The following is a 115,343-nucleotide window of genomic DNA, read 5'->3' as shown; positions in this document are numbered from 1 at the left end:
GGCTTTTTGGAGCAGAGCAACGTGGTGGCCGTTGAAGAAATGGTGGCCTCAATGCAGCTCAGCCGTAACTTCGAGATGCAACTGAAAATGATGCAGACCGCAGAAAAAATTGCAGAAGCAGGCAATCGCCTGATCAGAGCGTAAGGATAAGAGATGAACGCAGCACTATGGATCAGTAAAACCGGTTTGGCCGCCCAAGATACGAAAATGGCGACCATTTCCAACAACCTAGCCAACGTCAACACAGTTGGCTACAAACGCGACCGCGTCGCGTTTGAAGATCTGTTCTATCAAATCCAGCGCCAGCCGGGGGCGATGGCCGATGAGATCAATGAACTGCCAACCGGGATTCAGCTTGGCTCGGGTGTGCGTGTCGTCGGTACCCAGAAGGTGTTTACCGAGGGGATGTACCAAACCACCAACCAGAGTTTGGATGTTGCCATTGACGGCAAGGGCTTCTTTGAGCTGGAGACCCCAGACGGTGAGCAGGCATTTACCCGCAATGGCCAGTTCCACCTGAACTCTGACGGCCTGCTGGTCAATACCCAGGGCTTGCCGCTGGCACAGCAAATCCAGGTGCCGGAAGATGCCGAGACGATCACTATCGGCAGCGACGGTATCGTATCGGTCAAGGTTGCCAACGACGATATGCCGCAGGAAATCGGCCAGATCACCTTGGCTAACTTTATCAATCCGGCCGGCCTTGAAGCGATGGGCGGTAACCTGTTCCGCGCAACCGCCTCAAGTGGCGAGATCATCGATGGCATTGCCGGTGAAGGTGCCTTTGGTCAGCTAAAGCAAGGTGTGCTGGAAGGTTCTAACGTCCAGGTGGTTGAGGAAATGGTCGATATGATCACCACCCAGCGCGGCTACGAGATGAATGCCAAGGCACTGTCTTCTGCTGACGAAATGCTGCAGTACGTTTCTCAGGTACTGTAAGTTATGGCCGGACTGACAAAAGTGAAGACCGTTAGACACTTGGGAGCATGGCTGTCCGCCATGCTGCTAGCCGGTTGTTCATCGACTCCATCTTTAATTGATGAGCGCCCAGCGCCAGATGATCTGGACTACGCGCCGCCGATGCTCGACTACTCGCTGCCGGATGCCCGCAGTGGTTCGGTTTACCGCGATGGCTATATGTGGACTTTGTTCCAGGACCGCCGTGCCTACCGGGTTGGCGACATGCTGACCGTCTCGCTGGATGAAGATACCCGCTCGAGCAAGCAGGCCAATACCAACTTCGGCAAGAATGCCAGCGGTGGCCTGATGGGCAGTTTCTCAGGTAACTCGAACAGCGCTAGCGCAGGGGCTGATATTTCGGGTGACCGTGATTTCCGTGGTAGCTCGGCCAGTTCTCAGCGTAACTCCCTGAGCGGCTCGATCACCGTCATGGTGCACGAAGTGCTGCCTAACGGGGTGCTGCGGATCAAGGGTGAGAAATGGATCCGCCTCAACCAAGGCGATGAGTTCATCCGCCTTGATGGCCTGGTGCGGGTCGATGATATCGACAACGGTAACCAGATCTCCTCCCAGCGAGTCGGTGATGCCCGCATTGCCTATTCCCAAAGCGGTGTGCTGGCCGATGCCAATGAGGCTGGCTGGTTGACCAAGCTGTTTGTCAATCCGCTGTTCCCACTCTAACGAGGCATTATGTTTAAGCAACTTATCATTTTACTGACGGTGTTGGTGGTGCCTTTCATGTTTGTCGACGCAGCCAGTGCCGAAACTAATGAGCGCCACCTGATTGACTTAGTCGATATCCAAGGGCTGCGGGACAACCAGCTGATTGGCTATGGCCTGGTGGTTGGCCTCGATGGCACCGGTGATCGCAACCAGGTGAAATTCACCAGCCAGTCTGTCACCAACATGCTGCGCCAGTTTGGCTTGCAGCTGCCGGATAATATCGATCCGAAGCTGCGTAATGTCGCTGCGGTAAGCGTGCATGCATCGATTCCGCCGCTGGCGGGGCCGGGGCAGACTATCGATGTCACGGTGTCATCGATTGGCGATGCCAAGAGCCTGCGCGGGGGCAGCCTGGTCATGACGCCGCTTCGTGCTATCGATGGCCAGATTTACGCAGTTGCCCAAGGGAGCCTGGTTGTGGCCGGGGTCAAAGCCGAGGGCCGCTCTGGCTCCAGTATTACCGTCAATGTACCAACCACTGGCCGGATTCCCGGCGGGGCGATTGTCGAGGAAGAAATCCCTTCTGACTTTGTCAGCCAGCCGAAAGTGACGCTGAACTTGCTTCGTCCGAACTTCACCACCGCTCGTAATATCTCGCGCCAGATTGACGACACCTTTGGTCCGGATACCGCGATGGCGGTCAGCAATGCCCGGGTGGAAGTGTCTGCGCCGAAGGATTTCGAGCAGCGGGTGATTTTTATGTCGATGCTAGAAGACATGACTGTCGATATTGGCCGCCAGCGCGCAAGGGTCGTATTCAACAGCCGTACCGGTACCGTTGTCGTCGGTAATGGCGTACGCATTGGCCGCGCGGCAGTGAGCCACGGAAACCTGACAGTGACGATTGCCGAGTCGTTTAATGTCAGCCAGCCAAATGCGTTTGGCGGTGGCAATACTGTTGTGACGCCCGAGTCGGACTTGAATATCAACCACGAAAGAAACCCGATGTTTATCTGGCCGGAAGGGGTTGAGCTGGAAACCATTGTGTCAGCTGTAAACAGCCTAGGCGCCTCTCCCGACGACCTGATTGCCATCTTGCAGGCACTCCATTCATCCGGCGCGCTGGATGCCGAGCTGGTCGTGATTTAAGGACAAGCAATGACAGTAACAGTTTTACCGGTCAATGCCATGGCGCTGCAGCCAATGGCAACCAGCCGGATCGCCACCAATCCTCATACAGGAACGGTGACTACCTTCGACAGCCGCCAGTTGGCAGAGCTCAAAGCAAGTGGCGACCAGCAGCAGGCGATCCAGACGGTCGCCGAGCAGTTTGAGTCCCTGTTTTTGCAAATGGTGCTCAAGCAAATGCGTAAGGCGAGTGAAGCCCTCAATGCCGATGATGATAACGCCTTGTTTGGCAGCCGTGAGCACAAAACCTACCAAGAGTTTTTCGATGGCCAAATCGCTATTGAAATGTCGAAAAGCCAGCTTGGGTTGGCGGAAGTTATTGTCCGCCAACTTGGCGGTGAAGACGGGTTTAAGGATGCCAGCAACGAGGTCGCTTTAACTTCAGGTAAGGCAGAGCAAGGTCCGATCGCGGGCAGCGCATTTAGCCAGTCTTTGCTGCATTTCAACCGTGAGGGCACGAACGCATGAGTTTAATGAATATCGGCTTGTCAGGCCTACAGGCAAGCCAAGTGGGCATGAATGTAACAGCCCAGAACGTCGCTAACATCAACACCCCGGGCTACAGCCGCCAGCAGGTGCAGCTATCTGCCGTTGGCTCAACCAGCATGAGCATGAAAGATGCGGGTAACGGGGTATCGGTCAATGCTATTCGCCGGGTGACGGATCAATACCAGACCAACCAGATCTTCCGTGCCGGTTCAATGCTGGGGGCGGCCTCGACGTCTGCCCAGCAACTCAAGCGGCTAGAGACGCTACTGTCTGGTGACTCGATGGATCTGAGCCAGGGTTTCGATAGTTTTTTCTCTGCGCTCAACGGCGCCAGTGTTTCGCCGTATGGCTCAGCTCACCGCTCGCTAATCATCAGTGAGGCGGAAGCGCTTGGTAATCGTTTCAACCAGTTAAGCAGCTCGCTGGACGGTCAGTATGATGATTTGTCCCAGCAGCGTAGCAGTGCGGTTTCTCAGGCCAATAGCCTGATGTCGAACATCGGCAAGCTCAATGAAGAAATCCGCAAAGGCGAGGCGTCAGGCGCGAACACGGCAGCGTTGCAAGATGAGCGTGACGTTCTGATTGCTGAGCTGTCCGAAATTGTCGATGTGCGTATTACCGATGCCGGTGACGGCACGCTGAATATTGCCTTGCCGAATGGTCAGCCATTGGTGATGGGTAATCAGGTGGCTCAGTTCAACCTCGAGCCAGATCCGAATAATCCGCGCAGCGATGTGTTGTCACTGGAGTTGAACGGCCAGAGCTTCCCGATTGATGACGATATGGGCGGCAAACTGGGTGCCCTGATTGAATACGAGCGCGATGTGCTGGTGCCAACCCAAGAAGCAATTAACGATATAGCTTTTGAGTTTGCCCAAGCCTTCAACGACCAGTTGGCCGAGGGTTTTGACCTCAATGGCGAGCCGGGCAAACCGTTGTTTGTCTTCGACCCGGAAAACCCGGCGGCAACCTTGTCGATCAACCCGGATTTCAAGCCGGAAGATTTGGCGCTATCGAGTGACGGCACACCGGGTAATACCGATAACCTGCTGAAACTGATTGAGATTAAAGACCAAGAATTCGAAATTGGCGATCTCGGCAGCCAGACACTGGGCAGTGCGTTTAACTCTTTATTGAGTGACATTGCCGTTAAAAGCCGTCAGGCCCAGTCTGATCACGATGCGGCCAGCAACATCTACCTGCAGGCGACGATTGAAAAGTCCGCCACCAGTGGCGTCAACCTGGATGAAGAAGCGGTGAGTTTGATGATGTACCAGCAGGCTTACCAGGCCAATATGCAGGTGATCAGCGCGTCAAACCAGATGTTTGCCTCTATCATGCAGCTATTCTAAGGATATTTTGATGCGTGTAAGTACTAATCAATACAGCCAGATGATGTCTGGTAGCCTGAGCCAGAATTCCTTGGGCATTAATAAAATCATGCAGCAGATGGCGACCGGCAAGCGCTTGCTGGTGCCGTCTGACGACCCGATGGCATCTAGCCGGGTGATGAACCTAAAGCGTGAGCAGGCGGCGATCAGCCAGTATCAGGGCAATATCGAGCAAGCGGATACGGCGCTGAAAAAACAGGAAACTTACCTCAGCAGTGCCGTTGATGTGCTGCATCAAATTCGCGATCTAATGCTTTGGGCCGGCAATGGTGCCAATGGCCCGGACGAATTGGCAGCGATGGCCAACGAGCTTGAGCATTTGCAAGACAGTTTGGTGAGCTTGGTAAACTCCAAGGATGAAAACGGCAAATACATCTTCGCGGGTAATGAGGTAAATACCACTCCACTGGTTAAAGACGAAGACGGTACCTGGATTTACCAGGGGGATACCGGTATCCGTGAAGTTGTCGTTGGTGATGGCGTGACTATCCAGCTTAACGTCAATGCCGAGGACATGTTCTTCTCCGGCGGCACGGATATTTTCAACCAGCTTGATGAACTGATTGGTGCGCTGCGCGACCCGGACTTTGATATGTCAGGCAGCGGTATTATCGAGCGCAGCCTTGATGTGCTTGATGATACCATGCTGGCAGTATCAGGCACCGTTACCAGCCTGGGTAGCCGCCAGAATGCCTTGACCACTATGCAGGACGGTCACAGCGAGGTTGAGCTGTTCAACAATGACTTGATCGGCCAGCTCGAAGATCTCGACTATGCCGATGCCATGGTGCAGTACAACAATTATCTGTTGGCCTTGCAGGCAACCCAGTCAACCTATGTCAAAACAGCTAGCCTGTCGCTATTTAGTATTATGTAACTCATACCCTGCCGGGCAGCTCGGCAGGGTATTTTTCGATTGATGGAAAACACATGGTTTCTCAGGTAAATGATCTTCGCTCGGCAGCAGCCGGTGCCAGTCGCCAGCAGCAGGTAATCGCTAGGCCGGCCACGAAAACGGCCGCAGTACCTGATAACAAACAGCCGGATCCATTGCGCCTGTCGCAAACCCTGACCCCGGAGCATACCCGCCAGCACAGCTTGATCCAGCGTGCCCAGCATAAAGTGGCCGCCTCGCGGGTGGCAGAATTTAGCCTTAATGATATTGGTAAGAACTTGGCCCAGCTTGGTAAGCGGGTGGAGTTTGCGATGCGCTCGGGCAGTGCTTCGCCAAAGATCACGGCGGAGATTGAGCAGCTGGCCAGCCGAATGGAACAGCGCTTGCAGCAAGCGACATACAAAGACCAGCCAGTGCTAAGCCGCCAGCTTAAGCCGGTCTTTCATGGTGAGCCGCGTACTGCATTCCAAATCAAAGGGCTAGATACCAAACGCCCAAGTCCCCGTGACGAAACGCTGATCTTCAATCTGGCCAAAGGCGGGGCGAATGCGGTACCGGTAAAACTCTCGGCTAACGCCACACCGGAAAAGCAGGCGATGCAGTTTCGCCAGGCGCTCAATGAGCACGGTATCGGGGTGTCATTGAACAAACAACGCCAGCTAGTTTTTTCGGCCAATGAAGCGGACTGGCAGCATTTGTCACAGAAAATGCGGGTAGTCGGCCAAGGCGACCGTTTTCCTGCAGGCCAGCCGAACCGGGTAAAGCTAGAGACAACCGAAGCACGCTTTGAACCACAGAAGTGGCAGACCGATAAAGAACAGCTTCGCCAGACACTGGTAAACACCCAGCAGATGATGAAGCAGATCAAATCCAGCATTCAGGAATTGAAGCTTCATAACCAAGATGTCATGCAACGCATCGATACCATCAACCAGCGTAACCGTTACCTGAGCGATCAGGTTCTGGACACGGTAGAGGCCGATTTGTCACGCATGCTGCCTACTGGCGATAGCTTTACCTCGGCGTTCCAAAACTTGAAGGTACAGGCCAATGTCCACCGCCAAACCGTGGTATCGTTACTCAGTTGATAATGGCTTGGATGAAAAAGGGCTAGTTGAGGACTTTTTATGCTGTCACCGATCTCTGCGGCGATAAACAAACTACTGCGAATTGAGCCGCAGCAGCTAAAAGCGGAACAGTTTACGCCGCCACAGCAAGGGGCAGACAAGCCACTGTCGAATAACACCCAGCCATCAACACCACAGACCTTGCCACACGCCCAGTGGCAGGTTGTCCGAATGCTGGCAAGCTCATCGGCTCCGTCACTGGGACAAACCCAGGGCTACCAAACACCGACGCTGCAATCACCCAGTTTTCGTCTAGGTGGCGGGGAAGGGGAGTTGCAACTTCGCCTTCAGCTTGAAGGCCAAACGCATACCATTCGCTGGCAGGTCGGCGCGGGGCAAAGCGAACCCCAGTTGCTCAATTCCACCTTGCCAACCGCGCTATCTTTGGCCTTGCTGCCAACGGTTGATCAGGGCTGGCGCTTGGTTGCCAAGGGCTTTTTTCACAATGAACCGCTGCAGCTGCTGTGGTCACCGTATGGCAATAATGCCAAAGCGGGCGGCTCTACCCAGCATCCAGCTTCACTCAAGCTGTGGCTACGCACCGGGTTTATTACCACGGTTATCCTTTTCTCTCTATTCTATTGGTTATTTTAATCGATTGGTTATTTTACCGCCTTACCTCGTTTGGATTCTCTATAATCTTTCCGTTATATCTCTTTTCTTTCCTCACTTATTTAATATTCGCTAGCCTCATCATTATAAAGTTAAATAACTCTTTCTATGTTTAATTATCAATCTGTTTAACTTGCTAGCTTCTAGCTTCTAGCTTCTAGCTTCTAGCTTCTAGCTTCTAGCTTCTAGCTTCTAGCTTCTAGCTTCTAGGATCTGTTTTTTTCATTTAAGAAATTTTTATTTTTGTCGTAGGCGAAAAAATAATAAAAAATTGCGAAAACTCTGTTTAAGGCTAGCGGTTAGGTGTCGTTTTATAGAGGTGTAGACACTAATACAGAATAATCCACAGAGGGCAATAACATGCTATCGATGCACACGAACTACACATCTCTAATTACTCAGAACAACCTGAACAAAACATCTGGTGCAATGGATCAGGCGATGCAGCGCATCTCTACTGGTTTCCGCATCAACTCTGCATCTGACGATGCCGCGGGCCTACAGATTGCAACTCGCCTTCAGTCTCAAGTAAACGGTCTAGGTGTTGCCCAGCGTAACTCGCAAGATGCTATCTCTATGCTGCAAACAGCAGAAGGTGCATTCGATGAGATGACCAACATTGGTCACCGCATGAAAGACCTAGCCACTCAGGCTGCAAACGGTACCAACTCTGAAAACGAACATGATGCAATGCAATCAGAGTGGAACCAACTAGTAAATGAGCTAGAAAGCGTTATCGACAATACCCAATACGGTTCTGGTAACAACCTGTTTGGCGCTGGTGGCCTATTTGACCAAGATATCACGTTCCAGATTGGTGCAACCACGGAAGAAACACTGACTATCAACATTGCTCAGTCTCTTTCTGATGTGCGCGATACGATTGGTGATCTTAAAGGACTTGACCTAGGCGCTGGACCTGTAGGTGACCTAGATGGCCACACAAATTACGCTGATGCAAGTGCTGCTGGTTGGGAAGCAAGTGTTGCTCAAGCTCTAGCTGGAGGTTGGGAGCCAACTGATCCTAATGAAGCTGATACTGAATGGACTGCGCTTGTTAATGCGGGCGGTGCTGCTTTTGAAGCTGCAAACGAAGCGGCTTTCGATGTAGCTCTAGCTGAAGTTCAGGAGCCATCTGGCGCTGCCCAAGCTATGGACATGGTTGATGCGCTTCTAAATGGCCGCGCTGAAGACCTAACTGATGTTGATAACCCAATTGAAGCTCGTACTGGTATCGGCGCTATCCGCTCTGAGCTAGGTGCTAACATCAACCGCCTAGACCACACGATTGTTAACCTTGGCAACATGCAAGAGAACACCGAAATGGCGAAAGGCCGTATCATGGATACTGACTACGCGGTTGAATCTTCAAACATGATGAAGAACCAGATGCTAACGCAGATGAGCATGTCTATGCTGTCTCAAGCGAACGGCATGTCTGGCATGGTAATGAGCCTAGTAGGCTAATTGCTAAGCGGTTAATTTACCTAGCGGCTAAGCCGTTTACGCGAAATAACTGCAATCAAACCACTCCAAATAAAACAAAACCGCAGCCTAGGCTGCGGTTTTTTTATTTTGGTTACCAGTTAAAAGGGACTGATTTTATACCGCTTCCAGCCTTGACACTGTTTCTGCACTATTGGCTTGGTACACATTGCGCAGCTCGGCCATGATACTTTCGCGGGTAATGGTGCCGATAAATTGGCCATTGTCCAGTACCGGAATAATACGCGGCTTGCTGGTTTTTAGTGCCTTAACGCGATCTTCCAGCGGCAGTGCCGTGGTGCTGGTGGCAATCCCCATTGCCGAGGTAGGGTAAAGCTGCTCTTTGTCGATGCACATGTACTCGACGATATCGGCAAGGCTATCTGTTGCATTGACGGCCACGACCTCGCGCTGCATTAAATCAACCACCTTGGTGTCCTGGCTCGGCTGGTAATCTTGGTACCACAGCTCCTTCATCACATCGTACATGGATAGGAACCCGACCAGATGGCCATTAACATCACAAACCGGCGCGCCGGAGGCATTGTCAGCCAGCATGGTGTCAATTGCGTTGGGGATGGCAGTGTCCGCCGAAAGAATCAACGGCTGGGTATTGGTCACTTCTCTAACAGTAAGATGAGATAGCATATCAGCCTCCTTGGCTGGGGCGATGTCTACGCCCTGGGAGATAGAGCGGATGTTGGCAGCCTTTAGTTCTGGGCGGCGGAAGATACACCAGTTGGCAAGGCCAACGAGAACGGCGCCACCGACAATATTGCCCAGCGTGACAGGCAACAGGTTAGCCATCAGGAAGGTTGGGATATTCAGATCGCTGTATTGCTCCGGGCTGGCAGAAACCATCTGCCAGAATTGATCGGGCGCGAAGTTCTGGATGGTGATCCCAAGCGGTACCATGAACATATTAGCGACGGAGTGCTCGAAGCCGCTGGAGACGAACATAGAAACCGGCAGTACCATTAGCATCGCTTTGGTCATGGCGTTAGCAGAGCTGAAAGTCATCCAGATAGCCAAACACACCAGCAGGTTACAAAGGATACCTAAAGAGAAAGCCTGTACTGGGGTATGGTGGAGTTTATGCTGGGCGATATTCAGGGCATTGAGTCCCCATAGGCCATTGTTGAGCATAAACATGCCAGCGGCGCTGATCAGCATCAGCATGAACATGGCACCGATGAAGTTACCGATGTAAACCTTGGCCCACAGGGAGAGCATTTTTTTCAAGCTGATCTGGCGGTTAGCCCAGGAAATACTAGACAATACCGAGCTGGTAAAGAGTTCACCACCACACAGGACAATCAGGATCAACCCCATGCTGAACACCATACCGCCGACCAATCGGCTGAGCCCCCATCCGGTCGTCGCGCTGCCTGTGGTCACCGTAATATAAAAGACAAAAGCAAGGCCAATGAAAGCGCCGGCCATAATCGCCAGGCCGAGAGTCATGCTACTGTTTTTTTTGGCTTTGCTCAGTGCGAACTTTTCCGCTTCCGCCATCATTTCCTTTGGCGAAAACAGCTGATTATTACTAGATTCTATGTTACTCATGCTTACCCCAAGTGCTCCACATCCTTTCCGTCCGGCGCTAGCCGATTTTCACTTGAACGTCCCTATCAAGCCGTATGCCTTAGTCACAGGCGAAGTCATAATAAGAAAAACTGATAGCAATATAAAGCTGAATCATCTTTGCTTATATGAAATATATGATTACAATTTCGTATATTGCGACATAGATTGAAATGATGGGTGCGCAACATGGTGCACTTATGTGTGAGGATCGCAAAAGCTACTTCTGGTGGGTATTGCTGGGTTTGTTACTGATATTTTGGCTGCTTCTAAGGCAATCAAACGGCCTAAAATGTTAACTATTAAATATGTTATTAAATGTTAATTGTATGTCGCTGGTAGGGGCGGCTTTCCTCTAGGTTTGCGTCTGTTCTTCCCGTTAACAACTTCTGTTTTTCCCGTGTTTTACCTTTATAAAAGTGCTTTTTCTCCCTTTTATGTTCCTCCTCTTTAAATACTAGCCAGCAGTAATGCGCTCGGTTGTTTTTATCTCTATTGCATTATGTCTCCCCAGATGGCGACTTGCTTTTTCCTACCACTTTAAATCCCGCTTTAAATATTAAGAAGACCAGGCGTTTTGTCGCCTTATATCTATAACAGACCAGCATTTATTGGCGGAAGTGTTTTATTTCCGCAACCGGAAATAAAACTTCCGCTAATTAATTTCTGGGAAACAAAAATATTTATCAGTTTGGCTTAATAGCCGTAAAAACAATCAAACTTGGCGTGATTTAGCATTATTTTGCTGAATTAAAAGTTGGAACAGCTTTTGCTAAATGAGCGTAATTACTCGTTTTAATAATCAGCTCTAATAACCAGCTTTAATCGTGAAATGAGCTAACTCGGGCAGAGTTGAGGAGAGACTCAATGTCAATGATGGACCCTGCTTCTTTGGCAATGCAGATGGTAATGATCCAGCGTCAGCCATTTGATATTCAATATGCCAACCAACAGGCAATGTACCAAGCCCAGCTTGATGCGTGGAAAGATATCGATTCCGCATTTAGCAGCTTTTCTTCTGCGCTTGAAAATATGAACAAGGCGGATAACAGCTTTGTGAAAAATAGCGCAACGCCGAGTGAAGAAGGCTTTCTCAATGCCACGGCAAGCGGTAGTGCCCGCCACGGTAGCTACGATCTGTTTGTGAAGCAGTTGGCACAAGCCCAGCAAGAAGCGATCATCCTAAAAGGCGAAGACCTACCGACCGAAGGTGTCGTGACGATTGATATTGCTGGTAGCGAAGAGCCGCTGGTTATCGATTTTGAAGTCTTCAATCAAGACGGTGATAAGACCGTAACCGACTTGGCAGACTATATCGATGAGTTCGACGAGGGGGTAACAGCCTCTGTCGTGCGCTCTGGTGATGAGGTGAGCCTGATCCTCAGCAGCACCGAAACCGGGGAAGAGAACAGCTTCAGCCTGTCGTTTGATAACAGCCTGGGTGACTACTTCCACCCGCCACAAACCCTGACCGAAGCGCGTGATGCCATTGTGATGATTGGCGGTGAAGATGGTCTGGAAATACGCAACAGCTCCAACACTATCGACGATGCTATTTCTGGCGTGACGCTCGAACTGACCAAGGCGCACGAGCCAGGCGACAAGCCGCTGACCCTTGTCATCGGTGGTGATACTGAAGCATCGACAGAGGCTGTTGAAGAGTTTGTTGATGCCTACAACGACCTAATGAACACCATCCTCAAGCACACCATGACCGATTACCAAATCGAAAATGATGACAGTGACAATGACGATGAGGACAGCGTCAAGTTTACCAAGGCCGGTGTGCTTGCCAGTGATTCTACCGCTCGCAGCCTCAAGGGCATGCTTAACAACATTGCCCGCGGCCAATTCGACGAAGGCACCCTTTACAGCATCGGCATCGAAGCCAACCGCGACGGCACACTGAAAATCGACAGCGAGCGGTTCGAGCAGGCGTTGGCTGAAACACCGGAAAAAATCGACGCCATTTTCTTTGGTGATAACGGTGCCCTGACGGCGCTGGAAAAGGCGATTGAGCCATACACCGGTTCTGCGAACTCCGGCAATAACCTGCTAAAAGGACATCAGGAGAGCCTGCAAGGCAATATTGACCGGGTTGACGATAAGAAAGAGCAGCTCGATTACCGGATGGAAAAAACCTACAACCGCTACTTGCGCCAATACACCGCAATGCAGCAAACCATGATGCAGATGGAATCGACCGGTTCCATGTTTATGTTTTAGAGGAACAAATGATGTTAATGGATGATTCTGGCTTCGAGGCGTACCAGCAAGTTGGTGTGGAAGCACAGGCAGCGGCTGCCAGCCCGTACCAATTGGTGCTGATGCTGGTGGATGGCTTCATGGATAACCTGACCCGTGCCGAAGGCCATATGGAAGCAAACCGCCTGAAAGAAAAAGGCGAGGCTATCGGCAAGTGCATCGACATTATCGGTGGCCTGAACAGCGCTCTGGATATGCGACAGGGTGGCGAGTTGGCACAGCAGATGAACCAGCTTTACGATTTTTGCAGCATGCGCCTGTTTGAAGCCAGTGTCCATAACGATGCCGCTAAGCTGACAGAGGTGCGTACTGTCATGGGGAATATCCAGCAGGGCTGGCACAACTTCGGAGCAGCCAATGAAGGTTAATACGACCCAAGTCAGGCAGCTGACCTTGCAGCTCAACCAGAGCTACAAGCGCAAAGAGTGGCAGACGGTCCGCAAGATAGATAAAGAAATCTACGCCATGCTGGCTGATCTCAAGCAGCAGCCTGCTATCGCCGAATCACTGCGCCGGGAGATCCTTCAGCTCAAGAAGGTCCACCTGGCGGCAATGACAGCATGTGAAATGGAAAAAGCTCACCTTGGCCAGATGCTGGCTAAGTTCCAGAACCAGCGCGAAGGGGTATCGGAATACCAGCAAGTTGAGTTGGCTGGAGGATTGCTCCGATGAGCCATCTCTCAGTACCGCCGTCAATGCCTCACGGGCACGGCCATGCCTCATCGACGTTGCCGGTAGCTGCGAATAATGGTGAAGGTTCTTGGATGGACAGCTTTGCCGCGCTACTGGGGTTAAGTGGTGAAGAACCGGCTGAGGTGGCAATGGCTGACGAGGCGAACCCGTATTGGTTCGATCTCTATGATCAGCTCAAGGGGTTGGCCGAAGGGGAGGACTGGGTATTTAGCTCTGCCCACCCGTTTATCGAGCAGTTACCGCCGGAGGGACAGTTTCGTCTGGTCAATATTACCAATGCGCTGAGCAGTGATGTCCGAGATCAGTTGATTGGCATGATGCGCCGTGCCGACGGCTTGCAAAGTGTGTCGGTGCAGATGGGGCCATCGCAGCCTGCTATACCGCATTACCTTGCCGCAGACGGCACGGCTCAGGGAGAGTCGCTGTCGTTCGATCAGGCCATTGAGCGGGTGATCTCCAACGCGATGACACCGGTGAGGCAAGAAACAACCAACCCTGTCTTGCTTCAGCAGCTGACACAGTCTGGCAGCTTTACCACGCTAGCACTGCAAGAGGCGCCAAATACCGCACCAGCGTCTGCGGAGAGTCAATTAAACCAACCTACTGCTAACCGTGCCGAGTGGGCGCCGGTCAGAATGGCTGAAAATCAGCAGCAATGGGGGCAACAACTGGTTTCGGTGCTCAAGGAACGGGTACAGATGCACCTCAACCAAGATGTCCAGCATGCCCGGATCCGCCTCGACCCGCCGCATCTCGGCAGCCTCGAGCTGTCCGTCAAGATGGAAAACAACAAGATCCAAGTCCATATCGCCGCGGCAGATCCGGCCTTGCGCGAAGCTGCCCAGCAGGGCGCCGAACGCTTGCGGGCTGAGCTTGAGGGCAAGCAGCTGGCGGGCGCCATGGTTGATGTCGATGTCAGTGACCAATCCCAGCAGCAGGCTTATGAGCAGCAGGCTTATGAGCAGCAGCTCGAAAGTTCACTTGTGATGCAGCCTGTGGCGGAAGGGGCTGACTGGCATGACTCAACCGATCTCTTATCAAAGGCGGACCAATACCGTCTCACTCGTATGGTGTAAGGAATAAAAAATCATGGCTAGAACCAATGTAATGAGCACAAAAGTCATTTTGGCCGCACTTGCTGCCTCAGTGCTGATTGCTATCTCATCGATTGCAACCTACGCGTTTATCGTCAACGACAAGTCCGCTGAGTTCAGTGTATTTACCCGCAGCGATGACCAAAATCGAGCCCATTTCATGAATCTCGACAAGTTCGTGATCACCATCGATGGTGAAGAGCGCACCCATTACTTGATGCTGGAGCTGGCACTAAAGACCAGTTCAGCCAAGGCACATGACCAGCTGATTGAGTACAAGCCGCTGGCTCGCAACGTTTTATTGAAAATGTTTAGCCAAAGTACCTTCGAAGAGCTGCGCCAGATGGATGAAATTGAGCGCATGCAAACCGAGGTGCTGGGCAAACTTCGCCAGGCCATGGCTTTGAATGGTTACGCCTACCAGATAGACGAAGTGCTGTTCACCAAGCTTGTGCTGCAATAAAGGAAGGGAATCATGTTAGAAGCACAGCAGTTACCGTTCGAGGATGAGTATGCCCAGTGGCAAACCCAACCCTCGCAGAACAATGAAGAGCAGATCCTGCGCCAGCATTTGGGCTTGGTAAAGCGGATTGTCCAGCAACTCCACCACCATGCCTCGGGATCTATGGGGCTTGATGACATGGAGCAGATTGGCCTGCTTGGTTTGCTGGAGTCGGTACGCCGCTATGGCGAGATGGATGATAACTTCCGTTTCTTTGCCGCCCGCCGGGTACGGGGCGCTATCCTCGATGAGCTGCGCCGTCGTGACTGGCGGCCGCGCCAGTTGCGCCAGCAAGTCCATGAGCTCAACAAGGTCTCCAAGCTATTGACCAAGCAGCTAAAGCGCCAGCCGACCGAGCATGAACTGGCCGAGGCATTGAAGATCAGCCTAGAAGAATGCCACCGCTTGCTGTACGCCGCCCAGGCAGAAGAGCTTTATAGCTTGGAGCAGCTGTTTGAGTCGGACAGCAGCAGTGTCGATTTTGGCGAGAGTGACAGCAACCTGCAGCAGTTGATCAACGATGATTTGCTCAAGCATGTCTTGTCGCAGCTGCCGAAGCGCGAGCAGCTGATCCTGGATTTTTACTACCAGAAAGAGCTTAGCCTGAAAGAAATTGCCATAGTGGTGGGGTTGAGCGAAGCGAGGATTTGCCAGCTTCACAAGCAGGCAATCAAACAAATGAACGTCATGATTAAGAGCTTGTTGTAGGGGAAAATTATGCAAAAAATTATCGGTGTCTTAATCATTATCCTGTGTGTGTTCGGTGGTTTTGTATTGGCCGGGGGCTACCTTGGCACTATGTGGCAGCCTGCTGAGCTAATGATTATCCTCGGTGCTGGTGCCGGTGCACTGGCGATCGGCAACCCGCACCATGTCATTGTCGAAATGTGGCATCAGGCCCGCGGTATCGCGGCTAAGCGTGACGAGCGCAAGCTTTACCGCGAGTTGCTTTCACTGATGTATCACCTGCTCGAGCAGGTTCGCCAAAACGGTATGCGGGTGCTGGACGAGCACATTGAAGAGCCGCACCAGAGCAGCTTGTTCCTGAGCTACCCGGAAGTGCTGGAATACCCGAAGCTGGTCACCTTTATTACCGATAACTTCCGCCTGATGGCAATGGGAAAAATCAGTGCCCATGAGCTGGAAAGTATGCTGGAGCAGGAGCTGGAAGCGATTGAGGAAGAAATGATGGAGCCGTCGCACTCGATGCACCGGATTGCCGAGGCAATGCCGGGCTTTGGTATTTTGGCTGCGGTAATGGGAATCGTCATCACCATGACTAACATCGACGGTGATATGGCGCAAATCGGTATCAGTGTTGCCCACGCCCTGGTGGGTACTTTCCTCGGTATCTTCTTCTGTTACTGCGTGTTTGACCCATTGAGCTCTGCGATGGGCAACCAGGTTAAACGCGAGCTAGCGGCCTTTGAGTGTGTCAAAGCCATGATGGTGAGCTACACCGCGGGTAAACCAGCGATTGTCGCAGCGGATTCTGGCCGTAAGTTGATCATGCTGGATGTGAAGCCAACTTTTGCCGAGATGGAAGGTTGGGTGACACAACAGGTGTTCCAATGATAAAAGGCAATAATTCCGACACGATTATCATCAAAAAGCGTCGTGGCAAGGGCGGTGATGCCCGCCATGGCGGGGCGTGGAAGGTGGCATTTGCTGATTTTACCTTGGCGATGATGGCTTTTTTCATGGTGATGTGGGTACTGCAGGTCACGACGGAAGAAGAAAAAAGCCGGATTGTGGGCCGCCTTAGCGGTGGTCAGCAACAGCTTGTTCCTAGCAGTGACCTGTTTATGGAAAACAGCCCGTTTGTGGTCGATTTGGGCGGTTCATCGCTGCCAGGATTGCAGAGCGAGCAGCCAAGTAACCCTTATAACCTAGGTAACTCACTGACAATCAACGTTGTTGGTGGTGATGGAGATAGCTTTGGTGGATTGGGTGAAGAAGGCCCGTCATTAGTGGCTGGTCGCTATGAAACCCACGAGGAAATGGTGGTACTGGGTGAACACCTGAAAGGGGTCAGTGAGTTCCTTTCGGCGAGTAGCCAACTAACGGTGGAAGCTGTGCCGCAAGGGTTACGGGTACTGGTGAATGATGACAACGAAAAGCCAATGTTCAAACTTGGTGGGGCAGAACTCACCCCGTTCTTTGAAGACCTGCTGTTGGCTATCGCACCGACCTTTGCCGTGATTGAAAACCAAATCATGATTTCCGGCCATGCTGATGCCAGTGGCTTTAACCGCCGCTCAACCAGCAATAACTGGATGTTGTCAGGCCAACGTGCCCAACGGGCAAGGGAAGTGTTGGAATTTGGCGGTATGCCAAGCGAGCGCGTGGCACAAGTTACTGCGATGTCAGACACCATGCTACTAGATGAAGATGAGCCATACAGCCACCTCAACCGCAGAATTGAAATTCTGGTACTGACCCCGGATACCGAACAGCAACTGCAAATGCTGTTTGGCCGTGACAACGGTGAATCAGCCATGGAAGCGGCTATACAGTCGGCTTACGATAATCAACCTGTCGGCTAACCAAGTTCCAACGTCAGCGTGCTAGGTGACGGCTAAAACCCTGCCCATAGAAATATGGGCAGGGTTTTTTATATTCGGAGCCAGCATCAAAGCATGTGGCGCGATATTAGCTAGATGTTTTTTGGGTGTGGCTTGTTTGTCTTGAAGGATAACAAAGAGGGGCAGATATATATCTGCCCCTCAGATTGCTGACGAACCCCACTTTTTAAGTGGGGTTCTTTTTAGAGAGCGGCCGTAGGCCGCGATCGCGATTTTTTTACCTACTAGCTCGGTTGGAGGCTCCTTTGCTCTTCTCGCCTGATATTGACTCGTATTAACCTAATTAGAGCGTTTATAAGGCCTATTTTCTGTAAGCAGCCCAGCACCAAGGCCATCTTCTTGATATTTTGAGCAGCAGCGGCCAACCAACATTGCATCTGCACCTTGTTCAACCCCCGGAACCGTGCATATCGGTGACCATGATGCTGTTTCGCATCTGCGAAGCTTCTTTCTACCGTTTCTCCCCTTCGCCGATAGGTCCTTTTACCATAAGGTGTCAGCCGTATTTTGTTTGCTCGTTCCACAGCCTCCGCGTAGATATGCCGGGTTATCACCTTCTTCATTGTTTTGCTTTGGGTGCAGTCATTTCTCATCGAGCAGAGCTCACACTCCTTGGGGGCCGAGTGGTATTCTCTGTAGCCTTCTCTTGACGTGGTTTTATAGATAAGTTCCTGGCCATTTGGGCACAGGTAAGTGTCTGTTTCTTTGTTATAGATAAAGTGCTTCTTCTTGATAGCATTCTGGGTGCGAGGCGGCCTACGGTAACCAAAGAGGCCAAGGATTTCTCTTCGTTCAAGGCTCTCAGCAACAGGAGCCGTGAAGTATCCAGCATCAAGGCCTACGGCTATAGGATTCAGGTTGAACTGGTTGAGCGTGTAGTCTAGCCGATTGATATAAGGCTGGGAGTCATTGACGTTACCTGCGGTCGCATAGGTATCGACGATAATCCCATGCATGCCATCGACGGTGCGGTGGTCAAGGTAAAAGAACCCTTGCGGCTTGTTATCCCGCGTCATAAAGCCGCTTTCAGAATCAGTCGTGCTCACTTTGGTATTTTTGAGCTTAGGCTCTGATTTTCGCTCAGCTAAAGGTTTTTTCCCTTCGGCTTCCCGCTCCTTGGCCACATCTTCGTTGAGCATCTCAAGGTAGGCACTGGTGCGGACAGCTTGCTGTTCATTGGTAAATTTCTTCTTGTTAGCATTGGCTTTGAGGTGGGTGCTGTCGGTGAATAATTCATTCCCGGCGACGAGCCCTTTATCCATGGCCTGGAGTACGATATTGGTAAAGATGCGTTCAAAAATATCCGTCCCGTTGAAGCGGCGGATGCGGTTTTGGCTGAGCGTCGAGGCATGGATAACTTTCTCTGTCAGTGACATGCGAAGGAACCACCGATAGGCCACATTGACCTCGATTTCTTTGACTAGCTGACGCTCGCTCTTGATGCCAAAGATGTAGCCCAGCAGGATGATTTTAAACAAGCGGACGGGGTCAACAGGAGGCCGGCCATTGTCTTGGCAATATAGGTGAGCGACTTCGTCTCTAATAAATTCGAAATCTATAACTTGGTCGATTTTACGTACGAGATGATGCTTCGGAACCAGCTGTTCCATTGTGACCATTTCGAGTTCGTACTGTTGGGGTGAGGGTTCTTTTAACATGTCGAGATATCCATATTTCGATATCTCTATTAGATCAAAGGCCTAGCTTAAAAGCCAGACCTTTGTCATCAGTCTGAGGGGCAGATATATATCTGCCCCTCTTTATCATGTCAGCCTTACGAGCCAAGATTGATCAGTCTGAAGTCTTGGCTTGTATTTCTGCGGCCTTGGTTAAATCATCAAGGTTGAAGACACAACACCGATCAGGCCTGCACTTGCCAGTACCGTTACAGCTTTCTCTGCCATTTTACCATTGCTTTCAGCGGCCTTGCCGAACATCGCGAAGACAAACGGGTGTACCAGGAAGGTCATGGCAAACGTAAAGGTAATAAGGCTTGCCGCCGCTGAACCGAACATGCCTTCTTGTACTGCGGCAAACAGGCCGAAGTGTGACAGGCCAGAAGCCGCTGACATTGACGCATGTTCTAGTGACATACCGGCAAGGCTTAGCAGTGTAAAGCTGCCGAATACTGCCATGATCTGCCAGCCAAGCGAGAATAGCATCAAGCCTTTTACTTCGGTTTTTTCACAGCCGTTAGCTGAGCGCAGGTTTTTCAGCGACAGGATAACAAACGTTGCACCAGCCGCTAGCAGTGGAAGTGTCCACCCTACCATAAGTGAGCCGCGCTCGGCACTCGCTGCCAGAATCGTAAACACAAAGATATGTCCGGCAAACGGGATGTTGATCATAATCGGCGCACGGGAAGCCGCGGTACGGCCGAAGTCACCTGCTGTACAGGCACCGGTTAGGCCTGAGTGAGACAGGCCGCCTGCCAGACCTGGTGCTAGGTTACGTACATGGTTTGATTTGCCGACGAAGATCAATAGCGCCAGGCCACCAAACATCCAGAAAATCTGGCCAGAGAAGCCGTATACGATAACACTCTGAAGACCTGGAATACCGAAGGCTTCAACCATGTGCGAGCCACCAACCAGGAAGCTACCAGCCAGAACCAGAGGGATACCGGCAAACAGCAGCGCATTCATGGTTGGGCCGTGCTTCCACTTCGGCAATGCTGCGCCTAGGCCAGAAGACAGGATCATCGCGAAGAAGATCTGTGGCAGGCCAATTACTGACGATACAACATTCGCAAGCCATAGCGAGAGGTTAAGCACCACGATAATCGCGACTACTTCAAACAAACCCTTGCGGATGTATTGGCCTTTGTTAGAGATCACAGCTTTGCGATCAATAAGGATAAAGGCTAGGGCCAGGCAGATATAAGAGAGCAGTAGGAAAGAGTCACCCAGGGCAAAGCCTGCAGTACGGTCAGAAATCAGCACGTCTGCGGTCTGGATACCAATCAACAGCAAGAAGGCACGGATAATATACGTCAACTGTGTGCTGCTGGTACCGTGTACGACTTCTTGGGCAGAAGGGGAGAAGAAATCACACTCTTCATCAAAGTCTTTGTTAGACAACAGGCGACGGATTTCCTGTCCGCCTACGAAGAAGGAAGCGATCAATGCAATAACGGTTGTCTGGCCAATGAGCGCCACAACTGGGAACTGTTCTAGTCCAGGTGTCGCCATGCCGCTATGGACCAATAGTGAGCCTAATGCGAGGCCAAACACCACGATAACTAATAGCGATGAATACTTAGTCCCTGCAACCAGGGTACGGGCAACCAATACCATAATTGTCAAAGCGGCGATCGCGATAACAAAATGGTTAAAAGCATATAGATGGGAAACTTGTTCCATTATAACTCCAAAAACTCTTTCGAACTGCTCACAGTCACCCCTCATGCGTTAGGCTCGTGATGGGCTAACAACAGGTTTAGGCTGGCTGTGGGCGAGTGATATGTCCGTTACTGATTAGGTAACAACTTGTGGGGCAACATTTTCTGCTACTGGCGATGGCGTCTTTGCATCGTTGAACAGGGCGCGAAGGGCTTTCAATACTTCTTGGCGGGATACCACACCGACATATTTACCGTTGTCCATTACCGGTAGAATTTGTGGTTTGTTAACCTTGATTGATTTAGCTCGCTCTTCAAGTGACAGGGTTGTCATTTGTGTCGCGTAGCCCATCGCTGTCGTAGGGTAAAGTTGTTCTTTGTCTAGGGCTAAGTACTCAAGTGCATCTGTTAGGCGGTCTGAGATATCCATTGTCACCAAGTCTGTTTTCATCAGATGGCCTACCGTCACGTCTTCATCAGGCAGGTAGTCTTGGCACCACATTTCCACCATGATGTCGTGAGCAGAGAGGAAGCCCACTAACTGGCCGTTTGCATCACAAACTGGCGCACCGTTAATGTGGTTGTTTGACAATAGATCAATCGCCGCAGGCAGACTTGCTTCGGTACTTAACGTCGGTGCTTGCGTATTTACAATGTCTCTCACTGTAAGTAAAGCGCTCATAACAATCTCCAAAAAATCTAAATCAACACTGTTGTAGTAACTCGCCAAGAGTCATCAGAAGTGGCTCATTAAGCTGTTGACGGAAATGTTACTCAGCACCGGCGCATTAGTAAAATTGATTTTATTTAGATTGTCATTCAGTTTTTCTGATACTTTGTTTGTAAATATTTCAGAAAGTGTCGCTTAAAAAGAGAATCAATTTAGGTGATAGGGGGAATGTTCAGCGAAGTTAGTGGGTTTATTCGCCAATTCTTTATGGGAATAAAGATGGGGCTAGATCGGTATTGTCTATCAATAATGTTGATTGTAGTCCGCTTTTCTAATAATTAAAACTGATTTGGAATAATATTCTAAAATGTAGGGATATTAAAGATGACATATCGATAGGCACTTTCTTACAGTTTTTCGCGGGGTGAAAAGAATATACCCCTTAATGTGCATACGGTTTACATTACCCGGCTGTTAAAACTTGATACAATATTGGCTGAATCTATCTAGCTATCAGATTTTCTGATTGGCTCAAATACCCAAGTGACTTTGTATATACCTCAGTAACTTGGCGGTATAGCTTTATCTTCCGGCGTAAGCCCCCCTGTTGTAAATCTAGGAGTAAAAGTGCGTTATTCGTTGAAACAGTTATCAGTGTTTGATGCGGTTGCTGAGTTGGGCAGCGTAAGCCAAGCGGCAGAAAGGTTGGGGGTAACTCAGTCTGCTGCGAGCATGTCGCTTAGCCAATTAGAAAAGCTGCTAGGGCGGGATCTTTTCGTACGTCAGGGCAAAGATATGCGCTTGAGCCACTGGGGAAATTGGCTGCGGCCTAAAGCTCGTCGCCTGTTGCAAGATGCCGAGCAAATTGAAGCCGGTTTTTATGACCAGCACTTGTTCAGCGGCAGCATTACTATCGGCGCCAGCCAGACGCCAGCCGAGCATTTGGTCCCTGAGCTTATCAGTATTCTTGATACTGATTTTCCTGAAGTTCGCACAGGATTAGAAGTGAAGAGTAGCCAGGGTATCATCGAGGGTGTCCTGAACTACAAATATGATATCGGTATTATTGAAGGCCGCTGTGATGATAACCGCACCCACCAGGAAGAGTGGTGCCGGGACCACCTTGTCGTCGTCAGTGCTGCTCACCACCCTTTTGCTAAGAACTCTCGGGTTAGCCTGGCGCAGTTAGAGCAAGCCCAGTGGGTATTGCGTGAAGGTGGTGCGGGGACTCGCGCTATTTTTGAAAGTGCAATGGTGCCGCTGATCCCAGATCTGGATGTTTGGCGTGAATACTCTCACGTACCGGTTATTCGCAGCATGGTTTCCAATGGACACTATCTCACCTGTTTGCCTTACTTGGATGTGGCTCCACATATTGAGCGTGGTGAATTGGCCGCATTGAATGTGCCTGAATTAAAAATGGACCGTGCTATCTCCTTTATTTGGCGTAAGGAGATGGGGGATCACCCTTTGCTTGAGTGTATTAAGCGTGAAGGGCACAGAATGATGAAGAACCATAAACTTAAATCTTCCTGAGTCAGTTTAATCTGCCCTGCAGGAAAAATACCCCAGCACAGTAATACCCAAGTATCGCACAGCTGCTTGGGTATTTTTATATTCAATGAGTTTCATTTTTATTGATAGGTCAAATCCAATTAACTAATAAATCAATAAGATACATTTTTACTCACAAAGCCGATTATATTTGTGATGGGTTCGCAGTTTAACAGGCAGGCTTGATGGTAAGGGTTGAGGTATATCTACTTATAAGCAATAAAATGCCTATCAATTTTTCTGATATAGCCTTTTAGTTGCCTTGTTTCATTTAACCTGAAGTTATTTTGCTTTGGCTAAGATCAAAAAAGGAGAACCATCGTTCTCCTTTTTACTTTCAGTGCTTGAATCAGTGTTAGTAAATCACTTTCGCTTGTGTGTAGCTGCTGATGATTTCTTTGACTTTTTCCATCACTTCTTTTGATGGTGGGGAAACGCCCGTTAGTGGGTAGTCAAAGCCCATCGCTTCCCACTTGTGTTCACCAAGCTGGTGGTAGGGTAGCAGCTCGACTTTCTCGATGTTGTCCATATCCTTGATGAAATCACCCAGTAGGTGAGCAGAACGCTCGTCATCGGTATAGCCTGGGACAACCACGTAGCGGATCCATGTTTTTTGGCCGCGCTGGTGCAGGTAACGGGCAAAGTCCAACACGCGTTTGTTTGGCACACCGACAAGGTTTTGGTGGATACTGTCATCTAGTTGCTTGAGATCCAGCATCACCAAATCAGCAACATCAAGGACTTCGTCAACAACATCAGTATGTTTGCGGATATAGCCGTTGGTATCTAGACAAGTGTGGATACCTTCATCTTTGGCTGCACGGAAGAAATCACGCACAAACTCTGGCTGCAGCATAGCTTCACCACCTGAACAGGTGACACCGCCGCCCGATGAGTTCATGAAGAAGCGGTATGATTTCGCTTCGTTAATCAACTCTTCGACCGTGATCTCCTTACCATCATGAAGATCCCAGGTATCACGGTTGTGGCAATATTGGCAGCGCATCAGGCAGCCTTGCATGAAGACGATGAAACGAATACCGGGACCGTCGACGGTACCACAGGACTCAAAAGAGTGGATTCGACCTTTTACTGACATTACTTAGCTTCTCCGCTTGGGGGCGTGTTTTACCTGTCATTTTATTACAAAATGGACAGGCAAAGTAGCTAAAAAGCACCTAATTAGTAAGGTTACTACCAATGATGTTACAACTTCTCTCTCCAGCATAGATTCCATTGAGGCAATTGATCAACGGGCATCGGTCGGCCGACAAAGTAGCCTTGAGCGTAGTCGCAACCCATTTGGCGTAATGCCTGCCACTGGTAGTCATGCTCGATCCCCTCGGCAATGGTTTTCAGTGACAATCGGTTGGCAAGCAGTAGACTGGCTTCGAGAATCGCTTCGGCCGTTTTGCTTTTGGGAAGCGCCTGAACAAACCCCATATCCAGTTTGAGTGATTCGAATGGCAATTGCTCCAGTTGCTTTAGCGATGAGTAGCCAGTACCGAAATCATCAATAGACAGCTTGAAGCCATACATACCAAGCCTGGCGGCGGCTTCTAGGCTTTGTCCTGCATGTTCCATAGCGTCAGATTCAGTGATTTCGAACGACAGCATTTGGCTAATGGTTGGGAAGTCTTGCTGCAGGGAAATAACCTTGTCGACGAACCCCTTGCTGATCAGGGTGTGGGGAGTGATATTGACGGCGACCCGACGGCCAGAAAAGGCGGCTAGATTTGAAACAACATGGTTGATGGTGAGCAGCGCCAATTCATCTTCCTTGCCCATTTTTTCAATCACCGACAGGAAGTGGCTCGGTGGCAGCAACCCTTGTTTAGGATGTTTAAGACGGATTAATGCTTCGTTACAACACCACTCTCCCGATCGCATGTCGACGATTGGCTGATAATAGGGCACCAGCCACTGCTGCTCGAAAGCCATGCTGATCTCTTGCTCTGACAGTAACCGTGTTGATGGGGCACTTTCGGCAGGAAGTGGCGCCGCTAGGTACTGCTGTGCTTGGGTCAGAAGCGAATGTATTTGATCATGGTGGGCCGGTTTTTCGAGGCTTCCCACGACCTTAAGCTGGTAGCTTTTACACATCTGGCTGACGGACTTGATCACATCGGGGCTGGCGGCGCTGGAGATGATAATAGCACCATGAAATGGCATTTTTGCCAGATGGCCAAGGAAGGTTATACCCTGTCTCTTGATCACATCTCATCAGAGGTAAAGGATTGGGCTATAAGGTATCCTTCTTGAATTGCTGCTAATTTATACCAGCCTCGCCATAGGGCGGCCCAACCGGGCCGCCCTGTTCGCTTACTGTCATACCATCCGCCTAGCCTTGCTAATGTAACTCGAGCCCATTTCAGATCTGGAGCTGTTGTTGGTAAGGGCTTATTTTCTTGTTTGACCCATAATAATTTCCAGCATATTCCGGGTAGAACAGACTCACAGCTACTGGTTTCTTGTCCGCGGCTTTCTGCTCTAAGTTGTAACAAGCGGATAGCGATAAACGCTTGAATGACGGCAACTCTCTCCAGGTTGTCCTTTGATTGAAGTTGCAGTGCTTCGACATCGGTTCCATCACTTTTCCACGCCTTGTGGAACTCTTCAACCAACCAGCGCTGTTCGTAGTAACTGATTATCTCCTGGGCTTTCGCTAACGTTGTCACTGGCTCTGAAGTCAGTAAGTGCCACTCCAATTTTTCGTTGTTGTCACCTCGCTCTTTACAACCAACATAATACAGAGAAAGTGACTTGCCACACTTATTGGCTGGAACCTTAATCGTAATAGGAGCAAAGCATACATCTAATGTTGCTTTACGCGCTTTGCGACCACCCCGTTGAGCAATATGGACAGTTCGTTGTCCCGATGGGGATAACTCCTTTGCATAATCATGGAGCTTATAACCACTTTCCTCAATGCAGCGACTATAGGTCGAGCGCACAACAAAACGCTGCTGGTTGGTCAGCTTGTAATGTAAGTATTCGTAGATGTCTGACTCCCTATCACACACTGAAATGACTCGGGCTTGGAGTTGACCTAAACGTTCAGACATTGCGGTTGATGCCTGTTGCCACTTGAAGGTCTCCTTCTCTTCATACGGTCGCTTGGCGAACTTATGTCCCCGGCCTCGAGTCGCAATATCCCTCGTCCACCGCTGTTGTTCGATTAGCCCCACAACCTTTTGCTCGCGTGGTGCAAACAACAGAACAGAGTGAGCTAGCATCCCCCGGGTTCGATTTCCCGAGTTCACGTGACCAAGTTCATCGGAGAGGCTTTTATGCGTGTAGGTTAGAGCGGTGGAGTCTTCAAGGGCAAGTAATAAGTCATGCGCTTCAGCCTCGTTAGTTGTTGCCACAAAACCGGCTTCAGCTATCGCATTGGCTTCAACATCAGGGTTACGGATGAGGCGATATGCCCCTTCAATAGAGGCGGGATTAGGGCAGGCTTGCACAATAGACACTCCAACATTAGATGCCATATCACTGGCTAATTGGACTAGTCGTTGTGTACGTCTAGAGTCGCCAAGCTTGGCATGCGAAAAGGTTTGTTGAGCCCATTCTAAAGTAGAATTCCCTATCATGATGATGACCTTTACTCATATTGTGTAAGATCGGATCGCAATAAAGAAAAAGAGTTCAAAAAAAGCCCCCGCCATGAGGCGGGGGACTTGTGTATAAGAGACAGGGTTATACCGTCCATTTCTGGCATGTTCAAATCGCACACCAGCACATCGGGCACGGCATGTTGGATTTTTGCCAAGGCCTCTTTACCCGTCGAGGCGACCGCGACGTTACTTTCCACGGCCGCTCGTTCAAGTTGCTTACGCAAGACTTGTTGCTGAAACGGGTGATCTTCAACGAGTAGAATGTTCATTAGAATTGTTGTACCTGACGCTGCAAATCGTCGATCATTGCGTGGATGGGTTCTAGGGATATGGGCTCTACTTTACGGATTACCGCTTGTTTTTCAATGGACTCACAGTGAACGGCCATGGCACTGTACTCCATCATTCGTGCTGCGCCCTTCATTCTGTGGCTGATCTGCCGCGCTGATTCACTGTCTTGGCTGCTAACAGCATGGCTGAGTGCTTCCAGATCGTTCAAACAGCTTTCCATATACTCTTTGATGAAGTGCATGCACGTCTCCAAATCCCCGAACATCGCGGTGATCTTACTGATATCAATTGGGCCAGTCTCCGTTGTCCCCAATGTCTCCGGCAGGGAGCACACCTCAGCATCGCAATCGCTAGGCGGTGCAGGTTGCAGGTTGCTTGTAGCTGCTCCACGTTGCCTCAACCAAAAGCCTAGTTTGTAGGCAAGCGTTTGCATAGTGACGGGTTTGTTCAAGTAGTCATCAAACTTGTGTTGCTCGATATGCACTTTGGCATCGCCTGCTGTGTTTGCCGTTAGGGCGATCACCGGAAGCTGGTAATGGTTGGCTTTATCTGATCTAGGGACACTTTGCTTGTTGCGTACAGCACTGACCAAGCCATATCCATCTAGCTCTGGCATATGACAATCAGTAATGAGCAAGGCATAGTGTTGGTTGTGCAGTGCTTCAAGGGCTTGGCGGCCATTTTCGACTATATCCGGGTAATAGCCGAGTTGTTGAAGCTGTTGCCTGATGATCTGCTGGTTGGTGGGGTGGTCTTCGGCAACCAGCAGCAAGCGGCCTTGGGCAATTGCGGTTTCCCTATCAATATAGTGTTCCGCTACAGCTAAGGTTTCACTCTGCTGGGGGAGGTCTGCGGTTGGGGTATTGATCATCGCTTGCAATAGCTGCTGTGGCAGCAAAGGGCTTTGACTGATCACCCAACCTCTCTGGCAGGCTTCCGCAGACAGCAATGGGCTATCGGCCAAGAAAATCACCTTGGCCGTGGAGTGTTTATCAAACAGGCGGAATTTGGCCTGAATTTTTTCTACATCAGCTTGGAAGGGCTGCGGGACGAAAATGACATCGTATTCTGCTCCTTCGATAGCCTCGAGGTAATCAGACACCGGTGAGCCCGTGTTCAGCCTCTGGGCACGACAGTGCCAGTGGTCAAGGTAACGGGACAAGGGGAGGGCATGTTCTTCGTCGATCCCAACCAGAGCGCAGTGTAAACCGACGGATAGGGCCGGTTGGTCGGCAATGCGTTTAGCCGGTAGTGTGAAGCTGAAGTTCGCCCCTTCGCCCAGAGTACTGGTGGCGGTAATATCTCCCCCCATCAACTGTACCAGTTGACGACATATAGACAGGCCAAGCCCTGTTCCGCTGAAACGCCGTTCACTGCTGGCGTCACCTTGCTCGAAAGGTTGGAACAGCTTGCTGAGATCATGTTCGCTGATCCCTATTCCGCTGTCGGCGACGCTGAACTGCAATTTTTGCTGCTGCTGGTCATCATCGATAACGTTGACGGACACGCCAATTTCGCCCTGCTCGGTAAACTTGGTGGCATTGTTGAGGAGGTTGTTGAGCACTTGTTTGATACGAAGCGGATCGCACTCAAGCTGGCTGGCAATATTGGGTGCCAACCACAGCCGGAATGTCAGCCCTTTCTGACTGGCATGGATAGCATGGGGTTGGATCAGTTCCGAAACTAAATCAGCCACCGAGCAGGGGGCGGGTGACAAGGCGAGCTTGCCGGCTTCAATCTTCGAGAAATCCAGCACGTCATTGACAATATTGAGCAGGTTTTTGGCTGACAGTTCGAGATGACCGTGCAAACTGCGTGAATAGGCGTCATGGCGGATATTGGGTTCAAGCAGTTCGAGTAGGCTAAGAATGCCGCTGATCGGGGTGCGGATCTCATGGCTCATCATTGCCAAGAAACGGGATTTTGCCTGAGTGGCCGTCTCGGCTTCAAAGCGGGCTCGTTCTAATTCAAGCTGTTGCTGCTTCATGGCTGTAATATCGAACAGGATACTGGTCCATTGCCAACCACTATCCACAGCAATGACCTGGCTGCGGATTTCGAGCCAGCGGTGTTGGCTGACAGGAGATTGGAGCTGTAATTCTGTTTGCCAGTAACCGAGTTTAACCGCCCGCTGGATGTCACCAAAAAGGCGTTTATGATCATTGCGCTGGCGCAGCAGGGCAGTGAGCCTATACGGATTGGCCTTGAACTCTTCGGCGGTGATCCCTGTCAGATGGCGGATATTTTCGCTGATAAACAGGATGCTGATATCATTGGGATCATCACTGTGCTGGAGATGCTGCATCAAAATGCCATCAACGTTGTTGGTCAGGTAAGTCAGCTTTTCCTCGGCGGCTTTTCTCTGCCCTATTTCGTTTTTGAGCTTACGGTTCCAGTAAGTGAAAGAGGCGATGACCACACCGATAAAGCCAAGTAGCGATATGATCCACAGTGCCAAGCGGTTGGCGGAAATCCCGCTGTTAAGGGTCACAGTGCGCCATTTCTTCTGAATATCACTCAGCTCGCTGGGAGGCATGTTCGCCAATGTCTTGTTGAAGATACTGGTCAGCAGCAGGTTGTCTTTGGCAATAGCAATTCCGACAGGCAGGCTATTGTTGTCCAGCTCGGAGGCGATAACCCTGAGCTTTCCCAAATACTTACTTTGCAGCAGGCTTGAGGCGCTCGATAAAGAGATAACCGCGTAATCGGCCTCACCGTCAATCACGGCATCGAGCAAGGGCTCATTGTCGTTATAGATAATGATGGGGTTGCCACTGTATTGCTCTCGGGTAAGGATTTCCCCAAACTTCTGTGCTACTACCGCTATTTTGGCTGAGCGGCGAATATATTCCCTTTGATTATCGACAGCTGTCACCATCACCCACTTTTCTTCGCTATAGGGTTGGGTGCAGTTGAAGGTTTTGAGCCGCTCAGGAGTACAGGTTACAGCGGCTACAGCATCGACGGTACCAGCGTCGAGGTGGTCGAGAATGTCATTGAAGTTGTCATTAGCAATAGGCACTAAGGTTAGGTTGAGCTGGCGGGCCAGTGTAGATAACACATCGGCGGAGATCCCCCCCATCAAACCGCTGGGATCAGTAAATTGGTAGGGGAAATCATTGGGATGGTACGCCACTTTGAGGGTGGTTCGTGATTCGATCCACTGGGCTTCGGTCGGGGTGAGATGAAGCAGGTTCTGGTTGGCGATCAGTTGCTGTTGCTTGTTTGACAGCCAAGTGTCGTAGATATTGTCGAGTCGCTGCTGGGTGATTGTGGCGAGCGCTTGGTTGAGTACTTCAATGAGCTCTGCCTGATCTTTTCTTGCCGCGATGTAGAGCCGCTCATGAGGGACATCTTCCAGGTAGCTGACCGATAAGTGCTTGCCTGCCTTGTGGTAGTTTTTCATATCGTCAAGGGTGATGGCGTTGCCGATATAGGCGTCGGCCTCACCGCTCAACACCGCATTGAAAGCATCTTGACTGCTTGTCATTGGCGCAATAATTGGTTTGTTGCCGACCATTTGCCTGATCTGCTCTCCAATCGCAAACCCTTGTTCCAGCGCGACGGTTTTATGATCCAATTGGTGGATGCTGCGTAAGTTCTGGGTTTGGCTGATTGCCGCCATAGGGATGGTGACCAGAGGCTTGGAAAACAGCATGGTTTGCTGGCGATTGAAGGTTGATGACACACCGACGAGCAAATCAATTTGGTTATTGTGGAAAGCGGTGAGTACGTCGGAATAAGTCGGGTAGACGATGGTTTCTGTCTGGAGGCCGGTTTCACGGGTAATCTCGTGGACCAGTGATGGAAGCAGACCGGAGACCTGGCCTTTATGGGAGACAAAGGTGAAAGGGGCCCAGTCAAATCCCGGGTAACCGATACGCAGGGTGTTGTTTGCTGTCTCTGCTGGCGTGGGGGGCGGTGGCGCAGCCCACACTGGTGGCAAGGCAATCAGCAGAAGCAATATCGATAGCTTTCGTATCATTGCTGGCTAGCCTCCTGGTACAGGCAACAGCCGGATACGGCAAAGCCCCCTAACGGCAGACTACCGCTGGCGGTATAGTGAGCAAATTGTTTGTTGAGCGGCATAGTTATACTTTTTTGGGCAGCACTGACCTGATCTCTGCGAGCCAAGCCTATAATATTTTTGGATTATTTTATGGGCAAGAATAGTAGATAAAATGTGAACCATTTGCAATATGGTGTTTTGTAAACTGAGGGGCGGGTAGACAGAAAAGATATGCGTTACTGCTGGGCGGGATGAAGGAAATAAAAAAGCCGACCACAAAGGCCGGCTTTTCTTCTCATTGCCTATGAGAGCAATGGCTTACTCAGGCGCTAGATTATAGAGACTGAGTGAAAGTACGAGCGATAACGTCTTTCTGCTGCTCAGCAGTTAGAGAGTTAAAGCGTACAGCGTAACCAGATACACGGATAGTTAGCTGAGGGTACTTCTCTGGGTGCTTAACTGCGTCTTCTAGAGTTTCGCGGTTAAGAACGTTCACGTTCAGGTGCTGACCACCTTCGATGCCAGCTTCGTGGTGGAAGTAACCATCCATTAGGCCTGCAAGGTTAGAACGCTGAGTATCCTGCTCTTTACCTAGTGCGTTAGGTACGATAGAGAAGGTGTAAGAGATACCGTCTTTCGCATCAGCAAATGGTAGTTTACCAACTGAAGTTAGAGACGCTACCGCACCTTTCTCGTCACGGCCGTGCATTGGGTTTGCACCTGGTGCGAATGGAGCACCTGCTTGACGACCGTCAGGCGTGTTACCAGTCTTCTTACCGTATACCACGTTTGAAGTGATAGTTAGGATAGACTGAGTAGGAACAGCATCACGGTAAGTCTTAAGCTTACGGATCTTGTTCATGAAGCTAGTAACAAGCTCACAAGCGATGTCATCAACGCGAGCGTCGTTGTTACCGAACTTCGGATAGTCGCCTTCGATTTCGAAGTCGATTGCGATACCGTCTTCGTCACGTACTGGCTTAACTTTAGCGAACTTGATAGCAGCTAGTGAGTCAGCAGCAACAGAAAGACCAGCGATACCACAAGCCATAGTACGGCGAACGTCACGGTCGTGTAGAGCCATAAGCGCTGCTTCGTAGCTGTACTTGTCGTGAGAGTAGTGGATAGCGTTCAGTGCAGTCACGTACTGAGTTGCTAGCCAGTCCATGAAGCTGTCTAGGCCAGCGTATACTTTGTCGAAGTCTAGAACTTCGTCTAGCATTGGCTCAGTCTTAGGACCAACCTGTAGCTTAAGCTTCTCGTCCACACCGCCGTTGATAACGTATAGAAGAGTCTTAGCAAGGTTTGCACGCGCGCCGAAGAACTGCATGTGCTTACCGATAACCATTGGCGATACACAACAAGCGATAGCGTAGTCATCGTTGTTGAAGTCAGGGCGCATTAGGTCGTCGTTTTCGTACTGGATAGAAGAAGTATCGATTGATACCTTCGCACAGAAACGCTTGAAGCCGTCAGGTAGCTGCTCAGACCATAGAACAGTGATGTTCGGCTCTGGAGAAGGACCCATAGTGTATAGCGTGTTTAGGAAACGGAAGTTAGTACGCGTTACTAGCGTACGACCGTCAACACCCATACCACCCATAGATTCTGTTGCCCAGATTGGGTCACCAGAGAATAGCTCATCGTACTCAGGAGTACGTAGGAAACGAACCATACGTAGTTTCATTACGAAGTGGTCGATCATTTCCTGAGCTTCAACCTCAGTGATCTTACCTGCCGCGATATCACGCTCAACGTAGATATCTAGGAAAGTAGACGTACGGCCTAGAGACATTGCCGCGCCGTTCTGAGATTTAACAGCTGCTAGGTAGCCGAAGTATAGCCACTGGATAGCTTCTTTCGCGTCAGTTGCTGGGTTAGAAATGTCGAAGCCGTACTTAGCTGCCATTTCTTTCATCTGACCTAGTGCACGGTGCTGCTCTTGAAGCTCTTCACGAAGCTGCATAGTCATCTGAAGATCTTCGCCAGACTCTAGCTTCTCTTGAGTAGAGTGGAACTGAGCAACTTTTTCCTTCATTAGGAAGTCGATACCGTACAGTGCAACACGACGGTAGTCACCGATGATACGACCACGGCCGTATGCATCTGGAAGACCAGTTAGAACACCAGATTTACGACACTTAAGGATGTCTGGAGAGTAAACGTCGAAAACGCCTTGGTTGTGCGTTTTACGGTACTCAGAGTAGATTTTAGAAACCTGTGGGTCTAGAGTACGGCCGTAAGCTTTACAAGAACCTTCGATCATGCGCACGCCGCCGTTAGGCATGATTGCACGCTTAAGCGGAGCTTCAGTCTGAAGACCAACGATAGTCTCTAGATCTTTGTTGATGTAACCTGCGTCGTGAGCAGTGATGGTAGAGATAAGAGAAGTATCGAAATCAACAGGAGCGTGAGTGCTGTTTTCCTGCTTGATACCTTCCATTACCTGATCCCAAAGCTTGTTAGTTGCCTCAGTACCTTCAGTAACTAGGAAAGACTCATCACCCTCATATGGAGTGTAGTTTTTCTGGATAAAGTCGCGAACGTTTACTTCGTTCTGCCATTCGCCTTCAGCGAACCCTTCCCAAGCTTTAGCAAATTGCTCTGCCATGACATACCTACCTTTTTAGTAGAAAAAACACGTACTGCGGTGACTGTTGAGCCAGCCTCACCAAATGGTGAACAGTACACTTTATATAAACAATAATACGGATAACCAAAAATCGTGTCAGGATAATGATCTTTTGATTATTCGTATTAGTGCTAACAGCACTCATTGCTAGGGCAGTGCACGCACTGCCCTCAATTTTCCTTATAGTAGTGCTGGAATGCCGTATTGGCCTTCAAGCATACCTACTGCCAGCATCGCAACAAAACAGATGATTAGTGCGCCAGCTGGAATGATGATTTTGTCCATCATTGATAGCTTAGCAGCACGCTCTTTGTTGCCAATTAGGCCGTTGTTGTCCAGCAGCATGGTCAGTGCCCAAGCTAGAACTGGGTTAGCAACGATAGCTGCGAATACACAGATACCAGCAGCTTGTGAATCTTTGGTGTCTTTCACCATTTGCACACCCGCTTCAAGAAGCGGTAGGAATACACCTACAAGCAGTGCGATACGCATTACTGGTGGCCATACTGCTACGTCCATTGGGAAGCCAAGGATCGCTACGATGATACAGAAAGTACCTAGTAGGATCGCACCCGCTGGAATCGGACGCTTGGCAATACCCGCTGGGATAATGTAAGTACCCCAAGACGATGTAATGTTACAACCACCAACCGCTGTACCTACCATCTGGCGAAGCGAACACGTTGTCATGGTGTCATCAACATCCATCAGAACGCGGTCAGTGCCTTTCGGGTAGTTCAGTTCCTGGAAAATACGGTGACCCAGGAAGTCTGGCGACCACATTGCTACTGCAAGAATCGCGAATGGTAGAGAAGCAATGAAGTGCTCAATACCTGGAAGACCAAGCATCCAACCTTGCTCTGTGCTACCCCACCAGTACATTGGGTTTAGGTTAGGCAAACCCGTTTCGGTTTCGAATACTAGGTCAAAGCCCGCACCAAGTGCAAGGGAAACTAGTAAACCGGTTACTGCACAAGCAGGAATCGCCAACCAACGCTTGTTCACTTTGGCTAGGTAAGCATAAAGAATGATGTTTACCGCCAGAACCACCAAGCCGATATAGCCCAAGCTACCTTTTGCTACGTCAGCACTTTCAAGACCCACAGCCCAAGACTGGATGTCGCCAATCTGACTCATTGCCCCGGTAAAGCCGAGGAAGATAAGCAGACCGCCGGCCACACCCTCACTGGTGAGGTTGACCAGTTTCGAGCCCCCTTTGAAGTAACTCAGCAGTAGGCCGAATACACCAATCAGGATAGCTAGCGCCAATGGGTGAGCACCTGCTAGTGCAATGGTACCGATCAACGGGATCATTGGACCGTGGTTACCCGCCAAGTTAGCACGTGGGTTAAAGAAGCCCGAGGCAAGAATACAGAAAAGAAGTGCTGGGATGAGCATCTCTACACGGGCCACTTCGATAGCGAAGGTTTTGCCCAGCTCAACGTGATCCCAAGCGGCTGTCAGGCCATCAGCCCATGACATAGCAACTGATGAGTACATCGCGATAATGGCAATCGTACCCGCTAGTGCTGGAACCAAATCTTCAAGCTCAAAACGGAAGTCACGGCCCGGAAGGTTAAGCTTCCAGCGGCGTGGTTTCATGATTTTCAGCTCATGATCAAGATAGTCTGAGCGACTTGCGAAGTCAGATGCAGGGCGGTGCAGCTCCTGATAACTTCTTTCCTGTGATGACATAAGTGCCTCGTTCTACATTTAAAGTAATTTTTTATTTATATGTTGGTTGAAACTTCCTCAACATATCTGCAATTCATTCGAATTTAAGCCAAGCAGTTGTTAAGTGTAATTTAATTTCACCAAATTTGGCTGCAGTGTACCGTTTGTCCACTGAAATGGAATTGATCTCGATCACTCTCACTAAAAAATTGTAAGAAAAAAACCAAAAATAATTGAGTGCAAAGAGCAGTTGTTGCTAAATATGAAAGAAACTTTATAACAAAAGTAAATTTATGAAGTGTGACGTGTGTCAGGTTTTGTTTTTTATTTCATTGTTTTTATTGTGGTTATAAGTCTGTAGTGCGTTTTTTGCGAGCTACAGGTGTGTTACCCAAAAAGTAGCAGGGCGTTAAAAGGTATTTGTATAATGCATTCAACTATTTTTGAATGGAATTGCGTCGGTGGGGTGTAATCAAAGTACAAAAATCGCCCAAACTACATAACAGGTTGTTCGGGCGACGTAATGCTAAAGATAGCCTAGTTTTGCTGTTTCGCGACCTGCAGTTTTAGGTACGAGCGTAGCAGATCCTGGTGTGCAGGAAATTGGCTCATTGTCAGATCGCCAGCGGTGAGGCCATGGAAGCGGACGCTACCTTCGATTGAGCCCCAAGCGGCGGCAACAGTGTCAGCGCCAAAGGCTTGCTCAAAGCTGGCTTTGCACTCTGCCGGATCACGTTCTTCCTCAAGCGCCAAGTCCAAGCTAGCGACCAAGCAGTTGAAGAAGTTCAGGCGCTCAGCACTGTAAATAGAGGCATTGAATGCCACACTCCATTTGGCAAAATCCTGAGCCAGCTCAAGATCGCCGCCTGCCAAGGCAATAAGGCACTTTAGCTCACCGGTACGCAGGGTTTGCCATGCATCACCCGGTTGTGCCTCCATACCGAGCAGGGTAGGCAGCAGTGCTTCGTCATCGAACTCTTCTTCGACAATGTGGAACATTTCAGCATATTGCTCTGCATCCCACTCGATGCCAGGCAGTGCCAGCAGCACTTCACGTAATTCCAATGCCACATTGTTGTTGGCTTCGATGAGATAATCTACCGGGCAGACTTCCGACCAACCTGGAACGATGATGCGGCAGCAGTCCACACCAAGGTGAGTGTAATCGGCAATGTAGGCATCGGCTCCCTCAGTGCGTAGCTGGGCCATTAAACTCTCAAAGCTTTCCTCTGGAGCCCCATTGAAGTCCCACTGGGTAAACGCTTGTTCAGGCGTCGCTTGAAGCTGGGCAGGAGAAATCAGGCAGGTTGAAGCCCCCCACTCATTTTCTGTTGCGATGTGTTCCTGGCCTGATTCGCTGGCAGACACTGAGGCCAGTAATGCTGCTAGCTCATCAAGGCTGCGGCCTTGAACTAGTCCCGTGACAGCACTTTCAAGTGCAGCTTCCAAGCTTGGGTGGGCTGCGAAGGAAGCAAAGCCGGCGCTGTTGTCCTGGTTGGTGATTGCCACACATACCACAGGGTACTTTCCGCCAAGGGAGGCATCGTAACTATTGACGTTAAAGCCCTGTGCCTTAAGTGCATCCAGTGATTCTTTAACCGTGGCAAATTGGTTCAGCACTGGCTTGGGAATGGCAGGCAAACCAACCGGCTTGGCCAAGATGCGGTTTTTGATGTGGCGCTCGATGATCTTGCACAGGGCATTGGTGCGTGCTTCGGACTGGGTATTGCCCGCAGCGATACCATTGGCAGCATAGAGGTTGCTAATGATATTGACCGGCATGTCGATTGTTTCGTTATCGCTCTGGCGCTCGAACGGCAGGGTGCAGATCCCGCGTGCCATATTGCTTGATTGCAGATCAACCAGGTCCGTGCCCAGCAGCTCAAGGGTTGGATCGTAATACTGGGTCAGGCGCTCATCAAGGATACCTTCTGGCGGCAGGTTTTCCTCGAGATCGATAGGGAACCATTTTTCATTTGGGTAGTGGACAAATTCACCATTGGCAATCGCTTCACCAAGGTAGCGGTTGGCATAGAAGTCGTTGGTCGCCAACCCAGCGATGAGCTGGCCCAGTGCCGACGCCAGTGCGGCGTTTTGGGATGCTCCCTTGCCAGCGATAGTGTTCAGCGGGGCACCGGCTTCAGGGAACTGCACTGACCATACATTAGGGATCGGGTTGTACCACGAGGCATTTTCAATACTGGCCAGGTTGAAGCCAAGCGCTGTTAATTGAGTTTGGAAACACTCGATGGTCTCTTCCAGCGTGGCGTCTTTGCCGGGAATAAAGGTTTTCATTATCGATCTCGTCACATGACAGGAGGGGATTGGCGCGAAGTATAACCAATAATGAAGCGGATGCCTAAATGTGACAGGAATCAACAATCTTTGCCGCTATAGCAATATTTTGTCGATATTTTGACCGCAGTCCCACCTTGTACAGGCGAGCAGTGAAAGTTGTCACAGTTATTCCCTATCTCTTATAGCAGAATGAATTGGTCAGATGAGATGCAACTAACTAATAATTCTGATTTAAATTATAAATTCACTGCTTTTGTCGGTGCGTGTTCTTGTGTGCAGACAAAAATAGATGAAGCAAAAGAGGGATACGATGAAAGCAACAATAGCATCAAATATCGACGCGCTGCGTGATGACTATATTGCCGCAGTGAAGCGTTTGGTGGCGATTCCCAGTGTCTACCAGGAAGATGAAAGTGGTAAGCCGTTCGGCAAACCGATTGACGATTGCCTGGATGAGACATTGCGGCTATGCCACGATTTGGGGTTTGCCATCTATAAGGATCACGAAGGGTATTACGGCTATGCCGAAATCGGTGATGGCGAACAAATGGTCGGTGTATTGGGCCACTTGGATGTGGTGCCTACCGGGGATTTATCTGCGTGGCATTCTGACCCGTTTATTCCTGAAATCCGTGATGGGCGACTGTATGGCCGCGGAACCCAAGATGACAAAGGGCCTACCTTGGCCGCTATTTTTGCGGTCAAAGCCTTGCTCGATAGCGGCGTGGTACTCAACAAGCGTGTTCGCTTTATCTTCGGTACCGACGAAGAAACCTTGTGGCGCTGTATTGACCGTTACCTGGAAAAAGAAGAAGTCCCAAGCTGCGGCTTCACCCCCGATTCTGCCTTCCCGCTTATCCATGCCGAAAAAATGCTGATCCAATCTTGGCTGCATGGCCCGGGTGATGGTCTGCTGGCGCTGGAATGTGGTGGTGCTTTGAACGCAGTGCCGGAGCTGGCCAGCTATGAGGGGCCGCTCTGGGAAGAGCTTGCTTCCCAGCTTGATAAATTGGGCTATGACTTCACCGCAGAAGATGCCGAGGTGACGGTATTTGGCAAAGCCGCACACTCTGCTGCCAGTGATACCAAGGGGGTTAATGCGATTGCCCGTTTATGCCTGGCTCTCAGCGGGATCGGTGTGACCCATCCGGCGGTCAAATTTGTTGCCGAGCAGGTGGGCGAAGATGCCAATGCCAAAGAAATATTTGGCCCGGTAGAAGATGTCAGTGGCCGGCTGACCTTCAATGTTGCCCAGCTTGAGGTGAGTGAGCAGGCAAGCAAACTCGGGATAGATATCCGGGTACCGGTGACCTTCGAGAAAGCGGACTTTGATAACGATATCCAGGCCGTGGCCGAACAGTATGGTTTACGCTACGAGGAATTTGATGTGCTACCTTCCTTGTATATGCCTGCAGAAAGCCCGGTGATCCAAACCCTGATTAGTGCCTATCAAGAAATCAGCGGGGATATGGACAGCGAGCCGATGACATCCGGTGGGGCGACGTATGCCCGTGCGATACCGAACTGTGTGGCCTACGGGGCCATTTTCCCCGGGCGCGACAAAGTCGAGCACATGCCGAATGAATATTTGATTATTGATGACATGCTCAAAGCAATGAATGTGTATGCCAACGCGATTTATCAGCTGCAGGGAGTAGAGCTATGACCACGACTACAGAGGCTGGCAAAATGAAACGATCTTTCAAAATGCCGACTGTTTATACCATTCTTTTCTCGATTATTGCCCTTGTTGCCTTGCTGACCTGGATCATGCCGGCAGGTAAATATGACTACTTGGTTAATGGCACCGATGTGGTGATCCCGGCGGCTGAAGTACTGGACTACGACGGTGGCGAGCGGTTGCTGCCAATCCCGGGCACCTACCAGGAGCTGGAGTCTTCTCCGCAGGGGGTGATTGATGTCTTGATGGCACCGATCAAGGGTTTCCACAAAGCGGTTGATGTGGCTTTGTTCGTGCTGGTTATCGGTGGTTTCCTGGCCGTTACCATGCGTACCGGTGCCATGGACTCCGGTGTGGCGGCGATTGTGCGCAAGTTCCGTGGCCGAGAGCAGATGATGATCCCGGTGTTGATCACCTTGTTCGCGCTGGGTGGTTCCACTTACGGGATGGCGGAAGAAACCGTGGCTTTCTGGGCGGTGATCCTGCCGGTGATGGCCGTGGCGGGTTACGACCGCATGGTTGCAGCCGGGATTATCCTGCTGGGCTCTGGCGTCGGGGTACTTGCCTCTACCGTTAACCCATTTGCCACGGGTATTGCATCGGGTTTTGCCGGCCTGCCAATCGGTGATGGTATCGTGCTGCGTGTTATCCAGCTGGCTATCTTGATTGTCTTGGCCTCTTGGTACGTCATGCGCTACGCATCGAAAGTCAAAGCGGATAAAGCTAATTCAGTACTGGCAGATATCGAGTTTGACGATGAGTTCTCCCATGTCAGCGAGGATACCGGCGAGTTCACCACCAAGCAGAAATGGACCATGGGGATCTTCTTTGGTGCATTCCTGGTAATGATCTACGGTGTAATTCCATGGGAAGACATGGGTATTACTGCCATTCCAACCTTGTGGTGGTGGTTCGACGAGCTATCAACCCTGTTCCTGGCGTCGGCAATTTTGATTGCGGTGATCAACCGCATGAACGAAGGCGAGTTTATCAAGACCTTCATCGAAGGGGCCAAGGATCTGATTGGTGTTGCGCTGGTGGTTGCGGTTGCCCGTGGTATCTATGTGGTGATGGACAACGGTGTGATCATCGATACTATCCTGAACTGGGCAGAAGGCGTGGTAACCGGCCTGTCCTCCGGTGTGTTTGTCGTGGTGACTTACCTCGTACATATCGTGCTGAGTTTCTTCATTCCATCGACTTCAGGCTTGGCAACGGTATCTATGCCGCTGATGGCTCCGCTGGCTGACTTCTCGGGTATCGGCCGTGATTTGATTATCACCGCTTACCAGTCTGCAAGTGGTTGGATCAATATCTTCGCCCCAACGGCTGGCCACCTGGTTGCCGGTCTGGCGCTGGCGAAAATCCCGTATGAGCGCTTCCTGAAATGGGTGATGCCGTTTGTCGTTATGGTGCTGGTCGTGACAGTGGTACTGCTGTTTGCGGGTGCTGCAATGGCCTAACCGGTATTTTCCTCATCTAAAAAGCGAGCCAGATGGCTCGCTTTTTTATTGGTTTGGAAAGGCCTTATTCTGTTGAGGTGGCCTTCTTTTTCGGCCTGAGGGCAAGGACATGCAGCAGGCGCTCGGGTGCCTGGGGCCAGATCAGCGGGCTGGCAACCGGGTTATCTTTGGTGAACCACCCTTCGAAGCGGTCGGTATTGTACTGGTAGAACTCCACCGTGTTGTAGAGCGGAACCGTTACTTGCTGGCTGGCAATGAGTTGGTTGAGTTCCCGGATGATCTGCTGGCGCTGCTGGTTGCTGCTGGCGGTCGGAAACTGTGCCAGCAGCTGGTCGACCTTAGGGTGCTGGTAGAAATGCATCGCATAGCGAGGGTAATGCGGGGCCTGGTAGGTGCTGTTGAACGCCATATCGAAGTATTTGAACGGGGTTGGCCCTTGTGGGTAGTTAGTAATGGCTAACTGGTAGTCGGCATGGGCAAGGCGTTCGTTGAACTCGAGGAAGTCAGCCTGGACAGCCGTTACCTTGATACCGACTTGGCGTAGCATTTCGCTGATCAGCTGGGCGGTAGTATTGAAGTCCGACCAACCGTTGGGGGTAATGATAGTGAGTGCTAGCGGCTTGCCGCCAGGCAAGTCGCGCCAGCCGTCGCCATTGGTATCTGTTACCTTGATACGGTCAAGCAGGTCTTTTGCCAGCATCGGGTTATAGGTGACGTAAGGCAGGTACTTCTCGGTGATCATCGGATCGGCCCATGAGCGGAAGCGCTCACTCATGCCCGAGGCATAGCGAGAAGGCTCCCCCTGGCCGAAAGCGGCGATATCAATCAACAGCTGGCGCTGCAAAGTCATGGATACGGCACGGCGGAATTCAACTTGGTTGAATAGCTCACGGACACCAGGGTCGGCTGCCTTGAAGTTGAACATCAGGCTGACATTGCTGGCGGGTGGTAGCCAATATTTGTAATCGGGCGAGTAGGAGGCGTAATGGCGCTCGATATCCGGGATAAAACTGCCGGTCCAGTCGAATTCACCTTTAGAAATACGCGAGATGAAATCGTCGTTGGTGGTTACTTGCGGGTAGCGTAGGCAGTCGATATGCAGGCTATCGGCTTGCCAATAGACAGGGTTGGCACACTGCAGGTAGCCGTCTTCGTCCAGGGCTTTGATTTCAGTGAACGGGCCAGTGCCCACTGGCTCTGGGTTGGTAAATTGGGCAAAGTCCTCCACCGACTGCCACTGGTGCTGGGGAACGATTGGCAGCAACACCAGCGTGTAGGCAACTAGGGCATTGGGCTTCTTGAGCCTGAAGTACACCTCATTTTTGTTACGTTTTTCGATCGACTCAACCCACTGGCCAATGCCATGTGAGTCAAGTTCTGGATATTTAAGCGCAATAGAAAACGAGAAAATAACATCATCGACACTGAATGATTTCCCATCCGACCAGCTTACCCCTTCTCGAAGCGTAAAACTGATCCCCATTAAATCCTGGTCAAGCTGGTAGGCTGTCGCCAAACGGTATTCTGGCTTGTTGTTTTGCAGCGTATTGAAAATAACCATGGGTTCAAACATGAACTCATGCGTTGTAGGCATGCTGGCATTGGAGAAAGGGTTGAAATTGGCAGTTACCCTATCTTTATACTCCGGGACAACAGTCAGAATTGTTACAGATTGTGGCTGGTTGTCAGATGCATAGCTAGGCGGATAAAACGTGCTAAAAACAAGCAGTAACAAGCATAGGGTAAGGCTTGTCCAGCGTGTTGAAATGGCAGTAATTATTGATTTATCAAACATATAATATCCGGCTATGTATTTTGGCACTTAAATTACCTTAAGCGGTGAAATAGTTCAATGTAGGTAAATTATGGCCATGTTGATGTTTTATTCTTTAAAGTTGACTAGATATTCTGGCTTTGCGCTAGTTAATGAAATGTTGCCAAACTTTATTTCTAGTGATACCGTCGGTAAAAGTGTTCGCAAAACAGGCAATCTTTTGCCTTTTTTTGGTAGCGAGATCTCTCGCATCTGGTGATGCGGTGAAGGGATACTGGTAATTCACGGAGTAACAGGAGTTGGCGCACATGGCAGGTGAAGTGGCGCTTGATGTAAAGGATTTGCATAAGTCTTTTGGCCAGAACGAAGTCTTAAAAGGCATATCGTTAACGGCCCACCGTGGTGATGTAATTTCGATAATCGGCTCTTCCGGTTCGGGGAAGAGTACCTTTCTACGTTGTATCAACCTACTTGAAACACCAACCCAGGGAGAGATCTGGGTTAACGGTGAACTGATTAAAATGAAAAATAATCGACAGGGAGAATTTCTCCCAGTTGATGAAAAACAAGTGCAGCGCATTCGCTCGCGCCTGGCGATGGTATTCCAGGGTTTCAACCTGTGGTCGCATATGACAGTGCTGGGCAATGTTATTGAAGCCCCCGTGCATGTGTTGGGTGTGCCAAAAGCGGAGGCGATTGAGCGAGGCGAGGCATTGCTGAAAAAAGTAGGCCTCTATGAGCGCCGCAATTATTACCCGGGCCACTTATCGGGCGGCCAGCAGCAGCGCGCCGCCATTGCCCGAGCATTGGCAGTGGACCCAGAGGTGATGCTGTTTGATGAGCCTACATCGGCGCTAGACCCGGAGCTGGTTGGTGAAGTACTTGGGGTCATGCAGGATTTGGCCCAGGAAGGCAGGACCATGCTGGTGGTGACCCATGAAATGGCCTTTGCCCGCGATGTGTCCAACCAGGTGATGTTCTTGCACCAGGGGAAAGTGGAAGAGCAGGGCGACCCGGCCAAGCTGTTCTCAAACCCGGAGTCTGAGCGCCTCCAGCAATTTATCTCATCAATATATTAAGTTAGAAAGCTAGCGATCCACGACGACCTGTTTGGGGATGGGAAGTCAGTGCGGGAAGGATCGCCAGCGACATGCAAACAACAGACTAAAAAAGTACAGCAGGAGTAAACAATGAAAAAATGGATTTTGGCGGCAGCCGTTGTAACAGCTTTGGGCACCACAGCCGTACAGGCTAAAGAGTGGAAGACCGTGCGTTTTGGTATTGAAGGTGCTTACCCTCCATTTAGCTGGACCGAGCCTAATGGTGAGCTTCGCGGTTTCGATGTGGATATGGCTAATGCACTCTGTAAAGAGCTGGAAGCCAAGTGCCAGATCGTCGCGCAGGACTGGGACGGGATCATTCCATCACTGCTGGCCCGTAAATACGATGCCATCATTGCCGCAATGTCTATTACCGAAGAGCGTAAGAAGCGTGTCGACTTTACTGGTAAATATGCCCTTATTCCCAACAAGTTTGTTGCCAAGAAAGGAACCGACATCGATTTCACCGAAGACGGCCTGAAAGGTGTCAAAGTGGGCGTTCAGCGTGCGACAACCCATGACAAATACCTGTCCGACAATTTTGCCGGCTCGGTTGAAATTGTTCGCTACGGCTCATTCGATGATGCTTACCTTGACCTGAAAGCCGGCCGTATTGCCACTGTGCTGGGCGATGCTTCTGCTTTGGAAGAAGGCCTACTGAACAAACCAGGCGGTGACGGCTATGAGTTTATCGGCCCATCGCTAACTGATCCTAAATGGTTCGGTGACGGCTTCGGTATCGCAGTGCGCAAGCAAGACAAAGATTTGACCAAGCAGCTTGATGAAGCCATCAAGTCACTCCGCGAGAAAGGTATCTACCAGCAAATCGCCTCGAAGTACTTTGCTTACGATGTTTACGGTGAGTAAGCAGTAGCAACTTTGCTGTGATCCCAGGAGCATCTGCTTTTGGGATCACTCTCCTAAGCAGTAACAAGGAGCTTTCTTTTGATTGATTTGAAAGGTTATGAGTGGTCACTGGTGGAAGGGGCATGGCTCACCCTTCAGGTTGCTCTGCTATCATTGGTGCTGGCGATGGTTTTGGGGATGCTAGGCGCGTTGGCTAAACTATCACCGTACCGCTGGGCAAGGGCGGTTGCTACCTTTTATACCACGGTGATCCGCGGCATCCCTGATCTGGTTTTAATGATGCTGATCTTCTTCGGTGGGCAGATGCTGCTCAACGACAGCCTCTACCGGATCAATGAGTTTCTTAACGGACATTTCTCTTCATCGGATCCTAACCATGAATGGACAGCCTATCTTCCAGATTACGTAGAGATCAGTCCCTTTATTGCCGGGATCCTGACGATTGGGTTTATCTTCGGTGCCTATATGGCCGAGACCTTCCGCGGGGCGATCCTCGCTGTTGACAAAGGCGAGCTTGAAGCAGGCAAGGCATATGGAATGAGTAGCTTCCTCTCTTTCCGCCGCATTCTGCTGCCACAGATGATCCGCCATGCCCTGCCGGGCTTCGGTAATAACTGGCTGGTATTGCTCAAAACCACGGCCTTGGTGTCCGTGATTGGCCTTGATGACATGGTGCGCAAGGGCGCGCTGGCTGCCGGTACAACCCAGATGCCATTTACTTTCTATATGGCGGTCGCGGTTATTTTCCTTCTTTTCACTTCGCTCTCGACCTCGGGTCTTAAGTGGGCGGAGCGTAAATTCAGTATTCACACGAGGTAGCTATGGACTTCAGTATTCTGGCCGACTCGTGGCCGATTTATTGGCAGGGCTTGTACACCACGGTGTGGTTGGTTGCCGCTGCGTTGGTGATTGGCTTGGCGATCGCCATTCCTATCGGGATTGCCCGTAACAGCAAAATGCCACTGGTGTATGGGCCTGCTTGGGCATTTATTTACTTTTTCCGCGGTACCCCGCTGCTGATCCAGCTGTATTTGATTTATTACGGACTGAGCCAGGTAATTGTTGTACAAGGAACGCTTTGGCAGGACGCATGGTTCTGTGCATTGGTGGCCTTTGTGCTCAATACTGCCGCCTACACCGCAGAGATTGTCCGTGGCTCGATCAACAGTATGCCCAAAGGCGAGATAGAGGCGGCTAAGGCGTATGGCATGAGCCCGGCGCAGGCGTTCCGCCGTATTATTCTGCCAAGCTCCCTGCGACGTGCATTGCCGGCTTACAGCAACGAGGTGATTTTCATGCTCCATGGCTCGGCAGTGGCCGGTATCGTCACGATTGTCGATCTCACCGGGGCGGCGAAGATTGTCAATTCCCGCTACTATGCGCCATTTGAGTCTTACCTGTTCGCCGGGATGTTCTACATGGCACTGACATTCATCATCCTGTGGGGCTTCCGTAAGCTTGAAGGGCGCTGGATGCGACACATGCGGCCACTGTCTTAGAGATTGAGTCGCAAAACTCGACACTATTCGATAAAAGAAGCCCAGCCAATTGGCAGGGCTTCTTTTTTACTTGTTATTTGCAATACCAGGTGCCTAAACCGCGATATCGTCGTATAGCGATGTTGCGGTCAGTGCCGCTACCTCGTCTATGTACTGGCGGATACGGGCAGGGAATTTCACACCTTTCACTACGGTCAGGTTACGCAGTGCCGGGAACAGGTTGACATCATCGTAGCTCAACACATTGTTGCGCTCTGATGGCAATTGTAGCCATGTAAGCTTGTCGAAAGTGGCATTGAGCTCGGCCAGGTAATCTTCTGACTTGCTGAAGGCATCGTCGAAATCCTGCTCGATCATCGCGGTTTTGTTCTTGGTAAACCACGCCTTGGCTTCTTCGCACTGGAACTCCGGCAAGTCGACCTTCATCCAGCGCGGGTAGAGCAAGCGGCTGCTATACGGGCGGGCGATATCTGCCCACGCACTGATGTTGTCGTCGTTGCTGCCGGTGGCCAGTACTGGATTGCCATCAAGCGCATCGATATAGGCGGCGATATCCAAGCTTTCGGCCATGTAGCTGCCGTCTTCTTTTTCCAGGATAGGCACCAGGTTGGCACCGACTTTGTCGATACGGGCATCCACATCATGGTTTTGCAGGTAGACCAGTTCGATGTCTGCCTTTTTAAGGCCAGCGACCATCATGGCTTTGATGCAGAATGGGCAGTGATCAAATACAAACAGTTTCATCTTCTTTCCTTGTGAGTCAACGTATGCAATGTATTGCCAGTGAGGGGCATTGCCTGCCACTCACTGGTATAGCTTTGCCTGCTTGGCCTTATTTGAAGGTTGACCAAATAGGCGCATGGTCAGACGGCTTTTCGATACCGCGTAGCTCGTAGTCGATACCGGCTTCGATACAGCGCTCGGCCAGCGAAGGGGTAGCCAGCACCACGTCAATGCGTAGGCCGCGGTTGTCGACAAAGCCTTTCGAGCGGTAGTCAAACCACGAGAACTTATCGTCAACGTCAGGGTGAAGTTGGCGGAAGGTATCGACAAAGCCCCAATCCATCAAGGTCTTGAGCCATTCACGTTCGATAGGCTGGAACGAACATTTACCGGTTTTCAGCCAGCGTTTGGCATTGGCCGGGCCGATACCGATATCTAGATCAATTGGGCTGATGTTGATATCACCCATTACAATCACTTCTTCGTCGTTGTTGTGGTGATCGTTGAGGTAAGCCATCAAGTCGGCATAGAACTTCTCTTTGGCCGGGAACTTGGTTTCGTGGCTGATGTTGTCACCTTGCGGGAAGTAGCCGTTCAGGACGGTGACCTTGCGGCCATCTTCCTGCTCGAAGGTGGCCATGATCATCCGGCGCTGGGCCTCTTCGTCATCGGTTGGGAAGCCTTTTCTTACTTCAACCGGCTCTTGCTTGCACAGCATGGCAACACCATAGTGGGCTTTCTGACCATGGTGGAAAACCTTATAGCCCATGGCCTCGACATCTTCAATTGGGAAAGCTTCGTCGTGGACTTTGATTTCCTGCAGGCCAATGACATCTGGCTGATGTTTGTCGATCAAAGCTTGCAGTTGGTGAAGGCGAGCGCGAAGGCCGTTGATGTTGAAGGAAATGACTTTCATTGATTTTGGTGTCCTTGATAGTAAAGGCTTCTTTGGCAAAAACTGCTTTAATCTATCGATGTTACCACCATTTAATGCAAATGGGCGGGTGTATGTGTGACAAAGTACATTTGTTAGCCATATCGATATTTGGCTTGGTTTCATGCGGGGATTAGGGATATTCGTTGACAGGGAGTAACGGAGACATCCAAGTTAACCTCCCAAAGGTTATGCTTAACCTTTGGAAGTATTGTGGAGGGTGTTTAGCCTTGGGAGCTAGTTACTTTCACCGTCTGTATTTTCTGTTTCTGGCATTTCTGGTTCCTCAGCGCCTTCCGTTTCGGCTGGGATATCTGAACCTTCAGTGACCTCCATGACTTCAGCACTCTCCTCTACTTCGGGGGCTGATGCTGGTGGTGCTGGTTCACCACACCCGGTCAGCAGTGATGCCAAGAATATAAAAAGGCCAATAGTCAGTTTGTTCAACATATACATCGTCCTCTCGCAGGGAAGGCTTTGGGTTTATCACCCGTGTGGTTTTTAAGATTAGTGCACTAACTGACAACTTGCTCAGGTCGAAGAAAAACTAAGCCGTGTGGAGTCTAACAAGTTTATCCCAGAACACCACTTGCTGTTGCTGGTAAGGCACTAATTACCCAAGCCGGGAAACCTCGTCTAAGCTCAAGCTGTCTAATCGTATTTTGGCGGAACATGAGGTGGAGTCATGGGGATTATATCTTGGATCATTCTTGGGCTCATTGCGGGTGCGCTGGCGAAGTGGCTGATGCCAGGGGATGACGGCGGCGGCTGGATTGCGACAATGGGGCTAGGCATTGCCGGCGCTTTTGTTGGCGGCTGGGTGGGTTCATTCATTGGCCTAGGTGCCGCGACCGGGGTGAACTTCGGTAGCTTGGTGACGGCAACATTCGGTGCGTTGATTTTGTTGTTTGTGTATAACCGCTTCATACGCAAATAAGCGTTTTGAGCCAATTCGCCAAGTTGTTCAAGGAACTTGATGATCTTGTTCGGTTTGTGCCCCCGGACTTCTGTCAAGCCGCTACCTATAATCGATGCATAGTCAATGAAGGTGCAATGAAGGTTAAAGCGAGGAGTGGCTGATGGGTAAGTTAGTGAAGGGTGTGTGGCACGACGTCTGGTATGACACCGAAAACAACAAGGGTGAGTTTGTCCGCGAGGATGCAGGTTTTAGGAACTGGCTTACTGCAGATGGCAGTGCGGGACCCAATGGCGAAACTGGCTTCAAGGCAGAATCAGGCCGTTATCACCTTTATGTGTCGCTGGCTTGCCCATGGGCTCACCGCACCCTTATTTTCAGGGCGCTTAAGGGCCTGGCTCCGCACATTGATGTTACCGTTGTCAGCCCAGATATGCGCAGCAAAGGTTGGGAGTTCTCGCAGCCTGAACCGCTTTATGGTTTCGAATGCCTGCATCAAATCTACACCAAGGCCAAGAATGATTACACCGGTAGGGTGACAGTACCTGTTTTATGGGATAAGAAAACCCAAACCATTGTCAGCAATGAATCATCCGAGATAATCCGGATGTTCAACAGCGCGTTCAATGACATTACGGGCGATCAGCAAGATTTTTACCCTACGGCGCTTCGCCAAGAGATAGAGCAATGGAATGAGTTCATCTACCCCAATATCAACAATGGGGTATACCGCTGCGGCTTCGCGACGACTCAAGAGGCCTATGAAGAGGCTTTTGATAACCTTTTCAATGCACTAGATAAGCTGGATAACCATTTGGCGACCAGCCGTTACTTGGTTGGAAACCGGCTGACAGAAGCAGATTGGCGCCTATTTACGACGCTGGTACGTTTTGATGCGGTGTATGTTGGCCATTTCAAATGTAACCTTAAGCGCATTGCTGACTACCCTCATATCCAGGGGTATCTCAAAGAGCTTTACCAGTTCCCGGCAGTGGCAGAAACGGTCGACATGTACCATATCAAACGCCATTACTACTTTAGCCACGATATGATCAACCCTACGGGTATCGTGCCAAAGGGGCCAGAGCTGGATTTGCTAACCCCGCATGGGCGTGAAAAATTGAGCTAGCTGCGCATTACCGCCAGATCTACTCAGTATCACCCAGTGTTTTCTGCTTCAAGGAAACGCTGGGTTTGTTTTTTGTAGGTAAGTGCAACCCGATGTTGGTGCGGTGACGCCTTCTTGCTGGTCATCCCTTCTAGAACCTGTTTTCTCCAGCGCTCCAAATCTCCGGGGAGCGGCATGGAACTGATTGCTTTCATACTGTTCTTGATATCTGCCTCGCTACCGATGTTAAGTTCCAACATACACTGCAGATAACCAAGATTCGCTTCGCTGCACAGCGGGTACTCTTGGACAATCCCCTGGTAACGAACGAAGGCTTGCTGCGGTGAGGCCTTTAAGATGTCATAAGCTTCTTCCAGTTGACCTTCAAGTTGCTTTATCCGCTCAGCAAGGTGAGTTTGCTGTTTGATATCGTTTAGTCGGTTTTGGCTGTGGCCGTCGAAACGGTTGCGTTTATCGATTGCCTGCATGCAAGTATTGATGAGCTGGGTTTCGCCAAAGTGCACCAGCAATGGCAGGGTATCTGCGATAACTACTGACGGCAGCTTGGGTATCTTATTAAAAAACTGGGAGAGCCCCAGCAACATCCTCCGCTTGGCCTTCAATGGCTGCGCGTTACCCAGCAGCAGCCTGCTCATGACGATATGGCTGTATGATGTCAGGAAAGGCTCTTGAGCAGCCATGACCCTAGAGTGGGCTCGATTGTTGATTCGCTGAAGCTCGGCTTTCAGTCGCTGGCGGTTGGCCAGAGAGGTTTGAGTGAAATACAACTGCTCAAATATTGCCATGTATTCAGCCAGGCAGATGATCCAGTCGACATCAATGATCGGCAGGTGGTTAGCCAGGCTATTTCCCGCCTTGATAACTTGGTCGCTGCGATCGAGATCGGCGGCTAACTGGGCAACCTTGAGCGCACGGTGGCTAATGCTGGGGGTGAGTTTTAGCGCTTTTTGCGCGGACTCCAAGGCATCATAGTAAGCTTTGTCTTGTTCTTGAAAGATAGCCAGATAGTCATATAACTCGATGTGCAGTGGCGATTGCTGAAGTTGGCATTCCAGTATATGAATTGCTGCCTTGAGCTGGTTATTGTGCTGGAGGATTTTTGCCAGGGTCAGGCTGAGTTTTGGCGATGGATGGTGTTTCTTTAAAATATTGGCGTACTTTTCGGCTTGGAGCCACTGCCCATCCTCGATCAGCAAATCTAATAACAAGCCTTCAAGCTTGTAGTGGTAACCGGCATGCATTAGCTGCGTTTTGCATACGGAGATAGCTTGATTGCGATCTTGGTTGATGAGTGCTTTGTAGACCGGCGTTCGTAGCGCGCATTCGTGAAGGGTCGCAGTTAGTTTTGTTCTGACCATTTCGGCGGTGATAGGCTTGGCCATAAAGCTGTCTGGTTCAACCGACATGCTGGTGAGGATCACTTCTGCCGAGTGGTCGCCGGATATCATGATGATACCGCAGTAGGGGGAAATCAGCTTTTTCCGCCGTAACAGATTGATGAGCTCTGTGCCTGTTAGCGGGCCTTCAAGGTGATAGTCAATCAGCAGAAGATCAAAGACGTTGTGCTCGCAGTGTTGCAGGGCCTGTTGGTGGTCAAGGGCAGTATCAACATGAGTAAGACCAATTTGCATCAAAATAGACTTAAGCATGGTGGTAGCCAGTCTTTGGTCGTCGACAATCAAGGCTTTCACTGTATGCAGGGGCAGTGTTTGGGTCTTTGGCTGGCTTTGATTATTTTGCATTTCCCTATTCCAAACCATATGCTACTGATTGAATCATAGGCATGTATTAGCGATTTAGCCAAATTTGGACGGCAGGTTTGTGATTTGAAAGCGAAATTATGAATGCCTTTACGGCACAGGCAAAACAATAGAAATGGAAAAAAGGTATGAAAAAAGCCAGTAGCTTGCGCTACTGGCTTGGAAAGATGGTGGAGGGGGACGGATTCGAACCATCGAAGGCGGAGCCGGCAGATTTACAGTCTGCTCCCTTTGGCCACTCGGGAACCCCTCCACGGGGTGTTGCAATTTGTATTGGCTTTTTCAGCCAGAAAACCGCTAATGCCGTTTTCAGTAATGATGGTGGAGGGGGACGGATTCGAACCATCGAAGGCGGAGCCGGCAGATTTACAGTCTGCTCCCTTTGGCCACTCGGGAACCCCTCCACGGGGTGTTGCAATTTGTGTTGGCTTTTTCAGCCAGAAAACCGCTAATGCCGTTTTCAGTAATGATGGTGGAGGGGGACGGATTCGAACCATCGAAGGCGGAGCCGGCAGATTTACAGTCTGCTCCCTTTGGCCACTCGGGAACCCCTCCACGGGGTGTTGCAATTTGTGTTGGCTTTTTCAGCCAGAAAACCGCTAATGCCGTTTTCAGTAATGATGGTGGAGGGGGACGGATTCGAACCATCGAAGGCGGAGCCGGCAGATTTACAGTCTGCTCCCTTTGGCCACTCGGGAACCCCTCCACGGGGTGTTGCAATTTGTGTTGGCTTTTTCAGCCAGAAAACCGCTAATGCCGTTTTCAGTAATGATGGTGGAGGGGGACGGATTCGAACCATCGAAGGCGGAGCCGGCAGATTTACAGTCTGCTCCCTTTGGCCACTCGGGAACCCCTCCACGGGGTGTTGCAATTTGTGTTGGCTTTTTCAGCCAGAAAACCGCTAATGCCGTTTTCAGTAATGATGGTGGAGGGGGACGGATTCGAACCATCGAAGGCGGAGCCGGCAGATTTACAGTCTGCTCCCTTTGGCCACTCGGGAACCCCTCCACGGGGTGTTGCAATTTGTGTTGGCTTTTTCAGCCAGAAAACCGCTAATGCCGTTTTCAGTAATGATGGTGGAGGGGGACGGATTCGAACCATCGAAGGCGGAGCCGGCAGATTTACAGTCTGCTCCCTTTGGCCACTCGGGAACCCCTCCACAGGGTTCTGGGTGCTAGGAGTTATCTCAACTAGCGGAAAGACGTACCTTACACAAGTCAGGAACACCTTTCAAGAATAATGGTGGAGGGGGACGGATTCGAACCATCGAAGGCGGAGCCGGCAGATTTACAGTCTGCTCCCTTTGGCCACTCGGGAACCCCTCCACAAGTGCGGAGCGCATATTAGCAAACCGAGATGTTCTGTAAACCCTTTTCCTCACTATTTGTGTCTGCTTGCTGCTATTTTCATCATATTGTTGATTGTGATGGCGTTATCGCTTCTTTTTGCAATGAATAAGCCATATTGGTAAATGTGACATTGCTTTTCTTTACACTTCTTTACCCCCCTCAAGCCCCTGTTCAGATATCATGCATGCAGTTTATAAAAAATGGATTCAACAATGAAAAAGGTCCTTGTTGCGGCATTGGTGACTGCCGCGCTAACAGGTAGCGGTTATTTCTACTTCCAGAGCCAGTCAGTGGCAGCCGAACAGCCGGGCGGCCGCTCGGCACGTGAGATCCCGGTGACGCTCGGTGAAGTCAGTGCCCATCCTGTAGCCCAGTCTCTGTCTTTAGTTGGCAAGCTTGAGGCGCAGCGCTCGGTTAATGTGGCGACCCAGGTCGCGGCCCGTGTCGAGCAAATTGCGATCGGGGTAAATAGCAAGGTCGAAAAAGGCGCACTGTTGGTTCAGCTTGATGATGCCAAGCCGAAGGCGGCTTATGCCGAAGCGCAAGCCTATTTGAATGACGAAAAGCGTAAATACAACGAATACCAAAAGCTGGTAAGTCGTGGTGCAATTACCCAAACCGAATTGGATGCCCAGCTTGCCAGTGTCAATATTGCCGATGCCCGGCTTAAGGCCGCAAAAGCTGATATGGATGACCACGCAATCCGAGCACCATTTAGCGGTACGGTGGGTTTGGTGGACTTCAGCGAAGGCCATATGCTGACGGTGGGTAGCGAGCTGTTCTCACTTGATGACCTCTCAAGCATGCGTTTGGATATCCAGGTACCTGAGCAGTACCTGTCATTCCTGCGTGAAGGCATGACGGTAGAAGCTACCAGCCAGGCGTGGCAAGGCCGTTCATTCAGCGGGGAAATCAAAGCGATTGATTCCCGAGTCCAAGCTGATTCCCTCAATATCCGTGTCCGCGTCGTGTTTGATAACAAGGAAGGCTTGCTCAAGCCGGGCATGCTGATGGCGGCCAATATTGGTTTTGCACCGCAGGATGCCGCCGTGATCCCGGTACAAGCCCTAGAGTACTCAGGTACCAAACGTTTCGTTTACTTGGTTGATGAAGCGGGTAAAGCCCACCGCACAGAAGTCCACCTAGGAGCCCGTGTTGAGAATGAAGTGGTGATTGAGTCAGGGATTGGTATTGGCGATCGCATCGTAGTCCAGGGATTGGTCAATATGCGCGATGGCGTGCAGGTGAATGACATCATGGCACAGAAAGCCAATGGTGCGCCTAAGCAACAAGGCCCAACTGGAGATGAAGTTTAATGTGGTTATCTGATGTATCGGTAAAGCGTCCGGTTGTCGCTATCGTTCTCAGCTTGCTGTTGGTGGTATTTGGCTTGGTGTCATTCTCCAAGCTTTCCGTCCGTGAAATGCCGGATGTCGAAAACCCGGTAGTAACGGTATCAACCAGCTATTCCGGGGCTTCGGCCACCATTATGGAAAGCCGGATCACGACGGTGCTCGAAGATCAGCTCTCTGGGATCAGCGGTATCGAGAGCATAACTTCCACTACCCGCAACGGCTCGTCGCGAATTACGATTGAATTCGAGCTAGGCTGGAACCTCACCGAAGGCGTCAGTGATGTGCGGGATGCAGTATCGCGTGCCCAGCGCCGCCTGCCGGATGAAGCTGATGATCCTGTGGTATCGAAAGACAATGGGTCGGGCGAGCCTGCAGTGTACATCAACCTTACTTCGAGCGTGATGGACCGTACCCAGCTGACTGATTATGCCGAGCGTGTTCTGATGGACCGATTCAGCCTGATCAACGGCGTGAGCTCTGTCAACCTCAGTGGTGCCTTGTACCGGGTCATGTACGTCAAGCTGATGCCTGACCAAATGGCTGGCCGTGGTGTAACGACGAATGACATCGTTAGTGCCCTGAAGTTGGAGAACGTTGAGCTGCCTGGCGGCGAGGTGCGTAATGACACCACCACCATGTCGGTCCGTACCGCGCGTTTGTACCAGGATGCGTCAGACTTTGATTACCTTGTTGTGCGCACTGCCGAAGATGGTTCGCCTATTTACCTTAAAGACGTTGCCGAGGTCGGTATTGGTGCACAGAACGAAAATGCGACCTTCAAAAATAACGGCATCTCAAACCTGAGCCTGGGTATGGTCACTATGACCGATGCTAACCCGCTCAATGTATCCAAGGCGGTATACGAAGAAGTTGAGCGAATGCAGCGCTTCTTGCCGGAGGGAACCGAGCTGTATGTCGACTATGACTCGACGATCTTTATCGACCGCTCGATACAGGAAGTATATAGCACACTGTTTGTGACCGGCTTGCTGGTTGTATTGGTGCTCTATATCTTCATCGGTCAGGCGCGGGCGACTTTGATCCCGGCGGTAACGGTACCGGTATCCTTGATTTCTGCCTTTATGGTGGCCTACTTCTTGGGCTTCTCTATTAACTTATTGACGCTGATGGCATTGATCCTTGCTATCGGTCTGGTGGTCGATGACGCCATCGTGGTGGTGGAAAATATCTATCACCATATCGAGCGCGGCGAACCGCCTTTGCTGGCAGCTTATAAAGGGACCCGCGAAGTCGGCTTTGCGGTTGTTGCAACCACAGTTGTACTGGTGATGGTATTCCTGCCGATTTCCTTTATGGACGGCATGGTCGGCCCGCTATTTACCGAGTTTGCGGTACTGCTGGCGATGGCGGTGATCTTCTCGTCGATTATTGCCCTGACGTTAAGCCCGGTGCTGGGCAGTAAGCTACTTAAAGCCAATGTGAAGCCAAGCAAGTTCAACATCTGGGTTGACCGTATGTTTGGTCGCCTGGAAGCGGGATACCGGAAAGTGGTCACGGTCTCTGTCCGTTACCGTTATGGTGCCCCGTTTATCGTATTGGCATTCGTTGGCCTCAGCGTTGTACTGATGAAAACTGTGCCATCGCAACTTGCGCCGCAAGAAGACCGCGGGGTTATCTTTGCCTTTGTTAAAGGTGCGGAAGGGACCAGTTACAACCGTATGGTTGGTAACATCGAAGAGGTGGAAGAGCGCCTGCTGCCAATGGTTGGTCAGGGCGTGATCAAATCAGTCTCTATCCAAACCCCTGCCTTTGGCGGTCGTGCCGGAGACCAGACAGGCTTTGTGATCATGCAGCTGGAGAACTGGGAAGATCGCGATGTTTCCGCTGCCGACGCACTGGATACTGTGCGTAAAAAACTGCAGGGTATCCCGGATGTCCGAGTGTGGCCGTTTATGCCGGGTTTCCGAGGTGGTTCCTCTGAGCCTATCCAGTTCGTGCTAAACGGTGCGGATTATAGCGAGCTTTTCCAGTGGGCCAGCAAGCTGAAAGACCTTGCCGATGATAACCCGATGATGGAAGGTGCGGATCTGGATTACGCAGAAACGACCCCTGAGTTGGTGGTGTCGGTTAACCGCGAGCGTGCGGCAGAGCTGGGCATTCCGGTTAATGATATTGCCGAAACCTTGGAAATCATGCTGGGTGGCCGCAGCGAAACGACCTTTATCGACCGCGGTGAAGAATACGATGTATACCTGCGGGGCGATGAGAACAGCTTCAATAATGCCTCTGATCTCAGCCAGATTTATGTGCGTACCCGCACCGGCCAGTTGATCACGTTGGAATCTTTGGCTGAAGTGGAAGAAGTGGCCTCAGCACAGCGCCTGAGCCATAACCAGAAGCAGAAATCGATCACCCTGAAAGCCAACTTGGTTCCGGGCTATACCCTAGGCCAGGCACTGGACTTCTTGGATGAGCAAGCACTGTCGATGCTGCCGAGTGATATTGTGATTGATTACGCGGGCGAGTCGAAGGACTTTCGTGAAAACCAGAGCAGTATCCTATTGGTGTTCGGCCTGGCATTGCTGGTTGCCTACCTGGTTCTGGCAGCACAGTTCGAAAGCTTCATTAACCCGATGGTGGTAATGCTGACGGTACCAATGGGAATCTTCGGTGGTTTGGCTGGCCTAATGATTATGGATCAGAGCCTTAATATCTTCAGCCAGATCGGGATGATCATGCTGATAGGTATGGTCACCAAGAACGGTATCTTGATTGTCGAGTTTGCCAACCAGTTGCGCGACAAAGGCGTACCGTTTGAGCAGGCGATTATCGATGCCTCTGAGCGCCGCTTGCGTCCAATCCTGATGACGGCATTTACGACCCTGTTCGGTTCGGTGCCGCTGATCCTCTCGACAGGTGCAGGTTCCGAGGGGCGTATCGCAGTAGGTGTTGTGGTGTTCTTCGGTATGGCGTTTGCGACCTTCGTGACCCTGATTGTCATTCCGGCGATGTATCGCCTGATGGCTGCCAATACTAAATCGCCAGGCTATGTGGCTGAGCAGTTAGAAAAAGCACTGGCCAAGGACGATAACCTGAAGGTGGGGCCGACAGGCGAACCGCTCTCGGAGTAACATCTCTCGCTTCATAAATGCCACCGCTTGGTTAACTCCTATCAATTAAGATGTTTGGAGCGAACCACATAGCGGGTTTTACTGATACGAACGGTCCTTGATTTGGGCCGTTTTTTTCGTTCCGGCAAAATATAACGTTTCACTCTTTCCCGCATTGCCCTTAACTTCTTGGGTATTGAACCGGGCGATGCGATTGCACACCACATTAGTTCATCCTGGATATCCCTCAACGCCATCATGAAACTGATCCGTAAAGGCGACACTTTAGCTTCTTTTGCTATCCTGCTTATTTCCAACCGGACTAGGTTATAAGCAATTAAAATGCCCCAGATCTCCTGCTCAACACCTTCGATTGATTGACTACGGAGTAGGATCTCATCTTCAAGCATGTCATGCTTTATCTCCCCATAACTGTTTTCGATTTCCCATCGTTCGAAGTAAACATCAAGTAAGGATTGCAGGTCATATTTTTTGTCTGTTAGGGACGTCAAAACCCCTTTTATATGATTGGGTTGCTCTTTTTCTGGATAAAGCGCAAGCCTAGCTTGCCACTTTTCAGGCAGATGAGGATCTTTTTTGCGAGCGTGTTGAGAAACATTCATTTCGACTATCAAGTCACGCCCGTCTTCATCTAACTGCTCTATGATTGTGTACTTTGTATTGGATTTTATGGGGGTCATCCAGTGGCTAGAACCATGTTGGTTTTGCCAGTTAATCATTAACTCCGCACCTAAATAACATCGGTCGAAAATAGTAAGAGAGTTGGCCGTTGCAGAGGAAATGAGTTGCTTGGCGTAGCTTTCTTCACCGTTGTAGCTAGGGCCAAAAGCGACATTATGGATTAGGCGACTTCGAAGGGAGCAAAGTGCACATAGCCTTACAACTGGGTATTCAGTATGGCGTGTTTTACTGTGCTTAACGTATTGAAAATGCTCTGCAAGAGCTGGGGTATCGTGGGTTCTAAATTGCGTACCATCAACAGAGAAAAGCTTTAATCCGAACCATGTATCATCACTATCTTCTGTTTGTGCCCAATGTTGTGCAGTTAATGTAAATAAAGCTTCGAGAGGCTTAGCCGTTAACCGTTTTCTTGCTTGGGGGATCGCACTTGGAGCAATGGATTCACCTAGAGAACTGGAAAGCTTCAGATCTAACTTATCAAGTACATCGGTAATCGGTCTATCGCGGTATAAACCAATCCCGACAACGAGCCAGACCACAAGCTCAGCCGGTAACTTCCGTCGCCTCAAGCTTGCTTTATTGGTGTCATCGAGTGCCTGCTGAATCCACTCAAGCGGCAACTCTTTCTGAAACAAAGAGAGTGAGTCAGGTGAAGCAAAATCATCAACATCTATAAGCCAATGTGCCAACATAAAAAATACCCCCAAACTTAATGTCTGGGGGTATTTTCACTCAACCGTAGGATCATTCAACTGATCAATGGCTTAACTGATCGGTGTTAACCGCTTGGTGGCATTTTTTTATTTCCTTTCCCATGATGCTGGGCTGTTGCTAGAATACCCGGCCATAATTATGTCGTGACTAACCTTGATCGCGTTGTGAAACGCGCAGTATAGAAGAAAACTATGTCTCAAAATCAGCCTAACAAGAGTGCTGCCAATGGCGAGCAGGCCAAAGCAGTTCGACTTAACAAATTTATCAGTGATACAGGCTATTGCTCACGCCGTGAGGCGGACAAGCTTATTGATCAAGGAAGGGTGACCATCAACGGTCAGGAGCCTGAGATGGGCGTCAAAGTCATGCCGGGTGATGAAGTATTGGTGGATGACAAGCCACTTCGTGCCAAAGAGCAGCCAATTTATATTGCATTGAATAAGCCGGCCGGTATTACCTGTACCACCGAGCGCCACATTAAAGACAACATCGTTGACTTTATCGGCCACCGCAAGCGTATCTTCCCGATTGGCCGCTTGGATAAGCCTTCTGACGGTCTGATTTTCCTGACCAATGATGGCGATATCGTCAACAAGATTTTGCGTGCTGGTAACTCGCACGAGAAAGAGTATGTGGTGCGTGTCGACAAGCCAATTACTCAGGAGTTTATCGATAAGATGGCTTCTGGGGTTGAGATCCTCGATACCGTGACCCTGCCGTGCAAGGTCACCAAGGAAACCAACTACTCGTTCCGTATTGTGCTGACCCAAGGTCTGAACCGCCAAATCCGCCGTATGTGTGAAGCGCTGGGCTACGATGTATTCAAGCTTCGCCGAGTGCGTATTATGAACGTCAGTATTGATGGCCTGCCAAACGGCAAATGGCGTTACCTGACCGATGCGGAAATTGCTGAAATCAATAGCTTGATTGCTGACTCGAGCAAGACGGAAGAGGCATCTAAAGTCGACGGCCAGGGCCAGAGCATCAAGAAAGCGACGGATGCCAAGCTGTTTGATAGCCGCCAGCAGGCCAAGCAAGATGGCGAAGGCAAAATCAAGTACAAGACTTACCAAGGCAAGGGCGAGCCGAACCGCCGCCGTGGTGGTGAGCGCAGTGATCGTGATGATCGCGCCTCACAAGGCCGCGGACAAGGTCGTGGCCAAGGTAAAGGTCGCCAGGACGAACGCAGAAGTCCGCGCCCGGGCCGTGGTGTCCAGCCGGGTCACCGCCGCAATCAGCGTGATGATGAAGCGCCACGCACGCGTAACAGTTCAGGATCTCGCAACAGCAGTGGTGGCTCAAGCCGAATCCAAAAGTGGAAGTCACCGAAGGGTGAATAATTCACGACTAGCCTGATTGGTTACCCCAAAAGCGGACTCATGCGGTCCGCTTTTTTGTATCTGCTCTGTGGCTAAAATTTCTGTCACATTCGCTCTTGCAATCCCGTCAGCGAATTTGCACTATTGTACTCATTGACGAAAACACCCAATAACCGAGATATCACTTGGCCGGCCTTGCCGACAATGTTGGTTAAACGCCCTTGGTTGGTTATATGCCCCTAGCGGCGGTAAAGCGGTAAGAATTCACAGAGGAAGTAATGGCAGGCAATACTATTGGACAACAATTTCGCGTCACCACGTTTGGTGAGAGTCATGGTCTGGCGCTAGGCTGTATTATAGATGGCTGCCCACCGGGACTGCAGCTGACCGAAGCAGATATGCAGCATGACTTGGACCGTCGTCGCCCTGGAACGTCGAAATATACCACCCAGCGTCGTGAACCGGACGAGGTTAAAATCCTCTCTGGGGTGTTTGAAGGCCAAACGACCGGCACCTCTATCGGCTTGCTGATTGAAAATACCGATCAGCGCTCAAAAGATTACTCGAGCATTAAAGACTTGTTCCGTCCGGGCCATGCTGATTATACCTACCACCAGAAGTACGGCATCCGTGATTACCGTGGCGGTGGTCGCTCTTCTGCCCGTGAAACAGCAATGCGCGTTGCCGCTGGCGCCGTAGCCAAGAAGTACCTTAAGCAGGTGCACGGTATCGAAGTACGTGCTTACCTTTCGCAGATGGGTGACGTTAAGATTGATAAAGTCGATTGGGAGCAGGTCGAGCAAAATGCTTTCTTCTGTCCGGATGCCGATAAAGTGGAAGCGTTCGACGAGCTGATCCGTAAGCTGAAGAAAGAAGGTGACTCTATCGGAGCCAAGCTGACAGTGGTTGCAAACAATGTCCCTGTTGGTTTGGGTGAGCCAGTATTCGACCGCCTTGACGCTGATATTGCCCACTCGCTAATGAGTATCAATGCCGTGAAAGGGGTGGAAATCGGTGATGGCTTTGATGTCGTTGAGCAGCGTGGTAGCGAGCACCGTGATGCGATGACGCTGGAAGGCTTTAAGTCTAATCACGCTGGTGGCATCCTGGGCGGTATCTCATCGGGCCAGGATATTGTGGCGCACATTGCCCTCAAGCCAACCTCTAGTATTACCGTGCCGGGCGAGACAATCACAAGGCAGGGTGAAACCGCTGAAGTGATCACCAAAGGCCGCCACGACCCATGTGTTGGTATCCGTGCAGTGCCAATTGCCGAGGCTATGCTTGCGATCACCCTGATGGATCACCTGTTGCGTCACCGCGGCCAGAATGCTGATGTGATGACGGAAACACCAAAGATTTAATCTGTTTTCAGTTTCATCAAGATGTAAAAAAGCGAGGAAATGTCCTCGCTTTTTTGTGTTCCGTTCGTTCCGTAATATACCCAAGCTACTTCAAGATGCAGGTTCAGCACCTTGAGGTAACTTGGGTATATATCTAACTATTTGGTGCGTCTAGCTTCTCCTTAACAGCTTCAAGTTCTTCTAATCGGAAGACAGGCAAGCTCCAGCCAAACTGTACGGCGGCAACTCGAATCGCGAAACCTACAATTAGCGTTGCGATAGTGACGATGGTCTCTTCCACGCCCAAATAGAGCAAGCCGTAGTACATGCCACCCGCAATGAAGGCAACTGATGCGTAAAACTCTTTTTGCAGCACCAGTGGCGGGCGGCGGGTGATCATATCTCTCAGTAGGCCACCAAATACCCCTGTCACAACTGCAGCTACTAGGCAGATTAGTGGGGACAGCCCCATATCCATCGCTACGCGGCAACCGATAATGCTAAAGACAATTAGCCCCAGTGAGTCAAGCAGCACAAATACCTTATGGAAGCGAACCACCTGTGGTGCCACCATGGTGGTAAAAAGCCCTGCCAGGCAAGTGATCGCTAAATACTGAGGGTTCGCTACCCAACCCAGCGGGTAGTGGCCTAGCAACACATCACGCACCGTACCGCCACCGATCGCCGTGGCACTGGCAACAAGCATGACACCAAACCAGTCCATATGGCGTTTACCCGCCGCTAAAGCCCCTGTCATGGCTTCCGCGGTGATCCCGATGATGTAGAGAGTTGTTAATAGCATGATTTTAATCGATGTAAATGAGAATACTTGAAAGAGGTTGCGATTTTATGCCTTGTTTTTACTGGCGTCTAATGAAATGAATTTCGTAATGCATGAATACAGTTCATGTATAAAAGAGTGGAAGGAGAAGATCCTGGTTCCTAGATCCTAGGAGAAGCGGGAAGAGCAAGAAGAGCAGGGTAAAAGCGATCCTGGTTCCTAGATCCTAGGAGAAGCGGGAAGAGCAAGAAGAGCGGGGGAAAGCGAGCCTGGTTCCTAGATCCTAGGAGAAGCGGGAAGAGCAAGAAGAGCGGGGTAAAAGCGATCCTAGTTTCTTGAACCTAGGAGGAGCAGGAGCTAGCTCCAAGGGTGCTAGTAATGTGACATAGACGAAGCCATATAAAAAAGAGTGCCACATGGGCACTCTTGATGAGCTCTTTTAGCCTTTAGCCTTTAGCCTTAGAACTTGTAGTTCGCCTGAACACCTACTAGCCATACGTTGCCAGTGGTTTCGCCAGCGAAGCTCGCGATTGGCATGCCATCAACATCCAGGCTTTCATTCATAGAAGCATCTTTAGCGAAGATGTAGGTAAAGCCGGCGTCGAAGCTCAATGCGTCAGACCACTGGTAACCCGCACCTAGGCTCAGCCATAGGCGGTCAGTTTCAGGGATCGTTTGGGTACGGTGTTCGCTGCTCACTGCCGAAGTATCGTAAGCCACACCGGTACGCACTGCCAATTTATTGGTGTACTGGTACGTAGCACCCAGAGCGATACGGTAGTTGTCTTCCCAGTTCTCTTCTTTGATCAGATCTGGTGTTGAGCTGATAGATGGGATGTTAGCTTCAAGCTTGTCGAAGCTGCTCCAGTCTGTCCAGTTGAAGCTAGCGTGCATTGCTAGTTTGTCAGTTAGCTGGTGGAAGCTGGCAATCTCAGCGGTTGCCGGCAGGGTCAGTGCCATGTTACCCGCGTATTTACTGCCAAAAGCAGAGCCGGTCGCGATATCGTAGTAAGCACCAGAGGCTTCGCCTTTTAGCTTGAGATCAACAGCAGAGCGATAGTTCACACCAATGCGGTTTGCATCGTTGATCTGCCAAGCGGCACCTAGCTGCCAGCCCCAGGCAGAGTCGTCGCCTTCCATGTATTTAAGATCTGCCCCTTGGGCTTTGCCTATAAGGTTATCAATGTCAGCATTGCCTGTTTGCGGCAGGTTGTTAGGAATAGCAGCGCCAAAGTGGCCTTCGCCCATTACGTAGCGTACACCCGCACCAACGCTGAATTGTTCATTAATCTTGTAGGCAATGTTAGGGTTAATTTCTACCGACATGATATTGGCTTGGTTACCAAAGATAGTACCCAGGAAATCACCGTTAAGCTCTGTTTCCATACCGTAGTTGGTGGCCAGCGCAAGGCCAACCGCCCACTGCTCATTGACGCGGTGTGAAATGTAGAAATTCGGGATCACCGCAGAATGGGCAATGTCATTGGCTTTAGTTGTTGCCACTTTGTGGCCAAGCAGGCTGACATCACCCTCAACATCGATGTTTGGATCAACATAGATAGCACCAACTGAAACCTGGGTACCTTCAAGGTAGGTCATCATTGCCGGGTTGCGGAATTGGGCGCTGGCATTGTCTGCCATTGCCGCTTCACCGGCAAACGCGCGGCCAAGGCCGGTTGCTGAATATTCGGCAAGCTGGAAGCCCGCTGCCATAGTGCTGGTGCTGAAACCAAGTGTTAACGCTGCTGCTAGCGAAAGAGTAATTTTGTTTTTGTTCATCAGTCTAATATGTTCGCTGAAATTCAATGGAGCGAATCATACGCCTTAGAGTAAAAGCTTTAAGTTTTTCTTGTGATGATTAACTCAATAGGATGAAAGTATCGTTAGTTTTGTATTTTATGGAGTTTAATCTGGTAGCTATTGTTCAAAATATTCTGGTCGGATGAGTTTTCAGCGTACATATGTATCTGAATAGCTACATTTCAGCGACGGGGTGTTCACTCAGTTTGGCGAGTTACGGCAATGTTTTGAAAGGGGAGTTGGCAGCAATAGGTAGATCAGTCAGTTATAAAGGGTACAAAAAAGGAGCCATCAGGCTCCTTTTCTTAAACGGTAATACTTTTGTTCGCTGAATTAGAACGAACGGCTGTACTGGATACCGTATAGCCATGCGTTAGCACGAGTTGTTGCTGTAACAGTTGATACAGGAATTGGAACGCCATCAACCATGGTTGATTCTGATGCGTTTACATCTTTACCAACTAGGTAAGTCACACCAAAGTCGATGTTAGACTTGCTGTCGATGTGGTAAGTGAAACCGCCCGAGAACCAGTTACGGTCTGAGTCAGGAACCGAGATAGAGGTTCTCTCATCTTGGGCACTGGTGTCATACATGTAACCGGCACGAAGTGTCCAGTCGTTGTTCAGGTAGTAAGTACCACCGATTGCGTAGTGCCAACCATCCTGCCACTCGTAAGTGTTCAGTACATCACCACCTGTGGTATTCAGATCTTCAAATGCGCTCCAGCCAATCCACTGCACGCTATAGTGAACCGCAAACTGCTGGTTCAAACGGTGGTAACCAGAGAATTCTGCCATATCAGGCAGAGCAATATTCAGTTTGTCACCACTAATATCTGGGTTGCCGCTTTTTGCGCCAGCATAGAACATGTCGCCATCAACTTCTAGCTCTGGGCTGTAGCGGTAAGAAAGACCAAAACGATTATTTTCGTTCAGCTCATACACCGTACCGATGTTCCAACCAAAGCCAACACCATCAGCATCAACATCAACAAGAGTACCACCAGGAGCAGGTGATAAAGTTGAGTTAGAGCGTTTTAGTTCGCCAGAACCGTAGATGATGTCCAAGCCACCACCGACACTCCACTGCTCGTTGATGCGGTATGATGCCGCTAGCGCGAAGTTGATGCTCTTCACATCTGTCAGGCCGCCGTACTCGTTAGCAGCAAAGTCATCGCTGAATTCTGTTTTGGTACCAAAGTTCGAGTAGATACCACCACCTAGCGTCCATTGATCATTGATCGGGTGGATGTAGTAGATGTTAGGAACAGGTGAAACGTCACCTACAGACTGAGATGGTAAATCTGTTGGCTGATTGCCTGATGGTAGGTTCGTATAAGTGATGTTTTTAACTTCGATATCCGTATCAACAGCATTGATACCCAGAGAAATAGCTGGCGCATCAAATAGAGACATAGCAGCAGCATTACGAGCCATTGCAGATGCGTTATCGGCGATAACCGCATCACCGGCAAATGCACGGCCAAGGCCCGTTGCAGATTGTGCGTTCAGCTGGAAGCCAGCTGCCATTGCTTGTTGTGAAGCCATCGTGATCGCAACTGCAACCAGTGACTTTGTAAACAGACGCTTCTTGTTCATATTTATAGTTATTCCTAATTTATATATAACTTTTTTATCTGCCTCTTTGTGCAGATTGCGCAAGATTGTATGGTTGGTTGGGATTTGATCAAATCTGACCAGTTGGCAACCTCTTGATTGTTAGCGCTTGGTTAACAATCAGCTAACGAGTGTATGGTAAAACTGGTAGGAGGAGGGAGCAAAAAAGTTAAAATATGCAACGGAGCTAACATTTTATAATCGGTATACTTATTCCAAATAAAAGCCCCGAAAGCATTAGGCGGGCTTATGCTTTTGGGGCTTTGATATGTAAAATGTAAATAAGTGTTATATTTCCCAGTTCAGCTCACTGCTGAGGCTTTTGGCGACGGGCGACACGTCTTGCCCTTTATCACCGACAACGATAAGGCTGGCATTTTGTACCGGCATTACCACGCCTTGCATGTTCGACCCCTCAAACTGGGTCATATCCGATGATTGCTGTTCGGGCACGACAAACACCGTGACTTTGCCATCGGGCGTCCCCATGACCATGTGAAGCGCAAACTTATCGCCAAATCCACAATGATTAACGTAATAAATATGCCCGGGCACTTCGTTGAAACTGGATCCAAACGGTGTCAGTTTGGCATTAACTTGGCTGAGGGTGACCGACTCATCGATATTGGCTACAAAGCCTGCTTCGTGTTTAACATGCTCCATCGCTATCTGTGCAATTTCCAAATGGTGGTTATCTGGAGCTACGCCTTGATTGAACTGCCCGACAAAGATGCCGAAGACAAAGGCCACGGAGGCTGCCATCGCGATTAATGAGCGTGGCTTCCAGCTTTTTGAGCTTGGCTGGCCGGATTGATGGAACAGGATACGGTCTGCCAGATCGTCCGGCACATCCACTTTCAATGCCTGCTCTAGTTTACTGTCTAGCTGCTGCAGTTCGTCGGATAGCTTACGGTTGGTAATAGACGCATTGCGTGCTTCAGCCATGTCTTGGCTGTTGTCAAAAGGATCAGCCAAGAGTCGGCGACGGAATTCTAGATCATCCATTTTGCTGCCCCCTCCGGTCGGTGTGTTTTTCGAGCTGCTCTTTGAGTTGGTTTCTGGCGCGGAACAAGCGCGTCATTACGGTATTGCGGTTGAGGCCAAGGATATCGGCAATTTCATCCCCACTGAATCCTGCCATCACCTGCAATACTAACGGTTCCCTGTATTCCGGAGCCAGCTTCATTATCTGCTTGCGTAGCATTTGTTGCTCCAAGTCACTTTCGTTGCCATTTTGCTGGGTATCGGCAATGGCATAGTCATCGATATCGACCAAATCAAGCTGCTTGCGTTCGAAGCGACGGGCATTCTCCCGGCGCAGGATCGTAATCAACCATGATTTGGCGGCTTTATCATCTTGAAGGCTATCGAGGGAGCGCCATGCCCGCAAACAGGTTTCCTGAACCAAGTCCTCCGCGATATGGGGGTCGTGGCACAACCAATATGCGTAGCGGTAGAGATCCCGATGCCAGGCCCTTACAAGGGCTTCGTATCGTCTTTGCTTATTCATATCCACAGAGACCGAGGCATCAGGCTTTTTCTTTCGAAAAAATGACTTAATCATAAAAGTGTCCGTTTCATGCCGAACCTTGCCGCTAAATTTGCGAGAAAAACGACAATGTTCCGCTGATTCATCCAATAATCCGCATTAAAATTGATCTGGTTCAAATTGTGTCTTGGTGAGCAAGTTATAGTAGACAACGTCATCTGATACTGAGCTTTGCGACTCGTACAGTGGATTTTGTGCGATAACAGGGTTCAATATCTGTTGAGCAAGATGACAACTTCCTTTTGAAGGCTGACTTTACTTTCTCCTATCAGGCTTGCCTGATTTGCAATTGGCTTTATGTTAATTGACTTATACCTTACATGGATTGCTTTCCGTGTAAATTACAACCATACCGTTTCGGTATGGTTTTTTTTTATCTTAGCAAACTGAACCGCACCCATCTCATGCCTGTCTTTATTGATAGCTAAGTTTTTCACTTGCCGTCAAATTTTTCCTCATAACGCAGATTTTCAACGTCGATAAATTCCTATACTGCATCTGTTGCCATAGAGATCTCAGTTTTTAAACATTTGTTTGATTCTGGTAACAACTGCATTACAATTGTTGTGGTCAGACCTCTAAAGTAGATTCTGGGGCAAGATTCCCCGTACCCGACATATTAATAAGGAGTAGCGATGACACGTCTCCAAAAGCTCACGACGTCACAGGGTGAGCGCATCGCCGTTGTAAGTGGATTACGTACCCCCTTTGCCCGCCAGTCAACCGCCTTTGATGGTGTACCGGCATTGGACATGGGAAAAATGGTTGTCAGTGAAATGCTCCAGCAGGTGGATATTGATCCCAAGCTGATTGACCAAGTGGTATTTGGCCAGGTGATACAGATGCCAGAAGCGCCGAATATTGCCCGTGAAATCGTGCTGGGTACCGGTATGGATATCGGCACTGACGCCTACAGCGTCACCCGTGCCTGTGCGACCAGTTTCCAGGCTGCCGCCAATGTGGCGGAAAGCATTATATCGGGCACCATTGATATCGGTATTGCTGGCGGCGCAGATTCATCGTCGGTGTTACCTATTGGTGTATCCAAGCATCTTGCTGCGACATTACTGGCACTGAGCAAAGCCAAAACCATGAGCAAGCGTTTAAAACTGCTCAGCAAGCTTAGCGTGAAAGACCTTATGCCAGTACCGCCAGCGGTGGCCGAATATTCAACAGGATTGAGTATGGGCCAAACGGCCGAGCAGATGGCAAAAAGTCACGGCATTTCCCGCCAAGAGCAAGACGCGCTGGCACACCGCTCGCACACCCTGGCAGCACAAGCTTGGCGTGACGGTTTGATCCAGGATGAAGTGATCACTGCTTTCCCGGAACCTTACCGCCAGTGGATCGATAAAGATAACAACATTCGAGAAGACTCTACCCTTGAATCCTACGCCAAATTGCGTCCGGCCTTCGATCGTAAGTTCGGCTCGGTAACGGCGGCTAACTCAACCCCGCTAACCGATGGTGCTGCCGCGCTGTTGCTGATGCGCGAGGGCAGGGCGAAAGAGCTTGGTCTCAAACCTTTGGGTTATATCCGCTCTTACGCGTTTTCTGCAATCGGTGTCGAGCAAGATATGTTGATGGGCCCATCTTATGCCACTCCGATGGCACTGGACCGCGCTGGCGTGACCTTGCGTGACCTTACCCTTATCGACATGCACGAAGCCTTTGCGGCGCAGGCGTTGTCGAATGTGAAGATGTTCGGTTCGGCGCAGTTTGCCAAGGAAAAGCTCGGTCGCAGCGAAGCCATTGGCGAAATTGATATGGACAAGTTCAACGTCCTTGGTGGCTCGATTGCCTACGGCCACCCGTTTGCCGCAACGGGTGCGCGGATGATCACCCAGACCTTGAGGGAGCTACAGCGCCGTGGTGGTGGGTTAGCTTTGAATACTGCCTGTGCTGCTGGTGGCCTTGGCGCCGCAATGATTTTGGAGGCCGAATAATGACTGAACAACAATCTGCATTCACATTGTCCTATGCCGATAACGGTGTTGCCTGGCTCAAGATCGATGTGCCCAACGAGAAAATGAACACGCTCCAGGCGCAGTTTGGCGAGCAAGTCAGTAAGGTGCTTGAAGAGCTCAAGGGTAAGAGTGATATCAAGGGGATGGTGGTTTATTCGGGCAAGCCGGATAACTTTGTCGCTGGTGCTGATATTCGTATGCTGGCAGCCTGTACCACGGCCGAGGAAGCTGCCTCGCTCGCCGAGCAGGGGCAGAAGCTATTTGCCGAACTGGAAAACCTGCCTTTCCACACTGTGGCAGCCATCCATGGCCCGTGCCTGGGCGGTGGACTTGAGCTTGCTTTGGCCTGCCATAGCCGTGTTTGTTCCGATGATGGCAAGACCCGCCTCGGTTTGCCGGAAGTCCAGCTTGGTTTGTTGCCGGGCTCTGGGGGGACCCAGCGTCTGCCTCGCCTGATTGGCGTAGCAGGGGCGTTGGATATGATCCTGACCGGTAAGCAACTGCGTGCCAAAAAGGCCAAGAAGCTCGGTGTGGTCGATGAGGCTGTACCGCTGAGTATCTTGTTGGATATTGCCGAGAAGCAGGCATTAAAGCCTAAGCCCAAGCGCCAACTTTCGTTGCAAGACCGTGCGATGGGGGGGAACTCACTGGGGCGCTCTTTGGTGTTCGACCAGGCGGCTAAGAAGACCCATGATAAAACCCGCGGCAACTACCCAGCCGCTGATGCTATTTTGGATGTCATCAAATATGGCCTGCAAAACGGCATGACCAAAGGCTTGGCCCGCGAAGCCAAATTGTTCGGTGATCTGGTGATGACTCCAGAATCAGCAGCATTGCGCAGCATTTTCTTTGCTACTACGGCGATGAAGAAGGAGTCCGGCTCTGATGCCGAGCCACGTAAGGTTGGGCATATTGGTGTGCTGGGCGGCGGCCTAATGGGCGGCGGGATCAGCCATGTCACTGCGAGCAAGGCGGGATATCCGACCCGTATCAAGGACATTAACAACGACGGCATCCTCAATGCTATGGCCTACAACTACAAGCTGCTGGATAAAAAGCGCAAGCGCCGGATCATCAGCAAGGCTGAGTTGCAAAAGCAGATGCAGAGCATTGCCGGTGGCATTGACTACACTGCGTTTGACCGTATGGATGTGGTCATCGAAGCGGTGTTTGAGGACCTGGGCCTGAAGCACCAGATGGTCAAGGAGATCGAGGCCAATGCCAAGCCTGAGACCATTTTTGCAACCAATACCTCCTCACTGCCTATCCACCAAATCGCTGAAGCGGCAGAGCGCCCTGAAAACGTGGTGGGCCTGCATTACTTCAGCCCAGTTGAGAAGATGCCGCTGGTAGAGGTGATCCCCCATGATGGCACTTCTGATGAAACCGTGGCGACAGTGGTCGCATTGGCGAAGAAGCAGGGCAAAACACCAATAGTGGTGGGTGACAAAGCCGGTTTCTACGTCAACCGTATCCTGGCACCATACATGAACGAAGCGGCGCAGGTGCTGTTGGCCGGCGAGCCGATAGAGCACTTGGATACCGCATTGCTTGATTTTGGCTTCCCGGTGGGGCCGATCACCCTGCTTGATGAAGTTGGTGTTGATATCGGCGCGAAAATCATGCCGGTCTTGGTTGGTGAGCTGGGTGAGCGTTTCCAGGGGCCGGATGTATTCGACAAGCTGTTGAATGACGGGCGTAAAGGTCGCAAAACGGGCAAAGGCTTCTACTTGTACAACAGCAAGAAGAAAGCGGTCGACAAGAGTGTCTACAAATTACTGGGGCTAGACCCAGAGAAGAAAGCCGATGCCGAGGCGATTGCAATGCGCTGTACGCTGATGATGCTCAACGAAGCTGCCCGCTGCTTGGATGAAGGTGTGGTGCGTTCTGCTCGCGATGGTGATATCGGGGCAATCTTTGGTATTGGGTTCCCACCGTTCCTCGGTGGCCCGTTCCGCTACATGGATCAGCTGGGTATCAAGCACGTGGTTGAGCTGCTGGCCGATCATGCCGACAAATACGGTGAGCGTTTCAAACCGTGCCAGACTTTGGTTGATATGGCTGAGGCTGGGCAGGTTTTTTACCCGGAATAGTCGAGTTTTTACCAACAGTAACTTTGCCGCTTAACGCATTACTATCATTGTTCTCAAAGCCAGTTGCTCGTGCAACTGGCTTTTTCTTTGACTGCGATTTGCTTTATTTGTTTGCGCTATTGCTCTGGGAAGAATTTGATAATACGCAGCCGGAAACGGGGCTCGAAAAAAATAGGGCGTAGGAAATGGTAACCCAGCATGGAGACGGCCATCGCGATAAGGATGTTCATTCCGGCCAAGGTGACAAGCGGAGCCGTGAAAGTGACGATAAAGGCTAAAGCATAGAGCATGATATCGGCTTCATGGTGAGCAAGGGCACTATGGCAATGCGGACAGGCAAAAAAGTCTTCATAGCTACTTAACGAAGGACTGGCGATTGACTGTTGGCAGTGTGGGCAGTGCTGGCTCATGGTAAAGCTTCTCCTCAAGTTTCACTTACAATGTGGACGCATGGATGCACAGGGCAAAGTGATGCTCGCACCTGCAACCTGCAATACATATTTATCAGACGACCGATATTGTGGATTAGTTCAACACAGTGCTACTGAATAGTTCTGAGAAATATTTACTGGATATGTTCCGGCTAGTGAAAAACTATAAAAAACATAAAATATGCAAACTGATCTTCCTTAACTTGCTGTAAATAAAGAAAACCCGGCGAGGCCGGGTTTTTGCGTTTATTTAGGTTTTTGTCAGTGCTGCTAGCATAATGACTAGGGTTAGTAAGCCCCTTGCTGGAACTCGTCGATAGACCCGATCGGGCTGCCGAATTCCAAGGGTTCCAGGTTACTGTGTGCCTGCCCTTGGCTGTGCATGACAATGCGGTTTGAAGTCCGAGGTTTAACGACATCGACAATGAACTTCACCATGTCGGCGCGGCTGAGTTCAGCCAAGGCTTCAATAACTTTTTGCCGCTGGTTGAACTCGTTATCCTTGTTGCCAATGCTGACCCAGAAACGCTGTGCCCGGGAGCGCAGGTTGGTATCGGGCTCTGAAATTTGTGCGATCAGCCCTTGTTTGCTGGCTTGCCACTGGGCTTCGTTGAGCTCAAGCAGAACCAGGGCGAAGGCATTGGTAAACTCGTCGATGGCCTCGAGCAACTGGGTCGGGGCGGCAACCGGTGACTGGATGTACAGGATCAATCCCGGATGGCGGTTTAGCGGCAGGTTGGCGGTACCCACCATGTAGCCCAGTTGCTGGCGTGTGCGCAGCTCGTGGAAAAACGTGGTCGACATCAAATGGTTGGCCAAGGTGTAGATAGCAATCTTGCGTGGCGTTGTTTCGCGTGACTGGTAGTACATCAGCAGGGCCGAGTCGGCGTGGTCGCAGCTGATCTCGTGGCTCAAGGTACCTGAGTTGCCCAACCTGACTAAAGGCCGCTGGGATTCGCCGTAGAGCTGGTCGGTGACCCTGAAGGCATCTTTGAGGGTTTCGGCCAGGGCAATGGCATCCTTTTCGAGCCAGTTGCCATAGACGAAGGTATCGATATGCAGCTCGGCAAACATTGCCTCGACAAAAGCGGGCAGCTCGTCGACCTCAATACTTTCCAGGGCTTCGAGTAATACCGGGTACGGCGGGTTATTGGGCTGCAGGACGCCGGTTAGGGCATTGAACAGCTGGGAGATCGGCTTGTCCTGTGCGGCATTGCGCCAGTTGCGCAGCATCTGGGCCTTGATGTTCCTGAAGCGCTCAGGGTTGAAGTCGCGGTTGGCAAAGCGATCCAGCAGTAGCTTGAGCAGTAGCGGCTGTTTTTCGCTAAAGCCCGATAGCTGCAGGGTGACCCCGCCCTGGTGGGCATAGAGGTTATATGACATCCCGGCAATCTCTGCGGGGTAGGCGGATTCATTGATGGCATCGAGCAGCATCTCGACACACAGCCGGGTCTTGACGATGTTACGCGGCGAACTGACCGCATGCGGGCTGTCGATAGCCACATAGACAATCCCTTTCGGCACCCTGAACTCATGTTCTTGCTTGTACCACAGGCGGAATCCTGGCAGATCCTGGAGTAGCTGCGGCGGCTGGTCGGCGTTCTCTGTGAGCGGGAGAGGGTCGGGCCTTTCACATAAGTAAGGGTTCTGCTCTGGCAGTGTGAGCGCCGGCTCCGTTCCCGGTGCCTGCCAGATTGCCAATTGCTGCTCGGTAAACGGTTTGACACCATAAGGGGTGTGGTACCACTGGGCGACTTTGTCGTTCTCCTGACCTTGGGCAACTAGCACCAAGCGCATATTTTGCGGTGTCAGTTTATCAAGGAAGGAGGCAATGAGCGCTTCGTCGTAGTTGGCCATCATGTAGTCGCCATAGATGATATCGTCTGGCGAATAGTGCAGCAGGTTCATTACCAAGTAGCTGACGGTATCGAGTGGGCGGTTTTTTTCCTGATAGCGAAATGCCATGTCCAGCACGGATTTTTTCTCGCTAAAGCGCCACTCATCTAATCCTTGCTGACGGATCAGTTCGATGTATTGGAAAACGGTTTTGACTATCTCATCAACGTTATCCAGCCCTTTTGGGGTGAGGTTCAAGCCAACGGTAAACTCACGGAAGTTACTGCCACTGACCCCCCCGCCAGCTGCCAGGGTATTGATAAACCCCCTGGTTTTTAGCAGTGACATCAAGCTGCCGCTGCCTTCGTTGCCCAATAGGTGGGCAATGTATGAAAGGGGCTTCTCGCGATAGTACTGATCCACAGCCGGCAGGGTGAACGACAAGGTCAGCTTACGTACTTCCTTGATTGGATCGATGGTGATGAACTTGGCTTTCTCGCTGTCTGACACCAAAGGTACCGCAATATCAGCCTTGGCAATGCCGGTGTTGGGGATCTCGCGGAAGAAGGTTTGGGCGTAGGCATCCAGCTCTTCAAGCGACTGGGGGCCAAGCAAAACAAGCCCCATTAGGCTGGCGCAATAATGGGTCTGGTAGAAGGCGATCAGCTCGTCGCGCACCGTCTTGTCGTTGCGGTCTGCCAGTGTGGTCAGGTCGCCGACCGAGAACTTGGCAAACGGGTGAGCTGGGTTGATTGTTTCCTTGTGCACCTGGTACAGGCGGCGGACATCGTCCTTTAGCTTGAGTTTGTATTCCGAGTCGACAGCATTGCGTTCTTTGTCGACGGCTTCCTCATTGAATAACGGCGCAGTGAAAAATTGGCCGAAGCGATCCAGCCCCTCACTGAAGGCATGGGGGCTTACCTCGAAGAAATAGGTGGTGTTCTCGGTGCCGGTCCACGCATTGTTGCTGCCGCCGCTTTGGTTGATGAAGGTTTGGAACTCTCCTACCCGTGGGTATTTTTCGGTGCCGAGGAACAGCATGTGCTCAAGGAAATGTGCCATCCCCTGACGGTCAAGCGGATCGTCGAAGTGACCGACCTTTACCGACAATGCCGCCGCTGAGCGGGGGGCTTCAGCATCATGGACCAGCAATACCCGCAATCCATTGGGCAAGTTGAGATAGCGGTACTGCTTTGGGTCATTAGGACTTGTATGCACAGGATGAGCCTATTTTTCAAAGGAAAGTAGACTAATTATGACGCCCAATAGAAAGGGTGGCAAATTTAACCCATGTTTATTTGCCAAGAAACAAAAGCTTAGCCGAGTGATTTCCTAAGCAGGTCACGGAACCTGCACAGGGTGAGCGGGATCTCTGTTTTCCACTGGCGTTACTTGCTAGCATAGTCCGAAGTACGCCTTTTCGTTAACTCAGAAGGTGGAGAAGAAAGCCTTGAGTTTGATCGATCCTGTACCGCCGATAGTAATAATAAATAGGGATAGGATCGGGTATCAGACTGTGATATTGGAAAAATTATGCGAATTTATATCATGCGTCACGGTGAAGCCCAGCACTTTGCAGCCAGTGATGCAGAACGACCGTTGACCGACAGGGGTGCAGCCCTTTCAGGGCAGATGGCTACCCAACTGGCAGGCCAGTTCAACGATGACTTGGATATGGTGTGGGTGAGCCCTTACCTACGCGCCCAGCAGACCTGGCATTCTATGGCCAAGCACCTGCCGACCCCCAAGCGTGTGATGACCGTTGACGAAATCACCCCCTATGGCGATGCCGAGGATGTGGCGGCTTACCTCAAGGCTGTGGTCAGTATTGAGCAGCCTGAAAACCTGCTGGTGGTTTCGCACCTTCCCTTGGTCGGGTACCTGACATCGGAAATGGTACCCGGTTTGCAGCCACCGATGTTTATTACCTCTTCAATTGCAGCCATTGATTATCAGCCGGACAACGACAGCGGCGAGCTGCTGTGGCATGCCAACCCTGAAGGTTAGCCTGTATTCCGAGCACCTTGTTGCTTGCGGTTAAGTCCCCGGAAAACCTATAGATTTAATCCTAAGGTTTTTCCGGGCAGTGCCGATACTAGAGAAAGTCGTATTCGTTTCTCTAACCCTCTTGAATTCATAGATGTTCCGATGAAAGCAAAATTATCCCTTGCGATGGGTGTCGCACTGCTTGCCGGGTGTGTGCAAATGCCACCGTCCCCAAGTATCAATGCCAATGGTGCCATTAAGTGGGCCAATGGTATCACTGAAGATATGCACATTTCGGCGTCGGGGAGCACCCTGACATTTGCTTCGCCGCAAAGCCTGTTCAATCCGGGAGGCATCACCATCTTCTCGCGTATCGACAGTGCCCGGAATGGCAGCTGTGAGCATTATTACAGCGAGCAGGCCGTTAAGACTCGCCTCAATATCTGCGGCAGCGGGGAAGTGACCTTGCTGGTCGAAGGGCAGGTTATCAACGTCGGTTCGTTGGCCAAGTTCGTCTACTAGGGCAGGCGAACTTAGCCAAGCTTTTAAGGGCCAGCTGGGAGGGGCAAGTGGACAATACCCAAAGCCCCAAAAGCCTCTTATCTTTCTGGGATATCCAGCAGTACCAGCAGTGCGCCGTCACCGCCAAACTCCAGCGGGGCCTGGTGGAAGGCCATGACATCGGGGTGCTGGGCCAGCCACATCGGTGCCTTTTGCTTGAGGATGTGTTTGCCGATCCCGTGCATGACACAGCAGCAGGAAACGCTTTCCTTAATACAGGCTGCGATCATGGCAGCCAGCTCGCGTTTAGCTTCTTTCTGGGTCATCCCGTGCATGTCTAGGTACATATCGGGCACATAGACGCCTCGGCGCAGTTTCTTCACTTCATACTTGGACACGCCAGTGCGGGCATACTGGGTCGGGCCGGTCTCGTTAAGGTGGGGCTCGAACTCGTCTGAGAAGTAAAACTCGTGATTTTGCGTCTCTTTTGCCGAGACTTTCGGCTTATCACTCTTTGGACCCTGTCGGCGGGGCGTGATTATGGTATCATTAGTGATCTTTTTTACGCCCTTAACCGCTTCCTGGAAGAGCATCAGATCGTCGTCCAGGTTAGTATCTTTTTTGCTCATAGTGAAATTCCAACAACTTTATAGCGGTATTGTAGCGCCATTCGGAGGCTATTTTGGATAAGATTTTTGTCGACGAAGCCGTCAACGAACTTCATACATTGCAGGACATGCTACGTTGGACGGTTAGCCGTTTCAATGCTGCCGGTCTTTTTTATGGTCACGGTACAGATAATGCGTGGGATGAAGCCGTTCAGCTTGTCCTGCCGACCGTGTACCTTCCTCTTGATGTACCTTCAGAAGTACGTCACTCACGCCTGACCAGTAGTGAGCGCCACCGTATCGTCGAGCGCGTGATCCGCCGTATCAACGAGCGTACCCCAGTCGCTTACCTGACGAACAAAGCGTACTTCTGTGGCATGGAATTCTTCGTCGACGAACGCGTGCTTGTGCCGCGTTCGCCAATCGGTGAGCTGATCGAAAACTTCTTCGAACCGTTCCTGCAAGAGCGTCCGACTCGCATCATGGATCTTTGCACGGGCTCTGGCTGTATCGGTATTGCCTGTGCCCATGCTTTCCCGGAAGCTGAGGTGGATATCGTTGATATTTCGACGGATGCCCTTGCGGTTGCCGAGCAGAATATCCAAGATCACGGTCTTGAGCAGCAGGTGATCCCGCTGCGTTCAGATCTGCTTCGCGATGTGCCGAAAGACCAATACGACCTGATCGTCACCAACCCACCGTACGTGGATCAGGAAGATATGGACAGCCTGCCAGATGAATTCCGCCACGAGCCTGAGCTGGGTCTTGCCGCAGGTACCGATGGCCTGAAGCTGGTTCGCCGTATCTTGGCAAATGCTCCTGACTACCTGAAAGAAAACGGTGTGCTGATCTGTGAGGTCGGCAACTCAATGATCCACATGGAAGAGCAATACCCGCATATTCCATTTACCTGGATCGAGTTCGAAAACGGCGGCCACGGTGTGTTCATGCTAACCCGCGAACAGCTGCTTGAGTGTGCTGACGAGTTTGCGCTGTACCGCGACTGATTTTCGATTTGAACTAAATAAAAAAACCGAAGCACTTGCTTCGGTTTTTTTATGTGCGATTCTTGAGAGCCGTTAAGCGGTGCCCGCCTGCTGCTTGGCTTTTAGTTCAGCCATGATAGCGTTTTGGTTAGCATGGTAATCATCCAGGCCAGCTTTGCGCAGGTCACAAGATGGGCAGTCGCCACAACCATCGCCGATAATGCCGTTGTAACATGTTAGGGTCTTCTCGCGCACGAAATCTAGCTTACCGTATTGGTCGGCCAGTGCCCAAGTTTCTGCCTTGTTGAGCCACATCAGCGGGGTTTCAATTTTCAGGGCTCGGTCCATACCCAGAACCAGTGATTGGTTCAGCGATTTAACGAACTCGTCGCGGCAGTCTGGGTAGCCGGAAAAATCGGTTTCACACACGCCGGTGATCACGGACTCGGCACCGATCTGGTACGCATAGATACCCGCAAGGGTTAGGAACAGAATGTTACGGCCTGGGACAAACGAGTTCGGCAGGCCGTTTTCCTGCAACTCGTGAGAGACTAGGATATTGTCGCGGGTCAGCGAGCTGATCGCCAGTTCGTTGAGCAAGCCTACATCCATTACCTTGTGTGCAGCGACACCCAGTACTTTGCAGACCGACTCAGCGACTTCGATCTCCAGCTTATGGCGCTGGCCATAATCGAACGTAATACAGTGCACTTCATCATAATGGGCCATGGCCTGGATCAGGCAGGTCGTGGAGTCTTGGCCGCCACTAAAAACAACTACGGCTTTGCGCATGAATAATTTCCTATGTTGTTGTCATACCGAAAAACAGTCGGTAGGGACTACCCCTTATTGTATTAAGGGTAGGCCAACAGCAGGTTCTCTATTGGCGGGCTCATGCTACCGCAGCTGCCGCAAAGAGGAAAGCCCATAAGCGAAAGCCCGGAGACAAAAAATCGGCTTTAAAATGCAAATAAAAGCCGCCTAAAATCAGGCGGCTTGAGGGGGACGGCTTGATAATGAAATGATTAGCTCAATTGGCCAGTTTGCTCGAATTGTTCGAGCTGGGCCAGGTAGCTACTGATATCGCCAATATTCTCTTCAATCCACGCCTTGTTGAAGTAGGTATCTAGGTAGCGCTCACCACTGTCGCACAACAGGGTGACGATAGAGCCAGTTTCTCCCCGGGCTTTCATTTCACTGGCAAGTTGCAGCACGCCGTATAAGTTGGTGCCGGTCGATGCACCAGCTTTACGGCCGAGCAGCTTTTCTAGCCAGTGTACCGTAGCTATACTGGCAGCATCAGGGATTGTGCGCATTTCATCGATGACATCTGGAATAAAGCTAGGCTCGACGCGCGGGCGGCCGATGCCTTCGATACGGCTTCCGCATTCGCCGGTCAGCGAGGTATCACGGGTCTTGTAGTATTGGTGGAATACTGAGTTTTCCGGATCGACCACACACAATTTGGTGTTGTGCATTTGGTAGCGAATATAGCGGCCAATGGTGGCTGATGTCCCGCCGGTACCCGGGCTCATAACAACCCAGCTTGGGATTGGATGCTCTTCGAGTTTCATCTGATCAAAAATGCTGTTGGCGATATTGTTGTTGCCGCGCCAGTCGGTTGCCCGCTCTGCATAGGTAAACTGATCCATGTAATGGCCATTGAGCTCTTTGGCCAAGCGGCGTGATTCCTCGTAGATCTCACTGGGGCTGTCGACTAAGTGCGCACGGCCTCCGTAGAATTCAATTTGCTCGATTTTTTTGCGTGCGGTTTTTCGCGGCACAACCGCAATGAAAGGCAAGCCGAGCAAGCGGGCAAAGTATGCTTCCGATACAGCAGTGCTGCCTGATGAAGATTCAATGATCGGGGTGTCCTTGCCGATCCAGCCATTACACAAGGCAAAAAGGAACAATGAGCGGGCCAGACGGTGCTTAAGGCTGCCCGTTGGGTGGGTGCTTTCATCTTTAAGGTAGATATCAATGCCGTCCAGCGATGGGATATCCAGCTTGATCAGGTGGGTGTCGGCAGAGCGTTGAAAGTCAGCTTCAATTTTGCGGATCGCGCTGTGGATCCATTGTGGGTCGAGGCTCATGGTCGTTCCTTATGCTGTGTAGCAGGCTGTTCCCCAAGCCCTGAATCCTGTAACGAGAGGTCACTTGGGTATATATATTATGTAAGTAATGTATGACTAAGGGCAGGAAAAATCTTTATCATATTTACTCTTTATCGCTTAAAATGGAGAAAATTATTCTAATCTCTATTTTCCAGGTAAAATAAATTGGCTGATCTCGATAAAACAGATAGAACGCTTCTCCGATTATTGCAACAAGACGGCACTTTGGCCTTGGCTGAGCTGGCAGAAGCGGTGAACCTCACGACGACACCTTGCTGGAAGCGCCTAAAGCGGCTTGAGGAAAGTGGCATTCTGCGCCAGCGGGTTGCCCTGCTCGATCCGGTTAAGCTCGGCCTGTCGTTTACCGCCTTTGTCCAAGTAAAAACCAGCAACCACTCCAAGGAGTGGTACCACCAGTTTGTCAGTACGGTATCGGACTTTCCTGAAGTCATGGAGTTCTACCGTATGGCCGGCGAGTATGACTACATGATGAAGGTGCAGGTAGCCGATATGTCAGCATTTGATCAGTTCTATAAAAAACTGGTCAACAGCATTGAAGGGCTGACCAATGTGACGTCGACGTTCGCCATGGAGCCGCTGAAATACACCACAGCATTGCCGGTATAACATATTGCCCTCGTTTTAGGGGCTGGGTCTCTTCTATATTAGTGCTTTGGTATGTAACGGGATGAAAATCAGGATGAAACTCCGAATCTCAACCTTGAGCTGATAAGCAATTGAAATGAAAGGTTATGTGTCAGCATAATATCACTTGTAACAGACAGGTAACAAAGCAGGGAGGAGATGATTATGCAGGTGTTCTGGCAACTTAAATGGTATTTTCGCCAGGAATGGCGGCGCTACGGCGGTGCCATCGGCATCCTTGTCCTGGTATCCCTGTTTGAATTGCTACCGCCAAAAGCCATCGGCTGGGTTGTGGATGGTGTGGTCAGTGGAAGTATGACGCCTGCGGTGATGTTGGGCTGGCTAGCAGGTTTGGCCGCTATCTGGCTTATTGTCTATTTTCTGCGGATTATCTGGCGATACTGGTTGTTCGGAGCGGCAACCGAGTTAGGTACAGTGCTGCGCAACCGCTTGTACCGCCATTTCTCTTCCCATTCGCCTTCCTTTTTTGAGCGCTATAAAACAGGCGACTTGATGGCGCGCTCGACCAACGATGTTAATGCGGTGGTGATGACTGCCGGGGAAGGGGTGCTGACAGCGGCAGATTCACTCATTACCGGTATCGCTGTACTGTTTGTCATGACCACTTTTATTAGCTGGGAGCTGACGATCTTGGCGTTGTTGCCGATGCCGTTGATGGCTATTGTGGTGTTCTTCCTTGGTCGCCAGCTGCATAGCCGTTTTTCCTTATCACAAGCGGCGTTTTCTACCCTGACAGACAGAACACAGGAAAGCCTCAACGGGGTGCGGATGATCCGCGCCTTTGGCTTGGAGCAGCGCCAGCAGCAAGACTTTGCAACTGTGGTTGATGAGGTTGGCGACAAAAACCTAGCTGTGGCACGGGTTGATGCCAAGTTTGACCCAGTGATACAAATTGCGATTGGGATGTCGTTCTTCCTCAGTATTGCCGGCGGCGCATACCTTATCAGCCAGCAGCGGTTGACGTTGGGCGATTTGACGGCCTTCACCCTTTATCAAGGCTTGATGATTTGGCCTATGCTGGCAATGGCGTGGCTGTTCAATATCCTGGAGCGTGGCTCGGCGGCGTGGAACCGTTTGGCGCATATTTTTGATGAGAAGCCGGATATCGTCAGTGGCGATGTGCCGTTGGTCTCTAACCATCAGCCCTTGAAAGTCGCGATTAGCACCTTTAGTTGGCCAGGGCAAAGCCAGCCGGCCTTGGCTGATGTTCAATTCACCTTGCACAGCGGCAGTATGCTGGGCATTGCCGGCCCAATCGGCAGTGGTAAATCGACTTTGTTATCTCTGCTGCTACGCCAGCAAGAGCTTGAGCATGGGCAGATTCACTATGGGGATGTTGCACTCACGCAAGCTGATCTATCACAGTGGCGCAGTCGATTCGCCGTCGTCAGCCAGTCACCCTTTTTGTTTTCCCGCTCGATTGCCGACAATATTGCGCTCGGCAAACCGCAGGCCAGTATGGATGAGATCCGTGCTGCGGCACAGGCTGCCTGTATCGATGACGATATTATGCAGTTCCCGGAAGGTTACCAAACCTTGGTGGGTGAAAAGGGGATCACGTTATCCGGCGGCCAGAAGCAGCGTATTGCGATTGCCCGTGCTTTGCTGCTGGAAGCAGAGATCCTGATATTGGATGATGCGCTATCAGCAGTTGACGGCAAAACCGAACACCACATCCTCGAAAACCTGCGCCAGCAGGAAACGCGGACGGTGATTGTCATAGCCCACCGCTTAACGGCATTGGAAGAGGCGGATAATATCTTGGTATTGCACCAAGGGCGGATCAGCGAGCAGGGCGATCACCCTAGCTTGCTGGCCCAAGACAGCTGGTATGCCGAAATGTACCGCTATCAGAAACTCGAACAAGCGATGGAGAGCGCATAATGGAAAAAGAAACCATCAAGCTGTCCGTATTTACTCGGCTATTGCAGTATGCATTGGCAGATAAAAAGCAGTTGGGCGTTGCGCTGGGGTTGTTATTCCTGGCATCGGTTGCTGATGTCTCAGGCCCGTGGTTGATCCAGCACTTTATCGATAACAATATTGCCAAGGATAGTTTTCCTACTTCAGAGTTGGTGTTACTGGCTGGTGCCTATATCGGCTTGATGATAGCCACGGCGTGGCTACGTTATTTGCAGTCATTACGGTTTAATGAGTTGGCAGTCGGCGTTGTGCAAACCGTCCGTAAGCAGTTGTTCGGCAAGATCATCAACCAGCCTCTATCGGCTTTCGACTATATGCCGTCAGGCAAGCTGATCTCGCGGGTCACCAATGATACCGAGTCCCTCAAGGATTTTTACGTCCATGTCATCGGCACGGTACTCAAGAATGTCACCTTGATATTGGTGATGCTGGTGGCGATGTCGTTGCTCAGCTGGCGGTTGACCCTGGTGGTTTTGGTACTGCTTCCGGTGGTGATTGGCGTCATGGTGCTATACCAGCGAAGTAGCTCCGAAGCGTACCGTAAAATGCGGGATTTGCTGGCTGATATTAACGCCTCGATGAGTGAGTCGATACAGGGCATGGGCCTGATCCAGCTGGTGCGGCAGGAAAAAGCGTTTTACAACCAGTTTTCCGAGCTGACGGCCAAGCATTTGGCGGCGCAGCGCAGTGTGATCAAGCTCAACGGTTTCATGCTCCGCCCGCTGATAGATTTCCTCTCGGGCGTCGCTTTGCTGTCGCTGGTTGCCTTGTTTGGCGTTAGTGGCGTGGAGCTTATCGGGGTCGGCGTACTGTATGCGTTCATCAGCTACCTAGGGCGGGTCACAGAGCCTCTGATTGAGCTGACGCAGCAGTTATCATTGCTACAGCAGGCATTGGTGGCCAGTGAGCGGATCTTTGGTTTTATTGATGCCCGGCAACAGGCATACGGAGGCGATGCCCGGCCGTTGGAAAGTGGAAGGTTAGAGTGCCGCCAGATTGACTTTAGCTATGACGGCAACCAGCCAGTATTGCAAGGGATCAATGTCAGCCTATCCCATCGGGGTTTTCTCGCGTTGGTCGGGCACACCGGCAGCGGCAAGAGCACCCTGGCTTCTTTGATGATGGGGTTTTACCCGGCTGGGAAAGGGGACATTTTTATTGATGACCGTCCTTTATCGAGCCTATCCCACGATGTTTTGCGCTCAGGGATTGCCATGGTGCAGCAAGACCCGCATATTCTCAGCACCTCGGTACGCGAGAACATTACCCTAGGGCGGCACTCAGCCAGCGAGGTTGATGACCGGGCTATATGGCAAGCCTTGGAAGCGGTTGGCTTAGCCCATCAGGTAAAGCGCTATGAGGATGGCTTGGATACCCAACTGGGTAGCGGAGCAGCCAACCTGTCTGCGGGGCAGAAACAGTTGCTGGCATTGGCGCGGGTTTGGTACAGCAAACCGAGAATCTTGATCCTCGATGAGGCCACCGCGAATATCGACTCGGGGACAGAGCGTCATATTCAGCAGGCACTCAATAGCTTGCGCCGGGATATGAGTGTGGTTGTGATAGCCCACCGATTATCGACGGTGATCGATGCCGATGAAATTCTGGTTTTGCACCGTGGCGAAGCCGTTGAGCGCGGTAAGCACCACGAACTGCTTGGGCATGATGGCCACTATCGGCAGATGTACCAGTTGCAGCAAATGGGTGAACATTTACAGCAACTCGAGGACGAAAGGAGTAAAGACGAGCTCATGAGTGCTGAAAAACAAGAGGCGGGTTAACCCGCCTCAGAAATACCTTAAACCTAGTGAATTACTTTTCGCCGGTATGGCGCATTAATCCTTCCTGTACCGCAGAGGCAACCAGCTCACCTTTCTGGTTGTAGATCTCGCCGCGAACCAGGCCGCGGGCATTGCTTGCCGAAGGGCTGTCGATGGCGTACAGCAGCCACTCATCCATACGAAATGGGCGGTGGAACCACATAGAATGGTCAATGGTGGCCACTTTCATCTGCGGGTCAAACAGGCTGACGCCGTGCGGCTGCAGGGCGGTGACCAAAAAACCCCAGTCTGAGGCATAGGCCAGCAGGTACTGGTGGATACGCGGGTCATCTGGCATTTCGCCATTGGCCTTGATCCATAGGTATTGCTTGGCTTCGGTTGGCTGGGGGGCCAATGGGTTGACCACATTGACCGGGCGAACTTCAATAGGGCGCTCGCGGCCGAAGTGTTTGACGGCACTTTTCGGCAGCTTGTCGGCCATCGCCAGCACAAGTTGCTGTTCAGACATCAAGCCCTCATAAGAAGGTGCATTCGGCTTAGGTGATTGGTGCTCGAAGCCTTGCTCCTCTCCCTGGTACGAAGCGGTAATATAAAAAATAGGGCGGCCATACTGAATCGCCTTGACCCGGCGGGTGCTGAAACTGTTACCGTCACGCAGGTTTTCAACATCGTAGATAATCGGTTTATGGGGGTCACCCGGGCGCAGGAAGTAGCTGTGGAATGAGTGCACCTGGCGGTCTTCATCGACGGTCTCTTTGGCTGCCGAGAGCGCTTGTCCAAGCACTTGGCCGCCGTATACCTGCGGCAACCCTAGGTGTTCACTTTGTCCGCGGAATAATCCTTGTTCAAGCTGCTCTAAATGTAGCAGATTGAGAAGTTCATTCAGTTCTTTGCTCATCGGATCTCCATAAATAATGTTATCATTACGCGCGGCAGGGGAAGGTTAAAATCTCCTAGTTATGAATGGATGATCATTCAGTTTAAGCATGAGTTCAAGTGCTTGCCACACATGAAAATGGCAATATTGTTTTTAGGAGAGAAAATGAAAAGGGTCTTTGCACTGATTTCGGCGTTGATGGTGGCGCTGGTTGTGTCGGCATGTACCAGCATGGTTCAGCAAGATGCGGACTTGGAAGCGGTGACGGGAACCTTGAGCTACAAAGAGCGTGTTGCACTGCCAAGCAATGCCCGCATCACGGTGACGTTGGCTGATGTGTCAAAAATGGATGTCGCAGCCGAGGTAATAAGCAGCCAGGCGTTCTTGGCCGATGGCAAGCAAGTCCCGTTTGAGTACCAGCTTAATTTCTCACGCCAGGAAATTGTGCCCAATCACACTTATGCCGTGAGCGCGCGGATTGAAGTCGATGGCAAGCTGCTGTTCATTACCGATACGGCAAACCATGTCTTGACTGACCCGGCCGGGACGACCCGTAAAGAACTTGTTTTGGTGAAAGTGAATTAATCTTATTGCCACAAAACTTATTCCAGTAAGACTGATTCCCACAACAGTCCTGTTTCCACTGGTTTCCTGCAAGTATGCTTCTCACCCTAAATGGTCGTGTTCATTTAGGGTGGGTTCAATAGCCATCCCATCGGTACTGCCTAAGCTTCAGCCTGCCGGTGTCACTCACATCGATTCCTTCTGCTATTAATTTACCGCGTTGGCGCTGCAGGTCGTGCCCTGTTAGGGATATCTCCCCTTTTGCATTCACTACCCGGTGCCAGGGCAGGGTAGACCCTTCCGGCAAGGTTGCCATTAAGCGCCCAACTTGGCGTGCATAGCCGGGAAAACCGGCAAATTTGGCAATATCACCATAAGTTGCGACTTTTCCATGTGGAATTTGGTGAACTTGGCTGTAGATTTGCGCCGCAAAATCATCCATATTTATACCTGTACCATACAAACCTGATTGCCGATCATGGTATTACGGTTATCAGAGAACGCAAGGAGGTGCTGCCATGTTGTATGCCGCGTTACTTGTTATGGTCAGCATTGCGTTGACCATTGTCGGAGTTAGTGCATTGGGGCAAAGCCAAGGAGAGCTGCCTGCACTGGCCCTTGCCATTCCCGCTTTGTGGTTGCTGCCACAAGGTGGCGTATCTGCCTGGCTGTTATTGATTGGCCTAGGTACTTTCGGCTTTGTTCTGCCCGACCAGCCTATTGCCCTTGCGGTGAGTGTCTTTATGATGCTGCCTGTGTTTGCCGTGAGCTTTTCCCCAAAAAGCTCGTGGCAGTTGGCAGCGCTGCTCATTTCTATCGTGCTGGCCATGGATGTCGGCCTTATGGCGCTGCAAGCCGAGGGCAAATTGGATGGGGCGCCAGCTTATACGATTGTCCAGATCTTGGCGGTTGGCGTGATTTGGATTGCCGCCCGCAGCTGGCGGCCGGTACAGGGCAATACCTGGTGGCCGCTATTTCTGGTGATCCCGCTATGGGTAGGGGGCTTGGCCCATGCTGCCTTGGTCGCCCTGTGCGTGACTGGCTTGATTGCCTCTTTGCAAGGGATGGCGAAAAGCAAGCTGAGCGAATGGGTGCCTCGGATGATGTGGATCCTGCCCGCTGTCGGATTCGCCACCCTGGTGCTGGTACCATGGTTCGAGGTGCCAAACCCAATCTTGGTTGCCTGGCTCTTGGTATTGGGGGGAGCCCTGCTGGGAGAATACCTGCTGGATGACCCGGAAGAAGAGCTCTAGCGAGTGCTAACTGCGTGAAAATGGGAAGGTTTGGGTAATAATTCGGCAGTCGGTCGGGAATCTGCGGCTGGGCTATTGCAATCGCCCCGACCATAGCGGATAATCCATCCCGTTCTCGCAGAGAGAACAAAGAATCTATGGAGGCCCTGCTGGTCCTCTCGCAACACTAACTCGTGAACCCGGTCAGGCCCGGAAGGGAGCAGCCGCAGCGAGCGACGTGTGTGCCGAGATGTGGCTGGTGGGGCTTCCACCCATCTGGCGTTTGGAAATCCCCAAAACAGTTTTCTTCAATTCCCTTCTTTCATTTTGCTATCTATTCAACTAGCTCTGATCCAAATTTTTATCACTATTTCAGTGCTCTAAATAATTAGTTGCCACTATGAGACAAATAACGCTGATATTAGTCGCTAAATTTATTCAAGTAACAACGCTTTGATATAAGTCCTTTATGGCTAGAAATGGAGGCGATAGTGTTAAAGTTCCTTTGGCTTTATATTAAGTTCAGTATAGGGATGTTTCTACTCGGTTTTATTACGAGCCTTGTTTACTTTGTCTTTATTGCTTAACGACTACTCGACTACTCGACTAGTATTAATTTATCCTTTTAGGACTAAATAATATAATATTTTGAATAATATCAGCATATTTCTATATTCGGTAATGTAGCAATATTTGTGCTTCGGAATAAGCTACTAACAGTAGGTGCAACGTCTCGTTTAGACAATAAAGGATGGTCAAACTCCGCAGTCGAAATTGACATTTCGACACAGGTTTTGTGAAATGTTATGCTTTGTGGCACGACATTCACGCCCGTAATTTTACCAAAGCTTGAAGTCGATCACCCTATTTGCAACAAAAATTGATAAAACGCATGGTTCTTTGTTGCTTGAGTGCATAATGTCACTGTTGTTCTGTTCCAGAGAAATGAAAGGTTACCAATATGTCTGATGTACCAGTGTCTGTTACAACCGCCGCCGAAGTGATCCAGCCGGTTGCTGAATCTTCGGGTTCGATTTGGGGTTATGTAGCTGGTGGTGTTGCCTTGCTGATTGTTGCTGGTTTTGCTGGCTTTAAGTTTATCAACAAGCCTGCATTTATTATTAATCGGGTGCGTAAGCGTAACCTGAAAGAGATTAAGAAGTTAGGCGTTGAAAATTCTGACTTCGTGATGGATTTAGATAAGTTGCTGGACTCTGTTGAGAACCATGCAACCAAAAATGGCATGAAGGGTACGGATGTAGTGAACATCATCAGCCCGATGAATGACACGGCCCGTATCAAGACTGCAGGCGATATGTACCAGTCCATGATTTATATCGCCAACTCAATCAACGATACAACGCTAGCCCGTGAGTTTAAAAACAAGTCTAAGCAAGTAAAGGCAAACTCGCCTTTGATGGCTGGCCTGTTCAAGCGCGCAGGGATTTAATTCCTCTCGTTTAGCTGACTTGCGTAAAAGCCGGTTGGAGCGACCCGTTTTCGGGGTAGCCCCAACCGGTTTTTTTATGCCTGGCCTTCAACAAAAGCATAATAGGGATACCAACCGTGATATAGATCGACCTTTGGTGAAAATGGTTGTTTATGTTGTCTGAAAAATACGCCCTGTATCACAACTGTATCTGGTGAGCTGTTACCATATGCCGCAAACCATAATGACTACAAGGAACGACGATGAGAGAGGTTGAATTCCGCACTATTGACCGGCTGTTTGTAAAGATGTCGGTCAATGACAAGTTTTGGGTGTTATTTGCACTGATAGCGACCGTGGTCACGGCGATAGCCGGTCTGCAATACCGCCAAACGGTCGTTCAGCTGGAGCGGCAGCAGCTTGCTCTGACTGAAGCTAGGCTCGTGGCCATGGTGGACACTGTGCGGGCATCAGGTTTGGACAGTGATACCCAGCGTGCAGTATTACATAAGCAAGGGGTTAACTTTGCTTCCCGCAGTACAGGCCGTGAAGCGGTTGCTGTTACTCCGTTAGGCCCAGTAAGCTTGTCTCCAGGCCAATCAGGAGAACTGGAGGCTGAAAAAGATCAGGCACTGCAACATTTTATCCTTTCCATCGCTACGCTATTGCCTATTGGTTTGCTGTGCTACTGGATGGCGACTTTCCTTGGTGGTGCACTCTGGGTGATGCACCAGGCAACCAAGCGCATTGCCGATGGCGATTTGACCTCTAGGCTTGGGTTCCATGTTGGCAGGGATGAATTCGGGATTATTGGCTTTGAGCTAGACCGCACCATGGATACTTTGAGTGAGCTAGTTAACACAGTAAAGCACAGTGCCCAGAACCTACAGGTTGCGGCGGGTAACTTCAGCAATGACGCCCAAGGTGCAGGCCAGCAGGTGAGCCAGCAATATGCGTCGCTCGACTCGGTGGCAACCGCGATGGAAGAGATGACAGCGTCGGCAAAAGATATTGCCGGCTTGGCTCAGCAAACCTCGGAACAATCGGATGCCGACATGCACAGTATCGAGCAGGGCAACCGAAACGTCCAGCAGGCCATTGTCAAAGTTACCCAGCTCTCAGAGCAAACCGATGAGGCTTCCCGAGCCGTTGGCAGCCTCAATGAGAAGGCCGAGGAAATCAACGCGGTGATCACCACGATTAATGCGATTTCTGAGCAAACAAATTTGCTTGCCCTGAATGCGGCCATTGAAGCGGCCCGCGCAGGGGAGCAAGGCCGAGGCTTTGCAGTGGTCGCTGATGAGGTCAGGACGCTGGCTGGGCGTACCCAGCAGGCAACGGTTGAGATCCAGGCCATGATTGATAAGCTTCAGCTGGAAACCACCAGTATCTCTAATATTACCGCGGTGACCCTGGAACAATCCCATCAAAGCCGGGAGATGATCACCGAGATTGGCCATGACGTGAATAGTATTGCTGAGTCGGCCCGTCAGGTGATGGATATGAGTACTCAGATTGCGACAGCTGCCCACCAGCAAACCACGGTCGCCAATGATATTGCCTCGGAGCTGCATGATATCCGCTCCCAGTCGGAAGTGATCCGTACGATGAGTGAGCAGTCGGTTGAAAACAGCACCAGCTTGACTGACACTTCCCGCCAGTTGGGGGAAATACTGCAGAAATATCGTACCAACAGCTGAAGCCAGTAAGCTAGCACATTAGTGATGAGCCAGTTACGCAAGTAACTGGCTTTTTTATGCGGATTTGTGAATTAAATACAGGGTTATAGGGGTTTTTCGTAATCAGAATCGAGTCTTATCACGGCACGGTTTCATCTTGCTTGCTAGTCTGACTATATAGCCAGGGTGTTTCTGGCTCGATTGTAGATGGGGAGCGCGTATGAATACTCAATTAACCGTTACACTTGCGGGACAGGATCATCCTCAACTTATCAATAAATTAGCAGCCAAAACCCACGAGCTGGGGGGGAAGTGGCTGATCAGTAAAATCAACAGGCTGGATAATCAGGTTGTCGGGATCTTGAAAATTGATATTCCTGCGCAGTCAGTCAGTCAGTTGAGAGAACTTTTCCAGTCCCAGCAGGAACTGGATATCCGAATTGTTGAAGGCCAAGAAGCGGGCGAGATCAAAACCGATCACCTGACTTTGAAAGTTGAATCCAGCGATCGCCCGGGGATCGTTAACGATATCACTCGCATACTAGACAATATCGGGATCGGTATCGTGAAAATCGAAAACCATCGTATCGGTGTCCCTGATCTTGGACAGGCTCTGTTTTTTGCCGAGCTGCAGGTTGATGTGCCAACAGAAGTGGATACCGAGCAGCTGCTCGAAGCCTTGCAGCAAATCGATGATGGCTTGAGAGTGAAAGTGCTAGAAACCGCCTAGTAATTTTAGAAAGAAACGACACGTAGAAGAAATATATCAATAATACAATGAAGCCAGGGCCGGATGTTTTCTGCATCCGGTCCTTTTTCATTTCACGTGCCGGCAAGTTGAGCTGAATAGTTAATAGCGCCGGCTGCCATCCGGGTGGGTGCGCAGTATCTTTAGGATCCACATATACTGTTCAGGTTGCTGGCGGATCATACGTTCCAGCTCTTGGTTCATCCGCGTTGCATCTTGGTATTCATTGCCAGAGGGAAAGTCAGTCAAAGCAGACTGGATGGTAATGGTAAATTTTCCTGTCTTTAAATCGTAGGCCGGAAATACGGGCAACACCGCAGCGTTTGAGAGCTTCGCCAGTTTGCCAACTCCCTTGACTGTCGATTTTTCGTGGCCGAAGAATGGTGCGAAGACACTTTGCTGGAGCTGGTGCTCTTCGTCTGGCAGGTAATAGGCCAGATAGCCTTCTTTGATGGAGCGTAGATAAGGCTTGATCCCTTGGCTGCGCTGGTAAATACGGCCACCGAATTGCTTGCGCTGAATATTCATCAGCCAGTTGATGATGGGGTTAGTTTGCGGTTTGATCATTGCCACCATTGGCATGTCATTGGCGGCAAAATAGAGTGCCGAGAAGTCGATGGCCCAATTGTGGGGAACCAGCATAATGATATTTTTGTCTTGGCCCTGCAAGGCCTCCAAGTGTTCGATCCCGTGCACATCGTGGCTGTTGAGTACGTAGCGGCGGCCCTTGATAAACGGTTGGGCGAAGCCGAGTAAAATACAGCCTGCGACAGTGAAAGTATCTTCCAATAAGGCTAAACGTTGTTTTTCGTTGTAATCGGGAAAGCAGAGCTCAATGTTCTTGACCGCCCGTCGCTTAGCCCCTTTCTTCTTCTTTAGGATCAGTTTTGCTGCAAAGCGGGCAATACCTTTACGAGCGTCATGTGGTAGTAGGGCCAGAAACAAAATAAATGGCATCGCTGCCCATAAAAGCCAATGGCGAGGGTGTAAAAAAGAAAACTGAAAGGCCGGGTTGTACTGGCCGTAGGTGGTATCGCTCATGTCCGTATCCGTATCAGGCCCAGTATGGTCATGTCTCTGTCAGTCATGCCTGCTGAATGGCCAAGGCTGCAAACAGCCGTATGTTGAATGTTGTGTCTAGAAGCAGACAACTGTTATTCAGGAAAGGTTCAGGATTTTAGTCGGGAGATGAGCGGTTACCAACTATTTATTGATAAAAGACAAATTATGTGACGTCTATTCAGCCAGAAAATAAGAGTGTGGGTGCGCATTAATGCTAGCGCATATTTCGAGGTGGCATACAGATACCTGAGAGTATCTGTATGCCAAATTTCGATGAGATGGAGTGATTGTATAGCTCAGAACTCTTGGTTCATTTTGGTCAGACTGGCAAGCAGCTGCTGGCACTCTTCGGCGCTGAGTTTGGCGGTAATGTCCTGAGTTAGACTGAGGTGAAGTTGATCATGCTCTTGATACAACTCTTCACCTTCGGCGGTCAGTTCAACCAGAATGGAGCGGCGATCAGACTCATGGGGACGTCGAACTAGCAAGCCTAGCTTGACCATCTTATCGACTTGAACGGTGAGGGTGCCGGTTGTGACGCCAACTTTATCAGCCAGCTCTTTCATCCTCATTGCACCGTGGGCACCCAGAATTTCTACGACATGGACCTGCGGCAGGGAGAATCCCTTGCCACGGACAACAGACTGCTCCCAAGAGGAGAGCTTTTCGTAGAATTCGATAATGGTGTGGTTCAACTGCTCAATGTCTTTCATATCTTTCTCGCTGTCAGTGTACCTCTTGGCACCTATTGACCTCTATGGTGAGGTGGCTAAGTTTATCGAACTCTGATAGTAATTGCTTGTATTCATTAGCCGCCTTTGGTTGATGGGTCACCAGTGAAATCATCGCGGCATAATGGTCGGCACTGACTTTCCAGATATGGATATCGCTGACCTTGTTGTCGGCGTCTTGCTCAAGGGTATCGACAACTTGTTGCTGGTACTCATGGTCGATATTGCCGTCAAGCAGGATAGGGCTGGTTTGTTTCATCAACCCCCATGCCCAGCGGGTAATTATAACCGCACCGACCATACCCATGATGGCATCAAGCCAGTCATAGCCCAGATATTTACCAAACAGCAGGGCTACAATGGCCAGCAGTGAGGTCAATGCATCCGCCAAAACGTGAAAATAAGCTGCGCGAAGGTTATGGTCATGACCATGATCGTGATTATGGCTATGTCCGTGGTGGTGCTCATGGTCATGATGATGATCATGCAGCAAGAACACGCTGATTACGTTAACCACCAAGCCAATCACCGCAACCATAATCGCTTCATTGAACTGTATTGCCTGTGGGTTGAACAGGCGATGGACAGACTCGACCAGCATCAGCAGCGCCACTAGGCCAAGGGCGATAGCACTGGTAAATCCACCTAAAACACTGACCTTACCGGTACCAAAAGAAAATGCCGGGTTGTTGGCATGCTTGCGGGCATAGCGGTAGGCAAACAGGGTGATGAGAAAAGCTGCTGCATGGGTGCCCATATGCCAACCGTCGGCCAGCAGGGCCATCGAGCCATACAATGTGCCAGCGGTGATTTCCGCCACCATGGTGACGAGAGTTAACCCGAGAACCCATAATGTCCGGCGCTCACCGTGTTGATTAATAGAGACAAAATCATGGCTGTGCTGCCATTGCTGTAAATTCTGACTGTGCATGCATTTCTACCTGAGCTATTTTGTTTGAATATAGTATATTTTGATAATCAAGGTATCTTGTGATCATATAGTTTGATTGTCAAAGTATATTGTAGCTTTCGACAGGGAGAAGGGCGGTAAAGGGAAAGCAGAACCCCTGCAGTGCGATGTCTACAGGGGGCCTGCTTTTGTCTATAGCAACTGCATGGTAGTGATACAGGTGCGGCTGTTGCCTTTGGTACTCAAGGTTTCAGTCGCAGTTTTGCCGTTGTAAGTGAAGGTGAACTGGTAGTTGCCGTTTTTAGGCATCCAGAAGTCAATAAAGCCATCTTTTTGGGTTTTGACCATACCGGACTGGATCACTTCGTTGGTTTGGGTGTCGGTGATTTCTACCATCATGGCTTTGCTGACCATCTCTCCTTGGCAGCCGGTTGGGACATGGTAAGTACAACCATGGGTAACTTGCTCGTAGGGGGCGATAGAGAGTAGGAAATCATCTTCAACTGGCACTGAAGCCTTGGTGCCGTCGGCAAACTCGGCATAGATAGCATCAGGCATAATGCGCACCGTCGCTTCCCCTTTGCGGTGCCACTGGTGCGATTGCTCAAGGGCTTTTTGCGGTGTCAGTTCAGCAAAAGCCTGTGCTTTGCCTAAGGTATCAACGCTGGCCAAAGCGTGGCCGCTGCTAAGCGCAAGGAAAATAGCGGGTAGTAAGTATTTCATCGTTTGTTCCATCCTGTTATTTCAAAATCGTATTACGCTTCATGCCTGCTTCAGAGTGGCCTGGAATATTGCAAGAGAGCTCAACAAAGCTCTGCCCCATGAAGTGCCAGCCCATTTCAGCGGTTTCACCCATCATATTTCCTTACCCGGCGCCTGGCACCGGGGTCATTGTTAGTTATTAGCCGTTAGTTCGTTAATTTGTAACTAAAGCGCTTCCATAGTTGGAAAGCGGCAGGCAGTACTACCAGTGTGAGTAGCAGGGCCGATGACATGCCACCGATCATCGGCGCAGCAATGCGTTGCATCACTTCTGAGCCCGTGCCTGAGCCATACATGATGGGAATGAGACCGATGATGACGGTAGAAACAGTCATCATGATTGGACGCACCCGCAAACCAGCACCTTCCTGGATGGCATTATTAAGTGATGCTAGCGTCAGTGGTTGATTGGCGTGTTCGGCTTCTTCCAGTTGGTATTTCCAGGCTTGGTTGAGGTAAACCAGCATGATGACGCCAATTTCGACCGCGACCCCGGCGAGGGCAATAAAGCCCACACCAACAGCAATCGAGAAGTTGTAGCCGAGCCATTCCATCAGCCATACCCCGCCGACCATTGCCAACGGTAGGGTACCCATGATGATCATCACCTCGCCGACACGGCGGAAGCTGAGATAGAGCAGCATCATGATGATGGCAATCGTGGCGGGTACGACCACGGTGAGTCGTGCCTTGGCCCGCTCCATATATTCGTATTGGCCGGACCATAACAGTGAATAACCGGCTGGTAATTCAAGTTGTTCGGCTACCACTTGTTGGGCATCCTGAACATATGAGCCCAAATCACGGCCATCGATGTCGATGAATACCCAGCCGTTAGGGCGGGCGTTTTCGGTCTTGATCATCGGAGGGCCATCCTCAAAGCGAATGTCGGCAACATCAGCCAAGGCAATGCGGGCACCGTTGGGGGTGACAAGCGGCAGGTTACGCAGTTTATCCAAAGAGTTTCGGTAGCTCTGCGGATAGCGGACATTGATTGGGTAGCGCTCCAGCCCTTCGACCGACTCGCCAACCTTCATCCCCCCGACAGCGGTACTGATCACCTGTTGGATATCACGGATGCTCAAGCCATAACGGGCGGCTTCACGGCGCTTGATATCCATAGTGATGTAACGGCCTCCAGCGACCCGCTCAGCATAGACCGATGCTGTGCCTTCAACGTTTTGCAGCAAGGTTTCGAGATCAGCGCCAATTTGCTCAATTTGTTTGAGATCCGGGCCTGCAATCTTGATCCCGATAGGTGTTTTGATGCCGGTTGCCAGCATATCGATACGGGTTTTGATTGGCATCACCCAGGCGTTGGTCAAGCCCGGGAACTGCACCAGGCTATCCAACTCGCGGCGCAGGCTTTCCGTAGTCAAGCCTTCACGCCATTGCTCTTTGGGCTTGAGCTGGATAATGGTTTCAATCATCGTCAATGGTGCAGGGTCGGTGGCAGTTTCTGCCCGGCCGATTTTGCCCCACACGGTTTTTACTTCCGGGATGGTTTTGATCAGTTTGTCGGTTTGCTGTAGTAGCTCGCGGGCCTTGCCGATTGAAATGCCCGGATAAGTCGTCGGCATATACATCAAGTCGCCTTCATCCAGTGGCGGGATGAACTCGCTACCCATTTTCTGCATTGGGTAGTAGGCAGAAGCCATCAAAGCCAGTGCAATAACAATGACTGTTTTAGGGAAAGCCAAGCTGAAATTGAGCAGGGGACGATAAAGCGCAATCACCAAGCGGTTGATCGGGTTTTTGTGCTCAGGCATCACCTTGCCACGGATCAGGTAGCCCATTAGCACCGGTACCAAGGTGATCGCCAAACCGGCAGCGGCGGCCATGGCGTAGGTCTTGGTGAACGCCAGTGGCGAGAACATCTTGCCTTCCTGGCCTTCCAGGGCAAATACCGGCACAAAACTCAAGGTGATGATAATCAACGAGAAGAACAGCGGCGCACCGACTTCTTCTGCAGCATGGCTGATCACCTGCCAGCGGTTTTCATCTGTCAGCGGGGTTCGCTCAATGTGCTTGTGCACGTTCTCTATCATCACGATGGCACCATCAACCATAGCTCCTATTGCAATGGCGATGCCCCCCAGTGACATAATGTTGGCGTTGATCCCCTGCCAGTGCATGATAATGAAGGCCGACAGGATACCGATCGGCAAGCTGATCATGACCACCAATGATGAACGGAAGTGGAACAGGAACAGGGCACAGACGATGGCAACGACAATAAACTCTTCGATGAGTTTCTCGTATAGGTTATTAACCGCATCGTCGATCAAGCCTGATCGGTCATAGGTGGTGACGATCTCCACCCCGTCAGGCAGGCTGCGTTCGAGATCCGCCAGCTTGTCTTTGACTTTGCTGATCACCTCTTGGGCATTTTCGCCAAAGCGCATGACGACAACACCACCAACCGCTTCGCCTTCGCCATTTAGCTCTGAGATCCCGCGGCGCATTTGTGGCCCAAGGTTGATATCGGCAATATCACCCAGTAGCAGCGGTGTGCCTTTTTCGGTGACTTTCAGCGGCAGGTTCTTGAGGTCGTCAATGTTGGAGACATAACCCGTTGCGCGAACCATATGCTCCGCCTCGGCAAGTTCGACCACAGAAGCCCCCGCTTCCTGGTTGCCGTCCTGGATAGCCATATTTACCTGTTGCAAAGTCAGGTTGTAGGCACGCAGTTTGTTCGGGTCAATCTGCACTTGGTACTGCTTGACCATGCCGCCGACAGTGGCGATTTCCGATACGCCTTCAACCGTTTGCAGCTCGTATTTCAGGAACCAGTCTTGCAGGCTTCTTAGCTCGCTTAGCTCGTGCTGGCCCGTTTTATCTACCAATACATAGCTGTAAATCCAGCCTACACCGGTCGCATCAGGGCCGAGTGTGGGCTTGGCGCTATCCGGCAAGTTTGGCGCGACCTGGCTCAGGTACTCCAGTACCCGCGAGCGTGCCCAGTACATGTCGGTGTCATCATTGAAGATGATGTAAACATAGGAGTCACCAAAAAACGAATATCCCCGTACCGTTTCTGCCCCCGGTACTGCCAGCATGGCGGTGGTCAGCGGGTAGGTAACCTGATCTTCGACCACCTGTGGCGCTTGGCCCGGATAACTGGTTTTGATAATGACTTGTACGTCAGACAAGTCCGGGATGGCGTCAATCGGGGTTTGCTTAACGCTATAGATGCCAGAGGCAACCAAAAAGGCGGTGGCAACCAAAACCAGAAAACGGTTTTGTATTGACCACCGGATAACGGCACTGATCATTGTTCAGCCTCCTTGCTCACAGGAGCCTGATGGCTGTGATCCATACTGTCGTGACCCATGGCACTGTGATCTATAGTGCTGTGGTCCATGCCACTGTGATCCATGCCATTGTGATCCATATTACTGTGATCGACGGCGCCACTTGGCCCATCATCGACTTTGACATCTGACACGGTATATTGGCCGTCATCCTGCTTAGTCATTAGAAAACGGACTGACTGGCCGCTGACGAACTGGCTAAGGTCGCTGTCATCACTGACGGTGAAATCCATGGTCATTGCCGGCCAGCCCCATTCTGGAATAGGCGGGTGATCCAGGGTCAGCATTTTATGCCCCAGCATGATATTCCGGATCACTCCGGTGGTGTGGACTTGGCTGACGGGCTCGGCTGGAGTTGGCGTATTGATCCGGCTCAGGTCAGCACTTTGGCTTGATTCAGAATCCAACATGAAGTGGGCTGAAGTGACCACAGTGTCATTGGCAGCCAGGCCATCAATGACTTCTACCATGCCTGCGGCTGTCCGGCCGGTTTCAATGCGGGCAGAACGGTACTTCCCTTCGCCGAGGGCAAGGACAACCCGTGCCATGCTGCCGGAGCGGATAACGGCTTGCTCCGGTACGACTAACACCGATTCCTTGGTTTGCGGGATCAGGTTGAGGTTGGCAAACATGTTGGGCTTGAGGTTGGCGTCAGTGTTGCTGAATTTCAATCGCACCCGCAAAGTACGGGTTGCCGGATCGAGGATCGGGTAGATATAGTCGACCTTGCCTTGCCAGCTTTTACCCGGCAGGGCATCGACCCACATATCCGCACTGGTTCCCGGAGTGATCCAGTGGGCTTGGCGTTCAAAGACTTCGGCATCCACCCAGACATCAGACAAAGACCCACCGCTGATAACCGTTTGCTGTGGCGATAAGTAAGCACCATTGCGGATGTTTAGGGTGGCGATAACCCCGTCAGCAGGCGCTTTGATCGCGATGTATTGGCGGGTTTTGCCGCGGCGGAGGATATCGTTGATTTGGCCGTTATCCACCCCTAATGAACGTAAGCGATCCTTCGCACCATTGACCAGTACGGCCTTGCCCATACGCTTGGCATTAATCAGCTCTTCTTGCGCCCTGACTAAATCCGGTGAATAGATCTCGAACAATACCTGGCCGGCCAGAACGCGCTCACCGATGGCATTGACGCTGAGGTTTTTGATCCAGCCGCTGACACGGCTGTTGATTTGCCATAGCTGGCTTTCGTCGAAGCTGACATAGCCGACGCTATCTATTTTCGGTGCAAGTTGCTGGCGTTTGACCTGGGTGGTTTTGACGCCAAGGTTATTTTCAACAGCTGGGCTGATGGTGACAGTGCCTGCCGGGTCATCATTGCCACTGGCAAGATCTTCTTCGTAGACAGGAATTAAATCCATCCCCATTGGTGACTTTCCGGGCTTGTCGCGTTTGTAGTTCGGATCCATCGGAGCAACCCAGTACAGCGGCTCATTGCTTGCTTTCCCACTTTGCCCGTCAGAAAAATCACCGCTTGCAAAGTAGGTGTTTGCATAGAAACCCAATGCGCCACCAATGGCGAGAGTGATGAAGACAACAGAAAATGACTGTTTCATGGTATCCCTTAATATTTGTTCAGCAGGTAAGCCAAATTGTTATTTGCTTGTTGTAGGTCGGCGGCAAGGCGTGCCTGCTCCAGCTCGATAGTCAGCTCTTCACTGGCGGCACGGATATACTCATCCAATTGGCTGGTGTTGTTTTGATAGCCCCGCTCGACAGCCTGGGTTTTTTCTTTGGCTTGTTTGAGTAACGTCTTGCGGTATCGCTCCAGACGTTGCTGAGTATTGTCACGGTCGATAGCTGCAGCACGGATTTGCGCATTCATCTGGCGCAACATCAGATCACGCTGGGTTTTGGCGGCACCAACCTGATGCTGGGCGGCAGAAAGCTTTTTGTCCTGGCGTTTTTCGGTGAACAACGGGAGATCTACGGTGACAAAAGCACTCACGAGATCCGGTGCAGGAGAGCCGTCCATTCGGTCTGCCTGGCGGTGGGCATACATCACCTCGACACCGAACTGCGGCTGGTAGGATTCATTGGCGAGCTCAACACCTGTTTCGTTGCTCTTGATCATCTCATCGGCCACCTGAATGCTCGGGTGGCTAGCAAGGGCTGGATAATGCTCCTGTGGTGATGCCGCAAAGTAAGTACTCAATGCCTGCCATTGCGGATAGGCATGGGGTTTTACCTGCCATGCTTGCTCGCCCAACCACTCGGATAGCTGGGCACGAAGGCGTTGCTGCATCTGTTGGTTTGACTGCAGTTGCTCATCAATTTTGTTGACTTGCAGCTCAGCCTGGATCAAATCCTGGGCCTGGCTGGCTCCGACACCGTAGTTAGTACTCAGGTAGCGGGTAAGCTCGCGGAACAAGTCTTGGTTTTGCTTAATCAATCTATGGCTTTGTTCGAGGTAAGCCAACTCGATCCATGATGTGGTGATGGCTTTGGTGACATCCAGCTTGCGTACATCCGCTTGCTTGCGGACACTCCCTGCCTGCTGCTGGCTTTGCTTTTGCTGCAACGACAAGCTATTGCCGCGGCCGAATTGTTGCATCAGCCCCACAGAAATGTTGGTCATGGGATCTTCATCGAAGGCAAAGCTATCGACGGGCAAACCTCCGATACCAACTTTCATTTTCGGATCCATCAGTTGGCTGTTGGCGATACCCATCTCGCTGATGGCATCTGCCTGATACTGAATTTGCTGTTGGGCAACATCGTGTTCAATAGCCCAGTCAATGAGCCCATGTAAAGTCGCTGGTGCTGCCAGGGTGCTGGATGGTACCAGCGTTTGGCTTGGTTTTGGGGTATTGACTGGTTCACTGCTGGCCCAAGAGCTAGCCGCAAAACCAATCAACGATACCACGCCTAACGCACGGTATATCTTATTGTTATGCATGTTTTTTCACTTATTCGACATTGATAACGGCTGAGCACAGACATCAATAGCTACCGTACGGATAACCGCAGGTATCACTATGCCCAGATATGGCAAAGTGCGATTAGTGAATAGGAGGGCGGAGGCTGGTCTCTTGGCGTGAAATAGGGGCACTCACCAGTAAGCGCTGAGGAGTGTCTTTATCTGATAAATTGGATTGTGTGAGATAGAAAACCGGCAGGGCAGAATACTGGCAGTGGCTGCTGTTGCAGCTTTTACAGTGTTGATTATCCCCATCACTGCCGCAATGGTCCGGGTTCATCATCTTGCCTTCGCCACAGTCTGCACAATGTGAGGCGTTCGATTGTTCGAGCTGATGATGGATATGGGGTGATTCACTACCCGCGCTGTGCACGGCATGGTGATGAGTGTTGGTGCTGTCTGGCGATGCTGGAAGAGAGGTGGTTTGATGACCGGACATAGTAAAGACTGGGTTGATAATTAGGCTTATCATCAACACCACCAGTAATGCTAAAAAGTTTTGCGGTCGGCGCAAGGTCATCAATAGTTAAAAGATTTCTTAATACTTCCACTAAGTGTAAACCTTACCCCTAGGGAAAGGTCAATAAAAAAGAAGTGGCTAATTAGCCACTTCTTATGTTTGGTACACCTTTAAGGATTAACCTGCAGTATCGGGTTCAATGTCTGCCGTCAGTTTTTGCGGTGCTGCTTCTAGCTCAACAGCCTCTAGATCAACAGCTTCTAGTTCAGCAGTTTCAGCACCAACTGTCTCTTCAGCGATTTGCTCTTCCTCGGCAGAGGCAGTCGTTGTTGCTTCGGTGCTTTCTTCGTTCGCATCTGCGATGGCTACAGCCTCTTCAGCCTGCTCGCTCGCTTTGGTGTAAGCGGCCACTAGAGAAGCGTTTAGCTCGGCAATCTTGGCTTCAAGCTGTTTTACTTTCTCGCCAGACTGAACATTTACCTGCTTTTCGTCAGTAAGAGAAGCTTCCAGCTCACTCACTTTATCTTGCTCATCCGATAGCTGGGCAAGAAGGTTCTGGAGGTTTTGCTCGCCTTCGCTCGACATGGCTTTTTGCTCTTCGATCAGGGAAACAAGCAGTTTGCCCTGCTGGTTGAGTGGGTTATCACGCAGGTCATCGCTGCCTAGCGCCTTGGAAATATTAACCAGCAGTTTTTCGAAGTTCAGTACATGGCGCTCGTAGTCATTCTCTGGCAGTGCTTTGAGCTTCTCTACAACATCGGCGATATGCTCAGCATGCTTAATTGAGAACATGGCCTCTGCGGCTTTGTCTTCAATTTTGTTGAATGAGCGAGGCTCCGCACTGATAAAGGCTTCGGCTGCGGTCACACGGGTTGATGCCACTGCCAGGGTATCTGGTGCATGGAGGGCGGTATTGCTATTTTTCAGGCGAGCCAGTGCTTTCTGTGCATCGGAAAGGTAAATACGGGTAACCGTTCTGACTTCAAGTGCACGCTGGCGGCTAACCAACTCCGGCTGGCCACTGGTGGCACGTTCAGTTCTGTCATTGGCAATATGGTTTACCAATGTTTTCAGTTGGGTCTCTAAACGTTCATTGGTCTTTGGATAATATTTTTCGACATCTAGAGACTGTAGTTGAGCGCGGTAAGAAAAAGCTTCATCCAATACAGTGAGTGCTTTTTCGCGGATCATTTCAGCTTTGGCAATATTCAAATTGAATTGATTCAACGCTTCTTCAGTGGCTTGGATATTGGTGCGAGAGCTAAAGAAACCGGTGCTGCTATGGGCTTTGCTAGGGTCTGTTTCAAATACGGCATAGTACCCTTTGGCATCGGTCAGTGCTTTGTCGGCATCTTGGAATAGTGATGTTGCAAACCATTGAAGTTCATCAGCTTTTGCTTGGCTCAGTTTATCTTCAGCCTGACTGATTGTTTGGCCAATAGCATGGATCTGAGTGGATACTTCAGATTGGTTGCTTTCTAGAGGAAGTGCTTTAGTGGCATCTGAATCCGATGCACAGCCCGATAGAAGTACAGTAACAGCAATGGCTGTTAGTGTTAGTCCCTTTTTCATTACGGCTCCAAATTGTGTATATATGAGTAAAAATATGTTCCGGAAATATAATTAGTTTTTAAAGCCGAAAGATTGTAGAACGTTATAAAAAACAATTAAATACCAATAGGTTAATTATTTATTTGAAAATATGTCAATTGCATCAAAATACATTTTATTGACGTAGTGCATATATTTCATCGTCATTTTATTGGCGTTTTTTTTGTGATTTGTGATTTGTGATTTGTGATTTTGGGGAGCGTAAGATATGGACGGTATAAAACGGTTTTACCTTAGTTGCCTTCCCGGGGGAAGGCTTGCTTGGGTTTACTGGCTTTGGTTGGCTTTCAGCTTGGCTTCCAAATCACTTTTTACGATGTTAATTGCCGATAATGCTGTCGCGGGATCGACGTCATTGCTTTCGAGAAGGTAGATAAGATCCACTGCAAGCTTGATGTCGTCCGGCGCGTTGTCGAGTGGTGATTGGGCTGATTGTGTCATAGTTGATCATTTTCTCGCTGAAGTGAGTAGGGACTAGCGCTCTGCCAGCATATCTAAGGCTGAGTATATAAGCTGGGCATGCAGGTTGACCAGATGCTTGTGCTCACTACGGTAACCGCCACCAACCACAGCCGCGACGGGGATACCCATATTGCGGCATTGGCTCAGTACGAGGTGATCGCGCTGGTATATGCCCTCGGTACAGACTTTGAAATAGCCCAGCTCATCGTGCTGGTGGATGTCGACACCGGCATCATAGATCACCATGTCCGGCTGGTGCTGCGCGAGCGCGAGGGGCAAGATACCCGCGAAAGCCTCTATATATTCCTCGGTAGTCGTATCGCGTGGCAGGGCCAGATCGATATCCGAATCGGGCTTGCGGGCAGGGAAGTTTTTGTCGCAGTGGACGGAAAAAGTGATGATATCCGGGTCTTCTGCCAGTAATGTTGCAGTACCGTCACCATGGTGGACATCGCAATCAATGATCATGACTTTTTCTATACCATCAAGCGTAACGGCATGGCGGGCAGCCAGGGCCAGATCATTGACGAGGCAAAAGCCACTGCCAAAGTCGTGGTGGGCATGGTGGTAGCCACCGCTTAGGTGGATCCCAATACCGTGCTGATAGGCCAAATCGACGGTCAGTTTGGTGCCCCCGGAAGAGGTCAGCGTCCGTTCGATCAGCTGGGGGCTCCACGGGAAGCCAATCCGGCGCATTTTCGCTGCTGGCAACGTATTGCCAAACAAAGCGTCGATATAGTCAGGGTGGTGGAGCTGTTTGACCTCATCAACGCCAACCGGCTGCGGTTGGTGTAATTGCAGCCCAGCATGCGACTGAAAATCTAACTCATGATCCAGGTGCTGATACAGCATCCGGTACTTGTTGATGGGGTAGCGGTGCTCCGGAGGAAGCGCCAGCTGTGAATATATCGGATGGTAAACCAGATGAAGTGCCATTAGCCTTTGCGCTCCCGCGAGCTGATCTGTTTTTCAATTTTGGCCAGCGCAAGCCGGCAGCGGTGAAGGCGCTCTGCCAGTGTTGCGGCTTCGTTTTGCAACGCCTGTTGCTCATCGGCCGAACGGCACTGGATCAGCGCTCTTTCTTTGTTCCGCTGCATGGCCGCAAGGCGCCTTGCCCATTCCTGGTGCTGGGCGAGATCTTGTTTGAGCTCATAAATCGGCTTTTGCCAGTGCCTTGTGCGCTGGGGCTCATTCTTGCGGATATGCTGGGTGGCGAGCTCCCGCTGTACCGCTTGGATTTGCGAGACGATACGTTCACAAACATGCTGGGTACGGCTGGCAGCCAGTGTGCCTTGGTCATGCTCACGGCGAAGTGCAATGATCTCTGCTGTTATTTCTTCGATACAAGGTGCCAGCAGTTTACCGCGGCAATGGAATAGCTGCTCATCAAACAACGGGCGCGGGGCTTCCCCTCGAGTGTTATCAACCTTGCTAGCCTCAATGGCTAATTGAGCAGTGATATCTTCCAGTCGTTGGAAATCGAGCATGGTCTGTGACTCCAGTTTCAGGGCAGGTTAAACCCAGGCCTGCAGGGCCAGTTTAATGGCAAGAATAACAACAACGGTAACAAATACGGGCCGGATAAAGCGGGCACCGAAACGAATCGCTGAATGGGCACCAATATAGGCGCCAAGCATTAGGCAGACACCCATTGTCAGCCCCAACACCACATTAATATGCCCCAAGATAGCAAAAGTCACCAATGAGGTCAGGTTGCTGGTGAAGTTCATGGCTTTGGCGAGGCCGGATGCCATCAATATATCCAGTCGGTAAAGGGCCATATTGGAGACGGTCCAGAATGCACCGGTACCGGGGCCAGCAACGCCATCATAGAAGCCCAGGGTTGTGCCTTGCAGCCATTGTTTTTGGCTTAGTTTGGCTGATTTTTCCGGCAGGCTATGCCTATCCCCTTTGGGGTGGGGATGCCAAAGCGTGTATACCGCGGTTGCGAGGATGATCAGCGGCAGGGCTTTTTCCAGCCACTCAGTCGAGAGTATATCCACTACCAAGGTGCCGCCTATGGCACCAATGAGTGTGGCAATAAAGGATTGGCGCCAAAATGACGGCGAAAAGAGCTGCTTCTTGTAATAGGTCCAAGCTGCCGTTGAAGAGGCAAAGGTTGCAGCCAGTTTGTTGGTGCCCAAAGCAATATGCGGAGGCAGGCCGATCGAGAGCAGGGCGGGAACGGTAAGCATGCCGCCGCCGCCCGCCACCGCATCGATAAAGCCTGCCAGCAAGGCAACCATTCCGAGCAGGAGCCACATTCCTGGCTCAATCATCTCAACCATCACTGATCACCGCCTTAGCCGCGTTCGATGACACGTTCAAAAGGGGGCAGGGAGTCAAGCAAAGCCTTGCCGTAGCGTCGGGTGATCACCCGACGGTCGAGCAGTACGACCCGTCCAGTGTCTTCTTCTTTTCGAAGCAGTCGGCCGACGGACTGGATCAGTTTTTTGCTTGCCTCCGGTACTGAAATTTGTAAAAACGGGTTGCCGCCACGGCTCTCGATATATTCGGCATGGGCTTCTTCCACAGGTGAGGTAGGAACGGCGAACGGAATTTTTGTGATGATCAGGTTTTTGAGTAAATCCCCTGGTAAATCAAGTCCTTCAGAGAAGCTGCCGGTGCCAAACAAGATGCTGGTTTTACCTTTTTCACAGTTTTCTTTATGTTTTTTTAGAATGATGTGGCGTGATTCTTCACCTTGAATGAGCAGCTCCCAGCGGTTTTTCTTCGCCAACGGCCGCAGTTTGTCTGCGACTTGGTTCATCTGCCAATAGGAAGAGAACAACACCAGGCTGGCGGTCTCGCCTTCGAGGTATTCCGGTAATGTGTCGATGAGCAGGTCGGTAAATTTTTCTGCCTGAGGCTCAAGCGGCAAGGCCGGGATCACCAAGCGTGCGTTGTTCTTGTAGTCAAACGGTGAAGCCAGCGCCAGGAAGCGGGTGGCCTCTTTTTCGAAGATACCGGCCTGGCGGCAGAAATAGTCGAACTGGTTCAGCGCGCGGAGGGTTGCTGAAACCAGTATTGACCCCACAGCACGACTCCACAGCAGCTGGTCGAGGCGGTGGCCAACTTCCAGCGGCGAGACTTCGATGATGTAATCATTTTCCCTGTCAGGGCTTTTCTCGATCCAACGTGCCAACGGTGCGCCTTTGTCCTTGTTAGGCTGGGCCATTAAGGTCCAGACCTTTTCAAGGTTTTCAAGCCGTTGCAGGTAAAAGCCGGATTCGGTAAGTGCTTGCTCACCCACCCTTGGCAAAATTTCATTTTCCTTGCTGCGTTCGGAAATCAAATCGTGAATTTTTCCCAGCGATTGCAGCGCTTTTTTGCTGGCTTCTTTGCAGCCCTTGGCTTCTTCTTGTAGCCAAGTTGGCAGCTCGCCATGCTCAAAGCGGTAGACGCCGTCTTTATTGAACTGGGATTCGTCGATATTGTTGGCGATTTGACGCAGCGACGGTATCAACTGGGCGATGTTCTCGCTCAACGTCGTCTGGAAACGGCCAGACTTTTTATAGTCGGCCAGCTCTGCCAATTTGCCGACCGATTGGTTGAGTTTTTCCAGCCAGCTAGCGGCACCTTTTAGGCTTGCAGCGGCAGAGGAAAAGTCACGGGCAACCTGGGGCAGGTGATGTGCCTCGTCAATGACATAGATAGTTTTTTCCGGCTCGGGCAATATGATCCCGCCACCCAGTTCAATATCGGCCATGAGCAGAGCATGGTTGGCAATAATGACATCGGCTTTTTCCAAGTGCTCTCGGGCCTTGGCAAACGGGCAGTCGCGGTGCTTTGGCAGCCCAGAATGGCAGCTGTGCTTGTCGGCAACAATCTGTTGCCACACTCGATCGGGAATAGTCGTTGGCCAGCTATCGCGGTCGCCATCCCATTTACCGCTCTCGGTTGCGGTCAGCATCCGCTTCAAAAGATCTAAATCAGACTTTTTAGGTTTTTCTTCCCACAGGCTAACTTGTTGATTTTCATCGCTACTACAGCTGGCTTCCAATTTATGGTTACAACAATAGCGCTGACGGCCCTTGGCGAGGATAAAGCTGAACTCTTTAGGGTAAATACGGTTGAACAGCGGCAGGTCTTTGTTGATGAGCTGCTCCTGCAGGGCAACTGTTGCGGTTGAGATCAACACTTTTTTGTTATTGAACACGGCAAATGGGATAGCGCCCAGAAGGTAGGAAAGTGATTTACCGATCCCTGTGCCCGCCTCACCAACCAGCATGCGGTGTTTGGCGTGGTATTCACCGCCAAGTGTCTTGGCTATCTCGGCAACCAGATAGTTTTGAGCCCTTCTAGGTATAAAGTTATCGAGCTGGTTGCCCAGGTTCTCATAGCACTGCTTGATATCACTCTTTATCTGGTTGTGTAGCATATCTGAAACTTCATCGGGACAGGGGCGCGCATTATAGCACGAACATCTGAATGTGACCGCTCGCAGGTTTTTGTTATTTCCCTTTTAAAAATGAGAACTAGTTCACGAAATAAGATTGAACTAGTTAGAAGCGGATCTGTGCAACCTGTTTTCAATGGGTTTTCACCACAAATAACTGCTAGGCATGGTTATTTGTGCTGCTATATGCGCAATTTTGCTAAATTTGTAGTTTTTTGTGTTGATAATTTGCGGGTTACTTTTTTATGAATAGACATTTTTTATATAAAAACAATGCTCAATTAGCATCCATGTGCTGTGCAAGTTATTGAATTTAATGGGTGTTGATGTTTTTTTAGTTTGGCTTTAGAAGATTTGACACGAAGAGGAATCTTCTGTCAGGATGAGTTCCATAAATTTCGACTCTTTAGTTTTCTTGTTGCGTTATATGTTTATAAGGCATGGAAAATTTGGGATAAAAAAAGAAAAGGAATTCTGGAAACAGGAATTCCAGTCTAATATAAGAAAAGGCAGTGGATATCATGAAAAAGACTCTTCTAGCACTATCAGTACTAGCAGCAGGTTCAGCACAAGCTGGTGTTAACCTATACGACGGTAATGGCGTAATCGTTGACCTTAACGGTGCAGCTGAAGTTCAGTACATCCAGGAGTACGCACCAAACAGCGACCCGTTCCTACGTTTGGATGACGGTGATCTAGCGCTAAACACAACAATCGCCGTATCTAGCCAGCTTAACGCTGTTGCTGGTATCGCTTTCAAATTCGAAGACAGTGACGTTCAGAATGATGAGCTATGGGTTGGTCTTGGTGGTGACTTCGGTACGCTAACTTTCGGTCGCCAGCTACTAATCGCCGATGATTCAGGTATTGGTAAAGACTACGAGCTTGGTGGTGACGGTCTAGATTTCGTTCAGGCTGAAGGCGATCAAACTTTCAAATATGTTTACGACAACGGTCAGTTCTACGCAGGTCTTTCTGGCGTTATCGCTGAAGACAACAACGATGCGACTAATGACACAAGCATCATCGATGGCCGTCTAGGTGCTCGTTTCGGTGACTTCGACGCTCGTGTCTACCTATACTCTGGCGATGATGTAAGCGGCAACTTTGTTAGCTTCTTCGATGGCGGCGTAATGGACATCGATGGTTACAACCTTGAACTTGAGTACTACATGGGACAGTTTGCTTTTGCTGGTTCATTTGGTCAGGTTGAATATGAAGATGCTTCTAACCTGAACGCAGGTAAAGTAGAAGCTGATACAGGTGCTATCGCTGGTTCTTACACTATGAACCAAACTACTTTTGCTCTTGGTTATACTTACCTAGGTTTTGACAAGAAGCCTACAGCGGGTGCAAAAGAGTCTGATGATATCAACACTTTCTACGGTAACGTTACTCAGCAGCTACACAGCAATGTTAAAGCTTACGGTGAAATCGGCTACACTGATGCTGATGACGCAGAGTTCGGTTACGTAGTAGGTATGGAAGTAATCTTCTAATCGACTTATTCGGTTAAGAAACTCTCCAAAAAAAGCCGCCTTCCCAGGGCGGCTTTTTGTTATCTTAGTGATGACAAAATTGTGTTATGAGACAACTAAGGGATTAACGATGAAACAATGGTTAGTGACCCTCGGGCTATTGGCATTGCCGATGGGTCTGCAGGCGGCCACATTGAGTACCGGCCAGAATATCAAACTGCTGGTGGTGGATGGAAAAAAAGTCGAATCGTCGTTTTGGTCTGAAACTGACAGCATCGAGCTGAGCGAAGGCCGCCACCAAGTGGTGGTGCGTTTTGACGGTGAATTGAAGGACGGCTCGAAAAGCAAAATGTACACCACGCGTCCATACCTGTTTGAGATGGATGTGCCAAAGCAAGATGCCACAATTGTCTTGCCGCGATTATCGAACCTGAGCCAGGCCCAATCTTATTTCAAACGCGGCCCAGAATGGCAGCTTGAACTGGCTGATGGTACGACCCGAACGCTTGAATATGTTGAACTGCAAGGCAAGGGCGTTGCCGCATTTAGTGATATGGAAGGCTTGGTTGCCGATTACAACCGTGAGCACGGCATTACCTTTGAAGAGGGGTATGCGGTTGATTTAGAGCAGGCAGCAGTTGAAGTGAGTGACAAAGGGGAAGTCAGCATTACTGGCGATGCGTTTGTCCAGCTTAAACTTTGGTACAGCAAGGCCAATGCGGAAGAAAGAGCGGCGTTTGAGCAGTGGGTTAAGCAGCAGTCTGCGCCTTAAAAGCCCTTTGGTATCAAGACAAAGATTGATACTCAATAAAGCTGTTCGAGTAAAACAATAGGCGGGAAGTCCCGCTTATTGTTGGATTAGCTGTCGTGGTGGTAGCGGCTGTGCTCGCAACAACTGCTGCAGCGCGGCTGGGCTGGGTCTTGCTCGAGATCATCAATCGCAATTTCTTCTTCGCAATCAACGCAAAGCCCATACATACCGAGTTTTACCGAGCATACAGCGGCATCTACCCGCTCCATCCGTGTTGCCAAATCGAACAGGTTGGGAATAAAGGATGATTTGGCCATCACAATTAACTCACTGAGCTCTGCATTCTCAATTGCTGTTGCCGATGGCACCAAGGTGTTGAGCAGCATCTCGTGCTTGAGCTCGCGTGACAACATCCCGTGCTCTTGCTCCAGGCGCTGTTGCAGCTGCTCGTAAACTTTATCTGACGTTGTCATAAGCCTTTCATTGTTGTTATTAGTGATTATTTCAGTCTAAGACGATTCTTGATAACGATTGTGATTTGAATCAAACAATTATGGGGTTGTATGACAATAACCTTAAATTCTCTCGGTTTTTGTCACTGCATGATTCCGCTATATTGGCTGCACCAATAAATGCAGGCCTAAGAGCCGCTAATTTCAAATCAGTCAATAAAAGGAAGTCTACCATGGAGCAGGGATTCCAAGATCCATACAACGTTAAATATTTCTTCGGGTTTATCGCTGTGCTGGCGCTGCCGACACTACCCGCTATACTGACTTGGATTGGCATGCTTTCGTCATAAGCCTTTGGTCATAAGCCTTTGGTCATAAGCTTGACGAGTTCCCCCTAGCATGACACAAATACCAACAATCTATATCGATGTTGGTATTTTTCTTTGCACCTACATAGATATAAACTCGTAATAAAGGTAGAAAGCGGTTTTGCCTTAGTAAGCAATCATGCTTATGTTGAATGTTTTGGTATTGAGTGCTCTGGGTTGAGTGCTTTGGGTTGAATGGTTAGGATGCATGGTTAGAAAGACACTGTTGTTGTTATGCGGCTGGATGTGTGTCGCCCTAGGCTTGCTGGGTGCCTTTTTGCCGCTGCTGCCGACCACGCCCTTTTTGCTGCTCGCCAGTGCTTGCTTTATGCGAGGCTCGCCTAAACTGAACCACTGGTTGCTCAACCATCCGCAGTTCGGGCCTACTCTGCGCAACTGGCATCAACACCGTGCCGTGTCCAAGCATGTTAAGCGGCGGGCCAATATAATGATTGTGGCGAGCTTTGCCCTGTCGATTTACCTTGTTCCCCTCCTGTGGCACAAAGTGATGCTGGCCACCATGCTGGTGGTATTGCTGGTGTGGTTCAACCGCCTGCCTGAAAGAGATAACCCCACGCCTCAAGGTTAGCTGGCAGGGTGGCTCTTGTGCAGAGTCGTTCTATTGATGCCAACTGGATCATCCTATTTGCAGTGAGTGTGCCTCAATCCTTGCCCCGCTAGGGGAAAAAAACTACTATTTGAACCAGTTTTTCGGCAGCCTGTTATCACGCTGCTGTATTGTTTATTGGAAAAATATTATGACTCAAGAAAAGCTCGCGTTGATCAAAAATAGCATCAAGTCCATTCCTGATTATCCAAAGCCGGGGATCTTGTTCCGCGATGTGACCAGCCTGATGGAAGATCCAGAGGCCTACCGCGCGACCATGCAGATCCTGATCGATCGCTACAAGGATAAAGGGATCACCAAAGTGATCGGCACTGAAGCTCGCGGCTTTTTGTTCGGCGCACCACTTGCGCTTGAGTTGGGTGTGGGTTTTGTTCCGGTTCGTAAGCCCGGCAAGCTGCCGCGTGAAGTGATTGGCGAGAGCTATGAGCTTGAATACGGTCAAGACACCCTGGAAATTCACGTTGATGCGATCAAAGAGGGTGACAAGGTATTGCTGGTTGATGATCTGCTGGCAACTGGTGGCACCATTGAGGCGACAACGAAGCTGGTACGTCGTTTGGGCGGTATCGTTGAAGATGCAGCTTTCGTGATCAACCTGCCGGATATCGGTGGTGAAGAGCGCCTGAAAGGCATTGACCTGAATGTATTCAGCATCTGCGACTTTGACGGCCACTAATTTTCTGTCGCTGATTTAGCCATACCCTGTTCCTCTGGGTCATACTTTCTTAGGGGAACCTGGCTAATCATTGGGCGCTCGTTGGAGCGTCCTCTCGCCCAAAAATCCTCCCTGTGCTAGCATTGAGTTCTTGATTCTGTAAGGTTAGTTAACATGAGTTATCAGGTTCTGGCACGTAAATGGCGCCCGCACCAGTTTGATGATGTGGTCGGTCAGTCCCATGTCTTGACGGCACTGGCAAATGCGCTTTCCCATAACCGTCTCCACCATGCTTATTTGTTCAGTGGAACACGTGGGGTAGGTAAAACCACGATCGCCCGTATTTTCGCCAAAGGTTTGAACTGTGAGCAGGGCGTAACGGCATCGCCGTGTGGCCAGTGTGAAACCTGCCGTGAAATCGATGAAGGTCGCTTTGTCGACCTGCTTGAGATCGATGCGGCATCGCGTACCAAGGTCGAAGATACCCGAGAGCTACTGGATAATGTCCAGTACAAGCCTGCGCGTGGACGCTACAAGGTTTACCTGATTGACGAAGTGCACATGCTCTCGCGTCATAGTTTTAACGCCTTATTGAAAACCCTTGAAGAGCCGCCAGAGTATGTGAAATTTATTCTGGCGACCACCGATCCGCAGAAACTGCCGGTGACGATACTTTCCCGTTGTCTTCAGTTCCACCTTAAGCATTTGGATAACAGCCAGATCCAGGCTCAGCTGGAAAAGGTATTGGGTGAAGAGGACATCGCGTTCGAATCCCGTGCTCTGGGGCTGTTGTCCCGAGCAGCTGAAGGCAGTATGCGTGATGCGCTGAGCCTGACCGATCAGGCCATTGCCTTGGGTAATGGTCAGGTGCAGGCCGACCCGGTATCTGAAATGCTGGGTACACTGAATACCGAGCAGGCCCTTTATTTACTCGAAGCCGTGGCGGGGGGCGAAGCCCAGCCTGCGATGGCTTGCCTTGAAGAGTTAGCCTCTGTTGGTGTCGAGTGGGATAGCCTGCTCCGTGAAATGGCCACCCAATTGCACCGAGTTGCCATGCACCAGGCACTGCCTGCCTCTTTGGATGACAGCGCACCGGACGCCGAACGCATCACCCAGCTGAGCCAGTCGGTCTCGCCGCAGGAAGTGCAACTGTGTTACCAGATTGCGCTGCAAGGACGGCAGGATTTGGCCTTCGCACCAGATGGTCGAACCGGGCTGGAAATGGTCTTGCTTCGCATGCTGGTGTTTAGGCCTGTGTCGGTCAATGCTGTTACGCCGCAGCCGGTATCTGTGCCAGCGGCACAGCCGGCCGCACCGTCCCAGCCGACGCCAAGCCAGGGGCAGGGTATCCAGCGGGTACAGGCTCTTAAGGCGCAGATGAATGGTGGCCAGGCTGCCAATATGCAGCCGCAACGAGCGCCACAGCCAAATCAGGCACCGCAACAGCCTGCCAATGGGCCAGCGATGCCGCCTTCATCTATGCCACCCCAGGGGCAGCCTTACCAAGGCCAGCCCCCGGTAGGTTATGAACCGTCAATGCCAGAGCATTCAGGCTATGGTGCAAATCAGGCTGCAAGCCAGGCCCCGGTACATCATGCACCGCAGGGTTCGGCGCCAGGTCAACAGCAGGTACCTGGCCAGACTCAGGCCCAGCCGGCTTCTGGTTCGGCGGCATCGGGTTTGCTGGCAGCAAGAAACCAGCTTCGCAGCAAAGCCAAGCGCGACGGCAGTGCGTCGGATAGCGGAAAAAAGGTTGAGCCGGTACGGGCTAAAAAGGTTGCAACCACCAGCGTACTAGACCGTATTGCCAACAAGCAAAACGGCCTGGTCAAGACGACTGGAAATGCAATGCCGGTACCGGGTATTCCGACAGCTGCGGCGCAGGCTGATAACGCAGGCCAAGCTAGCGATAAAACTGCCGAGTACCAATGGCGCCCGACAATGCAGCCAGAGCAGGCAGAGGAGACGCCGCAAGTTGTTGCACCGAAGCTTTTGAAACAAGCTTTGGAGCATGAAAAAACACCGGAAATGGTGAAATTGCTTGTCAAGGAAGCAGCAAATCAGGATAGTTGGTCGGATTGGGTGACTAAGCTCAATGTTGGACGTATGGTTCAGCAGTTGGCACTTAATTCGGCGTTTGAAAGAGAAGGTAATCAGGTAAAATTATGTCTTCGCCCTTCTCAGCAGCACCTGAACACACCCAAGGCACAGGAACAATTGGCGGTCGCAATCAGCGAGCTATTCGCCGAGTCGGTGTCGTTGGAAATTGAATTGAGTGATAAAGGCCGCTCACCGCTCGAATGGCGAGAGGCGATTTATCAGCAGAAACTGGAACAGGCCAAGCAGAGCTTGCTGTCTGATCCGCACGTGAATTTCATTTGTCAGCGGTTTTCTGCTGTACTTGATGAAGATAGCGTAAGACCCTTATAGATTAACCAGACCACAGAGAGAGAAGATATGTTTGGTAAAGGCGGTATGGCTAACATGATGAAGCAGGCGCAGCAGATGCAAGAGCGCATGCAGCAAATGCAGGAAGAGATCGCGAATATGGAAGTGACCGGCGAGTCTGGTGCTGGCCTGGTAAAAGTGACTCTAACTGGCAGCCACAGTGTACGTCGTGTTGAGCTTGATGAAAGCTTGATGGAAGACGACAAAGACATGCTGGAAGATTTGATTGCGGCGGCGTTCAACGACGCAGCTCGTCGTATCGAAGAAGCGCAGAAGGAAAAAATGGCAGGCGTAACTGGCGGTATGAACCTACCTGCCGGCTTCAAGATGCCATTCTAATTAATGCGTACCAGTCATTTACTGGAACAACTGATGGAGGCCTTACGGTGCCTGCCTGGGGTTGGCCCCAAGTCAGCGCAGCGTATGGCCTTCAGTTTGTTACAGAGAAACCGGCAGGGTGGCCTGCTGCTGGCCGACGCCCTGAGCAAGGCAATGACCGAGATCGGACATTGCCGTGATTGCCGTACTTTTACCGAGGAAGAAGTGTGCGCAATCTGCTCTAACCCACGCCGTCAGGAAAGCGGTGAGATTTGCGTGGTGGAAACCCCGGCAGATATTGTTGCGGTAGAAGCGACAGGCCAGTTCTCAGGCCGTTATTTCGTACTGATGGGGCATCTATCGCCACTTGATGGCATTGGTCCTTCCGATATTGGCTTGGATACCTTGGAATTCCGCTTGCAGAATGAGCAGATCAGCGAGCTGATCCTGGCTACCAATCCGACAGTGGAAGGAGAGGCGACCGCCCACTACATCGCCGAGCTGTGTAGTGAGTATTCGATACCGGCCTCGCGCATCGCCCACGGCGTTCCTGTCGGCGGCGAATTGGAGCTGGTAGATGGAACGACCTTGTCCCACTCCCTCGCAGGAAGGCAAAAGCTTTACTGATAGATATAAAACTCGCTTTATATAAAGTTATTTCATAAAAATACCAACGCCTAGCGTTGGTATTTTTTTGCCTTTTTATCACTTTCCTGTCTTATCAATCACTTAAAAAGCCAAATTTAGCCACTTTAGAGTGTTAAAGATTAATTTAGTTTTTAGCCAAAGTTGTTTTCTAATAATTTCTATCAAAATATTCTTTAATAGAATTTTTGTTCCTAACTGATTGTTTTCATGTATTAAATATTAGCGTTACTTGCTCGGTGGCGGTTGTTGATAGTTGTTAATGAACGGTCGTCACCGGCGTATCACATAAAAAATTAATACCAAGTTTTCGACTGTTTAAAGGTCAGGGAACGATTAGGAGTGAACATGAAAAAGACAGTAGTTGCAGCCGTAATTGGCTCGGTAGTGGCTAGTGCGTCAGCAATGGCGGCAGAGGTTTATCAATCAGATGATCTATCTGTAAACGTGTACGGTAACCTGCGTG

General features: G+C 50.6%; 97 protein-coding genes, 8 tRNA genes and 1 other RNA gene (2 of these 106 running past the window's edge). 53 read left to right on the top strand and 53 right to left on the bottom strand.

What is annotated here, in order from left to right:
* The 10 genes from ACXAGQ_RS03155 to ACXAGQ_RS03110 all read left to right on the top strand — a co-directional run.
* Positions 1 to 144, top strand: partial view of a flagellar basal body rod protein FlgF gene (locus tag ACXAGQ_RS03155; protein ID WP_107300634.1) — the final stretch only. 588 nt of this gene lie to the left of the window's left edge; the window shows 144 of its 732 coding nt (coding positions 589-732); its start codon lies beyond the left edge, outside the window; its stop codon occupies positions 142 to 144.
* Between the two features lie 9 nt (positions 145 to 153).
* Positions 154 to 939: a flagellar basal-body rod protein FlgG gene (gene flgG, locus ACXAGQ_RS03150; RefSeq protein WP_107300635.1), complete on the top strand. Its 786-nt coding sequence runs from the start codon at positions 154 to 156 to the stop codon at positions 937 to 939.
* Positions 940 to 942: 3 nt separating this feature from the next.
* Positions 943 to 1,641, top strand: coding sequence for a flagellar basal body L-ring protein FlgH (gene flgH / locus ACXAGQ_RS03145; protein WP_475251751.1), 699 nt, complete (start codon positions 943 to 945; stop codon positions 1,639 to 1,641).
* 9 nt (positions 1,642 to 1,650) lie between these two features.
* Positions 1,651 to 2,772 (top strand): flagellar basal body P-ring protein FlgI, encoded by a 1,122-nt coding sequence (locus tag ACXAGQ_RS03140; RefSeq protein ID WP_475251749.1) that lies wholly within the window; start codon positions 1,651 to 1,653, stop codon positions 2,770 to 2,772.
* 9 nt (positions 2,773 to 2,781) lie between these two features.
* Positions 2,782 to 3,279, top strand: coding sequence for a rod-binding protein (locus ACXAGQ_RS03135; protein WP_475251747.1), 498 nt, complete (start codon positions 2,782 to 2,784; stop codon positions 3,277 to 3,279).
* Positions 3,276 to 4,652, top strand: coding sequence for a flagellar hook-associated protein FlgK (gene flgK, locus ACXAGQ_RS03130; protein ID WP_475251745.1), 1,377 nt, complete (start codon positions 3,276 to 3,278; stop codon positions 4,650 to 4,652). Before ACXAGQ_RS03135 ends, flgK begins: the two co-directional genes overlap by 4 nt.
* 10 nt (positions 4,653 to 4,662) lie before the next feature.
* Positions 4,663 to 5,568, top strand: coding sequence for a flagellar hook-associated protein FlgL (gene flgL, locus ACXAGQ_RS03125; protein ID WP_475251743.1), 906 nt, complete (start codon positions 4,663 to 4,665; stop codon positions 5,566 to 5,568).
* A 53-nt stretch (positions 5,569 to 5,621) separates the two neighbouring features.
* Complete coding sequence (locus ACXAGQ_RS03120; RefSeq protein WP_475251741.1) at positions 5,622 to 6,674, top strand: hypothetical protein; 1,053 nt, start codon at positions 5,622 to 5,624, stop codon at positions 6,672 to 6,674.
* A gap of 39 nt (positions 6,675 to 6,713) precedes the next feature.
* On the top strand, positions 6,714 to 7,307 hold the full coding sequence (locus ACXAGQ_RS03115) for a hypothetical protein (RefSeq protein ID WP_475251739.1): 594 nt from the start codon (positions 6,714 to 6,716) through the stop codon (positions 7,305 to 7,307).
* 378 nt (positions 7,308 to 7,685) lie between these two features.
* Positions 7,686 to 8,792 carry a flagellin N-terminal helical domain-containing protein gene (locus ACXAGQ_RS03110; protein ID WP_475251737.1) on the top strand — a complete coding sequence of 369 codons (1,107 nt, stop codon included), beginning with the start codon at positions 7,686 to 7,688 and terminating at the stop codon, positions 8,790 to 8,792.
* 135 nt (positions 8,793 to 8,927) lie between these two features.
* Here the strand turns inward: ACXAGQ_RS03110 and focA are convergent, their stop codons facing one another.
* Positions 8,928 to 10,376, bottom strand: coding sequence for a formate transporter FocA (gene focA / locus ACXAGQ_RS03105; RefSeq protein WP_475251735.1), 1,449 nt, complete (start codon positions 10,374 to 10,376; stop codon positions 8,928 to 8,930).
* Between the two features lie 885 nt (positions 10,377 to 11,261).
* Here focA and fliD point away from each other — a divergent pair.
* Genes fliD through ACXAGQ_RS03065 form a run of 8 tightly spaced genes read left to right on the top strand, consistent with a single transcriptional unit; the run spans position 11,262 to position 17,494 of the window.
* Positions 11,262 to 12,620 carry a flagellar filament capping protein FliD gene (gene fliD / locus ACXAGQ_RS03100; RefSeq protein WP_475251733.1) on the top strand — a complete coding sequence of 453 codons (1,359 nt, stop codon included), beginning with the start codon at positions 11,262 to 11,264 and terminating at the stop codon, positions 12,618 to 12,620.
* Between the two features lie 11 nt (positions 12,621 to 12,631).
* Positions 12,632 to 13,027, top strand: a complete 396-nt coding sequence (gene fliS, locus ACXAGQ_RS03095) for a flagellar export chaperone FliS (protein ID WP_475254650.1) — start codon at positions 12,632 to 12,634, stop codon at positions 13,025 to 13,027.
* Positions 13,017 to 13,331 carry a hypothetical protein gene (locus ACXAGQ_RS03090; RefSeq protein ID WP_475251731.1) on the top strand — a complete coding sequence of 105 codons (315 nt, stop codon included), beginning with the start codon at positions 13,017 to 13,019 and terminating at the stop codon, positions 13,329 to 13,331. Before fliS ends, ACXAGQ_RS03090 begins: the two co-directional genes overlap by 11 nt.
* Positions 13,328 to 14,428, top strand: coding sequence for a flagellar hook-length control protein FliK (locus ACXAGQ_RS03085; RefSeq protein WP_475251729.1), 1,101 nt, complete (start codon positions 13,328 to 13,330; stop codon positions 14,426 to 14,428). Before ACXAGQ_RS03090 ends, ACXAGQ_RS03085 begins: the two co-directional genes overlap by 4 nt.
* Before the next feature lie 13 nt (positions 14,429 to 14,441).
* Positions 14,442 to 14,909, top strand: coding sequence for a flagellar basal body-associated FliL family protein (locus tag ACXAGQ_RS03080; RefSeq protein ID WP_475251727.1), 468 nt, complete (start codon positions 14,442 to 14,444; stop codon positions 14,907 to 14,909).
* Between the two features lie 12 nt (positions 14,910 to 14,921).
* Positions 14,922 to 15,656 carry an RNA polymerase sigma factor FliA gene (gene fliA / locus ACXAGQ_RS03075; protein ID WP_475251725.1) on the top strand — a complete coding sequence of 245 codons (735 nt, stop codon included), beginning with the start codon at positions 14,922 to 14,924 and terminating at the stop codon, positions 15,654 to 15,656.
* Positions 15,657 to 15,665: 9 nt separating this feature from the next.
* Positions 15,666 to 16,523 (top strand): flagellar motor stator protein MotA, encoded by an 858-nt coding sequence (gene motA / locus ACXAGQ_RS03070; protein ID WP_475251724.1) that lies wholly within the window; start codon positions 15,666 to 15,668, stop codon positions 16,521 to 16,523.
* Positions 16,520 to 17,494: a flagellar motor protein MotB gene (locus ACXAGQ_RS03065; protein ID WP_475251722.1), complete on the top strand. Its 975-nt coding sequence runs from the start codon at positions 16,520 to 16,522 to the stop codon at positions 17,492 to 17,494. The genes motA and ACXAGQ_RS03065 overlap by 4 nt, the downstream gene beginning before the upstream one ends.
* 263 nt (positions 17,495 to 17,757) lie before the next feature.
* Here ACXAGQ_RS03065 and ACXAGQ_RS03060 read toward each other — a convergent pair whose 3' ends face one another.
* The 3 genes from ACXAGQ_RS03060 to ACXAGQ_RS03050 form a co-directional block, all read right to left on the bottom strand.
* Positions 17,758 to 19,191 carry an IS1182 family transposase gene (locus tag ACXAGQ_RS03060; RefSeq protein WP_475251720.1) on the bottom strand — a complete coding sequence of 478 codons (1,434 nt, stop codon included), beginning with the start codon at positions 19,189 to 19,191 and terminating at the stop codon, positions 17,758 to 17,760.
* 171 nt (positions 19,192 to 19,362) lie between these two features.
* Positions 19,363 to 20,895 (bottom strand): hypothetical protein, encoded by a 1,533-nt coding sequence (locus tag ACXAGQ_RS03055; protein ID WP_475251718.1) that lies wholly within the window; start codon positions 20,893 to 20,895, stop codon positions 19,363 to 19,365.
* Positions 20,896 to 21,009: 114 nt separating this feature from the next.
* Entirely contained in the window at positions 21,010 to 21,555 is a 546-nt protein-coding gene (locus ACXAGQ_RS03050; RefSeq protein ID WP_475251716.1) for a CBS domain-containing protein, read from the bottom strand.
* Positions 21,556 to 22,170: 615 nt separating this feature from the next.
* On the opposite strand from ACXAGQ_RS03050, the gene ACXAGQ_RS03045 reads away from it, so the two are divergent.
* Positions 22,171 to 23,079: a LysR substrate-binding domain-containing protein gene (locus ACXAGQ_RS03045; RefSeq protein WP_475251714.1), complete on the top strand. Its 909-nt coding sequence runs from the start codon at positions 22,171 to 22,173 to the stop codon at positions 23,077 to 23,079.
* Between the two features lie 373 nt (positions 23,080 to 23,452).
* Here ACXAGQ_RS03045 and pflA read toward each other — a convergent pair whose 3' ends face one another.
* The 8 genes from pflA to ACXAGQ_RS03005 form a co-directional block, all read right to left on the bottom strand.
* Positions 23,453 to 24,196 carry a pyruvate formate lyase 1-activating protein gene (gene pflA, locus ACXAGQ_RS03040; protein WP_475251712.1) on the bottom strand — a complete coding sequence of 248 codons (744 nt, stop codon included), beginning with the start codon at positions 24,194 to 24,196 and terminating at the stop codon, positions 23,453 to 23,455.
* Positions 24,197 to 24,303: 107 nt separating this feature from the next.
* The gene (locus tag ACXAGQ_RS03035; RefSeq protein ID WP_475251710.1) at positions 24,304 to 25,314 is read right to left on the bottom strand and encodes an EAL domain-containing response regulator; all 1,011 of its coding nucleotides are present in this window, start codon (positions 25,312 to 25,314) and stop codon (positions 24,304 to 24,306) included.
* On the bottom strand, positions 25,311 to 26,690 hold the full coding sequence (locus ACXAGQ_RS03030) for an IS4 family transposase (RefSeq protein ID WP_475251517.1): 1,380 nt from the start codon (positions 26,688 to 26,690) through the stop codon (positions 25,311 to 25,313). The genes ACXAGQ_RS03035 and ACXAGQ_RS03030 overlap by 4 nt, the downstream gene beginning before the upstream one ends.
* Positions 26,691 to 26,701: 11 nt before the next feature.
* Entirely contained in the window at positions 26,702 to 26,983 is a 282-nt protein-coding gene (locus ACXAGQ_RS03025) for a response regulator (RefSeq protein ID WP_475251708.1), read from the bottom strand.
* Positions 26,983 to 30,990, bottom strand: a complete 4,008-nt coding sequence (locus tag ACXAGQ_RS03020) for a transporter substrate-binding domain-containing protein (protein ID WP_475251706.1) — start codon at positions 30,988 to 30,990, stop codon at positions 26,983 to 26,985. Before ACXAGQ_RS03020 ends, ACXAGQ_RS03025 begins: the two co-directional genes overlap by 1 nt.
* 358 nt (positions 30,991 to 31,348) lie before the next feature.
* On the bottom strand, positions 31,349 to 33,625 hold the full coding sequence (gene pflB, locus ACXAGQ_RS03015; RefSeq protein ID WP_475251704.1) for a formate C-acetyltransferase: 2,277 nt from the start codon (positions 33,623 to 33,625) through the stop codon (positions 31,349 to 31,351).
* Between the two features lie 201 nt (positions 33,626 to 33,826).
* Positions 33,827 to 35,341, bottom strand: coding sequence for a DUF3360 family protein (locus tag ACXAGQ_RS03010; protein ID WP_475251702.1), 1,515 nt, complete (start codon positions 35,339 to 35,341; stop codon positions 33,827 to 33,829).
* 516 nt (positions 35,342 to 35,857) lie between these two features.
* Complete coding sequence (locus ACXAGQ_RS03005; protein WP_475251700.1) at positions 35,858 to 37,615, bottom strand: YcaO-like family protein; 1,758 nt, start codon at positions 37,613 to 37,615, stop codon at positions 35,858 to 35,860.
* A 313-nt stretch (positions 37,616 to 37,928) separates the two neighbouring features.
* Between ACXAGQ_RS03005 and ACXAGQ_RS03000 the strand changes: the two genes are divergently transcribed.
* Positions 37,929 to 39,284 (top strand): M20 family metallopeptidase, encoded by a 1,356-nt coding sequence (locus ACXAGQ_RS03000; protein WP_475251698.1) that lies wholly within the window; start codon positions 37,929 to 37,931, stop codon positions 39,282 to 39,284.
* Entirely contained in the window at positions 39,281 to 40,762 is a 1,482-nt protein-coding gene (locus tag ACXAGQ_RS02995) for a YfcC family protein (protein ID WP_475251696.1), read from the top strand. The genes ACXAGQ_RS03000 and ACXAGQ_RS02995 overlap by 4 nt, the downstream gene beginning before the upstream one ends.
* Positions 40,763 to 40,826: 64 nt before the next feature.
* Here the strand turns inward: ACXAGQ_RS02995 and ACXAGQ_RS02990 are convergent, their stop codons facing one another.
* Positions 40,827 to 42,557, bottom strand: a complete 1,731-nt coding sequence (locus ACXAGQ_RS02990) for an ABC transporter substrate-binding protein (protein WP_475251694.1) — start codon at positions 42,555 to 42,557, stop codon at positions 40,827 to 40,829.
* 287 nt (positions 42,558 to 42,844) lie between these two features.
* On the opposite strand from ACXAGQ_RS02990, the gene ACXAGQ_RS02985 reads away from it, so the two are divergent.
* From ACXAGQ_RS02985 to ACXAGQ_RS02970, 4 genes are all read left to right on the top strand, one after another.
* Entirely contained in the window at positions 42,845 to 43,615 is a 771-nt protein-coding gene (locus tag ACXAGQ_RS02985) for an ABC transporter ATP-binding protein (protein ID WP_475251692.1), read from the top strand.
* A gap of 111 nt (positions 43,616 to 43,726) precedes the next feature.
* The gene (locus tag ACXAGQ_RS02980) at positions 43,727 to 44,503 is read left to right on the top strand and encodes an ABC transporter substrate-binding protein (RefSeq protein ID WP_475251690.1); all 777 of its coding nucleotides are present in this window, start codon (positions 43,727 to 43,729) and stop codon (positions 44,501 to 44,503) included.
* Between the two features lie 78 nt (positions 44,504 to 44,581).
* Positions 44,582 to 45,322 carry an ABC transporter permease gene (locus ACXAGQ_RS02975; protein WP_475251688.1) on the top strand — a complete coding sequence of 247 codons (741 nt, stop codon included), beginning with the start codon at positions 44,582 to 44,584 and terminating at the stop codon, positions 45,320 to 45,322.
* Positions 45,323 to 45,324: 2 nt separating this feature from the next.
* Positions 45,325 to 46,002, top strand: coding sequence for an ABC transporter permease (locus tag ACXAGQ_RS02970; protein WP_475251686.1), 678 nt, complete (start codon positions 45,325 to 45,327; stop codon positions 46,000 to 46,002).
* A gap of 93 nt (positions 46,003 to 46,095) precedes the next feature.
* Here the strand turns inward: ACXAGQ_RS02970 and grxB are convergent, their stop codons facing one another.
* The 3 genes from grxB to ACXAGQ_RS02955 form a co-directional block, all read right to left on the bottom strand.
* Positions 46,096 to 46,746: a glutaredoxin 2 gene (gene grxB / locus ACXAGQ_RS02965; RefSeq protein ID WP_475251684.1), complete on the bottom strand. Its 651-nt coding sequence runs from the start codon at positions 46,744 to 46,746 to the stop codon at positions 46,096 to 46,098.
* Between the two features lie 88 nt (positions 46,747 to 46,834).
* Positions 46,835 to 47,641, bottom strand: a complete 807-nt coding sequence (gene xthA, locus ACXAGQ_RS02960) for an exodeoxyribonuclease III (protein ID WP_475251682.1) — start codon at positions 47,639 to 47,641, stop codon at positions 46,835 to 46,837.
* Positions 47,642 to 47,896: 255 nt separating this feature from the next.
* A complete protein-coding gene (locus ACXAGQ_RS02955) occupies positions 47,897 to 48,109 on the bottom strand; it encodes a hypothetical protein (RefSeq protein WP_475251680.1) in 213 nt (70 codons plus the stop codon).
* A gap of 235 nt (positions 48,110 to 48,344) precedes the next feature.
* Here ACXAGQ_RS02955 and ACXAGQ_RS02950 point away from each other — a divergent pair, with 235 nt between their 5' ends.
* Entirely contained in the window at positions 48,345 to 48,596 is a 252-nt protein-coding gene (locus ACXAGQ_RS02950) for a GlsB/YeaQ/YmgE family stress response membrane protein (RefSeq protein ID WP_475251678.1), read from the top strand.
* A gap of 142 nt (positions 48,597 to 48,738) precedes the next feature.
* On the top strand, positions 48,739 to 49,704 hold the full coding sequence (locus tag ACXAGQ_RS02945; RefSeq protein WP_475251676.1) for a glutathione S-transferase family protein: 966 nt from the start codon (positions 48,739 to 48,741) through the stop codon (positions 49,702 to 49,704).
* A gap of 29 nt (positions 49,705 to 49,733) precedes the next feature.
* On the opposite strand, the gene ACXAGQ_RS02940 is transcribed toward ACXAGQ_RS02945, so the two are convergent.
* From ACXAGQ_RS02940 to ACXAGQ_RS02900, 9 genes are all read right to left on the bottom strand, one after another.
* Positions 49,734 to 51,446, bottom strand: a complete 1,713-nt coding sequence (locus ACXAGQ_RS02940) for a response regulator (RefSeq protein WP_475251674.1) — start codon at positions 51,444 to 51,446, stop codon at positions 49,734 to 49,736.
* A gap of 186 nt (positions 51,447 to 51,632) precedes the next feature.
* Positions 51,633 to 51,717 (bottom strand) — tRNA-Tyr (locus tag ACXAGQ_RS02935).
* Positions 51,718 to 51,783: 66 nt separating this feature from the next.
* Positions 51,784 to 51,868, bottom strand: a tRNA-Tyr gene (locus ACXAGQ_RS02930).
* A gap of 66 nt (positions 51,869 to 51,934) precedes the next feature.
* Positions 51,935 to 52,019 (bottom strand) — tRNA-Tyr (locus ACXAGQ_RS02925).
* 66 nt (positions 52,020 to 52,085) lie between these two features.
* Positions 52,086 to 52,170, bottom strand: a tRNA-Tyr gene (locus ACXAGQ_RS02920).
* Between the two features lie 66 nt (positions 52,171 to 52,236).
* A tRNA-Tyr gene (locus tag ACXAGQ_RS02915) sits at positions 52,237 to 52,321 on the bottom strand.
* A gap of 66 nt (positions 52,322 to 52,387) precedes the next feature.
* Positions 52,388 to 52,472 (bottom strand) — tRNA-Tyr (locus ACXAGQ_RS02910).
* Between the two features lie 66 nt (positions 52,473 to 52,538).
* Positions 52,539 to 52,623, bottom strand: a tRNA-Tyr gene (locus ACXAGQ_RS02905).
* A gap of 81 nt (positions 52,624 to 52,704) precedes the next feature.
* Positions 52,705 to 52,789: transfer RNA gene (locus tag ACXAGQ_RS02900), tRNA-Tyr, on the bottom strand.
* A 236-nt stretch (positions 52,790 to 53,025) separates the two neighbouring features.
* On the opposite strand from ACXAGQ_RS02900, the gene ACXAGQ_RS02895 reads away from it, so the two are divergent.
* Both ACXAGQ_RS02895 and ACXAGQ_RS02890 read left to right on the top strand, forming a co-directional pair.
* On the top strand, positions 53,026 to 54,129 hold the full coding sequence (locus tag ACXAGQ_RS02895) for an efflux RND transporter periplasmic adaptor subunit (RefSeq protein WP_475251672.1): 1,104 nt from the start codon (positions 53,026 to 53,028) through the stop codon (positions 54,127 to 54,129).
* The gene (locus ACXAGQ_RS02890) at positions 54,129 to 57,260 is read left to right on the top strand and encodes a multidrug efflux RND transporter permease subunit (RefSeq protein ID WP_475251670.1); all 3,132 of its coding nucleotides are present in this window, start codon (positions 54,129 to 54,131) and stop codon (positions 57,258 to 57,260) included. The genes ACXAGQ_RS02895 and ACXAGQ_RS02890 overlap by 1 nt, the downstream gene beginning before the upstream one ends.
* Before the next feature lie 41 nt (positions 57,261 to 57,301).
* Here ACXAGQ_RS02890 and ACXAGQ_RS02885 read toward each other — a convergent pair whose 3' ends face one another.
* Positions 57,302 to 58,633, bottom strand: coding sequence for an IS4 family transposase (locus tag ACXAGQ_RS02885; protein WP_475251668.1), 1,332 nt, complete (start codon positions 58,631 to 58,633; stop codon positions 57,302 to 57,304).
* A 213-nt stretch (positions 58,634 to 58,846) separates the two neighbouring features.
* Here ACXAGQ_RS02885 and rluF point away from each other — a divergent pair, with 213 nt between their 5' ends.
* Both rluF and aroC read left to right on the top strand, forming a co-directional pair.
* On the top strand, positions 58,847 to 59,995 hold the full coding sequence (gene rluF, locus ACXAGQ_RS02880; RefSeq protein ID WP_475251667.1) for a 23S rRNA pseudouridine(2604) synthase RluF: 1,149 nt from the start codon (positions 58,847 to 58,849) through the stop codon (positions 59,993 to 59,995).
* A 257-nt stretch (positions 59,996 to 60,252) separates the two neighbouring features.
* Complete coding sequence (aroC, locus tag ACXAGQ_RS02875) at positions 60,253 to 61,338, top strand: chorismate synthase (protein ID WP_475251665.1); 1,086 nt, start codon at positions 60,253 to 60,255, stop codon at positions 61,336 to 61,338.
* A gap of 133 nt (positions 61,339 to 61,471) precedes the next feature.
* On the opposite strand, the gene ACXAGQ_RS02870 is transcribed toward aroC, so the two are convergent.
* The 5 genes from ACXAGQ_RS02870 to ACXAGQ_RS02850 all read right to left on the bottom strand — a co-directional run bounded on the left by ACXAGQ_RS02870 (position 61,472) and on the right by ACXAGQ_RS02850 (position 67,079).
* Positions 61,472 to 62,119 carry a trimeric intracellular cation channel family protein gene (locus ACXAGQ_RS02870; RefSeq protein ID WP_475251663.1) on the bottom strand — a complete coding sequence of 216 codons (648 nt, stop codon included), beginning with the start codon at positions 62,117 to 62,119 and terminating at the stop codon, positions 61,472 to 61,474.
* 438 nt (positions 62,120 to 62,557) lie between these two features.
* Positions 62,558 to 63,877: an outer membrane protein transport protein gene (locus tag ACXAGQ_RS02865; protein ID WP_475251661.1), complete on the bottom strand. Its 1,320-nt coding sequence runs from the start codon at positions 63,875 to 63,877 to the stop codon at positions 62,558 to 62,560.
* 354 nt (positions 63,878 to 64,231) lie between these two features.
* Positions 64,232 to 65,497, bottom strand: coding sequence for an outer membrane protein transport protein (locus ACXAGQ_RS02860; RefSeq protein WP_475251659.1), 1,266 nt, complete (start codon positions 65,495 to 65,497; stop codon positions 64,232 to 64,234).
* Between the two features lie 306 nt (positions 65,498 to 65,803).
* Entirely contained in the window at positions 65,804 to 66,520 is a 717-nt protein-coding gene (locus ACXAGQ_RS02855) for a DUF3379 domain-containing protein (protein ID WP_475251657.1), read from the bottom strand.
* Positions 66,513 to 67,079 carry a sigma-70 family RNA polymerase sigma factor gene (locus tag ACXAGQ_RS02850; RefSeq protein WP_107300734.1) on the bottom strand — a complete coding sequence of 189 codons (567 nt, stop codon included), beginning with the start codon at positions 67,077 to 67,079 and terminating at the stop codon, positions 66,513 to 66,515. Before ACXAGQ_RS02850 ends, ACXAGQ_RS02855 begins: the two co-directional genes overlap by 8 nt.
* A 620-nt stretch (positions 67,080 to 67,699) precedes the next feature.
* Here ACXAGQ_RS02850 and fadI point away from each other — a divergent pair.
* Positions 67,700 to 69,010, top strand: a complete 1,311-nt coding sequence (gene fadI, locus ACXAGQ_RS02845; RefSeq protein ID WP_475251655.1) for an acetyl-CoA C-acyltransferase FadI — start codon at positions 67,700 to 67,702, stop codon at positions 69,008 to 69,010.
* Positions 69,010 to 71,124: a fatty acid oxidation complex subunit alpha FadJ gene (fadJ, locus tag ACXAGQ_RS02840; RefSeq protein ID WP_475251653.1), complete on the top strand. Its 2,115-nt coding sequence runs from the start codon at positions 69,010 to 69,012 to the stop codon at positions 71,122 to 71,124. Before fadI ends, fadJ begins: the two co-directional genes overlap by 1 nt.
* 116 nt (positions 71,125 to 71,240) lie before the next feature.
* On the opposite strand, the gene ACXAGQ_RS02835 is transcribed toward fadJ, so the two are convergent.
* Positions 71,241 to 71,534: a hypothetical protein gene (locus ACXAGQ_RS02835; RefSeq protein WP_475251651.1), complete on the bottom strand. Its 294-nt coding sequence runs from the start codon at positions 71,532 to 71,534 to the stop codon at positions 71,241 to 71,243.
* A 309-nt stretch (positions 71,535 to 71,843) separates the two neighbouring features.
* A complete protein-coding gene (locus tag ACXAGQ_RS02830) occupies positions 71,844 to 74,609 on the bottom strand; it encodes an insulinase family protein (protein WP_475251649.1) in 2,766 nt (921 codons plus the stop codon).
* A gap of 315 nt (positions 74,610 to 74,924) precedes the next feature.
* Here ACXAGQ_RS02830 and sixA point away from each other — a divergent pair, with 315 nt between their 5' ends.
* On the top strand, positions 74,925 to 75,398 hold the full coding sequence (sixA, locus tag ACXAGQ_RS02825) for a phosphohistidine phosphatase SixA (RefSeq protein WP_475251647.1): 474 nt from the start codon (positions 74,925 to 74,927) through the stop codon (positions 75,396 to 75,398).
* Positions 75,399 to 75,539: 141 nt separating this feature from the next.
* The gene (locus ACXAGQ_RS02820; RefSeq protein WP_475251645.1) at positions 75,540 to 75,899 is read left to right on the top strand and encodes a hypothetical protein; all 360 of its coding nucleotides are present in this window, start codon (positions 75,540 to 75,542) and stop codon (positions 75,897 to 75,899) included.
* 77 nt (positions 75,900 to 75,976) lie between these two features.
* Here the strand turns inward: ACXAGQ_RS02820 and smrB are convergent, their stop codons facing one another.
* Positions 75,977 to 76,507, bottom strand: coding sequence for an endonuclease SmrB (gene smrB / locus ACXAGQ_RS02815; RefSeq protein WP_475251643.1), 531 nt, complete (start codon positions 76,505 to 76,507; stop codon positions 75,977 to 75,979).
* Positions 76,508 to 76,560: 53 nt separating this feature from the next.
* Here smrB and prmB point away from each other — a divergent pair, with 53 nt between their 5' ends.
* On the top strand, positions 76,561 to 77,493 hold the full coding sequence (gene prmB, locus ACXAGQ_RS02810) for a 50S ribosomal protein L3 N(5)-glutamine methyltransferase (RefSeq protein ID WP_475251641.1): 933 nt from the start codon (positions 76,561 to 76,563) through the stop codon (positions 77,491 to 77,493).
* Positions 77,494 to 77,565: 72 nt separating this feature from the next.
* On the opposite strand, the gene queC is transcribed toward prmB, so the two are convergent.
* Positions 77,566 to 78,264 (bottom strand): 7-cyano-7-deazaguanine synthase QueC, encoded by a 699-nt coding sequence (queC, locus tag ACXAGQ_RS02805; RefSeq protein ID WP_475251639.1) that lies wholly within the window; start codon positions 78,262 to 78,264, stop codon positions 77,566 to 77,568.
* A 233-nt stretch (positions 78,265 to 78,497) separates the two neighbouring features.
* Positions 78,498 to 79,565: a PLP-dependent cysteine synthase family protein gene (locus tag ACXAGQ_RS02800; RefSeq protein ID WP_475251637.1), complete on the bottom strand. Its 1,068-nt coding sequence runs from the start codon at positions 79,563 to 79,565 to the stop codon at positions 78,498 to 78,500.
* A gap of 186 nt (positions 79,566 to 79,751) precedes the next feature.
* Here ACXAGQ_RS02800 and ACXAGQ_RS02795 point away from each other — a divergent pair, with 186 nt between their 5' ends.
* From ACXAGQ_RS02795 to ACXAGQ_RS02785, 3 genes are all read left to right on the top strand, one after another.
* Positions 79,752 to 80,213 (top strand): Lrp/AsnC family transcriptional regulator, encoded by a 462-nt coding sequence (locus tag ACXAGQ_RS02795; protein ID WP_475251635.1) that lies wholly within the window; start codon positions 79,752 to 79,754, stop codon positions 80,211 to 80,213.
* Positions 80,214 to 80,396: 183 nt separating this feature from the next.
* On the top strand, positions 80,397 to 82,136 hold the full coding sequence (locus ACXAGQ_RS02790) for an ABC transporter transmembrane domain-containing protein (RefSeq protein WP_475251634.1): 1,740 nt from the start codon (positions 80,397 to 80,399) through the stop codon (positions 82,134 to 82,136).
* Positions 82,136 to 83,956 carry a SmdB family multidrug efflux ABC transporter permease/ATP-binding protein gene (locus ACXAGQ_RS02785; protein WP_475251632.1) on the top strand — a complete coding sequence of 607 codons (1,821 nt, stop codon included), beginning with the start codon at positions 82,136 to 82,138 and terminating at the stop codon, positions 83,954 to 83,956. Before ACXAGQ_RS02790 ends, ACXAGQ_RS02785 begins: the two co-directional genes overlap by 1 nt.
* A gap of 31 nt (positions 83,957 to 83,987) precedes the next feature.
* Here the strand turns inward: ACXAGQ_RS02785 and tesB are convergent, their stop codons facing one another.
* Entirely contained in the window at positions 83,988 to 84,854 is an 867-nt protein-coding gene (gene tesB / locus ACXAGQ_RS02780; RefSeq protein WP_475251630.1) for an acyl-CoA thioesterase II, read from the bottom strand.
* 144 nt (positions 84,855 to 84,998) lie between these two features.
* Here tesB and ACXAGQ_RS02775 point away from each other — a divergent pair, with 144 nt between their 5' ends.
* Positions 84,999 to 85,418, top strand: a complete 420-nt coding sequence (locus tag ACXAGQ_RS02775) for a YbaY family lipoprotein (RefSeq protein WP_475251628.1) — start codon at positions 84,999 to 85,001, stop codon at positions 85,416 to 85,418.
* A 115-nt stretch (positions 85,419 to 85,533) separates the two neighbouring features.
* Here ACXAGQ_RS02775 and ACXAGQ_RS02770 read toward each other — a convergent pair whose 3' ends face one another.
* On the bottom strand, positions 85,534 to 85,839 hold the full coding sequence (locus ACXAGQ_RS02770) for an MGMT family protein (protein WP_475251626.1): 306 nt from the start codon (positions 85,837 to 85,839) through the stop codon (positions 85,534 to 85,536).
* Positions 85,840 to 85,915: 76 nt separating this feature from the next.
* Between ACXAGQ_RS02770 and ACXAGQ_RS02765 the strand changes: the two genes are divergently transcribed.
* The 5 genes from ACXAGQ_RS02765 (at position 85,916) to ACXAGQ_RS02745 (ending at position 90,467) form a co-directional block, all read left to right on the top strand.
* Positions 85,916 to 86,650, top strand: coding sequence for a VP0952 family biofilm-associated protein (locus ACXAGQ_RS02765; RefSeq protein ID WP_475251624.1), 735 nt, complete (start codon positions 85,916 to 85,918; stop codon positions 86,648 to 86,650).
* A gap of 147 nt (positions 86,651 to 86,797) precedes the next feature.
* Positions 86,798 to 86,894, top strand: an RNA gene (ffs, locus tag ACXAGQ_RS02760) — signal recognition particle sRNA small type.
* 696 nt (positions 86,895 to 87,590) lie between these two features.
* Positions 87,591 to 88,079, top strand: coding sequence for a hypothetical protein (locus ACXAGQ_RS02755; protein ID WP_317523502.1), 489 nt, complete (start codon positions 87,591 to 87,593; stop codon positions 88,077 to 88,079).
* A 242-nt stretch (positions 88,080 to 88,321) separates the two neighbouring features.
* Positions 88,322 to 89,758: a methyl-accepting chemotaxis protein gene (locus tag ACXAGQ_RS02750; protein WP_475251623.1), complete on the top strand. Its 1,437-nt coding sequence runs from the start codon at positions 88,322 to 88,324 to the stop codon at positions 89,756 to 89,758.
* Positions 89,759 to 89,957: 199 nt separating this feature from the next.
* Entirely contained in the window at positions 89,958 to 90,467 is a 510-nt protein-coding gene (locus ACXAGQ_RS02745) for a glycine cleavage system transcriptional repressor (RefSeq protein WP_475251621.1), read from the top strand.
* A gap of 120 nt (positions 90,468 to 90,587) precedes the next feature.
* Here the strand turns inward: ACXAGQ_RS02745 and lpxM are convergent, their stop codons facing one another.
* From lpxM to dinG, 14 genes are all read right to left on the bottom strand, one after another.
* Entirely contained in the window at positions 90,588 to 91,526 is a 939-nt protein-coding gene (gene lpxM / locus ACXAGQ_RS02740) for a lauroyl-Kdo(2)-lipid IV(A) myristoyltransferase (protein ID WP_475251619.1), read from the bottom strand.
* A gap of 317 nt (positions 91,527 to 91,843) precedes the next feature.
* Positions 91,844 to 92,260: a MarR family winged helix-turn-helix transcriptional regulator gene (locus ACXAGQ_RS02735; RefSeq protein ID WP_475251617.1), complete on the bottom strand. Its 417-nt coding sequence runs from the start codon at positions 92,258 to 92,260 to the stop codon at positions 91,844 to 91,846.
* Positions 92,261 to 92,273: 13 nt separating this feature from the next.
* Positions 92,274 to 93,209: a CDF family Co(II)/Ni(II) efflux transporter DmeF gene (gene dmeF / locus ACXAGQ_RS02730; RefSeq protein WP_475251615.1), complete on the bottom strand. Its 936-nt coding sequence runs from the start codon at positions 93,207 to 93,209 to the stop codon at positions 92,274 to 92,276.
* Between the two features lie 171 nt (positions 93,210 to 93,380).
* Positions 93,381 to 93,911 (bottom strand): CueP family metal-binding protein, encoded by a 531-nt coding sequence (locus tag ACXAGQ_RS02725; protein ID WP_475251614.1) that lies wholly within the window; start codon positions 93,909 to 93,911, stop codon positions 93,381 to 93,383.
* A 185-nt stretch (positions 93,912 to 94,096) separates the two neighbouring features.
* Positions 94,097 to 97,225: an efflux RND transporter permease subunit gene (locus tag ACXAGQ_RS02720; protein WP_475251612.1), complete on the bottom strand. Its 3,129-nt coding sequence runs from the start codon at positions 97,223 to 97,225 to the stop codon at positions 94,097 to 94,099.
* Complete coding sequence (locus ACXAGQ_RS02715) at positions 97,222 to 98,838, bottom strand: efflux RND transporter periplasmic adaptor subunit (protein WP_475251610.1); 1,617 nt, start codon at positions 98,836 to 98,838, stop codon at positions 97,222 to 97,224. The genes ACXAGQ_RS02720 and ACXAGQ_RS02715 overlap by 4 nt, the downstream gene beginning before the upstream one ends.
* 8 nt (positions 98,839 to 98,846) lie before the next feature.
* Positions 98,847 to 100,181: a TolC family protein gene (locus ACXAGQ_RS02710; RefSeq protein ID WP_475251608.1), complete on the bottom strand. Its 1,335-nt coding sequence runs from the start codon at positions 100,179 to 100,181 to the stop codon at positions 98,847 to 98,849.
* Positions 100,182 to 100,284: 103 nt separating this feature from the next.
* The gene (locus tag ACXAGQ_RS02705; RefSeq protein WP_475251606.1) at positions 100,285 to 100,674 is read right to left on the bottom strand and encodes a hypothetical protein; all 390 of its coding nucleotides are present in this window, start codon (positions 100,672 to 100,674) and stop codon (positions 100,285 to 100,287) included.
* A gap of 165 nt (positions 100,675 to 100,839) precedes the next feature.
* Complete coding sequence (locus tag ACXAGQ_RS02700) at positions 100,840 to 102,234, bottom strand: hypothetical protein (RefSeq protein WP_475251604.1); 1,395 nt, start codon at positions 102,232 to 102,234, stop codon at positions 100,840 to 100,842.
* A gap of 306 nt (positions 102,235 to 102,540) precedes the next feature.
* Entirely contained in the window at positions 102,541 to 102,714 is a 174-nt protein-coding gene (gene rsmS, locus ACXAGQ_RS02695; RefSeq protein WP_475251603.1) for a pleiotropic regulatory protein RsmS, read from the bottom strand.
* A 33-nt stretch (positions 102,715 to 102,747) separates the two neighbouring features.
* Positions 102,748 to 103,671, bottom strand: a complete 924-nt coding sequence (locus tag ACXAGQ_RS02690) for a histone deacetylase family protein (protein ID WP_475251601.1) — start codon at positions 103,669 to 103,671, stop codon at positions 102,748 to 102,750.
* Positions 103,671 to 104,222 (bottom strand): primosomal replication protein, encoded by a 552-nt coding sequence (locus tag ACXAGQ_RS02685; RefSeq protein WP_475251599.1) that lies wholly within the window; start codon positions 104,220 to 104,222, stop codon positions 103,671 to 103,673. Before ACXAGQ_RS02685 ends, ACXAGQ_RS02690 begins: the two co-directional genes overlap by 1 nt.
* Positions 104,223 to 104,249: 27 nt before the next feature.
* Positions 104,250 to 105,023 carry a sulfite exporter TauE/SafE family protein gene (locus tag ACXAGQ_RS02680; protein WP_475251598.1) on the bottom strand — a complete coding sequence of 258 codons (774 nt, stop codon included), beginning with the start codon at positions 105,021 to 105,023 and terminating at the stop codon, positions 104,250 to 104,252.
* A 14-nt stretch (positions 105,024 to 105,037) separates the two neighbouring features.
* Entirely contained in the window at positions 105,038 to 107,116 is a 2,079-nt protein-coding gene (gene dinG, locus ACXAGQ_RS02675; protein ID WP_475251596.1) for an ATP-dependent DNA helicase DinG, read from the bottom strand.
* Positions 107,117 to 107,655: 539 nt separating this feature from the next.
* Between dinG and ACXAGQ_RS02670 the strand changes: the two genes are divergently transcribed.
* Positions 107,656 to 108,633 (top strand): porin, encoded by a 978-nt coding sequence (locus tag ACXAGQ_RS02670; RefSeq protein ID WP_475251594.1) that lies wholly within the window; start codon positions 107,656 to 107,658, stop codon positions 108,631 to 108,633.
* Between the two features lie 109 nt (positions 108,634 to 108,742).
* A complete protein-coding gene (locus ACXAGQ_RS02665) occupies positions 108,743 to 109,384 on the top strand; it encodes a YccT family protein (protein ID WP_475251592.1) in 642 nt (213 codons plus the stop codon).
* Positions 109,385 to 109,470: 86 nt separating this feature from the next.
* Here the strand turns inward: ACXAGQ_RS02665 and ACXAGQ_RS02660 are convergent, their stop codons facing one another.
* On the bottom strand, positions 109,471 to 109,836 hold the full coding sequence (locus ACXAGQ_RS02660) for a conjugal transfer protein TraR (protein ID WP_475251590.1): 366 nt from the start codon (positions 109,834 to 109,836) through the stop codon (positions 109,471 to 109,473).
* 555 nt (positions 109,837 to 110,391) lie between these two features.
* On the opposite strand from ACXAGQ_RS02660, the gene ACXAGQ_RS02655 reads away from it, so the two are divergent.
* The 6 genes from ACXAGQ_RS02655 to ACXAGQ_RS02630 form a co-directional block, all read left to right on the top strand.
* Positions 110,392 to 110,772, top strand: a complete 381-nt coding sequence (locus tag ACXAGQ_RS02655) for a YbaN family protein (protein WP_475251588.1) — start codon at positions 110,392 to 110,394, stop codon at positions 110,770 to 110,772.
* 169 nt (positions 110,773 to 110,941) lie between these two features.
* On the top strand, positions 110,942 to 111,487 hold the full coding sequence (apt, locus tag ACXAGQ_RS02650; protein WP_107300771.1) for an adenine phosphoribosyltransferase: 546 nt from the start codon (positions 110,942 to 110,944) through the stop codon (positions 111,485 to 111,487).
* 153 nt (positions 111,488 to 111,640) lie between these two features.
* Complete coding sequence (gene dnaX / locus ACXAGQ_RS02645) at positions 111,641 to 113,896, top strand: DNA polymerase III subunit gamma/tau (protein WP_475251586.1); 2,256 nt, start codon at positions 111,641 to 111,643, stop codon at positions 113,894 to 113,896.
* A 27-nt stretch (positions 113,897 to 113,923) separates the two neighbouring features.
* Positions 113,924 to 114,253 (top strand): YbaB/EbfC family nucleoid-associated protein, encoded by a 330-nt coding sequence (locus ACXAGQ_RS02640; protein WP_107300773.1) that lies wholly within the window; start codon positions 113,924 to 113,926, stop codon positions 114,251 to 114,253.
* 3 nt (positions 114,254 to 114,256) lie between these two features.
* Positions 114,257 to 114,859, top strand: coding sequence for a recombination mediator RecR (recR, locus tag ACXAGQ_RS02635; RefSeq protein WP_475251584.1), 603 nt, complete (start codon positions 114,257 to 114,259; stop codon positions 114,857 to 114,859).
* A 366-nt stretch (positions 114,860 to 115,225) separates the two neighbouring features.
* Positions 115,226 to 115,343: the 5' portion of a porin gene (locus ACXAGQ_RS02630; RefSeq protein ID WP_475251583.1), read on the top strand. The gene runs 878 nt beyond the window's last position; only the first 118 of its 996 coding nucleotides appear in the window; it begins with the start codon at positions 115,226 to 115,228; its stop codon lies beyond the right edge, outside the window.

The sequence above is a fragment of the Photobacterium sp. ABD4_091 genome, assembly GCF_056160145.1.
The sequence above is the reverse complement of the archived record's forward strand: the minus strand, read 5'-3'. Positions and strand labels throughout refer to the sequence as shown.

What these genes read in the sequence shown, in the direction of transcription:
- ACXAGQ_RS02995 (WP_475251696.1), top strand. Translation starts at nt 39,281, where the DNA reads ATGACCACGACTACAGAGGCTGGCAAAATGAAACGATCTTTCAAAATG.
- rluF (WP_475251667.1), top strand. Translation starts at nt 58,847, where the DNA reads ATGTCTCAAAATCAGCCTAACAAGAGTGCTGCCAATGGCGAGCAGGCC.
- ACXAGQ_RS03005 (WP_475251700.1), bottom strand. Translation starts at nt 37,615, where the DNA reads ATGAAAACCTTTATTCCCGGCAAAGACGCCACGCTGGAAGAGACCATC.
- queC (WP_475251639.1), bottom strand. Translation starts at nt 78,264, where the DNA reads ATGCGCAAAGCCGTAGTTGTTTTTAGTGGCGGCCAAGACTCCACGACC.
- ACXAGQ_RS02790 (WP_475251634.1), top strand. Translation starts at nt 80,397, where the DNA reads ATGCAGGTGTTCTGGCAACTTAAATGGTATTTTCGCCAGGAATGGCGG.
- ACXAGQ_RS02950 (WP_475251678.1), top strand. Translation starts at nt 48,345, where the DNA reads ATGGGGATTATATCTTGGATCATTCTTGGGCTCATTGCGGGTGCGCTG.
- ACXAGQ_RS03055 (WP_475251718.1), bottom strand. Translation starts at nt 20,895, where the DNA reads ATGGAACAAGTTTCCCATCTATATGCTTTTAACCATTTTGTTATCGCG.
- ACXAGQ_RS03030 (WP_475251517.1), bottom strand. Translation starts at nt 26,690, where the DNA reads ATGATAGGGAATTCTACTTTAGAATGGGCTCAACAAACCTTTTCGCAT.
- ACXAGQ_RS02705 (WP_475251606.1), bottom strand. Translation starts at nt 100,674, where the DNA reads ATGATAAGCCTAATTATCAACCCAGTCTTTACTATGTCCGGTCATCAA.
- ACXAGQ_RS02890 (WP_475251670.1), top strand. Translation starts at nt 54,129, where the DNA reads ATGTGGTTATCTGATGTATCGGTAAAGCGTCCGGTTGTCGCTATCGTT.
- ACXAGQ_RS02955 (WP_475251680.1), bottom strand. Translation starts at nt 48,109, where the DNA reads ATGTTGAACAAACTGACTATTGGCCTTTTTATATTCTTGGCATCACTG.
- ACXAGQ_RS03060 (WP_475251720.1), bottom strand. Translation starts at nt 19,191, where the DNA reads ATGTTAAAAGAACCCTCACCCCAACAGTACGAACTCGAAATGGTCACA.
- ACXAGQ_RS02640 (WP_107300773.1), top strand. Translation starts at nt 113,924, where the DNA reads ATGTTTGGTAAAGGCGGTATGGCTAACATGATGAAGCAGGCGCAGCAG.
- apt (WP_107300771.1), top strand. Translation starts at nt 110,942, where the DNA reads ATGACTCAAGAAAAGCTCGCGTTGATCAAAAATAGCATCAAGTCCATT.
- ACXAGQ_RS02655 (WP_475251588.1), top strand. Translation starts at nt 110,392, where the DNA reads ATGGTTAGAAAGACACTGTTGTTGTTATGCGGCTGGATGTGTGTCGCC.
- ACXAGQ_RS02660 (WP_475251590.1), bottom strand. Translation starts at nt 109,836, where the DNA reads ATGACAACGTCAGATAAAGTTTACGAGCAGCTGCAACAGCGCCTGGAG.
- fadI (WP_475251655.1), top strand. Translation starts at nt 67,700, where the DNA reads ATGACACGTCTCCAAAAGCTCACGACGTCACAGGGTGAGCGCATCGCC.
- ACXAGQ_RS03140 (WP_475251749.1), top strand. Translation starts at nt 1,651, where the DNA reads ATGTTTAAGCAACTTATCATTTTACTGACGGTGTTGGTGGTGCCTTTC.
- aroC (WP_475251665.1), top strand. Translation starts at nt 60,253, where the DNA reads ATGGCAGGCAATACTATTGGACAACAATTTCGCGTCACCACGTTTGGT.
- ACXAGQ_RS03110 (WP_475251737.1), top strand. Translation starts at nt 7,686, where the DNA reads ATGCTATCGATGCACACGAACTACACATCTCTAATTACTCAGAACAAC.
- ACXAGQ_RS03025 (WP_475251708.1), bottom strand. Translation starts at nt 26,983, where the DNA reads ATGAACATTCTACTCGTTGAAGATCACCCGTTTCAGCAACAAGTCTTG.
- ACXAGQ_RS03135 (WP_475251747.1), top strand. Translation starts at nt 2,782, where the DNA reads ATGACAGTAACAGTTTTACCGGTCAATGCCATGGCGCTGCAGCCAATG.
- ACXAGQ_RS03120 (WP_475251741.1), top strand. Translation starts at nt 5,622, where the DNA reads ATGGTTTCTCAGGTAAATGATCTTCGCTCGGCAGCAGCCGGTGCCAGT.
- ACXAGQ_RS02870 (WP_475251663.1), bottom strand. Translation starts at nt 62,119, where the DNA reads ATGCTATTAACAACTCTCTACATCATCGGGATCACCGCGGAAGCCATG.
- flgL (WP_475251743.1), top strand. Translation starts at nt 4,663, where the DNA reads ATGCGTGTAAGTACTAATCAATACAGCCAGATGATGTCTGGTAGCCTG.
- lpxM (WP_475251619.1), bottom strand. Translation starts at nt 91,526, where the DNA reads ATGAGCGATACCACCTACGGCCAGTACAACCCGGCCTTTCAGTTTTCT.
- ACXAGQ_RS02980 (WP_475251690.1), top strand. Translation starts at nt 43,727, where the DNA reads ATGAAAAAATGGATTTTGGCGGCAGCCGTTGTAACAGCTTTGGGCACC.
- ACXAGQ_RS02895 (WP_475251672.1), top strand. Translation starts at nt 53,026, where the DNA reads ATGAAAAAGGTCCTTGTTGCGGCATTGGTGACTGCCGCGCTAACAGGT.
- fadJ (WP_475251653.1), top strand. Translation starts at nt 69,010, where the DNA reads ATGACTGAACAACAATCTGCATTCACATTGTCCTATGCCGATAACGGT.
- ACXAGQ_RS02685 (WP_475251599.1), bottom strand. Translation starts at nt 104,222, where the DNA reads ATGCTCGATTTCCAACGACTGGAAGATATCACTGCTCAATTAGCCATT.
- ACXAGQ_RS02750 (WP_475251623.1), top strand. Translation starts at nt 88,322, where the DNA reads ATGAGAGAGGTTGAATTCCGCACTATTGACCGGCTGTTTGTAAAGATG.
- ACXAGQ_RS03085 (WP_475251729.1), top strand. Translation starts at nt 13,328, where the DNA reads ATGAGCCATCTCTCAGTACCGCCGTCAATGCCTCACGGGCACGGCCAT.
- ACXAGQ_RS02940 (WP_475251674.1), bottom strand. Translation starts at nt 51,446, where the DNA reads ATGCAAAATAATCAAAGCCAGCCAAAGACCCAAACACTGCCCCTGCAT.
- ACXAGQ_RS02885 (WP_475251668.1), bottom strand. Translation starts at nt 58,633, where the DNA reads ATGTTGGCACATTGGCTTATAGATGTTGATGATTTTGCTTCACCTGAC.
- ACXAGQ_RS02985 (WP_475251692.1), top strand. Translation starts at nt 42,845, where the DNA reads ATGGCAGGTGAAGTGGCGCTTGATGTAAAGGATTTGCATAAGTCTTTT.
- pflA (WP_475251712.1), bottom strand. Translation starts at nt 24,196, where the DNA reads ATGTCAGTAAAAGGTCGAATCCACTCTTTTGAGTCCTGTGGTACCGTC.
- ACXAGQ_RS02715 (WP_475251610.1), bottom strand. Translation starts at nt 98,838, where the DNA reads ATGAAACAGTCATTTTCTGTTGTCTTCATCACTCTCGCCATTGGTGGC.
- ACXAGQ_RS03010 (WP_475251702.1), bottom strand. Translation starts at nt 35,341, where the DNA reads ATGTCATCACAGGAAAGAAGTTATCAGGAGCTGCACCGCCCTGCATCT.
- dinG (WP_475251596.1), bottom strand. Translation starts at nt 107,116, where the DNA reads ATGCTACACAACCAGATAAAGAGTGATATCAAGCAGTGCTATGAGAAC.
- grxB (WP_475251684.1), bottom strand. Translation starts at nt 46,746, where the DNA reads ATGAAACTGTTTGTATTTGATCACTGCCCATTCTGCATCAAAGCCATG.
- ACXAGQ_RS02775 (WP_475251628.1), top strand. Translation starts at nt 84,999, where the DNA reads ATGAAAAGGGTCTTTGCACTGATTTCGGCGTTGATGGTGGCGCTGGTT.
- ACXAGQ_RS02860 (WP_475251659.1), bottom strand. Translation starts at nt 65,497, where the DNA reads ATGAACAAGAAGCGTCTGTTTACAAAGTCACTGGTTGCAGTTGCGATC.
- flgG (WP_107300635.1), top strand. Translation starts at nt 154, where the DNA reads ATGAACGCAGCACTATGGATCAGTAAAACCGGTTTGGCCGCCCAAGAT.
- ACXAGQ_RS02990 (WP_475251694.1), bottom strand. Translation starts at nt 42,557, where the DNA reads ATGTTTGATAAATCAATAATTACTGCCATTTCAACACGCTGGACAAGC.
- ACXAGQ_RS02850 (WP_107300734.1), bottom strand. Translation starts at nt 67,079, where the DNA reads ATGATTAAGTCATTTTTTCGAAAGAAAAAGCCTGATGCCTCGGTCTCT.
- recR (WP_475251584.1), top strand. Translation starts at nt 114,257, where the DNA reads ATGCGTACCAGTCATTTACTGGAACAACTGATGGAGGCCTTACGGTGC.
- pflB (WP_475251704.1), bottom strand. Translation starts at nt 33,625, where the DNA reads ATGGCAGAGCAATTTGCTAAAGCTTGGGAAGGGTTCGCTGAAGGCGAA.
- ACXAGQ_RS02665 (WP_475251592.1), top strand. Translation starts at nt 108,743, where the DNA reads ATGAAACAATGGTTAGTGACCCTCGGGCTATTGGCATTGCCGATGGGT.
- fliD (WP_475251733.1), top strand. Translation starts at nt 11,262, where the DNA reads ATGTCAATGATGGACCCTGCTTCTTTGGCAATGCAGATGGTAATGATC.
- ACXAGQ_RS02680 (WP_475251598.1), bottom strand. Translation starts at nt 105,023, where the DNA reads ATGGTTGAGATGATTGAGCCAGGAATGTGGCTCCTGCTCGGAATGGTT.
- ACXAGQ_RS02700 (WP_475251604.1), bottom strand. Translation starts at nt 102,234, where the DNA reads ATGAAAAAGGGACTAACACTAACAGCCATTGCTGTTACTGTACTTCTA.
- ACXAGQ_RS03020 (WP_475251706.1), bottom strand. Translation starts at nt 30,990, where the DNA reads ATGATACGAAAGCTATCGATATTGCTTCTGCTGATTGCCTTGCCACCA.
- ACXAGQ_RS02735 (WP_475251617.1), bottom strand. Translation starts at nt 92,260, where the DNA reads ATGAAAGACATTGAGCAGTTGAACCACACCATTATCGAATTCTACGAA.
- flgH (WP_475251751.1), top strand. Translation starts at nt 943, where the DNA reads ATGGCCGGACTGACAAAAGTGAAGACCGTTAGACACTTGGGAGCATGG.
- xthA (WP_475251682.1), bottom strand. Translation starts at nt 47,641, where the DNA reads ATGAAAGTCATTTCCTTCAACATCAACGGCCTTCGCGCTCGCCTTCAC.
- ACXAGQ_RS02970 (WP_475251686.1), top strand. Translation starts at nt 45,325, where the DNA reads ATGGACTTCAGTATTCTGGCCGACTCGTGGCCGATTTATTGGCAGGGC.
- ACXAGQ_RS02720 (WP_475251612.1), bottom strand. Translation starts at nt 97,225, where the DNA reads ATGATCAGTGCCGTTATCCGGTGGTCAATACAAAACCGTTTTCTGGTT.
- ACXAGQ_RS03090 (WP_475251731.1), top strand. Translation starts at nt 13,017, where the DNA reads ATGAAGGTTAATACGACCCAAGTCAGGCAGCTGACCTTGCAGCTCAAC.
- ACXAGQ_RS02690 (WP_475251601.1), bottom strand. Translation starts at nt 103,671, where the DNA reads ATGGCACTTCATCTGGTTTACCATCCGATATATTCACAGCTGGCGCTT.
- rsmS (WP_475251603.1), bottom strand. Translation starts at nt 102,714, where the DNA reads ATGACACAATCAGCCCAATCACCACTCGACAACGCGCCGGACGACATC.
- ACXAGQ_RS02725 (WP_475251614.1), bottom strand. Translation starts at nt 93,911, where the DNA reads ATGAAATACTTACTACCCGCTATTTTCCTTGCGCTTAGCAGCGGCCAC.
- ACXAGQ_RS03065 (WP_475251722.1), top strand. Translation starts at nt 16,520, where the DNA reads ATGATAAAAGGCAATAATTCCGACACGATTATCATCAAAAAGCGTCGT.
- ACXAGQ_RS03050 (WP_475251716.1), bottom strand. Translation starts at nt 21,555, where the DNA reads ATGAGCGCTTTACTTACAGTGAGAGACATTGTAAATACGCAAGCACCG.
- ACXAGQ_RS02945 (WP_475251676.1), top strand. Translation starts at nt 48,739, where the DNA reads ATGGGTAAGTTAGTGAAGGGTGTGTGGCACGACGTCTGGTATGACACC.
- fliS (WP_475254650.1), top strand. Translation starts at nt 12,632, where the DNA reads ATGTTAATGGATGATTCTGGCTTCGAGGCGTACCAGCAAGTTGGTGTG.
- ACXAGQ_RS02800 (WP_475251637.1), bottom strand. Translation starts at nt 79,565, where the DNA reads ATGAGCCTCGACCCACAATGGATCCACAGCGCGATCCGCAAAATTGAA.
- motA (WP_475251724.1), top strand. Translation starts at nt 15,666, where the DNA reads ATGCAAAAAATTATCGGTGTCTTAATCATTATCCTGTGTGTGTTCGGT.
- ACXAGQ_RS02770 (WP_475251626.1), bottom strand. Translation starts at nt 85,839, where the DNA reads ATGGATGATTTTGCGGCGCAAATCTACAGCCAAGTTCACCAAATTCCA.
- dmeF (WP_475251615.1), bottom strand. Translation starts at nt 93,209, where the DNA reads ATGCACAGTCAGAATTTACAGCAATGGCAGCACAGCCATGATTTTGTC.
- ACXAGQ_RS02785 (WP_475251632.1), top strand. Translation starts at nt 82,136, where the DNA reads ATGGAAAAAGAAACCATCAAGCTGTCCGTATTTACTCGGCTATTGCAG.
- ACXAGQ_RS02670 (WP_475251594.1), top strand. Translation starts at nt 107,656, where the DNA reads ATGAAAAAGACTCTTCTAGCACTATCAGTACTAGCAGCAGGTTCAGCA.
- ACXAGQ_RS03000 (WP_475251698.1), top strand. Translation starts at nt 37,929, where the DNA reads ATGAAAGCAACAATAGCATCAAATATCGACGCGCTGCGTGATGACTAT.
- dnaX (WP_475251586.1), top strand. Translation starts at nt 111,641, where the DNA reads ATGAGTTATCAGGTTCTGGCACGTAAATGGCGCCCGCACCAGTTTGAT.
- focA (WP_475251735.1), bottom strand. Translation starts at nt 10,376, where the DNA reads ATGAGTAACATAGAATCTAGTAATAATCAGCTGTTTTCGCCAAAGGAA.
- ACXAGQ_RS02745 (WP_475251621.1), top strand. Translation starts at nt 89,958, where the DNA reads ATGAATACTCAATTAACCGTTACACTTGCGGGACAGGATCATCCTCAA.
- ACXAGQ_RS03115 (WP_475251739.1), top strand. Translation starts at nt 6,714, where the DNA reads ATGCTGTCACCGATCTCTGCGGCGATAAACAAACTACTGCGAATTGAG.
- fliA (WP_475251725.1), top strand. Translation starts at nt 14,922, where the DNA reads ATGTTAGAAGCACAGCAGTTACCGTTCGAGGATGAGTATGCCCAGTGG.
- smrB (WP_475251643.1), bottom strand. Translation starts at nt 76,507, where the DNA reads ATGAGCAAAAAAGATACTAACCTGGACGACGATCTGATGCTCTTCCAG.
- ACXAGQ_RS02755 (WP_317523502.1), top strand. Translation starts at nt 87,591, where the DNA reads ATGTCTGATGTACCAGTGTCTGTTACAACCGCCGCCGAAGTGATCCAG.
- ACXAGQ_RS02855 (WP_475251657.1), bottom strand. Translation starts at nt 66,520, where the DNA reads ATGGATGATCTAGAATTCCGTCGCCGACTCTTGGCTGATCCTTTTGAC.
- flgK (WP_475251745.1), top strand. Translation starts at nt 3,276, where the DNA reads ATGAGTTTAATGAATATCGGCTTGTCAGGCCTACAGGCAAGCCAAGTG.
- ACXAGQ_RS02710 (WP_475251608.1), bottom strand. Translation starts at nt 100,181, where the DNA reads ATGCATAACAATAAGATATACCGTGCGTTAGGCGTGGTATCGTTGATT.
- ACXAGQ_RS02820 (WP_475251645.1), top strand. Translation starts at nt 75,540, where the DNA reads ATGAAAGCAAAATTATCCCTTGCGATGGGTGTCGCACTGCTTGCCGGG.
- ACXAGQ_RS02835 (WP_475251651.1), bottom strand. Translation starts at nt 71,534, where the DNA reads ATGAGCCAGCACTGCCCACACTGCCAACAGTCAATCGCCAGTCCTTCG.
- ACXAGQ_RS02765 (WP_475251624.1), top strand. Translation starts at nt 85,916, where the DNA reads ATGTTGTATGCCGCGTTACTTGTTATGGTCAGCATTGCGTTGACCATT.
- tesB (WP_475251630.1), bottom strand. Translation starts at nt 84,854, where the DNA reads ATGAGCAAAGAACTGAATGAACTTCTCAATCTGCTACATTTAGAGCAG.
- ACXAGQ_RS03080 (WP_475251727.1), top strand. Translation starts at nt 14,442, where the DNA reads ATGGCTAGAACCAATGTAATGAGCACAAAAGTCATTTTGGCCGCACTT.
- ACXAGQ_RS02865 (WP_475251661.1), bottom strand. Translation starts at nt 63,877, where the DNA reads ATGAACAAAAACAAAATTACTCTTTCGCTAGCAGCAGCGTTAACACTT.
- sixA (WP_475251647.1), top strand. Translation starts at nt 74,925, where the DNA reads ATGCGAATTTATATCATGCGTCACGGTGAAGCCCAGCACTTTGCAGCC.